The sequence below is a fragment of the Acinetobacter sp. DSM 11652 genome (assembly GCF_900109815.1).
In the GTDB taxonomy this organism is placed as follows: Bacteria; Pseudomonadota; Gammaproteobacteria; order Pseudomonadales; family Moraxellaceae; genus Acinetobacter.
The window spans coordinates 1-115,343 of record NZ_FOBK01000009.1 but is presented as its reverse complement, the minus strand read 5'-3'; the positions used below and the strand labels follow the sequence as shown (position 1 = coordinate 115,343).

The following is a 115,343-nucleotide window of genomic DNA, read 5'->3' as shown; positions in this document are numbered from 1 at the left end:
AAAAATATAATTAAGTTTTGTAAAGCTTTCTGATAAATCATCGTAATAAGAAGTAATAAGATGTTCTACCTTCTTTACAGATTCATCAATTTCTTTCGTTTCATGCATAGCATAAATTGCAATAATTACACTTGTAAAATTTGAACGGAAATTTTGGGACTTAGTGTATATATCAGAACTAATACTATGTGAAAGCTCGTATCTTTTTTGCTCTTTCCAACTATTAAATGTATAGAGGAGGGCAATAGTAGCAAATAAAGTAGCAGACCATGAAAGAAGGTCTACGGCAAGACTCTGATAGTCATGGTTAGGAATAAACTTAATAAGTAAGTGATATATAGCGATACATACGGCTATTAATGCTAAATAAATTACGGTAAGTGTTGTAGCAAAATTTGTAGATTTAGACATTTTTTAAGACTCTATACACAATTGCCACACCACTCCACAGCTGAATGACATCATCTATATATTAATATGTACAAATGTAAAGTTTACTTGCTTGGACCAATACTTGCACTTTCATATACGCTACGTCTTTCTGCATATTTTTTTGCATCTTTTCCACTGCTATCTTCAGGTAGGTGATGAAGTGTAAGCGGCATGTGTCTTACGGAATAATCATTACCTGAAGTGGGATGCTTATGGTCAGTAATGCTATTCGTATTTTTCTGAGTACATTGATAGTGAGTCACATATGAAGATTCATGTTCTTGCACATAACTTATCCAGTCACTCATAAAATTATTTTCGTTAGTAAACCTACTATTTGGCTTAAGATAGATTAAAAGAGAGCCATTAACAGCATTGCCTTGCCCTTTACTATAACGGGTTAGTAGTTGCTTCAATCCGCCGTGGAGATATTCAAAATCTGTTTTTGTACTGTTGTTGACAATCTTGGCTTCACCTATCCATAAAAATGAACCTGATTGAACACTTAAATCCGCATTACCGTTTTTATCTGAATCAACTTGTACATTATAGAATCTCATTTTAAGTCCCATACCTATCATGGAGCTTATTTCTGTCTCAGATAATTTGAGGAATATTTCAGTACTGTCTAGACAAGATGAGTAGACTTCATCTATATCCATATATAAAACTTTTATCCAATCATCGTAATTAGTAATAGAATTTCTTAAGGCAAGCATAGTTGCATTGATAGGTAAACTATTGAGATTCAAAACTTTCTCCCAATAATTCATTAGATGCGACGAAATAAGGTTGAACTAGTTCTAAATATTCAGTTTTAGTAATAGTTTCACCACTTTGAGGGTGAATGAATATATTATTAATTAAGTTCTTTGAAAATAGCTCTGCGGAGTAAGGTTCCCAGTCATCATTTAATTCATTGTGATAATGAAACTTTTGATTGAAGAAATTAACTTGTTCATTAACTAATAGATAAACAGCATTACTGAAGTTTTCTAAATCATTTTCAGTTGCTTCTGAAACTTTAAATAAGAAAGAGAATAAAAATTCTTGATCTCCTAAATTATCTAAAGTCTCAACATAACTAATAATATTATGTGAATATTTTTTAATATTATCACTATCTTTAAATTTTAGAAGAGCAAGAAAGCTATCAACTCTCTGGATAAAATTCTTCATAATCTATGAATTATCTAGAAGTTTTTTACAGCAATGTCTTAGATCATTAGCTTCCTGCATATAGTCTAATACAGCTATATAAATAGGGGTTAAGGCGGAAGCTTTATATTCTCTATAAGATAATGCTACAGTCACGGCACAATCTCTTTTTCCTGTATTATAGCGTTTTCTAATTCCATAATAATCCAGAATTTCACCTGTCGAACCTTTTGTAAAAAAGCTATCCTTTCGTACATCTGCTCTTTTTGAGGACGTCTTACCTAAATGATTGAAAGTTCCGCCTGATGAGCAAAAAGCATGTCCAAAAACAACTCCATCTGTTTCATTTTCCATATTTTCAATTGCATTTCTAAAATTTAACCTATTTAGATGTTCAAGACCTTTAATCTTTTTAATCTTATTTTCTAATTGATCTAAAGCTTTATTAATCATTGCTTTAGGGAATACATATGCTAGGTCAAAGCCAATAACTAAAATTTTTAGCTTCTTGTCTAAAACAACAAAATCAAAAGCAGGAATTGTTACTTTTATTACTTTAATTAACTCCAGTACTTCTTGATTTTCATCTAATGGATCTAGTTCGTTATTAAAAGAATCAATAACGTTAGCTGACTCTTCTTTACTACGAAAAACGTAAGAGCGTTGATCGTGATAAACGAAGATACTCATATCATCATCAGGTTGGAATCGAGCAATGAAATCTTTTTCTACTTTATCTTCATCTTCGATTGAGTAATATTTGTCATCTATAGAGCAATTTGAAGTTAGTGTACTTAAAGATTTTTCTAAATCATTTAAGTTCATATCATCAGGTAGCTTATAGATAGAAATAGCTTTATTGGCATATAGACAGTGTTTAACTACCTCAGGCGTTAAAGCCTTTCGAAAGTTAGTAAGGATTGTTACTACATCACCTTTAGTAATTTGCTGAATTTTTTTTAAGAGTGAGTCATACCCGTTTGAGGAAGAAATTCCATTCTGTTCAGCCAAATCATTTATAGGTGCAAAAGGATATTTTCTTTTACGTAAAAGGTTAACTTTTTTCAATAAATCTGCTCTGATCACTTCTAGATCAATAGATTCAACTTTAGAATTCATATTTCCCTCGGGGTTAAAGCAAAATTTATTGAGAATAAGAACTTAACTATTTGTAAAAGTTTGCAAGTTAAAGTTACTTGTACTTATGTATCAATAATATTATCTGATGGCTTTTGATTTTCATAGATTTTATTAAAGTGATTTTTGAATTTTAAGATTATTAGCAATAGCTTCCTCTAGTGCTTTCTTTCTTCTGTAATCTAATTCACTTGATTTAACATTTCTTAGGTTGATTGTGATGCTTGGATATAGCTTTTTCAATTTTGGTTCTACATGGTTTAGGAATTTTTGAGCTAAATTTTTATCTTCAAAAAACTCACATTTACTTTTTTTAAGTTTGCCGTTTAGGCTGATATAGGCATGAGCTTTATCGTCATCTTTAATACCATATTTGCCCTGTTCAAGTCCAAAACTAGGTGTCCAATCATCACGCATAGTTTTAGGTAGATCACCATGTTTCAAAAAAACTTCAATTGTATAAAGTTTTCTTAATTCTTCCTCTTTCATCTCTACTCCATGATCATTAGACTGATTCAATGATGTAATCTACACCTAGTACCATTTGTCTAGACCAATATTCTGCGGTTTCTTTTGCTTCTTCATATTCATCGAATTGCCCTTCAGAAATTGCTTCTTCTCTAGAGGGAGTAGTCACGATTTCTCCTTCATCACCAACAAAGTAATTTCCTGATTCTAATAGCTTTACAATATACCCCATGATTACACCCTTAAAGTCTAGACTATGATCTTAAATTACAATACTTTAGAAGCTGTCACCATCAAAAAATTAGATTTTTAGTTTCATGTAATTCAATATTATTAGATAAGGAAACATAATGAAGTTAAAAGATGCTTTTGATTATATTCTTGATAAAAATAATACTTTAAGTAATTTCAATGCATATATGATTGGGGTGGTATATGAGGATAAGGATTCTTTTTTATTCGTAAATCTCAGCATAGATGATGAAGAAATAGAAAATAATATGCTGTACTACCACGCCCATGTTACAAGCGGAAAAATTGGAAGTTCAGAGGGGGAGGAGGATTTTTACAGTGCAGAGAGTATTGAAGACTTACTTGCTCAATTACCCCTGATTGCTTCTTATTTAAGTTATCATGTTTATAAGCTAGATGAGGATGTGTTTGGGCTAAGTAGTGAATACGCGTTAAAAGCACTTTTTCCTAGGCTACCTGACCCTGACTTTCATGATCTAGATGACTTTAAAGTAGAAGCTATTAAATTGGTGTCTACGCTTAATTATTAAGATTTTAGGATTGTTTTTTATTTAAGTTATTGTAATAGCAGGGTTTCTAATTTTGAAAATGAGTACCTTAGTGAGTACCTTTTAATTTTTTAATTTTAATAAATTTAGTTAAAACAATTGGATATATTAATATATTGATCCCGACCCTCGGACCAAATACTTAAAGGCCTTCAAGCATATTCAGACTTGAGGGCCTTTTTATTTGTTTTAAATAAATTAAGGAATTTTAAAATTTCAAATGAAGATTTGATGAATAATATAAGATAAGGATTGAGTAAATTTTATTTTAATAATAAATAGTTATGGTTTATTCAATCGATCTTCACTAGACGCTTACGTTTTATAAAGTACGACTCATGCTTTAGCTAGATATTCAGTCCTCAAAAATGCACTTTCTTAATATTTGAGAATGTATTAGTCTTGATGAAATAAGGTTTCATTTCTTTACTGTGAAATGAAAAAATAAAATGTAATCGATCATTATTCCCCTTTACTCCATGGCAGGATGTAGACATGAAAATAGAATTTATAGATGTCGATCAAGCTGATCAGCTCAGTGCCTGCAAAATGTCTCTTTTACTCGGTGTATCAACGCCAAAAAATCAACTTGAGAGTTTTTTAAGATTTGCGCGTGGCATTTTAAATGCGGAGTCAGCAATCTTAGCTTTTCATGATGAACCATATGTGTGGCATTCTTCTCCAAATGGATTTAAAGCTTTTAATGCCAATAAAAAAGCAAAATTATTACCATATTTCGCGGGTCAAACTTCGATCAGTCGTGATCATCCTAATTATTCATCTTTTTCAGCACATATTCATCAACTCGGAGTTGATCACGAGCGAATTATAGCCATTGATTTAAAAGTGAATGATGATTTTTCAATTGGTCAAGTGATTTTATTTGATAATCAGCACCAACCTTTTGATGATCAAAATTTAGAACTGGTTTATGATTTTTCAATGAGCTTAATTCGTATATTAGAGCTTCATTCGGATTATGCGGAACTCAAAGAATTATATGAACAACAATCGGCGCTTAATTTCAGTAAAACAAAATTCTTTCAAATCATTGCACACGATTTACGCGCACCATTTCATGGCTTATTAGGTTTTTCTGATGTATTGGCCAATGAACGTGAAAGTTTGGATGAGGACAGTGTACAGAATATCGCTGAGTATCTACATGATACCGCTCAATCGACTTATAACTTATTGGAAAGCCTATTAAATTGGGCAATGGCTGAAGGCGGGAGATTTGTCTATCATCCTATTCAGTTTGAGCTTAAACAGGTGACAAAAATCGTTTTTGATGTTTTAAACACGTTGGCTGTGAAAAAAAATATTCAATTAATTGAAAGTGTGCCGCAAGAGTTAAAAGTCTTTGCCGACATTAATATGATCACATCAGTGATTCAAAACTTGGTATCCAATGCTTTGAAGTTTACTCATTTGGATGGAACTGGAAAAGTTTATATCGAAGCATCAAAATGCGATCAAGGTGTCGAAATTGCCATTCGAGATACAGGTTTAGGTATGACACCACAGCAAATTGAGAAGCTTTTTCAACCGGATTTGAAGGTATCTATTCGTGGTACATCTGGTGAAAAAGGTGCTGGTTTAGGTTTGGTGTTATGTAAAAGATTTGTTGATTTGAATCATGGTGAAATTTGTGTCAGTTCTCAACAAGGTCAAGGTACGACTTTTAAAGTCATATTACCTGAAGCAGACACTCATGCAGCGTTACCTGCCACCCCAAATACGAGTAATCAAACATCTTTGGAAAAAGTGAACTAAATAGTCCACAAATTGCGTAAGGACTGATATAAAAGAGTTTTAGATTTATTCAGGCTTTTTTTCAAATGAATGCTGATCAGTTGCAAAAAACTCTTAGAGCCAGTCAATACGCGGAACAAGTTTATAATTTACATCAAACATTATTAGAACAAGATTATTCATCTGATCAATTTAATAAATTTTTAAGTACTGAACAAATCTATCACATTGTACAAAAAGAACTTGCTGACATTCAGGATGAAAAAGAATGGATGCAAAAAATTCGAATTTTGCGAGCACGGTTAATGTTTCGGTGGATTTGGCAGGATGCGAACCGCCTCATTTCAGTTATTACATTGACTCGTGAGCTTTCAGACTTTGCCGATGCCAGTATTGATGCAGCCAAAAGCTTCGCTTATCGTCCATTGCAAGCCAAACATGGAGAGCCGATCGGCTATAACGGTAAGCTTCAAGACCTTATCGTGATTGCAATGGGTAAATTGGGGGCTCAGGAACTTAATTTATCCAGTGATATTGATCTTATATTTGCCTTCGATGAGCAAGGTGAAACCAATGGTCGTAAATGTATTGATGTTCAGCAATTTTGCATCCTTTGGGGGCAAAAAATTATTTATTTGTTGGAACATATCACCGCAGATGGATTTGTATTCCGAGTGGATATGCGATTGCGACCATGGGGTGATGGTTCAGCACTAGCAATCAGTCATGCGGCACTTGAAAAGTATCTCAGTCAACATGGGCGTGAGTGGGAGCGTTATGCATGGATAAAGGCGCGTATTGTTACAGGAGGAAAGGAAGGGGATGAGCTTCTGGAAATGACTCGACCTTTTGTATTCCGCCGTTATGTGGATTACACCGCTTTTGCAGCGATGCGTGAAATGAAAGCGATGATTGAGCGTGAAGTTCAACGTAGAAATATTGAAGATGATATTAAACTTGGTGCAGGTGGTATTCGTGAAGTTGAGTTTATCGTTCAAGTTTTCCAGTTGATTTATGGTGGTTCAAAACTTGAGCTACAAGACCGTCAATGTTTAGTGAGTCTACATCATTTGGGGGGTGTTGGATTACTTGAACCTGAAGTGGTGGATGAGCTTGAAAATGCTTATTTATTCTTGCGTCGTGTAGAACATGCCATTCAAGCGTTGAACGACCAACAAACGCAATCACTGCCTACAGAACTTGACCAAAGAAATCGCATCGTAGAGACACTTGGATTTGAGAGTTGGGATGCTTTCTTAAATGTTCTCAATGAGAAGCGCGCTATAGTAACTTATCAGTTTGAGCATTTAATTAAAGAAAAAGAAGTAGATCCATTGGTTGAAAGCTTTGGCCAAATAGAGCAGCAATTGAATGAAGTTTTAGATGAGTCTGCTAAAAATTTGGTTCGTGAATTTTGGTATGGACATGCCATAAAAAAATTACCCGCTAAAGCAGTTAATCGTTTAAAAGAGTTTTGGCCTCATCTGATTCAAGCTGTTCTCGAATCGGATAATCCACAAGTCGCTTTGGTAAGGCTGATGCCACTGGTTGAATCTGTGATGCGGCGAACAGTCTATCTAGTGATGTTAATTGAAAGCAAAGGAGCATTACAGCGACTCGTTAAAATGGCGACTGTAAGCCCATGGATTTGTGAAGAGTTAACCCATTATCCAGTTTTACTCGATGAGTTTTTATCGATGGATTTTGAGCTACCTAAACGCCAAGATTTGGAGGATTCACTCAGACAGCAGCTGCTGCGCATTGAAATAGATCAGGTGGAAGATCAAATGCGCGTATTGCGCTTATTCAAAAAATCGAATGTTTTGACTGTAGCAGCCAGTGATGTATTGGCTGAAAGTCCCCTGATGCGTGTGTCTGATGCGCTCACCGATATTGCTGAGGTTTCAGTTCAAGCGACCTTGAATTTGGCATATCAAATTACAGCCAAAAAACATGGTTACCCAGTAGATGCAGATGGTCAACGTTGTTCACAAAATCATATGGCATTTAGTGTCATTGGGTATGGGAAATTAGGCGGTATCGAACTTGGGTATGGTTCAGACCTTGATTTAGTGTTTATTCACTATATGGATGAACAGGCAGATACGGATGGCTTGAAACCAATTAGTGGTTTTGAATTTGCGATGCGTGTTGGGCAAAAGCTCATGTCGCTGATGACAACCCAAACTTTAGATGGTCGTGTGTATGAGATTGATACACGATTGCGTCCTTCAGGAGAAGCTGGGCTTCTCGTCACAAGTCTTAAGGCTTTTGAGCAATACCAACTTAAAAACGCATGGCTTTGGGAGCATCAAGCCATTGTTCGTGCACGTAGTATAGCGGGTGAGCAAAGCTTAAGAGAAAAGTTTGAAGAATTACGCTGTCGTATTTTAACTTTGCCTCGAAATGAAGAAACGGTAAGAGCAGAAGTGCTAAAAATGCGTCAAAAAATGAAAGACCATTTAGGCTCATCAAATGAGCAAAAAAAAGATGGAATTTTTCATTTAAAACAGGATGCAGGTGGTATCGTTGATATCGAATTTATGGCACAGTATGCAGTATTAGCATGGAGTGGGACGAATCCTGATCTCGCCCATTACTCCGACAATGTACGAATCCTTGAGGATGCCGCAAAAACTGGCTGCTTATCCAGCGCCGATGCGACAGCATTGATTCAAGCTTATCTCCGTGAACGTGCCGAGAGTCATCGTTTAGCCCTTGCAAATCAATCCATGCAAGTGAGTGCTGCGAATTGGCTCGATACCCGTAAGGTCGTTTGCAAGCTATGGCAAAGATTAATAGATCCAACTGCATCAGTAGTTGGATAGAAATGACTGTGTATAAAAATTTGGAGTTTAGGTCATGAATTTGGCTGATCGTGATGGTTTTATTTGGCAAGATGGACAATTAGTTGATTGGCGTGAAGCAAAAACTCACGTCTTAACACACACTTTACACTACAGTATGGGTGTGTTTGAGGGTGTCCGTGCCTACGAAACTCCGAATGGAACGGCAATTTTCCGTTTAAAAGAACACACTAAACGTCTTTTAAACTCTGCCAAAATTTATCAAATGAAAGTTCCGTTTGATCAGGCGGCATTAGAACAAGCTCAAATTGATGTGGTGCGTGAAAATAAATTAGCTTCTTGCTATTTACGTCCAATTATCTTTATTGGTTCGGAAAAGCTAGGTATTGCAGCGACGGATAATACAATTCATGCAGTGGTTGCTGCGTGGAGCTGGGGCGCTTACCTTGGTGAAGAAGCAATGGTGAAGGGTATTCGTGTAAAAACTTCTTCTTTTACACACCATCACCCTAACGTGACGATGTGTAAGGCGAAAGCATCAGGAAACTACACGCTGTCTATTTTGGCACACCAAGAAGTTGCGCACTCAGGTTATGACGAAGCAATGTTACTTGATCCACAAGGTTATGTGTGTCAAGGTTCAGGTGAAAACGTATTCTTAGTGCGTGATGGCGTGATTCATACCCCTGATATCGCTGGTGGTGCTCTTGATGGTATTACTCGTCAAACCATTATTACGATTGCGAAAGACCTTGGATATGACGTTGTAGAGCGCCGTATCACACGTGATGAATTCTATATCGCTGATGAGGCATTTTTTACAGGTACAGCGGCAGAAGTAACGCCAATCCGTGAATATGATGATCGTCAAATCGGTGAAGGTGTTCGTGGTCCAATCACAACACAAATCCAAAAAGCATACTTCGATGCCGTACAAGGTAAAGACCCTAAATATGCTCACTGGTTAACATATGTGAAGTAATTAATGCTTTGAAAAAAGGACTCAATTGAGTCCTTTTTTAATCATCTTTACCAAAAATATCTCTGGTATACACTTTATCTGCAACATCATTTAGTTTATCGCAATGACGATTACTAATAATTAAATCTGCTCTTTTTTTAAATTCTTCCAGTGTTTTGATGATTTTTGAGTTTTGAAATTTTTTCTCTGAAAGTGTGGGTTCGTAAATAATGATCTTGATTCCTTGTGCTTTGAGACGACGCATAACACCTTGTATTGCTGACGATCGAAAATTGTCTGAACCACTTTTCATGACCAAACGATATATCCCAACAACGCTAGGGCATCTCTCCAAAATAGACTGTGCAATAAAATCTTTGCGAGTAATATTCGCATCTACAATGGCTTGAATTAAATTGCTTGGAACTTGGTCGTAGTTGGCGAGTAATTGTTTAGTATCTTTAGGAAGACAATATCCGCCGTAACCGAATGATGGATTGTTATAAAATTTACCAATTCGAGGATCTAAACAAACACCCTCGATCATTTGGCGAGTGTCCAATCGGTATATTTGAGCGTAAGTATCTAGTTCATTGAAGAATGCAACGCGCATAGCTAAATAGGTGTTTGCAAAAAGTTTGATTGCTTCTGCCTCGGTGGAGTCAGTGAACAAGACTGGACAATCTTTTTTATAAGCACCCTCTATGAGCATGTTTGCAAATTGATGTGCTCGTTCAGAATTTTCACCCATTATAATTCTTGAAGGATATAAGTTATCCAGCAATGCTTTTCCTTCTCTGAGAAACTCAGGTGAAAATATAATATTCTGTGTTTCAAATTTACTTTTTAGTTGTTGGGTGTAACCTACAGGAACTGTCGATTTGATAATGATCGTCGCTAATGGATTGATACTTAAAATCTCAGTGATCACAGATTCAACACTTGAAGTGTCAAAATAATTGGTTGTAGGGTCATAATCAGTTGGTGTCGCAATAAGAATATAGTCTGTCTGAAAATATGCATCCACAGCATTAGTTGTTGCTTTAAAGTTTAATGGTTTATTACTTAGAAAATCAGAGATTTCTGTGTCTTGTATAGGTGAGATTTTCTTGTTCAATAAATTTACTTTATTTTGATCAATGTCTAAGGCGGTGACTTCATGATGTTGCGCTAAAATCATCGCATTTGAGAGACCGACGTACCCAGTGCCGACAATAGTAATTTTCATTATTTTAGTTCAAGCCAGATTAAATTTAATTTGACAAAATAGGGTTTCTAAGACGTGACAATTTAATGAAGATTTGATTTCAATTTTGACGAGTTTGAATTCTTATCGTTCAAGAATATTTTAACTCTGTGGTATGATGCAGCTATTGATTCGGTGGAATAAAACGGCATGTCAATACATGAAAACAATGTCTTATTAGAAGAAGAGATTGCACAAGAACAGAACATTGTTTTGTGTATGAAGTGGGGAACCAAATATGGTTCTGAGTATGTGAATCGTCTTTACAATATGGTGAAACGACACACGACTGTTGATTTCCAGATGGTTTGTCTCACTGACCGTACAGAAGGAATTGATCCAAATGTTAAATGCTTTCCTATTCCACCGTTAGCATTGCCTGAAGGCGCGCCTGAGCGTGGTTGGAACAAACTTTCAACTTTTGAGCCTGACTTATATGGCTTAAAGGGTAACGCGCTATTTTTAGATTTGGATGTTGTTATCGTTGATAACATGGATGATTTTTTCACTTATCCAGGTGATTTTTTAATTATTCACGACTGGAAACGACCATGGCGAATCACAGGTAATAGCTCAGTATATCGTTTTAAATTGGGCGCTTTCCCTGGATTATTACCATATTTTCGTGAGAACTTTGATGAGATCCGAAAAAAATTCCGTAATGAACAAGCCTATTTGTCATGGTATGTAGATAAACATGCGAAGCAAACCTATTGGCCAGATAGCTGGTGTAAAAGTTATAAATATCACTGTTTACAAAAAATCCCAATGGCGTTTTTTAAGCCACCAGTAAAACCTGAAGGTGCTAAAATTATTATTTTCCATGGTGAGATTAATCCACCTGATGCTGTGAATGGTGGCGGTGGTAAATGGTACCGCTATGTGTTGCCAAGTCAATGGATTAAGGATGCTTGGCGCTAAACATGGAAATGTTGAATAGACAAGAAAGAGCATACCGTTTATCTGTTGTGATGATGGTAAAAAATGAGGCTGAAAATTTAGCAGTTAGTTTACCTGCATTGCGTGGTTGGGTAGATGAAATCATTGTGCTTGATTCTGGAAGTACTGATCACGGACGTGAACTGGTCGAAGCTGCTGGCGGTCAATGGTTTGTGAATACAGATTGGCCTGGTTTTGGTAAACAGCGTCAATTGGCGCAAAGCTATGCGACTGGTGATTGGATTCTAGCATTGGATGCTGATGAAGAAATTACTGAAGAATTAAAGCAAAGCATTTTAAAAGTTATCCAAAACCAACCTGCAAATATCGTTTATGGAATTAAACGCGTTGATTGTGTTTTTGGACATGAGATTGACAATCGTTATTGGGCAATAAAAGCGCATTGGCGTTTATATCCTAAATCATTTCAATATAACGATAATTTAGTGCATGAATCTATTGTTTTGAATCAAGCTAGAACAGAAACATTGAATGGATTCATGTTGCATCATACTGCACCTACACCAGAATTTTTACTCAGCAAAAGACTCCAATACGCGAAAGCGTGGGCAGTTGATCGTTTTAATCGTGGAAAATCAACTTCATCATTTGCAATTTTACTGCATGCATTCTGGGCATTTATAAAACAATATATTGTAGATGGTCGTTTTTTGAAAGGCCGCTATGGTTTTTTATACTCGATAATATTTGCGCAATATACTTTTAATAAATATGCAATTTTGTATGATCTACATCATAACAATGCCGAAGGAAAGTTTGTTGCTGAACATCAAGCATTGCAGAATCTAACTTCAATCGAGCTTGGGACAGAAAAAAGATCCACTTTATCATTGGTGATTATTTTAAAAAATGAGTCAAGACATTTGGCAGATTGCTTAGATAGTGTGGTTGATCTCGTGGATGAAATCGTCATTCTAGATTCAGGAAGCACGGACAATACTCGAGAAATTGCTGATCGTTACGGTGCAAAATGGTTTGTAAATACTGATTGGAAAGGTTTTGGTAAGCAACGTCAATTGGCTCAAAGTTATGCCACTCAAGATTATGTGTTGGTTCTGGATCCAGATGAGCGATTGGATCAACCTTTACGTGACTCGATTGCAGAAATTCTAAAGCAGCCAGTACAGTATGATCGAGTGTTTAGTTTGGCGCGAGTGAATTTATTCTGTGGTGTTGAAGTTCAAAAACGAGGCTGGTACACCGACAAACTTGCAAGACTTTATTCACGTGAGCATTTTAAGTATTCAGATTTAGAAGTGCATGAATCTTTAGACCAAAAAGGGGTTTCAGCACAATGTTTGCCAGGTTATTTGGCTCATTTGACCAACGATGATTTACACCATTTCTTGCTCAAAAATGTTCGATATAGTCATGATTGGGCAAAAGATAAGTTTAAAAATGGAAAAAAAGTCAGTTTAATTGCCTTAATATTTCGATCAATATTTTCATTTATTCGAGAATATATTATCCGAGGTGATTTTGTTGGTGGAGCATATGGATTATTTTTGGCAATCGCTTCGATGGGATACACCTTTAATAAATACGTGATGCTTTGGCAAATGAATCAAGAGAAGAATAAATGAATATTGTAATCGCAAATATGTCGACGATTCCAGTTTTTGCTTACGGTGGAACGGAGCGAGTTATTTGGGATTTAGCAAAAAAATTAGTCGAGTTCGGTCATAAAGTCACATTTATCGTCCCGAAGGGCTCAACTTGTGATTTTGCAGAAGTTATTGAAATTGATCCTTTTAAATCTTGGAGTCAATTAATTCCTGAAAATACAGATATCGTTCATTTTCAATTCCAACCTAAAAACCTTGAAATTGATATACCTTATGTTGTGACAGAACATGGTAATGCTCAAGTGGGTGATTTGTTAGATAGAAATACTATTTTTGTTTCAAAAAATCATGCAGAGAGACATCAGTCGAACAGTTTTGTTTATAACGGCCTCGATTGGTCAAATTATGGTAATGTGAATTGGAAAGCCAAGCGTGATTATTATCATTTCTTAGGTAAAGCGGCTTGGCGTTTAAAGAATGTCAAAGGTGCGATCAATGTTGCTTTAAAAGCGAAGCAAAAATTAGATGTATTGGGTGGTGACCGCTTTAATTTTAAACGAGGCATACGCTTAACATTTTCTCCAAATATTCGTTTTCATGGTATGGTGGGCGGTCAAGAAAAACTCGCACTATTAAATGGTTCAAAAGGTTTGATTTTTCCAGTGCGTTGGCATGAACCATTTGGTTTAGCGATTATCGAAAGTATGTATTTCGGGTGTCCAGTTTTTTCAACGCCTTATGGGGCTATTCCAGAATTAGTTCCTCATTTTTGTGGAAAACTTTCACCTCAAACCGATGAGTTAGTCGATGCTATTTTGAATCAGAAATATGATCCTTTACAGTGTCACGAACATGTTAAAGAATATTTTAATGCTGAAAAAATGATGTATGGATATTTAGAAAAATATCAAATGGCTGTTGAGGGTAAAGCATTTAATTATCAAGCTCCATCATTATTGAAAGATAGCACTCATTTAGATTGGCATTAAAAATGCTAAACTCTCATGTAGTTTTTAAATGTATTGCAAATGTTCTAATGTGTAATTAGACAAACTAGAAAAACTAACTTTTATGGATAGATATTTTTTTAATTAATCTAAATTAAAGTATAATGTATATGTTTTTTTCATACTAGAACTGTTGAATGTGAAATTTATTAACAACCATAATCTATTAACTTTTTTTATTTTATAAGCTTAGTAAAAAGTAGATCCCCAATTTTATATGAAGAGTTTTGTTATAAGTTTACCTTCTGCTCATGAGCGAAGGAGTCATATCACTGAGGAATTTCACGCAAAAAAAATTGATTTTGAGTTTTTTGATGCTCTAACTCCCGATTTAGCCTACGAAATTATAAAATCCGATTTTGATTTTTTTGACCTGACTAAAATTAGTGAAGGTGAATTGGCGTGTGCATTGAGCCATATTACTGTTTGGAAGAAAGCGCTGAATGATGGTTTGGATTATGTTGCGATCTTTGAAGATGACATTTTTTTAACTGAAAATGCATCTTTATTTTTAAAGGATAGTAGTTGGTTAGAACAAAATATAGATATTTTAAAGATTGAAACTTTCTTCGAGAGAGTAATTTTAAAAAAATCAAAATTAAGTAAAGAAAAACATGTAATAAGTGAGCTAAAAACAGATCACTTTGGGGCTGCGGGATATATACTTTCGAAAAAAGCCATAAAGAATATTCTAAACTATATTCAGCATCTAACAACGTTGAAACCATTGGATCACATACTATTCTCTGATTTGCTTAAACACAATGATTATATTGTTTATCAGTTGGAACCTGCCATTTGTATACAAGAGAAAGTTCTCAAGCAAGAAATTACGCTCGTTAGTTCGCTAGATGCTTTCCGCAACAATTTTAAAGTACCAAAACAAATGTTGAGCATTGATCAAAAAATCAAACGAGAATTTCTTCGTTTGATTCATAAGTTGAGGCTATGTTTGTTTGCTAGAAAAGTAGAGTTTAAGTAGCTGAATTATGAGAAATTTTGTTATTAGCTTAGAGACTGCTAAGAGCCGACGTGAACACATAAGCATTGAATTCAATCGTCAAAATGTTGGTTTTGAGTTTTTTAATGCGATTACACCTGATTCTAGTCAGAAATCGATTAACTTATTGGATCTAAATTTTCAAAAGACAGAGCTTACAGAAGGTGAAATAGCTTGCTTATTGAGTCACCTCACTTTGTGGAAAAAAGCAGTTGATGAGCAATTTGATTTTATTACTATATTTGAAGATGATGTTTACCTGGGTCAAGAGAGTCATCTACTTTTAGAGAATTATAATTGGATACCAAAAGATACACATATAATCAAACTTGAAGTTTTCTCAAAAAAAATAAAAATGGGTTATCAAAAGCAAGCTATAGTACCTGGTAAACGAGCGTTGTATCAGCTGAATGGTATACACTTAGGTTGTGCTGGCTATATTTTATCTAGAAAGGCTTGTGAACAATTATTGCAATATGCTCGAAGTCTTGATGAAATGGTGGCTGTTGATCATATAGTTTTTGAATTATTTGATCAGTCAACTCAGTATACTCCATATCAATTAAGTCCTGGGTTGTGTATTCAAAGCGATATATTAAAGCCTACACAAAAAGAAATTTTTGAAAGTAGTTTAGAGCAGAATCGTCGTAAGCGTTTTGATATTCAAGTACAGCATATCAAGCAGAAATTGACGTTTAAACAAAAGGTTGTACGGGAGTGGTTTAGACTCATTCAGCAACTGTTGGATGTATATCAGCACCGAACAATTAAGTTTAAATAGGAAAAATATCGATGGGTGATGAGAAGGTTATTCTAGCTGCTGCTACAGGTTACAGTGTTTCTCAAATTTTAGTGTTCATAAACTCTTTAGATCATACTGGATTTGATGGTGAACTTGTTTTAATCATTTATCGTAAACAATTAGAAGAATATAGAAAACACTTAAAGCATATTCAACACTACACTATTAATTACCAATTTAGTTCTATGGGTAAGCTACACTACCGTAATGATTATGTTGGATTACTCAAACATAAGTTGGCACGACGTTGCGCCACTCTGTTTTTTCAATTTGTAGCTAAAATCCCAATGCAAGGTTGGAAAGAAATCGCTTTGAACTATGCGAGTTATCCTCATGTAGGTCGTTTCTTTGAGTATCAAAAAGCGATTCGACTTCGTCCAAATGCTCAAAAAATTCTTTTATCTGATATTCGGGATGTAATTTTCCAAGCTCCACCACTTGATGGCATCGTACATGGATTGTATGTCGGGATGGAAAAACAAAAGGTTAGATTAAAGGATGAGGCTTATAACGCTGACTGGATTAAAGATGCATACGGTGTAGAAGTCTTAGAGCAAATGGGAATGCAGCAGATTTCATGTTCAGGAGTAAGCTATGGTGATCGAGAGTCAATGCTGGCTTATATTCAGTTAATGATAAGTGAGTTTTGTAATATTCCATATAAAATCATGTCGAATCGAATTTATGATCAAGCCATGCATAATAAGTTGATATTCGATGGTCGTATACCCAATATTCAATTCTGCCAACCTAATGATTCCAATATAATAACTTTAGGGTTATTTTCGCAAGAAGAGATATCTTTGTTAGATGGCAAAATAGTCAATAAAGATCAATCTGTGATTCCTATAGTGCACCAATATGATCGACATAAGTTTTTATTAAAAATTTTAAACCCTTAAGTATTTAATTTATATTTAAAAATTAATAATTTATTGATAATAGGTGAATCTTGTCAGATGAATACTGACTTAATTTAAGCAAGAGAAGAATGAAGAGGGAAGTAAGCTCAATGCTTATTTATCCGCATTTCCTTTAATCACCATATAAATAAGTGCGGCGATTGAACCAAATGCGGCAATAAAACTACTCGTACTAAAGAACACGATACGCTGATAAGTGGTGAGGTTAAATAATTGTTCATTCAAGATATAACGCATAAATGCCCATTGCACGATGCAAAATACAATAATAATGATTGTATGACGACGAACATCAGGACGCATAGCCATATGAATGAACTCTTAAATATTTTCTGAGATTATGCCATTTTTGAGCGTTTATCTCAATGAAATAAAAACCCTGCACTTGCAGGGTTTTTATTTAGATCAACAAAACGTTATTCTTGTGATTCAGCTTTTGGTTTTTCACGTAAGCGAATACCAAGATCACGAAGTTGAGTTGATTCAACTGGTGCAGGAGCTTGTGTTAAAGGACATTCCGCAGTTTTCGTTTTCGGGAATGCAATCACATCACGAATAGAAGAACCACCTGTCATTAACATCACAAGACGATCTAAACCGAATGCTAAACCACCGTGTGGAGGTGCACCATAACGTAAAGCGTTCAATAAGAAGCTGAATTTCTCTTCTGCCTCTTCTTCACCAATACCTAATGCTTCAAAAATTGCTTTTTGCATTTCTAAGTTATGAATACGAAGCGAACCACCACCGATTTCAGTACCGTTAAGTACCATATCGTAAGCAACAGACAATGCAGCACCTGGGTTATTCTTCACTTCTTCAACGCTAGATTTTGGCAATGTGAATGGGTGGTGAACAGAGGTCCATTTACCATCATCAGTTTCTTCAAACATTGGGAAATCAACAACCCAAAGTGGTGCCCACTCGCAAGTTGCCATCTTCATGTCATGACCGACTTTGATACGTAAAGCACCCATTGCATCGTTTACAACTTTCGCTTTATCTGCACCGAAGAATACAATATCGCCATTTTCAGCACCCACACGTTTTAATAGATCAAGCACGATTGGCTCGATGAATTTCACGATAGGAGATTGTAAGCCTTCGATACCTTTTTCAAGTTCGTTAACTTTGATATACGCCAAACCTTTTGCACCGTAGATGCCAACAAATTTAGTGTACTCGTCGATTTGGCTACGTGGAAGTGAACCTGCACCCGGAACACGTAACGCAACAATACGACCTTTAGGATCTTTAGCAGGACCTGCGAATACTTTGAACTCTACATCTTGCATTAAATCTGCAACGTCAACGAGTTTAAGTGGAATACGTAAGTCAGGCTTGTCAGACGCATAGTCGCGCATTGCATCTGCATAGGTCATACGTGGGAACTTATCAAATTGAACATTAAGAAGTTCTTTAAACATCTTAACTGTTAAACGTTCCATTAAATCCATGATGTCATCGTCACTCATGAACGATGTTTCAACGTCGATTTGTGTGAATTCAGGCTGACGGTCAGCACGTAAGTCTTCGTCACGGAAACATTTAGCAATTTGGTAATAACGATCAATACCACCCACCATTAACAATTGTTTAAATAACTGTGGTGATTGCGGAAGAGCGTAGAAACTACCATTTGATACACGGCTTGGTACTAAATAGTCACGCGCACCCTCAGGAGTCGCACGTGTCAAAATAGGTGTTTCAACGTCTAAGAATCCGTTTTCTTCGAAATAGTTACGAATAAGGTTTGTTAATTTAGAACGGAAACGTAAACGCTCTAACATTTCTGGACGACGAATGTCCAAGAAACGATATTTCAAACGAATTTCTTCTGAAATATTAGTATTATCATCATTTAATGGAAATGGTGGAGTTTCAGACGCTGCTAGAACTTCAATTTCTTTACCTAATACTTCGATTTGACCACTCACCATGTTGGCATTTTCAGTACCAGCATAACGACGGCGAACGCGACCAGTTATTTTTAATACAAATTCAGAACGAGCTTTATCAGCTGTTTCGAAAGCTTCTGGTGTATCAGGATCAATAACCACTTGAACTAGACCATCACGGTCACGCATATCAAGGAAAATTACACCACCGTGGTCACGGCGACGGTGTACCCATCCGCAAAGTGTAACGGTTTGATCAATTTGAGCTTCGGTTAATGAACCGCAGTAATGAGTTCGCATCATAGCGTTAAAAATCCAACTATATGGGTTAATGAAAGCGTATACGTAAACAGCGTAACGCCTTTATACAAAGGGTGAATTATGCCTCTTTGAGACTACAGTCACAAGGAGAAGATTATGAAAGCCCTATTATTTAATGCAAATTTAAAATTAAGACGATCCTTCGAATAATTCCAATTGATCTAGGATTTGAAAAACAAGCGCACAAATCGCAAACGTCAATAGAAAGCCTCTAAAGAAATAATTAATTGAGAAGCCAATGTAACCATATAGGTCATTTAAAATGGCTGTATTGTAATTAGAGTTGAAATGAATAAATCCAAATAATCCACCTAATATTGAAATTAGCACGGATACCACAGCAAAAATAGTGATAGAACGAGTTACTCTGAATGGTTGACGGTAAGTACAAAAATACTGTTTTGCAAACCATAAAATAAAGGGCAAAACGATAATAGAGGTACCGACCTGTAAAATTCGATGGAGGGGGTAGTGTTGTCCGAAAAGATTAATTTGCTTAGCTAATAGGTCATGAAAAGCAAAGGTTCTGTAATCAACATGAGTTAAACCATCCCAAAGGATATGACTGCTGATACCCAAGATTAATGAAATATTGATCAGCAAGAAGAACTGCAAGACAGATCTAAAGTTCAAGAGTTTTAAGGGATTGTAAATACCAACCCATCTAAAAAAAGTAGGTCGTAATAGTGCATACCACAATAGACAGAATGCCATTCCCATCAATAAATTGGGATATAGCAATGCGCTCCATTGATGTGAGATTTGGATATGTTCATCTGTAAAAAGACGAAATAAGTCAGGGACCATGCAACCAATTGCTAGAGCAGAAATAGGAAGTGTTCCTTCCGATGCTTTATGCAAAATTGGTGCGAGTACAGCATGTGAAATTGTAAAGGGCATTGCAGAAATATATCAAAAAAATGCTATCCGAATTTTATAGATTAACATTGATATGTAACCCATTGGTTTAATTATATGAAGGTAATTAATTTGGAGTAAATGAATGAAATATGATTGAAGTTTGGTTGAAATGTTATATTATAACAACAATTGTAAATTTTCGAATTTTGAGCTTGTCGTATGAACTTTCATAAAAATATCATCACTGCCTCCGTCTTAGCAGTGATAGCATCCGCAGCACATGCTGATCAAAAACAAAAAAATGTTCAATTAGATACAATTTCTTCTACCGCACATCCATTGGTTCAAACAGCTGCTGACTTCGCTGTAGCGGATCATGTGATTGATCAAAAAAAATTATCCGAAAGACCAACAACCATAGGTGATGCGTTAGCCGATGAGTTGGGTGTTTATTCTAATCAATATGGAACAGGTGCAAGTCGTCCTGTGATTCGTGGCCAAGATGGACCGCGTGTAAAAGTTTTACAGCATGCTTCTGAAACTGCTGATGTATCAACACTTTCGCCTGACCATGCCGTAACGGTTGATCCTATTTTGGCGAAGCAAGTGGAAGTTATCCGAGGACCTTCAACATTACTGTACGCAGCTGGAACTGTGGGTGGTTTAGTCAACGTGACTGATCAAAAAATACCGACACAAATGCCAGCTAATGGTCTAGAGGGGCAAGTGGGCGTCCGCTACAACTCTGGGAGTGATGAAAAACTTGCGAGTGCAGGTGTAACAGCAGCTATAGGTGAAAATTTTGCACTTCGTGTTGAAGGCACGAAGCATAAAGCCAATGATTATATCCCTTTTAAAGGTTACTTCACTGAACATCATCATGAGGGTGAGACAGAGCCTCATCGTGAAAGTGCTAAACGTGTAGAAAATACCTTCTCAGAAGGTCAAACAGTTAATGTCGGCGGCTCATGGATCCATGATCGAGGTTTTGTGGGGCTGTCATATAGTAATCGACAAGATAAATATGGATTACCAGGTCATAGTCATGAATATCATGGATGTGAATTGCATGGAGATCATTTCCATTGTCCACCACCTAATTCAGCGCACGACCATGAACACGAAAATGCTGCAGGTCCATGGGTTGACTTAAAATCTGAACGCTATGATTTGCGAACTGAATTAAATGATCCATTAAAAGGATTTGAAAAGCTGCGAGCTCATTTAAGTTTTACAGATTACGAGCATGATGAACTAGAAGAAAATGAAGTTATTAGTAACTTTAAAAGTAAGGGTTATGATGGTCGTTTAGAGTTGGTTCATATCCCGTTGTTAGGTTGGGAGGGTGTTGTAGGTGTACAAGCATCTCAGCAAAAAATAAAACTTAATGCGCCTGAGGGACATGACCATGATGAAGTTGATCATGGTGACCATGATCATAGTGATCACGATCATGAACATCATGGTCATAGTCATGATGTTCTGATGGCGGATACAAAAACCAATAAGTACAGTTTATTTGCACTAGAACATAAACAGCTTGGTCCTGTGCATGTCGAATTGGGCGCTCGTGTAGACCATCAAAAAATTGATGTCGATTCCAATCAAAAGAACTACTCAGGGACTGCTGTTTCAGGATCAGCTGCAGCTAATTGGGAGTTCGCGCCAAATTATAAGTTGTCTCTAGTGGGGTCTCATCAACAACGTTTACCGCTAGCTCAAGAGTTATATGCAGATGGTCTTCATTTTGCAACAAACACATATGAGCTAGGTAATCCAGATATTGATAAGGAAACATCAAATAATCTAGAGTTAGGTCTCCATTATGAAGGTGATCAGCTTGATTATCATGTTCATGTTTATCACAATTGGTTTGATGACTATATTTATGGTGCAACTGTAGCTCAACAAGGCAATTTACGTGGACTTAAATATACGCAGGATAAGGCACGTTTTTATGGAACTGAGGCTCAGCTAGGCTATCAAATTAATGATACTTACAAGGTGAGTGTGTTTGGTGATTATGTAAGAGGCAAGATAGAGGGGGAAAATGCTCCACGTGTTCCTGCTGGACGACTTGGTACAAAGGTGGAAACCAATTTTGCTGATGGTTGGTCTGGTTTAGCTGAGTATTATCATGTATTCACGCAAGATAAATTTGCTGACTTTGAAAAAGAAACCCAAGGTTATAACATGGTCAATGTTGGTGTGTTTTATGCTGGGCAGTTAAACAATCGCAACGATTATCGGGTTTATTTAAAAGCAAATAACTTGTTGGATGATCAGGTTTATTCGCACAATTCATTTTTATCGAATATTCCACAAATTGGACGTAATTTCACCGTTGGTGTTGAATACGGATTCTAATTTACTCCAACGTGTTAAAAACAGTTTAATGCTTGAAAAAAGGTAAATTAAAACCTAGTCTGAAAGTATCGGACTAGGTTTTTTGTTATGCGTCTATTTAAACGAATTCACCAAAAATTAAATTGGTCAAACCGACGTTATGTTGGTCTGATTCTCGGTATGCTGACCATCGGCTATTTAGCCTCAGCGCTTTATCATATTTATAAACCATTACCAGAAGGGCTTAATTATTCCGGTAAATTACGGCATGCAAATGTGAAATTCCTAGCAGACCAAACTTATATAGATACGGCGGGTCAGCGACAGCAGCATCAGATTTTTGATGAAATTCTCAATCTTATTGAGCAAGCGCAAACCACAATTGTGTTAGATATGTTTCTGTTCAATCCTGAAACTGGTCAGTCTCAAAATCAACATCGCGCCTTAACACAAGAACTGACCCAAGCACTCATTCAAAAAAAGCGTCTAACACCGAATATTGAAATTAAATTAATCACTGATCCTATAAATTCAGTTTATGGTGGAATAATCCCAGAGCACTATCGACAACTCAGACAAGCAGGAATTGATGTCATAGAAACAGATTTATCACCATTACGCGCATCGAATCCACTGTGGTCGGGCATTTGGTATTTTTGTTGTCAGAATTTAGGAAATAATGCTGAGAAAGGTTGGTTAAGTAATCCTTTCGGCGAAGAAAAAATTACCATTCGAAGTTATTTAAATCTTTTTAATTTTAAAGCGAACCATCGTAAAACCATCATAGTGGATACATCCGAGGGATGGAAAACACTAGTGACTTCGATGAATCCGCATGATGGAAGCTCAAGCCATTCTAATGTAGCACTTGTGGTCGAAGGGCATACAGCTGTCGATATTTTAAAAACTGAACAATCAGTGGCTTTATTTTCTAAAGCAAATATTCCAATGGTTATTGTGGGAGATGTACCAGAAGATAAACAGTTGCCACAAGTGCAAGTACTGACAGAAAAAGCAATATATGATGAAGTGCTGAAACTGATTGAATCTGCTCAAGGTGCTGATGCAAAAATAGATTTGGCAATGTTCTATTTATCAGAGCGAGAAATTATTGAAGCCTTAATTAAAGCTCACCAACGCGGTGTTAAAGTTCGTGTATTACTAGACCCGAACAAAGATGCATTTGGACGTACTAAAAATGGTATTCCAAATCGTCCTGTCGCGACAGAGCTCTATAAAGCTGGAATAGACGTACGCTGGTGTAATACACAAGGTGAGCAGTGCCATTCAAAAATGATTATTAAGCGTAGTTCAAATCAGGTTGAACTGATTTTGGGGTCGGCTAATTTTACTGCTCGTAATTTGAAAAATTATAATTTAGAAACTGATTTACGTGTTATTGGCTCTTCAAATCAGCAAGTTTTTAAAGATGCAGTACAGTATTTTGATACTGCTTGGATGAATTTAGAGGGTAAGCAAATGAGTGTTGATTACTCAGAATATGCAGAAGATTCAAAAATGAAATATGCCATTTATCGATTCATGGAATGGAGTGGTCTCTCAACCTTCTAAAAAAATCCCTCGAAAGAGGGATTTTTTCATTTATGGATTCGGTGGAACTAATTTATCGAGTTCCTTATCATCAATCTGATCGAGCTCTTTAATATCGGTTTTAATTTTCCACTTAGACTCATCCTCAACAGGTTGAGGTAAACGTGCTTCTAACCAATCACAAACCACATCTGGCGTAAAATCAGGATGATTACACTGAATCACCCAAGATAAGAATTGTTTCGCCTCACCATTCATATAGGGTGGAGGAGACACAGGTAAAAACTGAGTGGGTAGGCGTTCATTTTTAGAAATGTAATTCAATACATGACCAAGTTCTTGAACCGTTTGCCAAGCTAAGGCATGGTCGATATTGATTTGAAATTTAAACCACCATGCATGTTCACCATCAGTGCCATAAGAATCGATATAGTTTTCTTGGACACTCGGAACTTTACAAAAAAATTGGTGCAGGCGATCAAAACTCATTTCAGGCACGGTGGATAATCTCGCAAAGTTAAAAATGGTTAGTCTAGCAGATTTACAAACAGACTCATGCAGATAAATAAAAGGTCTAAAGTATTAAATTTAAAATTTTAAATAATGTTCAAGATTTCTACATGATTGATCTATAGTTAAGCTTTAGAATGAGTGTTGAAAACAAAAGTAATCTTAAATTTGGAATGAGGTAATAGAGATGAACAATACATTATTGGTTAAGACTCTATTGGGTTCAGTGATTCTTTTAATAACGAGTCATACTTTTGCAGATAGTTGGGCTAATTACCAAGGTTCTAAGGTTCGACCTGTAAAACCAACACAGACTCCAATATATACTGGTAATGCAGATCGTCTAAGTAAGCCAGTCCCATTGCAACAACCACGTTTTGCTCAGAATAGACCTCAATTACAGCGACCATATCCTCCTTATCCAGCGTATCCGCAACAGAATGGGATTACAGTGATCTACCAACAGTCTTTACCGACCACGGCGACATATTCTAGCAAGCAGTCAAGCTTCGTAAATGGGCAGGGTGGTACTATTGAAATGAGTCAGTATATGCCGATTTCAGATTGGCGTCGTTATGGTCTTCCTGCACCACAAGTTGGAATGCATTGGATATACCAAAATGGTCGATATATCCAGATGCCAAATGATCGTTAGATGCTTGATCCAATTTGTCTAAGCCATTTTTATCTAAGCCAACTCATCATCTTCAGGGCGTGGTGTTTTTCCAAGTGGTAAAGGTTTATCTTGGTGTTTATCTCGGATCACTGATGGAAAATTCCAAGAAGCAAAACGCACGACCAATATAGCGAATGCTAGGATTAAAATTGATCCTGTAATAATGACTAAATCAATATCAGCTTTATGGTCATGTTGAATATCAGAAATTAACAGACGTGTCAGGGCAGTGATGGCGATATAGATCAGAAATCTGACGGGCATATGATTGGTCTTAAAATAAATACCTACCATCGCACCTAGTTCTAAATAGATAAATAACAACAGAATGTCATCAATCGTTGCATATTGTTTTACCGTAAGAATATCAATCACGGTATGTCCTGCAGACCAAATTACCATGCAGCCAATAATAAAGAGCGCAATATAGTGGAAGCTCTCAACTGCTAGATTTCCAAAACGATCTAATAAGGATTCGATTTTTTCTACGCTAATATCTTTTTTACTCATGACATCTCCTCCTTTGAAAAAACCTGATGGTTTCATTGGAGTGATGCAAAATTCATGCTCATCTTATGCCTAAGCAGGGAAGACTATTATGAGTTGCTTTGAAAATAAGCAAATTCAGGTAAAAAAAGCCTGAAGAATCAGGCTTTTTTAAGATAAAACTTATGATTGATTTGTGAAGTAATCCTCGCTAAATCCCATCACGATTTCAGAGCTAGCTTTGATGCGAGCTAAACGTGTATTTAATTCAGGTAAAACGCGTTGGATGTAGTAGTTCACCAAAGATAATTTGTTCTCATAGAACTCACCTGATTTTTCACTCGCAGCTTTAGCAATTTTAGCAAACATATAGGTAAAGCTGAGTAAGCCTACCGCATGTAAATAATCAACCGCAGCAGCATTCGCATAATCAGGATTTTCCGCAGCACGTTCAAGAACAACTTGTGTAATCGATTCAAGTTCAGTTGCAGCATCAAGAGTGGCATCTTTGATGTAATTTAAGTCCGCATCTAATGCATTTGCAAAGTCACGAATTTCTTCGATATATTCTGCGATGAATTGACCATTACATTTAATCGTTTTACGACCAATCAAATCTTGTGATTGAACGCCGTTCGTGCCTTCATAAATTTGTGAGATACGAAGATCACGGATACATTGTTCCATACCCCATTCACGAATATAGCCGTGACCACCAAAGACCATTTGGGCATCTAGTGTCGCATTGAAAGCAGTGTCTGTTAAATATGCTTTTGCGATTGGTGTGAGCAAAGCAACACGATTATTTGCTTTTGCAACTGCTTCTGGATCTGTCGAGAACTTTGTAATGTCAAGTTGTTGACCTACATATACTGCAAATGCACGTGAAGCTTCATTGTTCGCACGAGCATTTAAGAGCATACGACGTACATCACCGTGCACAAGAATACTATCAGCAGGTTTATTCGGAGATTTCACACCTGTTGCACTACGACCTTGTAAACGATCAGTGGCGTATTGAGCAGCATTTTGATAAGCAAATTCAGAAGCGCCTAAACCTTGGATACCCATGGACAAACGTTCATAGTTCATCATCACGAACATTGCAGCAAGACCTTCGTTTTCTTTACCGACTAAATAGCCTTTTGCACCGTCAAAGTTCATCACACATGTTGCAGAGGCTTTGATCCCCATTTTGTGTTCAATAGAACCAGGGCCTACAGGGTTACGATCACCCAAGGTACCATCTTCATTCACTAAGAATTTAGGTACAATGAACAGAGAAATACCGCGTGAACCAGCAGGAGCATCAGGCGTTTTTGCTAATACAAGGTGAATAATATTTTCAGCTAAATCATGGTCACCACCGGTAATAAAAATTTTAGTACCTGTGATGTTGTAAGTACCATCTTCATTACGTTCAGCCTTAGTTTTAATAATGCCTAAATCAGTACCTGCGTGAGGCTCTGTGAGACACATCGTACCTGACCATTCACCTGAATAGATTTTAGGAAGATAGGTTTCTTTTTGTTCTTGAGAAGCATAGCTATTTAATGCCATACCCGCACCCACAGAAAGAAGTGGGTAAAGCATAAATGATGGGTTGGTTGCAAAAAGCATTTCATCTGCAAGCACAGTCAGCATTTTTGGCATGCCTTGACCGCCCCATTCTTCGTCAGCACCTAAGCCAATCCAACCACCTTCTGCATATTGTTGGAACGCTTCTTTAAAGCCCGCTGGTGTGGTAACAGATCCATTATTATAAGTTGCGCCTTCTTCATCACCTGTGCGATTTAGGGGAAGGGTTACGTTTTGAGCGAATTTAGCCATCTCTTCTAAAATAGCTTCAGCTGTCGCAGCATCAATATGAGCTAAATTCTCATTTGATTGCCAAAATTGTTCAGCTTGAAATACATCATTCAAAATGAACTTCATATCTGTAAGAGGCGCATTATAGATTGGCATTTTCGTTCACCTTTTTTTTGTTTAAATATCTTTAGTTCTTAGCAGTCTATCGAAGCATATTAGGACTTGTTAGACGACTAAAGGTTAATATCTCGAATTTATTTATAAAGAAAAAGGACGGCCAAATCTATGACTGTCCTTTTTCTTTTTACACATATTTAATGTGGATCATTAGAATGCAAAATGTTCAGCATCTAAAGTCATTAATGGCTCTAATCCACCTGCAATTACGTCAACATGTGAGCGAACGCGTGGAAGGATCTTCTTGAAGTAGAAGCGAGCTGTCGTGATTTTCGCATTGTAGAAGTCAACTTCAGTTGAACCTGCTGCAAGTTGTTGTTGAGCAACTTGAGCCATGCGAGCCCATAAGAATGCTAGCGTTACATAACCAGAGAAGTATAGGTAATCTACTGCAGCAGCACCGACTTCATCAGGGTTTTGCATCGCGCGCATACCGATCTGCATGGTTAAATCACCCCATTCTTTGTTGAGTGCAGCCAAAGGTTCAATAAACTCTTTCAAGTCTGCATTATCTTTGTTTGCTTCAGCAAATTTGTGAATGATTTTGGTGAAATCTTTCAACATCGCACCTTGAGTTTGCAGTACTTTACGACCTAACAAATCAAGTGCTTGAATTTCAGTGGTACCTTCATATAAGCAAGCAATACGTGTATCACGAACAATTTGCTCCATACCATGCTCTGAAATGAAGCCGTGACCACCAAATACTTGTACGCCTTTGTTTGCAGCTTCATAACCAACTTCAGTTAAGAATGCTTTAGCAATTGGCGTTAATAATGACAGAATATTATCTGCAAATTTACGTTCTTCTTCAGTCGCGCCTTTCTCAACGATATCAGCATAGTGAGCAAGGTAGTACACTAGAGCCCGACCACCTTCAGCAAATGCTTTTTGCGTTAAGATTAAGTTGCGAACTGCTGGATGCACAATAATTGGATCTGCTTCTTTTTCAGGTGCTTTAGGACCAGAAAGTGAACGCATTGCTAAACGATCTTTCGCATATGCCAAAGCACCTTGGAAAGATGATTCAGCAGCAGACAAACCTTGTACAGCTGTACCAATACGTGCAGTGTTCATGAAGGTGAACATTGCATTCAGACCGCGGTTTTCAGGGCCAATCAAGTAACCTGTTGCACGATCAAAATTGATCACACATGTTGCGTTACCATGGATACCCATTTTATGTTCAATCGAACCACAACGAACAGCGTTGCGCTCGCCAACTTCACCATCAGCAGTTAATTTAAACTTAGGTACGATGAATAATGAGATCCCTTTTGTTCCCTTAGGAGCACCTGGTAAACGCGCAAGAACGATGTGAACAATGTTGTCCGCCATGTCATGCTCACCAGCGGAAATAAAGATTTTCTCACCTGAAATTGCAAAACTACCATCTGCATTAGGTTCAGCTTTTGTGCGGATAATACCAAGGTCAGAACCCGCATGAGATTCTGTTAAACACATGGTACCTGTCCACTCACCTGAAATCAGTTTTGGTAAGTAAGTATTTTTTTGCTCTTCCGTACCATGGTGCTCAATTGTACGAACTGCACCATGAGATAGACCTGGGTACATACCCCATGCCCAGTTCGAAGAGCCGATCATTTCAGAAATGATAATGCCTAAAGAGTTTGGTAAACCTTGACCACCATATTGTTCTTCAGCAGCTAAAGATGGGAATCCTAATTCTACATATTTTTTATATGCTTCTTTGAAGCCTGTTGGAGTAGTAACTACACCATCATTCCAAGTACAACCTTCGCGGTCACCTACTTGGTTGAGTGGAGATAATTCGTTTTCACAGAAATCAGCAGCAGCTTCTAAATATTGATCAACCAACTCACGGCTTACGTTTTCTTGGAATGCAGGGAGTTTTGAAAAGTGTTCTTCAGCATTTAATAATTCATGCAAAACGAATTGCATATCACGTAAGGGCGCTTTGTATTGTGGCATATCGGGTTCCTCAATACTGGTTAAACCAGATTTATAATCCTAATAAAAAATGTCGTGTCATCTACGACACCTATTTTGTTCTATTACATCGTGCAATAAGTTATTGCTTGGTACAAGTTTTATAGCCATATTCTGTGTGACTGTAAAGTCAAAGAAAAAATATTAATTTTGGCTAAGTGTTTAGAGTATAAAGTTTTTTCGTGAATTATATGTGAACAGAATAGTCAAAAACGTAATAAGTTATGACATAAAAAAAGGCGCAACATGCGCCTTTTTAATATTCAATCACTTAGTAGTGAGTTGAATTGGATTATGCGGATTTTTTTAAGTCTGGTTTAACGAGTGGTTGATTTGGTTTGAAATAAACTTTACATACACCGTTGATAGTCTGTTCACCCACTTTGATTTGAACTTTTTTACCGTCAGTTTGTCCATTGCATGCTTGAAGTTTTGCATTTTGACTAACTTGCTGTTGCATCAAACGTTGATCAATTTTTTGAACAAGCTCAGCACGTTTGGCATCTGTGAGCGGTTCACCTTTTTGTGAACGGTTAGCTTGGACCGAAGTTGGCTTTTCAGCTTTAAATTGGGCACGTGCTTGCTCATGCATTTTTTTCATATCAGCACGATCCGCTACGAAACGGATATGACAAGTACCATCAATATTTTGTTTATCAGTTTTGATTTGAACAGTTTGACCTACAGCTTTGCCGTCGCATGCTTGACGAATTTGCTGCATCATCGCTTTACGGTCAGCACGCGCTTGTTTGAATTGCTCGCGTTGTTCAGGTGTTAAACGTTCTTTATGATGATGTTTTTTATCAAAGTGACCCTTTTTAACTTCTTGAGGTGCTTGAGTAGTTGTTTGACATGCAGTAAGTGCGCCCATACTGATTAAACCAGTGGTCACCAATACAATTTTGTTCATCACTTTCATTATGTTTATCCCCAAAGTTGTTTGGATTCGGTATAGGTAAAGATTAAATAATAAAGATGAAGAAACAATGGAGAGTTTTTTGAATCAGTGTTAGATACAATACTGAAAAACGAAGAAATAATGTGAGTTAAATTTGAATATACGTCGCGTACCAATCGCACTACGCTTATTTTTTACAGTACTGTTAACGACATTGCTCATTACGACGGTTAGCTTAAGTGTGCTGCATTGGACGATGCAAAAAAACTTCACCAAATATGTAGCTGATGTAGAAATGCAAAAGCTTGATCATCTGATCGATAATTTAGCGGGCGTATTCTCTGTTTATCAGGATTGGGGAAATGCCGTTCAAGCTCAGATTTTACAAATTGAAGGTGAAGCTGCACCCGATGATTATGATCGACTATCACGTTGGTGGTTACGTCGCCAATATGATATTGCATTGCAACAGCGTTATTTCAAAGAGCATACATTAATTAGCGAAATTGAGTCACAAAGAACGCAAACTATTAGCCCTGAAGAGCTGAAAGTCTTAGAAGAAAATTTACCTTCTGCATTTCAGCCATTTGAAGGATTGCGTTTCCCATTAAGTTCAAATCAGAATCAGACAAGAACGACGAACAGTTCTGATAAATCACATGAAAATAAGCTTTCTAGTTTGAGAACTTCTGAATACCAGCAGGGCAAGAAACTATTTATATCTATGTCTGATCACTTGGGTTTAAGTTCTAGACTTTCCTTATATGATGCAAAACAACAGTTTATCTTGGGGGAACCATCAGAGAATATGGTGTCGTATCGACCGATCACAGTTGATGGCAATATTGTGGGGTATCTCGGGCTAAGACCTGTTTTAGATCAAGATGATGCTTTAAGTATTAATTTCTTTAGCAATCAAAAGCGTTATTTATTTTTAATATATATTCTGACATTTATTTCGAGTTTGGTTGCTGCCTTATTATTAGCAACTTATTTTAGAAAGCCAATTCAACGCTTATTAAATGCAACACGAGAATTAACCAAAGGAAATTTTCAGCATCAGGTGAAAGTAAATCGTAACGATGAGCTTGGCGATCTTTCGACTGAAATTAATCAGTTAGCTGTGATTCTAGATCAGCATGAAAACTCTAGAAAGCAGTGGGTTGCAGACACTTCGCATGAGTTAAAAACGCCGCTGGCTGTTTTGCAAGCACAAATTGAAGCAATGCAAGATGGAATACGTAAACCAACGCCTGAACATTTTGCTTCAATGTTGGCACAAGTTTCGAGTCTGAAAAAATTAACACAAGATTTGGCTGCGTTAGCACAAGCTGAAGCACAACAACTCAATTTTGATTTCAATGAAATTGACCCTTGGAGTGTCGTGTTAAATGAGATTGAAAATTTCAAACCTAAATTTGAACAAGCCGATCTCACGATTAGCGCAGAGGGGCATGGAACGAAATTACAATTAGATGTAGATCGTTTTAAACAAATTATGGTCAACTTACTCGGTAATACTATTCGCTATACGGAAGCCGGTGGAAGAATTCATGTGCATACGATCGAAAACGATAAGACTTGGTCGGTGATTGTTGACGATAGCCCATTAGGTCTTACTGATGAGCAATTGGCTCATTTAGGTGAGCGTTTCTATCGAGCGGATGATTCTAGAACACGTAGTACTGGCGGAACTGGATTAGGTCTAGCATTATCGTGCAAAATTGCACAAGGCATGAAGGGCTCCTTGAAGTTTGACCACTCACCATTGGGTGGATTGCGCTGCATCCTTACATTTCCAAAGAAATCGTTTTAAATTGAAGAAGGGTGACATATGAAACATGTGATGCTGGTTGAAGATGAAGTAGAACTTGCTCAATTGGTGCGAGATTATCTTGAAGCAGCTGGCTTTGAAGTCAGTATGTTTCACGATGGTCAAGAGGCTTATGATAGCTTTTTACAACGTAAACCAAGTCTAATGGTTTTAGATTTGATGGTACCTCGTATGGATGGTCTCACGATCACCCGTAAAGTCCGTGAGCAGTCTGATTTGCCTATTATCATGGTGACAGCACGTACGGAAGAGATTGATCGTGTACTTGGTTTGAATATGGGGGCGGATGATTATGTGTGTAAACCATTTAGCCCTAAAGAGTTAGTTGCTCGTGTTCAAGCAGTGTTGCGACGTTTAGATCGTAAAGCAGAACCAGAAGAAAATAATTTATTCCGTATGGATAAAGGTCAACAACGGATTTGGTATCAAAATAAATCTTTGAATTTGACACCTACAGAATTTCGACTTCTTGAATTATTTTTAGAACACGTAGGTCAGGTGTACTCTCGTGCGCAATTATTGGATCATATCAACCCAGACAGTTTTGAAGTGGCAGATCGTGTGATTGATAGCCATATCAAAAACTTGCGCCGTAAAATCTCGGATGCCGCGGAAACAGGTAATCGCCATGAATGGGTTCAAGCTGTTTATGGGGTGGGATATCGTTTCGAATATCCTGAAGATTAAGTAAAACTGAATGGTGATACAAAAGCGAACAGTACATGATGTTCGCTTTTTTTATGCTGAAAAAAAGAATTTGAATAAAAAAATGAATTTGGAAATTCGACCAGAACGAGACGAGGATATACAGGGTATTGCCGAACTCACTAAAAAAGCATTTGAGAAGGTGGAATATGCGAGTCACACAGCGCATTTTATTGTAAATGCTTTAAGAAAGCGGTAGCAGCTCATCCTATCCTTGGTTGCAGTTGATCATTCAGTCAAAGAAAAATTTAGTTTAGTGAGTCATGTTGCTGTCTCGTCAGTGAAATTATCAAATGCAGATACGGACTGGTACGGTTTAGGGTCTGTATTTGTAATACCTAATGCACAGAATAGAGGTGTGGGAAAAGCTTTGATGAGAAAGCTTTGTCTGAGTTAAAGTTGAAAGGCGCATGTGGATGTGTATTGTAAGGTGATCCAAATATTATCAACAATTTGGTTTCGCACCACAGTCAAACTTGGTTTTTGCCAATGTCTCTCCTAATTTTTTCAGGCGATCAGTTTTACACAGTGTTAACCTCAATCAAAGATTTTTTGTGCTCAAATATTTGAAATTATTAGATAATTTAAGATGTTAATTTAAATATAATTATTCACGAATTATTTTGCGTTGATTAAATCAATATTGAAGAACAATAAATAAACTAATCATAAGTTATCTATAACGAAGATGAGCAGTTTTATGATCATCTTCGTGTTTATAAAAATGTGTAGTTAAAAAAAATTAAATCAGATGGATCACTAGATTTTTACGATGATTTTACCGGTGACATGACCAAATTCACTTTTATTATGTGCTTTTGCCATGTCATGGAATTCAAAAACTTCATCAATTATAGGTTGGATATGCCCCCCTAAAATAAGGTCGTGAATTTCATCACTGTGGTTTTCCAAAACATCAACTGCGAAAATAAATTTTCGATCAAATTTACTTTTGGAAAAATGGGCAGATTCATCACCGAGTAAAGAGACAAGCAAGCCTTGTTGCTTGAGAAGCTCCCAAGATTCGATTTGTGTTTTAGCTCCAATACTATCCAAAATGAGGTCATATCTTTCTTGTATCTGATCCAATGAAGTATTGGTGTAATCAATGACGTGATTTGCTCCTAAGCTTTTAACGAATTCAATTTTTTTGGGTGAAACGGTTGTTGTAATATCCGCACCAAGATATTTTGCAATTTGAATTGCAGCAATTCCGACACCCCCAGCACCAGCGTGAATCAATACTTTCTGTCCTTTTTTTAATTTGCCTAATGTCACCAAAACATTATAAGCAACCTGTGTATTTGTAGGTAAAGCAGCCGCTTGTTCAAAACTCATAGATTCTGGAATATGGTGAGCTTGAGAGACATCCATGGAAACGAACTTGGCATAGGCATGATCTGCTTTACCATACACACGATCACCGACTCGAATGTTTTTTACATGGGCAGGAACTTGCTTTACAACCCCAGCAATTTCAAAGCCTAGAATGTTTGGGAACTCAAGCGGAAATAAGTCTTGGAATAGACCATTTCTTAATTTCCAATCGAAAGGATTAATTCCAATTGCTTTGTTCTCAATGAGTAGTTGATCTGTTGATGGTGTAGGTTCAGGAATTTGAGTGATTTCTAAGACATCTGCATTACCGTATTGTTTTATTTGAATTGCTTTCATGTATATTTTCAACAAATGGAAGAAGAGAAGAAAATCTTAAAATTGATCAGTGAGGGGTTACAGATTCAATTTTGAAAAAGACTGTTCTATGAATTGCTTAAAAAGATGAACTTTTATTCAAATGTGTGAAAAAAATGAGTGGATAAAATGTATCGTGAAGCACGATAGGCATGGATCGTTGCGCAATATCGTTATTCTGCAATTGAACCTAAAAGTGCAATTCTTTTTTGATCTATTTTTCTAAGCTTCGATATCACAAGATTATAGGAGTTAGAGATCAAATCTTTGAGAAGCTCTTCATCCAATTCAGATTCATCATAGATTGAAACCCAGTGTCGTTTATTCATGTGCCATCCAGATCGAATATAAGGATAAATATCTTTCAACATATGTCCATGATCTGGTTCAACTTTTAAATTAATCGCAGCTTTGCCTTGTAAATGAAATGCGAGCAAAAAGACTTTATCCATAATTTTATAAACATCACATCCCTCACCAAACGGTTGACTGACAGTGACTTCAGGAAGTTTTAAAGCTTGTGATGCTGCCAATTGATGTAAATGCATAGTCAAAACGAATGGGTATTGTGGATAATGATTAAATTATCCACAGAATGAGAGAGGTCTGTGAATAACTTATGATGAACAACTGACTTGAATTTCAGGGACGTCGCTAGCTAAAGGGCCTAAGTCTTCTGGTTGTTCAAGATGTTCTTGTTTGGTGTATGGTGTTTGAAGAAGTTTGAACAAGCGATCAACTTCAGAGAAATCATCACGTTCAGCAAGTTCAATTGCTTTCTGTGCCATATGGTTTCGTAGAACGTAGTGTGGATTGGCTGTTAACATCGCTTGATCGAGATCGTCAGTGTCTTGATTTTCCCGTATTGAGAGATATTGGTGAAGAAACCGCTCAAATGCGATACGATCAAGGCAATCATCTTTGATTTGTTCATACGCTTTATTCTGTAAACGAATAAAACTTTGGGTGTAATCAAGTTGTTCTGTTTGTAAAATATGTAGAAAAGCCATACCACAATCAAAGCTATCTTTATGAAAACTTGGTAATCCCATTTTTTGACTTAAACCAAGTTTATAGTGTTCCAGGAACGTTGGTTCATAGTGTTCTAAACAGTAAGACAAGTCTTGTTTCCATTGCTCTCGATCATAATTTTCTGGACAAAGATGAATGAGACTATTTAACCAAGTCCATAAATTCCAGTGCCCGATACTCGGTTGGTTCTGATACGTATAGCGTCCTTGGTAATCAGAATGATTGTTGATCCAATTAGGACGGAAACGCTCCATAAAACCATAAGGTCCGAAATCTAAAGTTGAGCCGGTAATATTCAGGTTGTCAGTATTCATGACCCCGTGCGCAAAACCAATCAGTTGCCACTTGGCGATCATGATCGCAGTACGTTGAATGACTCGAGTTGCAAAAGAAAGAACAGGTTGTTCTGTCTCCAAACATTCAGGGTAGTGCCATTCAATGCACTTTTGCGTAAATTCTTGCAGTAGATCTGGCTGAAATTGATTAATCCATTCAAAGTGACCCAAGCGAATATGTGTCTCGCACGTACGCAACATCATCGCGCCACGTTCAAGTTTTTCTCGTTGTACACCTTGATCTGATGATACAAAACCAATCGCATTACTGGATTGAACACCTAGGGCATTGAGGGCGTGTCCAGCCAAATATTCACGAATAACGGAACGTAACACTGCACGACCATCGCCTCTCCGAGAATAGGGGGTAGAGCCAGCACCTTTAAGATGTAAATCGACCGTATTGTTATTTTGATCTAGGATTTGAGCAATGAGTAAACCGCGACCGTCACCAAGCTGTCCAGCCCATTGTCCAAATTGGTGACCCGCGTATACCATCGCCAAAGGTTCAAACTCAGCAAAAGTTTTTTGCCCGCTACAGATTTCTACCCAGTTCATCTTATCTTCTTGAGTCCACAGTAACTCATCTGCAAGTGCTTCATTAAAATGACCAGGTTTAGCCCCTTTTAGAGGAAGAGGTTGTTGATGATGATACAGTCGAGCGGGTAGTGTGTTATAGCGAGAATTGAACTGCATATAATTTTTCAAAATGTGATGAACAACTTTGACTATAGCAAAATTCGATACATAAAACTGTGACTGCTACATTGGAAATAGTATCGAAAAAAATAAAAAAAGCCCCGATCAACGGAGCTTTGGAGTAACTGAAGAGTCTCTTGAATGAGTTATTCAGATACTGGTGATTTCTTTAAATTACGAACCAATAAGTTCAATGTCTCTCTATGATGAGATAAACGTTGTTCAACCAATTGGAATTCAACTTTCAGTTTGCTATCCATTAAGTGAATTTTTTCAGCAACAGCTGCTTTTTTGGCATTAATTTCTTGCTCTTTAAGCTTCGCCCAATCATTTAAAGTTTGCGTAAATGCTTCATATTCTTGAGCAATTTTTGTTTTAACTGTCACAATATCATCATTGACGTTATGGCCGTAAACAGCGAGATCTTGTTGCGCATATTTAAACTTCATTGCAAGCTCAGCTTTTTTAATATTAAAACTTGGAATACGTCGTAAGTTTTTTGCGAGCCCTACTTTTGAACACGTCCAGATCAACCATTTAGTTGGGTCGTATTGCCACCATTTTACGCCATTGCGATAGTCGTATTGGAAGATATGATGGTAGTTATGATAACCCTCACCCCAAGTCGCAATAGCAAGAACAAAGTTGTCACGTGCAGTATTTTCATCTGTGTACGGACGTTTGCCCCACATATGGCATAGCGAGTTGATAAAGAAAGTCACATGATGGCTTAAAATTAAGCGCATTAAACCACCCAACAATAACACTCCCCAGACATCACCAACTGCCCATCCAATAGGAAGAAGAATAGCGGCATGAACGACAATCACGAGAGGGATGTAATATTTATCTTGGAACATGACAATTTTGTCAGCCAATAAATCAGGGGCGTTTTTGTAATTTGCTTCAGCTGCTGGATAGTTGCGTAGCATCCAACCGATGTGCGCGTACCAAAAGCCATTGTTAATTGAGTAAGGATCTTTTTCTACATCATCAACATGACGATGATGGGTACGGTGACCTGAGGCCCAATACAAAATGCTGTTTTGTACAGCAAAGGTTCCCATAATCATTAAAATGATTTTGAGTGGTACAGTCGCTTCATAAGCACGATGTGCCCATAAGCGGTGATAACCTGCGGTAATGCCAAGACTGCTCAGACCCAATAGCGCAAACATGCTGATCCACGCAGCAAGCGAGAAATCATGATGATAAGCATAAAGTGGAATCGCAATAACGGCGACAATAGGTAAAAACACCAATGCAAATACTGCAATCCAGTTGATTGGGGCTTTGGGTAGGGGAGCATTCATCTCCAACAGCACTCCTAGAACCTTTAATAGGTTAAAACTAAATCCACTCACAAATTTGTGAGGTTAGACTCGTTAATACTAACATGGGCGAACATGTGTTCACTAGCATTATTGTACAGTTGTATTGTTTAAACCGTAACAGAGTACATCATTGTATAAATTCGACTTTGGACGAATTTCAGAAAATAAATTAGAAAAAATAATCAAATAAGTTTTTGAATTTGAAAATATTATAGGTGAGACATCATTAACTTGGGATAATCAGTAATTAAGCCTTGAACTCCTAAATCCTTAAGCTGTTTAGCACGATCTATATGATTGACTGTCCAAATACTAATATTTAAATTTGCGGAAAGTGTGGAGGCAATGATCTCATTTGTAGCAAGTTCGTTCATCCAACCAATTTGACAACATTCAAATTTCAAAGCTTGATCAATGGCTGCATGCTTTATATCGGTTTCAACCAGTAATCCACGCTTAAACCTTGATTTTTGCTGTTGAAGGGCTTGATGAATTTTAGGATCGAAACTGGTGATAATGGCGGAATCTTCAAAGCCTATTAATTGTTGATCTAAGGCTTCGACAATCTTTTCTGCGGCCTTCATCGATTCAACAGCTTTGACCTCAACTTCAATATGATTAAAATTATGAATAATTTTGAGGGTTTGATCGAGTAGAGGCGTAGCTTCGACTTTATTCCATTCAGACCACGTTACGGCATGATTATACTGCGCTAAATCTTGCTCATGACATTCGTATAAATGTTTAGCTTGGCCTGTAGTACGAATAAAGTCATCATCATGCATCACGATCAGCGCATTATCTTTGAGTTGACGAACGTCAAATTCTACAGCGCGGATACCAATATCTTGAATATATTGAAATCCACCGAGGGTGTTTTCAGGTGCTTCCCCACGCGCACCACGATGACCAATTATTTTCATAAAACACCCTGAAATTTCAGGGTGATTTTAGTGCTAAATCATGAATGAAATATGACGATTTTAAATCAAAATTTTGATCAAAAAAGCATTTTAAGTGGATGGGGCAATCAACATGAAGACCTTTTTTACACTTTTAAGGTCAGGGCTCAATTGTCTCATTGATATTCTTTTGCCAAAGCACTTCTGAGCCACCTTCAGCACGTTGTAAGGTACGAGATGCGACGAATAACCAATCAGATAAGCGGTTCAAAAGTTGTAATGATGTGGCTTGGATATTTTGATCACGTTGATGGACAGACATCACGCTACGTTCAGCTCTACGGCAGACAGCACGTGCTTGATGTGCAAAGCTACAGACCAAAGTTCCTGCAGGAAGGATAAAATCCTTGAGCATAGGTAATACTTCATTCATGCGATCAATATCTTTTTCTAAGAACTCAATTGATACTGGTTGAACCAAGTTAAAGCCCGGGATACATACTTCACCGCCTAAATCGAATAACCAGTGTTGTATCAGGCCAAGCGTATTGTCCCAAACGGATTTATCTGTAATGGTACTGATCGCTATATGTGAGCGAAGGACGCCGATCACTGCATTGAGCTCATCGACATCTCCCAAAGCATCAATACGTAAATCATCTTTAGGTACACGTGAACCATCGCCTAGTCCGGTAGTGCCCGTATCTCCCGTGCGGGTATAAATTTTACTTAAACGGTGACCCATGAGGTTTCCTTTAAATTTTTTTAAGTGCTAGATATGAAAAGAATCATGCCATAGGCATGACATGATTCTCAAAAGTATTTATGAGTCAAAGAATGCTTAGTATCTGAATGTCACACCAGCAGAAGCTAAACGTCCACCATTGACATAATATTGCTCACCAGCACTGTGAACAGTTTTATAGTTCACATCACCAACGTTTTCAATATTGGTAAACAGTTTTACATGCGGGTTAAGGTTCCAGAATGCATTTAAGTCTACTCGAGCATATCCTGGGATATCTTGGCTAAAATCCTTTGCTTTTGATTTGGCAACGAGCGAAGCACTTAAACCATAATTTGCATTTTGTAAACCTGCTGAAACAGTAACTGATTGACGAGGACGACGTAATAACTCAGTATTTTTTTCAGTATCTTCAGTTTTGATATATGTATAGCCTGCATTGATAAAGTACTGATCATTTGTCCACTGTGCTGTCAATTCACCGCCTGTCATTTGAGCTTTATCAACGTTTTGGTTTTGGTAAGTTGGGAACGTATTCACCCAATCGCCATCACAAGTACTGACGCAGATTGAATCAATTAGATTATCAACTTTGGTATAGAAAGCAGAAGCACCCAATGAAATATTAAGAGGGATTTTTTGGTCAATACCAATTTCATAAGAAATGCTTTCTTCTGGCTTAAGTTGCTCATTACCACCATAGGCATATAGATCATTTAATGTAGGTGCTTTAAATGCAGTGCCAATATTGGTGTAAATACTTGTTGTAGGAAGCAATTGGTATCTGAATGCACCCTGCATGACTGTGTGTGAACCAAACTTTTCATTGTCTTCTAAGCGGATGCCAGCTTGCGTACTCAAGCCATCGGCTTGATATTGATGCTGAATATAGTAACCTGTTGAATTAATATCTTCGTTTAATGCATCGGTTTTAGCTTCAGTATTACGTTGGGTCACACCAACTAGAATATTTTGGGCTGGTACAAAATTCCATTTGCTATAAAGCTCAGCCTCTTGAGTTGTACTGTGTACAAAACTATTAGAAGTTACTTGCTCCAAATCATCTTTAAATTGGGATAAACGTGCATGAACTTCAAGCTGATCAGTTGGGTTAATGCGTCCCTTTGCATTTATGATTTCATTTTCAAAATCTTGACTTGAGAATGTACCCCAGTTGTTGTATTCCCCATTTCCTGAGTTCTGACTGAAATCTAAAGATGCAGCATAACGTTTTTGATCTATACCAAACTTGGCACTATAACCTTTTTGATCAAAGCTATAGTTACGTTTATCATTCATATTAAATACTGGCGTACCGTCAGTTTCTAATATTTGACCTCGAACTTGTGCATAGATGCCATTTTCAGCTAAATCTGCGCCAACAATCGATTTATAGGTGTTATTTTCACCAATTTCACCTGTAATAAAAGCTGTAGTTTTTTCTGGTGTGCGCGTGACAAATTGAACCACCCCTCCAATCGCATCAGTTCCATAAAGTACAGATGCTGGACCTTTTAGAACTTCAATTTGTTTAAGATCGGTGGTGTCTAAAAATGGAATAGAGGCAGCACCAGTTGTCGCTGTATTTAAGCGGACGCCGTCACGTAGCACTAGAGTTTGATTTGAATTCGTGCCTCGTAAAAAAATTGAAGTTTGTTGACCGTAACCGCCAGATTGAACCACGTTAATGCTAGGATCTGTTTTAAGTAGGTCTGGCAGAGCTTTAATTGGTGACTGTTCGAGAATCTGTGGCTGGATAATTGAAATACGTGCAGGTACGTTTTCAAGCTTTTCTTCTGAGCGAGTAGCTGTGATTACAATAGTTTCTAAAGTTGCATTAGAAGTTATTTGTTCTTGAGCAAAAACTGATGTAGTAAAACCCATCGCAATAGCGATTGCACCAACCAAAGCTGTTGGTTGACATTGAATAGACATAACGTGCTCCATACATTCACTTCCCCGTGAATGATTGAGTGGAAGAACACAACAAGCAGGTATCCGGACTCAAATGTAGTAACTGGATTACTTACATTTCCACCTTCCCACATATGACATGCAGTGGTGTAAATCTCTAAAAATCAGAAATCTATTGAGAAATGCTTTTCATTTTTTACCGTTGCGGGGGCAGTGTTGGATTTTCACCAACTTCCCTAAAGCGATTGCTTTGACTTGTTGCAATTTGAGCGCAGTATAAAGAGCGCTTCTCATTTAAACAATCTTCACACCGAATATTCTGAGTGAACTTTACGCAAGATGAAAAAATTGCTTTACAATGAAGCGCCCAAAAATGATAGATCGGCTATGATGAGGGTGGATTAGAGCTAGAATAGATGCGAACTCGTGCAAAAATATGTGGGATTACCCGATTAGAAGATGTCCAAGCTGTTGTGCAAGCTGGTGCGGATGCCATAGGACTTGTGTTTTTTCCACCAAGTCCAAGACACGTAGATGTTGAGCAAGCAGCACTGTTGGTTCAAGCGATTCCTGCTTATATTCAATCAGTTGGATTATTTGTTAATAGTTCAGCCGAAGAGATCCAAAACATACTTAAAAAAGTCCCTTTAGATATTTTGCAGTTTCATGGCGATGAAAGTCCAGAACAGTGCAAACAAATTGCTCAAGCAGTGGGTCGCCGCTGGTATAAAGCAATTCAAGTAAAACCAGAACTAGATATCGTTGAAGAAATCAATAAATATCAAAAGTTTGGTGCGAGTGCTGTGTTGTTGGATGCATGGCATCCAGATTTAAAGGGCGGAACAGGCCACAGCTTTGATTGGACAACATTTCCAAAATTAAATATTCCATTGATCTTGGCAGGAGGACTAAACCCTGACAATATCGAGCAAGCAATTCTTACAACACAAGCATATGCTGTGGATGTGAGCGGCGGTGTAGAGTCCGCAAAAGGTATAAAAGACCAACAACTCGTAGAACGCTTTATGCAAGGAGTCCATCGTGGATCAGCAAACCGTTAATCAACAAGATCAAGTGATTGACTATACCCAATACCCTGATGCAAAAGGGCATTTCGGTATCCATGGCGGACGTTTTGTGTCAGAAACTCTAATGGCTGCACTAGAAGATCTAGAGCAACTGTATTTCCGAATGAAAAATGACGAACAGTTTTTGGCAGAATTCGACCGTGACCTCGCTTTTTATGTAGGTCGTCCAAGTCCGCTTTATTATGCTGAGCGATGGTCAAAGGAGTTGGGTGGTGCACAAATCTATTTAAAACGAGAAGACTTGAACCATACTGGCTCCCATAAAGTAAATAACACGATTGGTCAGGCTTTACTGGCGAAGTTATCAGGCAAAAAACGTATTATTGCTGAGACTGGTGCAGGTCAACATGGTGTGGCAACAGCGACCATCGCAGCGCGTTTAGGGCTTGAATGTGTTGTATACATGGGTGCAGATGATGTGAAACGCCAAGCGATGAATGTATATCGTATGCGTTTATTGGGCGCGACTGTTGTTCCTGTCGAAAGTGGTTCTAAAACATTAAAAGATGCCATGAATGAAGCCATGCGTGATTGGGTAACAAATGTCGATTCTACCTATTACGTGATTGGTACAGTTGCAGGTCCACATCCATATCCTCAATTGGTACGTGATTTCCAATCGATCATTGGTCGTGAAGCACGCCGTCAAATTCAAGAGCAAGCAGGTCGTCTACCAGATGCATTGGTTGCTTGTGTCGGCGGTGGTTCAAATGCGATGGGCTTGTTCTATCCATTCCTGAATGATCAAGAGGTGAAAATGTACGGTGTTGAAGCTGCTGGTTACGGTATTGAAACTGGCAAACACTCTGCTCCATTAAATGCTGGTCATGTTGGTGTGCTGCATGGTAACCGTACTTATCTGATGTCAGATGCGCAAGGTCAGATTATTGAAACACACTCAATTTCAGCAGGTTTGGATTATCCTGGTGTAGGCCCAGAGCATAGCTTCTTAAAAGATATGAAGCGTGTTGAGTATGTTCCAATTAATGACAATGAAGCATTACAAGGCTTCCGTGACTTAACTAAGATTGAAGGTATTATTCCTGCACTTGAAAGTTCGCATGCGATGGCATATGTGACTAAGTTGGCTCCAACGATGTCTAAAGATCAAATTATTATTGCGACGGTTTCAGGTCGTGGTGATAAAGACTTAATGACAGTTGCACGCATTGATGGCGTGGAAATGGTAGAGATGTAATTCACCCTTTAAGCCTCTCCCTTTGGAATGGGAAGCACTGCTTCGTAAGGGGAGAGGTGCTATTTAGAAAATCGCATTTAAGCCATTGGATGCGATTTTTTTATGCGCTCTAGAAAAGCTAAAATATTTTCCTAAAATTTGATTTTTGGATCGGCGACATGGATGTCGTCTGTATTTCTGTGATACAGGCAAGTATCATCAGAAATACAAAATGATTTTGTTACTTTTACCGAAAAAAAGTAAGGCAGTTTGGAGTGTGAATCTATTTGAGATTCAGATTTGAAGAGCTATTTCATGGACTTACTTTTACGTTACTTTGGAAAAGCCCAAAGTAACCGAAGGCTTTCTGTTGAGCAGATATTACATTCTTGTAATACTGCTCAACGGGGGACATCCATGTCGCCACCACGTATCCATTATCGTTGAATTGGTCAGGTTAATCTTTAAACCCTGTATAAAAATCAGTAACACAGCCAATCCATTCTTTTCAGTAGTGGCAAATCCAAATTCAGGTATGATTAATGGTCTTGTCAAAGCCAAAGGAAATCAACCATGCCAAGCCTATTTCTTGTAATGCTCGGTGGTCGTCATGCACGTGCCAATACTGAAGTGCATGATGTGGTTTTGGCTGTTGGGGATTCACTAGAAGAAGTCTATCCTCAACTCAAAAATGCTTGGTTTGGTGAGCAGAAAGGTTTACATATTGATGCTTGGGCGAAGGTAAATGGAGTGGAGTATAATGAGCAGCAATTCCAAATCCATTTTACAGATGCAGCTCCTAATGAAAACGAAATGAAACTCTGGTTGATTAATTTAGGTGGGTACCACGTTAATGAGTTCGGAGAGTTACATCGTTATGTATTAGTACCCGCTTTAAATAGTTCATCGGCTAAAGAGCGTGGAAAATCATTCTTTGGAAAAGATTGGCAAAAACAGCATACAGATCGGGTTTTGGACGTTGATGATTGTATTGCCATTGATCATGTGCATGGTCGTTATGTGCAATTGATTGAGGGTCAATTTAAAGAAGGGTACTGGGAAAATACATACATCACGATCGGATAATTTTTAATAAAGAACAAATTTACTATCTATATGAATTTATGTGCTAAGAATGGTTAAATAAAATCTTTATGTGGAATAAGTACTGGAATCCAGAGCTTGTCTATATATCAGTGATTCGAGTGATTACATATCAATAAAACCGCTATTAAATATGTAAAAAACGCATTTTATTGATAGATGAATAAAAGCTATGCTGTGCTTCGTTAAAATTAAACTACTAGCTGTACGCCATGTATTTATATACTGATTTCGATCAGCAACTGATCAATGAACGTGTTGCACAATTCCGTGATCAAACGGAACGTTATTTAGCTGGAAAGCTTACTGAAGATGAATATCGTCCATTACGTTTACAAAATGGATTATATGTTCAGCGTTATGCGCCGATGCTTCGCGTCGCTGTACCTTATGGTTTGATGAACTCTAAACAGCTTCGTAAAATTGCTGAACTCGCTAAAGCGTATGACCGTGGTTATGCACACGTTTCTACTCGTCAAAACTTTCAATTTAACTGGCCAGCATTAGAAAATGTGCCAGACATGTTGCAAGAGTTGGCATCAGTTCAAATGCATGCGATTCAAACATCTGGTAACTGTATTCGTAATACAACAACAGACCAATATGCAGGTGTCGTTGCTGGTGAAATTGAAGATCCAAGACCGACATGTGAGTTGATTCGTCAGTGGTCAACTTTCCATCCAGAATTTGCATTCTTGCCACGTAAGTTCAAGATCGCAGTTTCTGCACTTGCTGAAATCGACCGTGCTGCAACAGCATTTCATGATATCGGAGTGTATATCGTTCGCAATGAAGCGGGTGAAATGGGCTACAAAATCATGGTTGGCGGTGGTTTAGGTCGTACACCGATCATTGGTGCTGTGATCAAAGAGTGGTTGCCACGTGAAGACCTTATTGCTTACTTAGAAGCAGTACTTCGTGTGTATAACTTACACGGTCGTCGTGATAACAAATATAAAGCTCGTATCAAAATCTTGGTAAAAGCTTTAACACCTGAAGTTTTTGCTGAAAAAGTTGAAGCTGAATTTGCACATACGATTAAAACTTTAAAAGTTGATGCAGACACTCTGGCGAAAATGGACCAGAACTTCACACCATTTGCGTACCAAGATTATGCAGATGAAGACTTCTCAGAACTGTTTGCTACACATCCGAAATTCAAACAATGGTTTAACATCAATACCAATGCACACAAAGTGAAAGGTTACCGCATCGTAACAATTTCATTGAAACGTGCAGGCGTTGCACCGGGTGACGTGACTACTGAAGAAATGAACTTGATTGCTGATCTTGCGGATAAGTACACTTTTGGTGAATTGCGTACCACGCATGAGCAAAACATTGCCCTTGTCGATGTACCGCAAAAAGATTTATTTGAGCTTTGGGCGATTCTTGAAAAGAATAACTTGGCTCGCGCGCACATTGGTTTCTTAACTGATATTATCTGCTGTCCAGGTGGTGATTTCTGTTCGTTGGCAAATGCGAAATCTATTCCGATTTCTGAAGCGATTTCACGCCGTTTTGATGATTTAGATACGATTTACAACTTAGGTAAATTAGACTTGAACATCTCAGGTTGTATGAATGCCTGTGGTCATCACCATGTGGGTAATATTGGTATTTTAGGTGTCGACAAGAAAGGCGCAGAATTCTACCAAATTACATTGGGTGGTAATGCAGACCATGATGCTTCAATCGGTGACATCTTAGGACCATCATTTGCTGCTGAAAAAGTACCAGATGTGGTGGAAGAAATTTTGAACACTTATCTTGATTTACGTCAAGAAGGTGAAGAGTTCATTGATACTTATCGCCGTGTCGGCATTCAACCATTTAAGGAGCGTGCATATGCTTAATACCGCACTACAAGTGCTCTCTAAGGATGGCACGATTGCAGACAATACTTATCAACTGATTGGTGAAGATGGCGTATTGCCACAAGGTGATGTGGTTTTAACGGTGGAGCAGTTAGACCAGCTTGCCAATGTTTCAGGTAAAAAAGCACTTTACCTAACCGTAGATGCCTCACCTGAAAACAATGAATTCCCACTTGATCAGCTTGATGCAATTTTTATTGAGTTTGCAGGTTTTAATGATGGTCGTGGGTATTCATTTGCCGCATTGTTACGTCGCCAAGGCTTCCAAGGCGAACTTCGTGCAATAGGTGATGTATTCAAAGACGTGTTGAACTACATGAAGCGTTCTGGTTTCGATACTTTTGTGATTAAAGAGGGTAAAGATATTGCAGAAGCAGCAGCAGGTTTAAACGACTTTACTCAACCTTACCAAGCGTCCACCGCTGTACCAAAACCAAATTATCAAACGGGTGCTTAATTTTATTAAGTGATAAAAAAACTGAACTTAGGTTCAGTTTTTTTTATTTGATGGAAACAAGATTTCGGTATTCATAGTTCAGCCTAAGCGCTATTCAAAATGACACATAGAAGGTCAAAGTTTAATCATAAGTCTATTTAGAGCAGAATTTTTTAATTCATTCAGAAATATATAGCGACAAAGCCTTTAGTGCAGCGGTTTTTTATATGATTCAATTGATCGATTAACACTGATTTAAATGATAAATTTGCTCCAAAAAAGTGCAGTTTATTGTAGTATGTTAGTATTCATTTGATCATTTTTGGTGCGGGTTTTTCTCCATTCAATCAGACTGTTTTGCGGTATATGTTTAGTACTCAGTCTAGTGATCTTGCCATCATTTAAATAGTGAAGCAGTTGTTATGCAAAATTTGATTCGTATTGGTATTGTTGGTTATGGCAACCTCGGTCGTGGCGTTGAAACGTCAATTCAAAAGAACCCAGATTTAGAGCTTGTGGGAATTTTTACACGCCGTGCACCTGAATCAGTGTCTCCTTGCTTTAGTGACACGAAAGTTTTTCATATGGATGACTTAAATGACCTTCAAGACAAAATTGATGTGTTGATCTTATGTGGTGGATCTAAAGATGATCTTCCAAAACAAACACCAGAATTGGCAAGTAAATTCAACACAGTAGATAGTTTTGATACGCATGCACGTATTCCTGAGTTTTTTGAAGCAGTGAATGAGCCTGCACTTGCTAACAAAAAAACGGCAATGATTTCGATTGGATGGGATCCAGGCATGTTCTCAATTAATCGTCTATTTGGTGAGGCATTATTACCAGATGGTGAAACCTATACTTTCTGGGGTAAGGGTTTGAGTCAAGGTCACTCAGATGCGATTCGCCGTGTGGCGGGTGTTAAAGCAGGTGTTCAATATACTATTCCATCACAAGATGCGATTGATAAAGTTCGTAGTGGTTCACGTCCTGTATTAACCACTAAAGAAAAGCATACTCGTGAATGTTATGTTGTGCTTGAAAATGGTGCTGACGCTGAAGCCGTAAAGCAGGCGATTGTGACCATGCCAGACTATTTTGCAGAGTACAACACGACTGTGAACTTCATTGATGAAGAAACGCTTCGTAACGAGCATAATCGTATGCCCCATGGTGGATTTGTCATTCGCAGTGGTAATAGTAGTGCAGAGCAGACTCAAGTAATGGAGTTTTCGTTGAAATTAGATAGCAATCCTGAGTTTACTGCAAGTGTACTTGTGGCTTATGCACGTGCATGCTACCGCATGAATCAAATGGGTCAATATGGCGCGAAAACTGCATTTGACGTTGCACCAGGCTTATTGTCAATGAAATCTCCAGAGCAACTACGTAAAGAAATTCTTTAAGTCTAATAATTCAAAGTTATGCTTTGAATTGAGATTATAAAAAAGCCTCTAGCTAAGCAGAGGCTTTTTTATTTCCCTTCTTTTTGTAGAGGAGGGGCTTTAGAAGCTTTAGATTAACTCAATCGCCACTGCAGTTGCTTCGCCACCACCGATACAAAGCGCAGCAATACCACGTTTACCACCTGTGCGTTTAAGTGCATGGATTAACGTTAAAATAATCCGTGAACCTGTAGATCCTACTGGATGTCCTAAAGCACATGCTCCGCCGTTGATATTTACTTTTTCAGGGTCGAGTTTGAACTCATCAATAGGACACATCGTGACCATTGCAAAAGCTTCGTTGATTTCCCAAAGGTCGACTTCTGCGACATCCCAACCTGTTTTATCGAGAACCTTTTGGATTGCACCGACTGGTGCAATCGTAAATTCAGACGGATGTTGTGAATTAGAAGCATATGCCACAATTTTGGCTAAAGGATTTAAACCCTTTGCATGTGCTTGCTCAGATGAGCTGATAACCAAGGCTGAAGCACCATCAGAGATCGAGCTGGCATTGGCAGCAGTGATCGTACCATCTTTAGCAAAAGCTGGGCGAAGTGTTGGGATTTTATCGATGTTTGCGTTAAAAGGTTGCTCATCTTTATCTACAATGACATCACCTTTACGTGTTGACACAGTAACAGGGACGATTTCATCGTTGAAGTAGCCTTCAGTAATCGCAGTTTGAGCGCGTCTTAATGAACGTATTGCGAAGTCATCCATTTGCTCACGGGTGTAACCTTTGGTATTAGCCATATCTTGAGCAAATGAGCCCATTAAACGACCAGTTTCAGCATCTTCTAAACCATCGAAGAACATATGATCTTTGATTTCACCATGACCCATGCGGTAACCACCACGTGCTTTAGGTAAGACGTAAGGAGCGTTGGTCATAGACTCCATACCGCCTGCAACCACAAAATTTGCTGAACCAGCTTTAATCATATCAGCTGCTTGCATCACAGCTTTCATGCCTGACCCACATAATTTATTGATTGTCACTGCACCTGTCGAGTCAGGTAGACCAGCTTTGCGCATGGCTTGGCGAGCAGGGCCTTGTTTTAAACCTGCAGGCAAAACGCAACCCATAATGACTTCTTCAATGTCTGCTGGCTGCAAACCCGAGCGTGAGATAGCCTCTTTAATGGTCGCTGCACCCAGTTCTGGTGCAGTCACACTTGATAAACTTCCCTGAAAGCCGCCCATTGCTGTACGTGCACCATTAAGGATGACGATATCAGTCATTATTCTCTCCAATTTATTTAGCTTTGTTTTACAGCTTGAGTATATGTAATATCAGGCCAATTAATATTGGCTATAGTGTGTAAAATGTGACTGATAAGTTGTCATTCACATGTCTTAGTTTCTTCAAGACGAGTCTGTCCCATCATTGATAGTCTAACGATTAGATTTGATTTATTTGAATGTGCACAGTATTTGAAATGTCCCATTGATCCACGTGGTAAACCAGAGTCTGGTTGAAAGGTGATTGTATTCCTACTGGTAACACCACCTCTCCAACTAAAATCACCATATTGATAATCAGTCGTAGTAACTTGAATAAGCTTTTCGTGAGGATCGAATTCTTGATTGTGATTCTGATCTAGAAAGATGATAAACCCTTTATGCCATTGACTGTTCGTACACGATTTTAAATCTTGAGAAGCACAGATAATCACAGGGCTTCGGTAACTTACAGCATTGGCTTTAGCTTGGCTGATGGCCTGCCGTACCGTGCTAAGAATTTGCGCCCTTTCTTGATTTTCACGAAATTCATGATAATGAGGGAGTGCTATCATCACAAGAATACTAATAATGACGATCGTGAAAATGAGTTCTAAAAGGGTAAAAGCAAGAGATTTACAATAGGAATACATTTTAAAGCTTCTAGTATTTGTTAATTATTTGAATTTATAGATAATCTTGGTGAAGTTGTATTATAAGCTGAAGTGCTAAAAAATGATTACTATCACCTTTGAATGCTGTTAATATACCAAAAATGAAAAGATAAGTTATTCATGCTGATAAATTGAGTAAAAAATTACCGAATTACAACGGAAATTGTAAGTAATTTTGTCAATAATTTACTTGATTAAAGTAATCAAACACTTGGAATTCACTTTAAGTGTTTGTATGATTCAACATGAGTAGCTTAAAAAAAATACTGGGGTATAAAAAAGCCTATCTCAGGAAGCCATAATTATTTTAGGCTGAGCTTGAAAAACAATTGTTATCTCTGGAGGATATCCATGAAATTGAGTCGTATCGCACTTGCTATGCTTGTTGCTGCTCCATTCGCTGCTGCTAATGCTGGTGTAACTGTTACTCCACTATTAGTGGGTTACACATTCCAAGACACTCAACATAATAACGGTGCTGCTGATCATTTATCTGACAGCAATATCGAATTACAAGACGATTTATTCGTTGGTGCTGCGTTAGGTATTGAGCTTACTCCATGGTTAGGTTTTGAAGCTGAATATAACCAAGTAAAAGGTGATATCGAAGGCACAATTACTGGTACTGATGTTGGCGAGTACAAGCAAACTCAAATCAATGGTAACTTCTATGTTACTTCTGATTTAATCACTAAGAACTATGACAGCAAAATTAAGCCGTACGTTCTTTTAGGTGCTGGTCACTACAAATATGAATACGATGGTGTAAATCTTAAAGATGATGAAGGTACTTTAGGTAATGCGGGTGTGGGTGCTTTCTGGCGCTTGAACGATGCTCTATCTGTTCGTACAGAAGCTCGTGCAACTTATAACATCGACGAAGATTTCTGGAACTACACAGCACTTGCTGGTCTTAACGTAGTTTTAGGCGGTCACTTGAAGCCAGCTGCTGAAGTAGTAGAAGTTGCTCCAGTTCAACCAGCTCCAGCTCCAGTTCAACCAGCTCCACAAGAGTTGACTGAAGATCTTAACATGGAACTTCGCGTATTCTTCGATACGAACAAGTCTAACATCAAAGATCAGTACAAGCCTGAAATTGCTAAAGTAGCTGAAAAATTAAACGAATATCCAAATGCAACTGCTCGTATTGAAGGTCACACTGATAATACTGGTCCGCGTGCGTTGAACGAACGTTTATCTTTAGCTCGTGCTAACTCTGTGAAATCTGCTCTTGTAAGTGAATACAACATTGACGCTTCTCGTTTAGCGACTCAAGGTTTCGCTTGGGATCAACCAATTGCTGACAACGCAACTAAAGAAGGTCGTGCGATGAACCGTCGTGTATTCGCTACGATTTCTGGTAGCCGTACAGTAGTTGCTCAACCTGAAGCAGCAGCTCAATAATCTTTAATAGATTATAAAAGACAGCTCTTCGGAGCTGTTTTTTTTACCCATTTTTTATAAATGTGATATATTTCACAAAATATAATCAACAACACAATGAGAATAAAGATGAAATATAGTTTAATAGCAAGCCTATGCATTACTTTAACTTTGACAGCTTGTGCAACGACAAAGATACAATCAACTAATAGTGTACAAGACTTGGATCAAAAGATACTAAATGAATTAAAACAAGGTCTACCGCTGTATTTTAATCACAATTCCCGTCAAATAGATGTCCGATATGAACCTTATTTAACAGCAGCTTCAAAAATTCTGGCGCAGAATAAAAGTTTTATACTTCAAGTGGATGGACATACAGATAATCGAGGGTCAGTATCAGCGAATCAAAAAGTATCTCTTGAGCGAGCAAATGCTGTGCGTAATGAATTGGTGATGCAATATAATGTTGATCCTAAACAAATTTCGACACAAGGCTATGGCCCAAATCAGCCAATTGCGGATAACACGACAGAAGAGGGTCGAGCATTGAATCGTCGAGTGAATTTAACCTTAAAAATACAATAAGATCAGAATCTAACAATAAAAAAACAGCTCAATTTGAGCTGTTTTTTTATTTTATTAGTCTTGATCGACTTGAATTGGTTTTACATCCATATCTTGATATTGAATCAACTTGGTTTTGTACTTGAACTTATAAACTAGCCATATTGCTAAGAATAAGAAGATCCCAATATATGTGGAGACTACTGCGATCCACTCCCCATCAAGTACGGCTTGATAATTTTGACCTAACACAACGATTGCACACAAAATAAAAGCGAACCACGGTGCAAAAGGGAAAAATTTTGCACGATATGCTAAATCTTCTAACTTATATCCTTGAGCCAAATAGCCTTTCCTGAATCGGTAATGAGAGATTGCGATACCGAGCCATACGATAAAGCCACACATACCAGACATATTCAGAAGCCAATTAAATACTTCCTCTTCACCAATAAATGTCGTCAAGAAGCATAGTGCTGCGATTGCTGTCGTAGCATAAAGTGCATTCATTGGTACACCGCGACCATCAAGTTTGGAGAAAACTTTGGGTGCACTTCCATTTTTTGCCATATCAAACAGCATTCGTGTGGAAGAGTACATTCCTGAATTTCCGGCAGAAAGGATAGCCGTAAGAATGACCGCATTCATGACACTTGCAGCGAAAGCAAAGCCTGCTTGTTCATAGAGTAAAGTAAAAGGTGATAATGCAATATTCTCATCTGAAGCAGCTTGCATTAGACGAGGATCATCATACGCAATCAATGTACCGATAATAAAAATACATACGATATAGAATAAGAGAATACGCCAGAAGATCTGTTTAATCGCAATAGGAATGGTTTTCTTCGGATCTTTCGACTCACCAGCGGCAACACCAACCATTTCAGTACCTTGAAATGAGAATCCTGCGATCATCGCAACACCAATTAATGCCGACAAACCACCTACAAATGGCGCTTCTCCCTTTGACCAATTTGCGAAAGTTGCAACATTGGGTGTCATCATGATTTTGGCAATCATGAAAATTCCAATGATGATAAATGCAATTATGGCAAGAACTTTAATGAGTGAGAAAAAGAACTCAGACTCACCAAAACCTTTGACTGTTAAGGCATTAATACCAAAAACGATAGCAAGGAAAATGGCACTCCAATAGAAACCTGGGATATCAGGAAACCAAAATTTCATGATGAATTGAACTGCAACAAGTTCAAATGCGACGGTTATCGCCCAGTTGTACCAATAGTTCCATCCTAGTGCGAATCCAAATCCACCTTCGACATATTTGGTGCCATAAGTGAAGAAAGCACCTGATGTTGGATTGTGTGTTGCGAGTTCGCCTAAGCTGGTCATGAGGAAGTAAATCATTACGCCAATTAAACAATAGGCAAGTAATGCACCACCAGGGCCAGCATTGGCAATTGTTGCACCCGAAGCTAGGAATAGTCCTGTACCGATAGAACCACCAATGGCGATCATATTAAGATGGCGTGCTCCAAGCTTTCGCTTAAGTTGACCGGTTTCGCTCATCGAAAGTTCCTTATGATTTCTTTTGAGTACTTGCAAACAGTACTTTAAAGCCTTGTTGATCAGTCAAAGTTTCACATTGACCAAAATTTTGCTCAATGAGAGTTGGGTAGTTTAAAAAACGATTTGCCACGATCCAAAGTTCACCACCAGATTTTAGATGGCGACGTGATGTCTTACAAAGATTCTCACTCGCATTGTAATCAGTGTATATACCCTGATGGAAAGGAGGGTTACTGACGATGGCATGTAAAAATAGTGGCGCATCTTCAATGCCAGTCACAGCTTTGATTTCGAGCTGTTCTGGTGACAAATTATTTTTTTCAAATGTTAGGCGGGTGGAGGCGAGCGCAAAAGCATCCACATCAAGCGCAAAAATACGATTTTTGGGATTCAATTTGGCTAAATATGCACTGATAATGCCAGCACCACAACCGAAGTCAGCGATTTTACCTGAACTCACTCGATTGAGGTAGGGGAGAAATACAGCTGTACCAATATCAAGTTTATTTTGACTAAATACACCAGGTAAAGCATAAATCTGTAATTCGCCATTCGGTGTTTGAATTGTATATTGTTGAGCCCAATTTTCTAAAGCTCGAGGCGTAGGAGTCTGATCGATTATTAATTGCCACATTTGACAATGACGAGCGCTGTCTAGTTTGACACATTTGCCAAATGGAACGAGTTGTTTTGCTGCTCGTTCAACGCCACCTTTCTTTTCACCCACAAGAAAAATTGATCCACCAAGACCGAGTTTTAATATCACACAGTGTAGTAAGTAATTCAAAAGCTCTTTGGCTTTAGGCACAAAAACAATGACTTGATCATATTCTGCTTGAGGGATATCCGTCCCAAAATGAACAGGAATATTTTGATTTTGGAAAAATAGAAAGTCGTTATAATTCCATGTCCATACTGAAGTCTGAATATTTTTATCGAGCTGAGTGCTTAAGTCATCAGTTGGCGCATTGACTAATAATATTCGACCTTTCAGAAAGTTATGTTGACGAATAACAACTTCACTTTGAGGAACCATATATTTCTCCACAGAATAAAAGAGCCCAGACAATGCTGGGCAGTCTTTGATTCAATCTAAATTATTTCTTTGCTTCAGGTAGAACGAAGTTCAAGATCAAGGCTGCAATGCCGCCAGTTGCTACACCAGAGCTAAATATATTACGAATGAGTTCAGGCATATGTTCAAGAATCTGTGGAACTTGAGCAACACCTAAACCAAGAGCAAGTGAAATTGCAATAATAAGCAATGCACGGCGGTCAAGCTGAATACCAGAAAGGATATTAATCCCGGATGCTGCAACAGCCCCAAACATCACCATGACAGCGCCCCCCAGTACAGCTTGAGGAACAGCTTGGATGATGGCAGCCACTGCTGGTAGTAAACCCAAAATAACTAATAGAGCGGCGATCCATATACCCACATGGCGACTAGCGACACCAGTTAATTGGATTACTCCGTTGTTTTGAGCAAAAACAGAACTCGGGAAAGTATTAAATAAGCCTGCGAGTAAGGAGTTTGCACCGTTGACGAGTACACCACCTTTAATGCGCTCCATCCATTTCGGACCATCAACAGGCTGATTAGACAACTTAGAGGTCGCGGTGATATCACCAATCGCTTCTAATGAAGTAACCAGATAAATAAATGCCATTGGTATAAATAAACTCCAAGAGAAGTCTAAGCCAAAGTGCATTGGTGTAGGGATTTGAACCAAAGGTGCATTTTCTAAGCCAGAAAAATCTAAATGGCCCATGAAGCCTGCTAACGCATAACCTACGATCAGTGCAATTAATATCGCACTACTCTTGACCCATGTAACATTTAAGCGGTTTAAGAGAATGATTAATGCCAAAACAGTACAAGACATAATGAGATTGTCTGTATTGGCAAAAGTATTATTCCCCATCGCTTGGTAACCACCACCCATTGAGATTAAACCTTCTTTAATCAAGGTTAAGCCAATGAGAAGTACAACAATACCAGTCACAAGTGGAGTAATGAGTTTTTTCACCCATGGTAATATGCGTGAAACGCCCATTTCAATGAATGAGCCTGCAATCACGACACCAAAAATTGAACCCATAACAGTTTCAACTGGAGTTCCCGCGGCAACCATTGCTGAGCCAATCCCAATAATAGGACCGATAAAGTTAAAACTTGTACCTTGAACAATCAGTAAGCCTGCACCGAAAGGACCAACCTTTTTACTTTGTAAGAATGTCGCAATACCTGAAATCACCAATGACATGGAGAGGATCATGTTTGTATCTTCTTTAGAAACACCTAAAGCCAAACAGATCAATAGACCAGGAGTAACAATCGGAACAATAATGGCAAGTAAATGCTGAATGGCAGCGAGAAAAGCGATGAACGGTTTTGGTTTATCGTCTAAACCATAAACAAGATCGAGTTTCGGTTCTTGAGATTGGTCGGGAGCAGACATGGTCTATACCATCTAGATTAAGCGAAAGTGCCGACATTCTAATCGAGTTACATGGGTTTACAAAACCGAAACATAACCATTCGTCAAAAAAAAATGAAATTGTAAAGAAACAGTCACTATAAAAGTTTAGGATTTTTCTGTATAATTTGCCCTCAAATTTAAAGCGTATCGAATTTACATGTCAGATATTAAAACTCTCCGTAATATTGCCATCATCGCACACGTCGACCATGGTAAAACGACTCTTGTCGACAAACTTTTACAACAATCAGGTGCTTTGGGTGAACGCGCGGGTGAGATCGAGCGTGTCATGGATTCAGGCGCTATTGAAAGTGAACGTGGTATTACCATTCTTGCAAAAAATACTGCAATCAAATGGTTAGATAAACGTACTGATACTGAATACCGTATCAACATCGTGGATACCCCGGGACACGCCGACTTCGGTGGTGAAGTTGAACGTGTAATGTCGATGGTTGACTGTGTACTTCTTTTGGTAGACTCACAAGAAGGTCCAATGCCACAAACTCGTTTCGTAACGCAAAAAGCGTTCGCACGTGGTTTGAAACCAATCGTAATTATCAACAAAGTTGACAAGCCTAATGCGCGTCCTGACTGGGTAATCGATCAAGTATTCGATTTATTTGATAACCTTGGTGGTACTGACGAACAGTTGGACTTCCCTGTGGTTTATGCTTCTGGTCTTCGTGGTGTAGCAGGTCCTTCACCAGAAGAATTGGCTGAAGACATGACTCCGTTGTTCCAAACAATCGTAGACATCGTTGAGCCGCCAGCAGTGGATGTTGATGGTCCATTCCAAATGCAAGTGTCTTCACTTGACTATAACAGCTTCGTTGGTGTTATTGGTGTTGGTCGTATCCAACGTGGTTCAGTGAAATTGAACACACCTGTAACGGTAATCGACAAAGATGGTAAAACACGTAACGGTCGTATCTTAAAAATCATGGGTTACCATGGTTTGGAGCGTATTGACGTTGAATCTGCTTCTGCAGGTGACATCGTATGTGTAACAGGTATGGACGAACTTCATATCTCTGACACGATTTGTGATCCTAAACATGTTGAAGCATTGCCACCGCTTTCTGTAGATGAGCCTACAGTATCGATGACATTCCAAGTTAACAACTCACCATTCGCCGGTAAAGAAGGTAAGTTTGTGACCTCACGTAACATCCGTGAACGTCTTGACCGCGAATTGATTCACAACGTAGCACTTCGTGTAGAAGATACTGACAGTCCTGACCGTTTTAAAGTGTCGGGCCGCGGTGAACTTCACCTTTCGGTATTGATCGAAAACATGCGTCGTGAAGGCTTCGAGATGGGTGTATCTCGTCCGCAAGTAATCTTGAAAGAGATTGACGGCGAAATGCAAGAGCCATACGAAAACGTAACATTTGACGTAGAAGAACAGCATCAAGGTGCTGTGATGGAACAAATGGGTAACCGTAAAGGTGAAATGACCAATATGGAAGTCGACGGTAAAGGTCGTATTCGTATTGAAGCAACTGTACCTTCACGTGGCTTGATTGGTTTCCGTTCAGAATTCATGACCATGACTTCAGGTACTGGTATCATGACCTCAAGTTTCTCGCACTATGGACCAATGAAACAAGGTTCTGTTGCAAAACGTCAAAACGGTGTGTTGATTTCTATGGTTCAAGGTACATGCTTGGGCTATGCATTGTTCAGTTTACAAGACCGTGGTCGTCTATTCGCTAAACCTCAGTTAGAAGTTTACGAAGGTATGATCATTGGTATTAACTCTCGTTCTGACGATATGGTTGTAAACCCAACTAAAGCGAAACAATTAACAAACGTTCGTGCATCAGGTACTGATGATGCATTAACACTTGTTCCTGCGATTGAATATACGTTAGAACAAGCACTTGAATTTATTCAAGATGATGAGCTTGTTGAAGTTACACCTAAATCAATTCGTATTCGTAAGCGTTGGTTGACTGAAAACGAACGTAAACGTAATAAATCTTAATTGATTTAAATAAAAAAACCGCTCAAAAGAGCGGTTTTTTTATATCTTGACTACATCATTTAAGATATGAAATAAAAGTTGTTGAATTGTTGTAGTCGATTTGGACAAGATCTTGTTTATTTAAACAGAGATACTTATGATTTTGGTGGAAAACCAACGAGTTTAGACGGAAATATCATTAAGAATAATGTATATTGTGTCACATTAATGCATAGAAAAATTTTGGAGAAAAAATGAGCATTATTAAAGAGTTTAAAGAATTTGCCGTGAAAGGCAATGTAATGGATCTGGCGGTCGGTGTGATCATTGGTGGGGCGTTTGGTAAAATCATCGATTCAATGGTGAAAGATGTCATCATGCCAATTATCAGTTGGATCTTAGGCGGTGATGTTGATTATTCAAACTGGTTTGTTGTATTAGGCGATAATCCAAATAACCTTACAACGCTTGCTGCCGCTCAAGAAGCGGGTTTAAATGTTTTGGCTTACGGTAATTTCTTGACGATTCTCATCAACTTTATCCTGCTTGCATGGGTGGTATTCTGGTTAGTGAAATTGATGAATAAAATGCGTCGTAAGCAAGAGGAGGAAGCTCCAGCACCTGAAGCTACTCCAGAAGATATCGAATTACTTCGTGAAATTCGTGACGAATTAAAACGTAAAGGTTAATGCTTTTACAATGAAAACGGCGCTAAATGCGCCGTTTTGTATATCTCATCATTTTTTTAAAATCGCCCGAAATCCCCCTTTGTCAAAGGGAGGCTGGGAGGTATTGATTCTTAGCTCTCCCTTGCGAAGCGATGCTTCTCATCTCCTAAAAGGAGAGGGAAATCCAGGAAGTTTAAAAATCCATACGAAATTTAATTTCGAGTAAATGCCAGCCGAATTGACTCTTAATTGGTCCATGTAATTCACGTTCAGCCAAACTAAAAACTGCCTTATCGATAGGACCAACCAATTGTCCTTTCTTTACCTCACCTAATTCCCCGCCTTTTTTTCCTGAGGGGCAAGTTGAATGTTGTTTAGCAATTTTAGCAAAATCAGCACCGTCTTTAAGCTTTTGTTTAAGTTGGATACACAGGTCTTTATCTTTGACTAAAATATGCCGAACAATTGCTGATCTCATTTGGATTTTACCTTTGATACAGGATTCTTTGAGGCTTGAGGTCGCTTAAGCGGTTGACACTCAGGGCAAAAAACAGAAGCACGTTGCCCGAGTTTAATATTTTCTAAAGTTGTTTCACAGTTGATGCACATTTCACCAGCGCGCCCATAAGCCAATAGCGTTTGTTGAAAGTAGCCATTTTCGCCCATGGCATTGGTGTAATCACGTAAAGTAGATCCGCCTAAATCAATTGCTTGTTTAAGGATTCGTTTTATTTCAATGACAAATTTTTCAATTTGTGACCGTGTAAGACTAGAGGCGGGTTGTGCAGGATGAATGCCCAAATTAAACAGACTTTCAGTTGCGTAAATATTTCCAACACCCACAACAATGTGGTTATCCATAATTGCAACTTTGACTGCAACACTCTTATTTTTAAATTTCTGCTCTAGATAGTCAGCATTGAAAGATTCACTTAAAGGTTCAGGTCCAAGCGTATCTAAAAGTTTGGATTGAGCATGATCATCTAGCCATAAAATGCAACCAAAACGACGAGGATCGTGGTAGCGTAATTGGATATCATCGAATTGAATGATGAAATGATCATGCTTTCTCAATGCATCACGTGAATCACTCAAACGAAAGCTGCCTGACATTCCCAAGTGCCATAACATGGTCGCATTTTCAAATTGTGCCAAAATATATTTGGATCGACGTGTTAGCCCTATCAGTCGTTGACCGACCAATTGATTTACATCATTTGGTATAGGCCATCTCAGACTTGAATTATTGACTTGAACAGAAAGTACTTTTTGATTCAGCAAAGGGAGCAAGCTGGTTTTAGTGGTTTCAACTTCAGGTAATTCAGGCATGGAAACTCTGTTAAATGGGCGAGTAGAAAAATATTGGGTTAAATGAGGATATTGCAAGCAGCATCGAGTGAACTACAAGATATTACGCTTGAACAGAATATGATACACAATCCATCTAGTGCCTTCATGGTTAAGTTTTAAAATGTTTTTTAAAGCATTCAATGATGAAATGAACTTAGATGATTTATCACGTAAATGCGTTGTACACTGCTACAAATAAATCAATTTAAAATCAGGGAGATTCAGTGTGGCAAAATTATTTGAGCCAATTCAATTCGGAAATTTATCACTCAAAAATAGAATTATTATTGCTCCCATGTGTCAGTATTCTGCGAATGAAGCAGGGGAGCATAGTTTTTGGCATGAACAACAATGGGCGAGTTATGCATTGTCGGGTGCTGGATTATATATTATTGAAGCAACTGCGGTACAAGCTGTAGGTCGTATCAGTTTTGCAGATTTAGGGTTGTGGAATGATTTACAACGTGCACAATTAAAAGCATTGATTGATAAGGTAAAATCGATTGCTCCAACGCCAATCGCCATTCAGTTAGCGCACGCGGGACGTAAAGCTTCAACTGATAAACCATGGTTGGGACGTGGTCAATTCTCATCGAATCATGAACATGGCTGGCAAACGGTATCTGCAAGTGATTTACCATTTAATCCAGATGATCAGGCTCCTCATGAATTAAGTATCGAGGAAATCAAAAAAATTATCGATGACTTTGCAACTGCAGCAGTCAGATCTGTAGATGCAGGTTTTGATCTCATCGAAGTCCACGCGGCTCATGGTTATCTATTACATCAATTTATGTCCCCTTTATCTAATCGAAGAACAGATGAATATGGTGGAAGTTTTGAGAATCGCATTCGTCTAACTTTAGAGGTTTTTCAGGCGATCAAAAATGCTGTTCCAGACAACTATCCAATCGGTGTTCGTTTGTCTGCAACAGACTGGATGGAGCAAGAAAAGGCATGGAATATTGATGACTCAATTGGGTTATCAAAGGCATTAGAAAAACTTGGTGCAGTTTATATCCATGCATCATCAGGGGGATTACATATCGATCAAAATATTCAGATTGGTCCTAATTACCAAGTTCCATTTGCGGAAGCAATCAAGAAACACGTAGACATTCCAGTGATTGCTGTTGGGCTGATCACTGAACCTCAACAGGCGGAAGATGTCTTACAACAAGGCAAAGCTGATGCAATCGGGCTCGCAAGGGCAATACTATTTAATCCAAGATGGCCATGGCATGCTGCTGCTCAATTAAAAGCAGAGGTTGAAATTAGTCCGCAATATTTACGATGCCAACCGCATGATGTGAAATCATTATTTAAGCCATATGCTGATAGATAAAATAGGCATAAAGGTATACTTAAAAAGTCATCCTGGGTAATTACGGCTGTTGTATGATAATTTGACTAACTCATACAATAGCTAGGGATGCTAAGTCATGGTTTTATCGGTCATTATTCCGATTTTTTTACTGCTTTTTTCGGGATATGCCTCGGTTAAACTGAATTTACTTAGCAAGGAACAAGTCTCTATTGTTGGTACATTCGTCATTCGAGTCGCTTTACCTGCTCTATTTTTACAAGCGCTTTCATCAAAAGATCTTGATGCGATATGGCAACCTGAACTTTTCTACAGTTATATTGTGGTGACTGCCTTTGTATTTGCAATCGCTTTATGGATTTTGGTAAAGCATTTTAAAAACAATTTAAGTGATGCTGCCATCCTCTCGATTGGAGCGTCAATGTCTAATACTGGACTACTTGGTACGGCCATTTTAAGTCTATTGATTGGTCATATTGCGCTTGCTTTTACTTCTTTAATTGTAATTATCGAAAGTGTTTTTCTTGTTCCAGCAGCTTTATTTATTGCGGGGTTGCAAGCTCAAAATCAGCAAGCAGTACTCAATACATTAAAAAATAACTTTATAAACTTATGTAAAAATCCATTGTTTATTGGTGTGGTAATCGGAATTTTGTGCGCGGTTTTTCAGGTTAAACTGCCGCATTATATAGATCAAGTTTTCTTAATGATTGGTCAGACGGCATCTCCTTTGGCGTTATTTGTGATTGGCGGGAGCGTCGTAGGTTTAACCTTAAAATATGTCAACCAGCAGAGTCTTTATATTGTTCTATCATCCAACTTTATTTTTCCAATACTCATGTATTTGACTCTACGATTTATTGCTCAAGCACCGATGGATATCGTGTATGTAGGGACATTGATTGCAGCTTTACCTACACCTGCATTATTTGGAATGCTGGGACAAGCATATGGACTCAATGATCGTGCAATTACACCTTTATTGATGAGTACAGTCATTGGATTTATTGTGACTGCTGGATTAATTATTTTATGGTGGTAATTGAATAAAACTTAGAATTTAATCATAAATCTCCTTTTCATATAAGAAAACCCTATCTTGCGATAGGGTTTTTGTATTTGAGCATCGGTTTAATATTTAAATTAATGCTTAAGATTTAGCTTTCGTATTTGCTGCAGGTTTTTTTGCATTCTCAGCAATCAGTTTGTTCACGATCGCTAGATTTTCTTTGGCTTGAGGAATATTTTCATCTGCTAAAGCACTAAATATTTTTTTTGCCTCAGGTAGGTTTTGCGGAACGATATTTCCGTTTACGAACATGTTACCAATGGCCATAAGCGCAGGGATGTATCCTTTTTTACCTAAATCTTGAATGCTCGCTAAACCTTTTTTCACAGGCGCTTCAGTTTTGGTTTTGAAGCCTAATGAAATATCGTATAAAGCACGAGCATGAATGGCTGGATAACTTCCTTTCTTAATTAAAGGATCAAGTTTTTGCAAAGCGAGCTTATCAGATTGTTCTTTACCTTCAGAGAACAGTAGAACAGCAGATTCAACAATCGCATCTTCAAAACCTTGAGCTGCAGCTTTATCTAAGTATTCACGAGATTTTTTTTCATTTTTGGTCAGCCCCAAGCCGCCAGTGGCATAGTTTTGCGCCAATACATAATTGGCTAAAGGATAGCCTGCAGTGCCAGCTTGTTCATAAAGTTGTACTGCTTTTTTGTTGTCTTGTTTGGTTCCTTGACCAGCTTGAGTGAGATATGCCAAGTTATAAGTCGCTTGAGGATTCCCTGCTTTTGATAAGCGTTCAAGTTCTTGGTAGGCCGCATTGTAATTCTTTGCTTGAATCAGTTCCTGTACTTTGCTGAATGCAGGATCGACTGGTGCGGCAGCGAAGCTAAATGAGGTGGCAACAGCGAGTAAAGCACCACATAATATTTTTTTCATAATTGTTTTATACCTATCTTAAAAGCAACCCTATTTATTTGATGTAAATAGAGTTTTACACCATTTCATCATAGTCCGAATTATGTGAATGTAAATATAGAATATGTATACATCCTTCAAATTTAGCTTCGCTTTGTGAATAAAGTGTGTGTATTGCAGTATAAGCATATAAACGACACTGGATTTATGTTGTTCAGCCTTGAATATATGGATTTAACCAAAATTTTAATCCACTAGTAGTTCTTCGATGGTTTTGCTTAAATACGCATTGTGCAATGAGGTGTTCAACGATGTTTATAAAAGGCATTAAACGTAATTACGATAAAGTTTTTCAAGATGATTCAATCCCAGATGAACAAAAGATAGATGCGCTCTTATTGAAACTTGGCGAGCAGTATTTGGTGAGTCAGGAGAATCGAGTGTATGTATTCCAAAAAGGTGATTTAACCGTAAAGTTTGATGCTAAACACGCGAGAGCATTTCATTTTAAAGATTATGTGGTGAAGGATATGAATAAATTATTTCATGGCTTTTAGAAAAAAACCTCCTAGCGATATAGGAGGTTTTTTATGAGTCATCTCTCAATCGATTGACAGTTAAAATCTATTCCATCTAACGCCTTGGTCTTATTTTCATATCTTTATCAATAAAAAAACTCTATTATAAAACGATACGAAACGTATCGTTTTATTTGTGAGGATTTCATGACAGTCGATGACAAAAGTGCACGACGCCGATCATGTATTTTAGCTTCAGTCAAACAGGCTTTGAATGAAGTGGAATATCACCAACTGACAGTAGAAGACATTGCTTCACGTGCTGGGGTGGGAAAGTCGACTATTTATCGATGGTGGTCACATAAATCTGAATTGGTTCTGGACACCTTTAAAGAGCTCACACTCTCAATTTTTGAGTTTGAGCCAGAGCTCGACCTTGAACAAAATCTTAATCAACAATTGCTTCGTTTGGCTAAGGCTTTAGATCATCCAGTAGGACGAGCGATGTTGGTGGTTATGGCGAATCATCGTGAATTGGCTGCAACATTCTTCAAGCAATATTTATTACCTAAACGAGTTCAACTGCACCAACTGATCCAACAGGCGATTGAGGCGGGGGAGCTGATTGAACATGATCACTATGATTTGGTACTTGATCGACTGTATGGTCCTATTCATTACCAAATTATTTTTTTTAATCATTTGCCTGATGAGCACTATATCCGTCAATTGGTCAAACTGAGTTTAGATCCATTACGTCCTCACGCCTAAACATTAATGCGACAAGAGTAGATTTTCATGAGTGTAACCACCGAACGATTTTGGAATCGTTCATTTATCTTGTGTGTATTAAATAATTTATTTGTTTTTATTTACTACTTTGCCATGTTGGCTGTCCTTCCGATTTACATTGTGAAGGATTTAGCGGGATCAGTTGAAGAAGCAGGATTAGCGTTAACGCTTTTTCTCGCCTCATCAATAGCAGTACGACCATTTTCAGGCATGATCATTCAAAAAATGGGTAAGCGACTCACTATGCGTGGATCGAGCACGTTTTTTGCGGTCTTTGCATTTGCTTATTTATTCATTGATAACATGTGGTCATTGTTGCTTATACGATTTTTACATGGGATATGGTTTAGTGTGTTGACCACTGTGGCTGTTCCAGTCGCGAATGACTTTATTCCTGAGCATCGTAAAGGTGAAGGCATGGGTTATTATGTGATGTCCACTAACCTAGGTGTGGTATTTGGACCATTAATTGCGCTTACCATGATTCAATTTTATAGCTTCCAAATTTTATTCGGTGCTCTCGCGGTGCTCATCAGTTTAGGTCTAATTTTTAGCTGGCTATTAAATATTCCAGCGAATCAGATACCTCAGCAAAATAAAATGAATAAAAAAGGTTTTAAGCTAGATGATTTTCTTGAGCCTAAAGTTTTTGCTGTAAGTGGTGTTGCTTTACTTACAGCTTTTGCTTACTCGAGTATTACCAGTTTTATTACGGTTTACAGTGAGAGCAAACAGCTGCTGGCGTATACCAGTGTATTTTTTATATTGTTTGCGGTTTCGATGTTAATTGTAAGACCTTGGGTTGGTAAAATTTATGATCGTCAAGGTCCGCGTGCTGTTATCGTTCCTTCTTTTATATTTTTTGCGATTGGACTTGTGGTCGTAACACTAGTCAATAATCAGTGGATGTTGTGGTTATCTGCAATTTTTATTGGAATTGGATATGGTTCAGTATTTCCTTGTTTGCAAACGCTCACCATTCAAACCGTAGATAAACATCGGATGGGGCATGCAATATCAACATTCTTTATTTGTTTTGATATTGGTCTGGCAGTTGGTTCAGTTGTAATGGGATTGGTTATTGCACAATGGAGCTTTGAATTTATGTACTGGTGTTGTGCGGTATTGGTCATATTAAACCTGATCATTTACCGGAAATATGTTCCAAATCCTCAGCCTATTAGTTAATAAAAAAACCTCCTAAATGGAGGTTTTTTTTAGATTATTTTACTGTGGTCTAGCCACATCACCATTTAAATACTCAGGCAAATCTAAAACAGTCACGTCTAACTCTGCTAATGCTTCAGGGCGTGCTACCACCAAAGCGATATAACCGTTTTCGAATGGCGCACTATTGACGACTTGTACACTTTTATCGAGTTGTTCAGCTTCTGCAGGTACAGCACCTGTACCCTGAATTAAATGTAACCACGCTTTCGGTTTAGCTTTAAACCATAAACGTGCAATCACTTCCTGACCCAAGTAACAACCCTTGTCATAGTGAACGCCTTCACGTTGATGTAAACGAAGTTCTTGGGGTTGGAACACGTGTTCTATGACTTGATCAATGTAAGCTTGACCATGTTGAATAGCTTGAACTTGCCAAGCGGCAATATCTGTTACTTCTGCTGAGAACGTTGTGGTGTCACCTTGAAGCGTAGGATAGACCTGACTAGCTTCTTCAAGTTTCATTTTGGAAAAAGCACCAAATTTTTTAATGTGTTTAGAAAATTCTTCAGCTTGATCTTGAGTGGTTACAATGACAAAGCTTTCAGGATTCAGCTTTGTTAGCCATAAACCAAAGTGAATTCGACCTTTTAAATCACAAATTGCTGTGTAGCGCGTGATATTTTCTTCAAGGCGTTCAACATGCAACGTCACTTGACCTTGTAAAAATTTTTGAGCATCCACGCCATTAAGCGTAAATGAGGAGAAAGATAAATTGTTCATTTTCTATGCTCGAATCTGAATCTAATACTAAAGAATTATCCCAATTTTCCACTATTTTTCAAAAAAAAGCACATAACTGCTAATTTAACTGCATTATTTGAAACAAAATATTTCAAAAACCCTATTTTTTGTACCTAAGTGCATGAAATATATAAGATTTGGGAAATGGACTTTCAGCAGTGTACTATGCCATCACAAATGATGAAGTCTCATCAACAACAAAATGTTTAGAAAGTTTAGAAAAAAGATGCTCAAGGCAAGGCAGGAACGCGATGAATAACAACTACCGTAAACCACTGCAAGGTACCCAGCTCGAATATTATGATGTGCGTCAAGCCGTTGAAGATATTCAGCCAGGCGCATACGCAAAACTCCCATATACTTCTAAAGTGCTTGCAGAGCAATTGGTACGCCGTTGCGATCCTGCAATTTTAGAGCAGTCTCTTAAAGAATTAATCTTTAACAAACAAGACCACGATTTCCCTTGGTATCCAGCACGTGTGGTCTGCCACGATATTTTAGGTCAAACAGCATTGGTGGACCTTGCAGGTTTGCGTGATGCGATTGCTGAACAAGGTGGTGATCCATCGAAAGTGAATCCTGTTGTACCGACACAATTGATTGTTGACCATTCTTTGGCAGTGGAATATGGCGGTTTCGACCCTGACGCCTTTGAGAAAAACCGTGCCGTGGAAGACCGTCGTAATGAAGACCGTTTTCATTTTATTGAATGGACCAAAACTGCCTTTGAAAATGTTGATGTAATCCCTGCGGGTAATGGCATCATGCATCAAATCAACTTGGAGAAAATGTCTCCAGTGATTCAAAACCGTGGTGGCGTAGCTTTCCCTGATACGTGTGTGGGTACTGATTCACATACCCCACATACCGATGCTTTAGGTGTCATTTCAATTGGTGTCGGTGGCTTAGAAGCTGAAAACGTGATGCTTGGCCGTGCATCTTGGATGCGTCTCCCTGACATTATCGGCGTGGAACTGATTGGTCAGCGTAAGCCGGGTATTACCGCAACTGATATCGTATTGGCTTTAACTGAGTTCTTGCGTAAAGAGCGAGTCGTCGGTGCTTATTTAGAGTTCTTTGGCGAAGGTGCGGACACCATGTCGATTGGTGACCGTGCAACGATCTCGAATATGACACCTGAATATGGTGCAACGGCGGCGATGTTCTATATCGACCAAAACACCATTGATTATTTAACGCTGACAGGTCGTGAGCCTGAGCAAGTGAAGCTTGTAGAAACCTACGCCAAAGAAATTGGTCTTTGGGCAAGTGATATGACCAAAGCTGAGTACCCACGTGTACTTCGTTTTGACCTATCTACAGTGACTCGTAATATTGCAGGGCCATCAAACCCACATGCCCGTGTATCGACAAGTGATTTAAAAGCCAAAGGCATTGCGGGTAATTTAGATGCAGCACGTGCTCAGGAAGCAGAAGGCTTAATGCCTGATGGTGCAATCATCATCGCAGCAATTACCTCTTGTACTAATACTTCTAACCCGCGTAATACAGTGGCGGCAGGCTTGCTTGCTCGTAAAGCGAATGAACTCGGCTTGGTGCGTAAACCGTGGGTGAAATCATCTTTTGCACCGGGGTCTAAAGCCGCAGCATTGTATTTAGAAGAAGCAGGCGTATTGGGTGATTTAGAAAAACTCGGTTTTGGTATCGTGGCGTATGCATGTACCACATGTAACGGGATGTCAGGTGCGTTAGATCCAAAAATCCAACAAGAAATTATCGACCGTGACCTCTACGCAACGGCTGTTTTATCAGGTAACCGTAACTTTGATGGTCGTATCCATCCTTATGCAAAACAAGCATTCTTGGCATCTCCACCTTTAGTTGTGGCGTATGCGATTGCAGGGACGATTCGTTTTGATATCGAAATGGATGCTTTAGGACATGACAAAGACGGCAACCCGATTTATTTAAAAGACATTTGGCCATCGGATGAAGAAATTGATGCACTGGTGAAAGTTGCAGTAAAACCTGAGCAATTTAAGAAAGTGTATATCCCAATGTTTGACTTGGGTGAGAAAGTACAAGCGGCAAGCCCATTGTATGACTGGCGTCCGCAAAGTACCTATATCCGCCGTCCGCCGTATTGGGAAGGCGCACTTGCAGCACCACGTACTTTAGCCAATATGCGTCCGCTTGCGATTTTAGGCGATAACATTACCACGGATCATTTATCACCATCGAATGCGATTATGATGGATTCAGCAGCGGGTGAGTATCTACATAAAATGGGCGTGCCTGAAGAAGACTTTAACTCCTACGCAACGCATCGTGGTGACCATTTAACTGCGCAACGTGCGACCTTTGCCAACCCGAAATTGTATAACGAAATGGTGGTTCGCTCGGACGGTACAATCAAGCAAGGGTCTAAAGCACGTGTGGAGCCTGAAGGTGAAGTGATGCGTATGTGGGAAGCGATTGAAACCTACATGAACCGTAAACAGCCTTTGATCATTGTTGCAGGTAAAGACTACGGTCAAGGCTCGAGTCGTGACTGGGCTGCGAAAGGTGTTCGCCTTGCAGGGGTTGAAGCGATTGTGGCAGAAGGTTTCGAGCGTATTCACCGTACCAACTTGGTCGGTATGGGTGTGTTACCGCTTGAGTTTAAGGCAGGAACTGACCGTAAAACTTTAGGTTTGGATGGTACTGAGCTGTATAGCGTGATTGGTAACATCGCACCTCGTTCGACTTTGACGCTTGTGATTGAGCGTGCAACGGCTGATGGCAAAAATCAAACCATTGAAGTGCCTGTGACATGCCGTTTAGATACCGAAGAAGAAGTGTCTGTGTATGAAGCGGGTGGTGTATTACAACGCTTTGCACAGGATTTCTTGGAAGGTCAAGTAGCTTAATGCTTTAGCTAAAAGTAATTGATATTGTTTAAAAAAGACCCTATCTTGATGATGGGGTTTTTTTATAGAGAATAATAATGGAAAGATATTTAGATTTAGATGGTGATTCTGGAATCCTTGCATATGAAATTGGTGAAACTTATATAAGGGTAAAGTTTGATAGAACATTTAAAATTTATACTTATAGTTATCAAAGTGCTGGAGTTAATAATGTCGAAGAGATTAAAAGATTAGCTAGACATGGCGATGGTTTGAACTCTTATATTAAGTTAAGTGCAAATAACCTTTATGAAAAATAAAAAATTATGAAATTCAAAAGTAAAAATTTAAGAGAAATTGCTGAATGTATTATTGGTGATAAAAATTACTTTGATTATAAAAGTAGTCGATATATTTCAGAGTTTTTTGAAGATTGTGGCTTACCCTTTACGCATGATGGTTCAACACGTTGGGCTTGGACATCAGACAGATTAGCAGAGCTGTTGGAGGAGTCTTGTCCTCCAAATGCATTGCCACCAACGTTTGTACATGTATTAAGAGCTTTAATGCAAAAATCTGATGCGACAGAAGATGATCCTGAACGTATAAATGCCTTAATTGAATTAAATAAGCCTTTAAGTAGAGAAGGGTATGAGGCTTTTTACGGTACAGACAATAATTTATATATTAAAAATTTACATAATAATCAGACTATAAAACCTGTTGAAAATCCACATAGAATATTTTCTGAAATTGAGATTAAAAAAGAGAGCGATTAATAAGTTATTTGGACATGTGCTCTGAGGATCAACTTATAGAAAATGTGCTTCTTCCTTTGTTTCGTATTCTAGGATTTCAGCGAATAACGTTTGCAGGTCATAAAGATAAGGCATTGGAGTATGGCAAAGATATTTGGATGAAGTTTATTTTGCCAACACAGCATGTTCTTTATTTTGGTATTCAAGTAAAAAAAGGAAAGTTAGATTCATCAGGGGTATCTAAAGCAAGTAATCACAACATTGCTGAAATCTATAATCAAACAACGATGATGCTAGGACATGAAATTTTTGATCCTGAAACGAATAAAAGAGTATTAGTTGACCATGCATTTATTATTGCAGGGGGTGAAATAACAAAAGCTGCCAGAAATTGGCTAGGAAATAAGTTGGATGCGAATCGTAGAAGTCAAATAATTTTTATGGATAGAGATGATATCTTAAATTTGTTTACGGTTAATTCTATTGACGTTCCAAATTTAGAAAATATAAGTTTAGATAGTTTTTAAATATTAGGCTTCGCCCAATCGCCATCATCATCTGTCGAAATGGACAATAAAAAGTCATTCATTCTCCGTTATAGTGATTCCACCATTTCTAAAATTATACGGAGAACAAAAATGGTTACAGCTGGCTCTAAACCGGGAACAGGTTTCTATTTTTGCGTTCAATGTGGGCATCGTGCTTACTTAGAAATTGGTACTGATCGTTTACCACCGTGTACCAAATGCTTAAGCAATCAATTTAAAAAATAATTCGCTCAAGCAAACACACTAAAACAGACACCACTGTTTTAAACAAAAGCCCTATTACACCATAGGGCTTTTTTGTTACCTTAATAAAATTAAAAACATATAAATAAAAAGGTTTGCTATGGAAACAATACTCGGTTTATGTCTTGGTATAGGATTGAGTGCTGCATGTGGCTTCCGCGTATTTGTTCCCTTATTGGTGATGAGTATTGCCGCTATTATGGGCATTTTTGAACCCATAAAAGGTTTTGAATGGTTGGCGATGCCAGCGGTCTGTATTGCACTCTGTTTTGCCACACTGTGTGAAATAGGCGCTTATTACATCCCATGGGTAGACAACTTACTCGATACCATTGCAACACCTGCCGCGATGGTGGCTGGAACATTGACAACCATGGCTGTAAGCTCTGGTGAAATGTCGCAATTTGCAAGTTGGGCTGCCGCAATCATCGTCGGTGGTGGAACAGCAGGAGCAGTGCAACTTGGGACAGTGGCAGCACGGGGTGTATCGACCGCAACCACGGGTGGCGTGGCAAATCCTGTGGTTTCTACAGGTGAGTGGGTCAGCGCATTGGTGATTTCCGTATTGTCATTCTTTATACCAGTATTGGTAGTGATCGCTTTACTAATTGGTGTGGTTTGGGCAGTACGTTGGTTCAAAAAGAAAAAGCTGCGTCAAGCTGATGCTCAGTAAATTTATAAAAGAAGTATTAAAAATACTCGGATAAAGAATGAAAAATATATTGGCATTTTTTCAAGTTTTAATTGGGCTTTACTTTTTGGGTGATCTGATTAGACAGAATCCAAAGATTGATGGGTTTTTACAAAATACTGAAAAAAAATTTTCAAATTGGAATCACAAGCTCAAAGATTCAAATGCAAAATCAGGCTTATTTTTGTTGAAGAAGATTCATGGTTACTTATCTATAATTTTTATCATTATATTTCTCGTTATCCAAAAATTATGGCCTTCACAAATTTATTTGCTTCATCTTCTGTCCGCTGCTTTCGTTGCTTGTATATTTGTTTGGTTGTCTTTGACCTGGACAATTGATCATAAAAACATGATCCTTTCGATGGCAAAGCAAGTTGCTTTTTTAAGTGTAACGCCTTTTATTGCAGGAATAATGGACTATCTTTTTTCATTAAATTTTACAGCAATATTTGTTCAGATATACAACACGCTCGCACAGACACTGCATTTGGAACCGAGCGGGATGCATCATCCAATTATTATGGGGCTTGTAGGCAGTCTTATTTTGACAAGCTTATTTGTCATCTATTACATAATAATGTGGGTGATTTCGCTACCAACACTACTGATTTTTCTATTATTTATGCTGAGTGCTCAGAGAATTGCCAAATTAATTAACAGTATTGCGCCTAAACAGCCTTTAATGGGTTTAGCTGTAATATTGTTTATCATTCTGACGTTTGTTCAAGCAAATATCTAAATTATTCAGTGGATGAATTGAATTTACAAACTTCTGAACAAACTATATCTTTGATTTTTAAGTGAGATTGTTTAAATATTTAAAAACCACGATCAATTTTACAGCTATTTTAGCTCAGTATTGGTCTAAAGCTTGCTTTAGATTTATAGCACTTAAGCTCATTGAAGACTGAAATAAACTTATAGGATCACCCTGTGAATACAGTACAAGAAAAATCCCGCGCAAAACTTCCTTTTAAAGTCCACATGATGGCAGGCTGGCCGTTGTTACTACTGATTATTGGTGGTGCTGTGGGTGGTGCACTCGGTGCAATTGCTTATACAATTAACCTCAAAATTTATAAATCTGAATTATCTCAACTACAAAAAGTACTCGCTAATCTTATGTGCGGAATGTTTGCCATGATGTTGTGGTGGAGCATTGCATCTTGGATTCAAGCCAGTCTCTAAAATGAAAGGTCAACTTGAATTTTAATTGCAATATTTAGCTAAAAAACGCTAAAAAAAGTGTATCAATGAACCTATTTGGGAAAAAATATTATATTTATAAGGTGATATGAAATATTTTTTTATTCGATGCTAAAATTCGTTAATCTTAGGAAATTAATCCCGACGCAGTCTCGCTATTATATATCTCAAGGGTGTGACGGGATCGAAAAGAGTAGATTGCTACCAGTTGCGTACAACGTGCGTGTAGTACTTACCCAAAAGGTCTTGATTCGGCTTAGGACGCTATAAACCAGAAGTTTATAGGCAATAGGGTTATAACTTACAAAGTTATAATAGTTGAAGTAAACAACATGTTTTCCCTGACACCCTCAAAAATTCTCTTAAAAAAATTATAATTCTCAATTCTCAATTCTCAATTCTCAATTCTCAATTCTCAATTCTCAATTCTTAAATCGCGCATCTTATAAATTGACACTGAGTTGATCAGTTGCTATTTTTCCGCATCCCAAAGAAATGCTTTGTTCACATGCCTTTAGACGATAATTTTGTATATATGCCACCTCAAGGTCCGCTTAACATCGTCTATGAAGATGATGATTTGGTGGTCATTGATAAACCAGCAGGATTATTGTCTGTGCCAGGACGCTTGCCTGAACATCATGACAGTGCATATTCAAGAGTGATTGCTCAATATCCAAATGCAAAAATTACTCATCGTCTAGATATGGCAACCTCTGGAATTTTGATGTTTGCAAAACATCGCGATGCTGAAGTGGCTGTGAGCAAAATGTTCCAAGCGCGCACCGTGAAAAAAAATTATGTGGCACTGGTGCAAGGTAAAATTGCACAACAGGGACAAGTAGACTTGCCTTTAATTACGGACTGGGAAAACAGACCGAGACAAATCGTTCATTTTGAACTTGGAAAACCAGCCTTAACACTGTTTGAATTGGTCGCTTATGATGCGCATTTAGATATTAGCCGTGTCTTGTTGACGCCAATAACGGGGCGTTCTCATCAATTACGCGTACATATGCAAGCCATAGGTCATCCGATCACAGGTGATAAACTCTATCATCCAAACCCTAAACTCAGTAATTTAGGGAGAATGGCTTTGCATGCAAGTTATTTAGAGTTTCAACAACCGTTAAGTGGTATTGAAATTAAAATTGTGAGTGAAGTTCCATTTTGAATGAAACGCTTCAAGCAGAATATGTAATGTGAGTGCCTAACTAAAATTTAACAATTACGATCATATAAGTTTAAGAACAATTTCTAATGAATTCTTCTCCAAAATGAAATAAATATAGGCTACTCTAGGATATTGTATACGCAATAACCACAATAAGGATGAACGTATGAGCCGTGATTTAGAACAATTTCCAAATGATGATAATGGCGATGTACTGTGGCAAATGTTCCAGGATGGAGATGATTTAAGCGAGCCGCATGAGATTGAGTACTCAATTGCTTTTAGCTCTAAAGACAAAGCTGAAAAATGTGCCTTGTTCTTGCTTCAGGAAGAACAAAAGATCAGTTTATTTATTGATGAAGAGTCTGAATCCGCAGAATGGATTATCACGATTTACGTGTACATGGAGCCAGAATACTCAGATATTGTGGATTTGGAAGAGTGGTTTACCAAAATAGCCAATGACTATGACGGTGAGTACGATGGATGGGGATGTATGGCATATGTATATGATGATGAAGATATAGAAGATGAGTTTCAAAGCTAAACAAGGCTAGAGCCAATAAAAGAACCTAAGTGATTGAACTTAGGTTTTTTATTTAAACCTTATAAAATTTAAGGTTTTTTTCTATTCGCTAGTTGAAAGTGGTATATTGAGCAAAATTTTTTAATTTTTTGGATTTTTTATGTCTTTGCCAAATTGCCCAAAATGTTCCTCTGAATATACTTATGAAGATGGGGACCTCTTGATCTGCCCAGAATGTTCACATGAATGGAAAGAAGGAGAGACACTCGAAGAAGTGGTTCAGATCAAAGATGCAAATGGCAATCTTCTTGCAGATGGTGATACCGTAACGGTTATCAAAGATTTAAAAATTAAAGGTTCATCATCCGTAATCAAAGTCGGTACTAAAGCAAAAAGTATTCGTTTGTTGCCAGATGCAACGGATGGTCATGATATTGATTGTAAAGTAGATGGTTTTGGCGCAATGAAACTTAAGTCCGAATATGTAAAGAAAGCATAAGCTTTTATAATGGCTTCAGTGAAACTGGGGCCAATTTTTTTATGTGATAATAACTCGTCGTTGGTTTTAATTTGATCATAATGATAAGTTTTAATAAATAATGGTTGTTTTTTATCAATTTAAATTGAATTTTAGATACAAATTAGAATAAAAATTTCTTTGCTTGGCACAAAATAACATTACAGTTTTTCTTTAAAAGTGTTAACTTCATCACACTAATAACAATAAGGTCACATCATGTCTATTCAGATTGAGGGTAATGTTGTTGCTGCTCATGAAGTATTAGCGCAATTAAAAGAATGGGATTCAGCATTAGTGGGTAATAATGTTGATGCGTTAATCGAACAATGTGCGCAAAATGTAAGTATGTTTGATGTCAGCACCCAACTTGAGGGAGCTGAAGCTTATCGAAAAGAATGGCAAAAATTTAGTCCCTATTTCTTCGATGGAATGCAAATCACTCGCCGTGATGTAAAAGTGCATGCGAGTGATCATTTGGTTGTATTACATTGTCACTCTAAAGTGGAACATAAAGCCTTAAAAGGTCAGTTGCAAATGCCTTGGTGTCGTACAACATTATGTCTACAAAAAACCAATGAACAATGGGTGATGGTACACCAACATATTTCTATGCCTGTAGACTTAGCAACGGGAAAGGCTATCATCTTGAAGGATAAATCAAAATTAAGGCTTGTGGTTTAGCTTATCTTGAGCATTTAGATGGGCTTAAACAGTGTTATCTTTCATGAATGAGTTAAATTCTGGAGACGTGTCATGGGATTTTATGATTTTTATCGTTTGAGTTCTCATGCGGTGATCACCAACCCAGAGGGACAAGTCTTATTACTGAAAGCAAACTATGCCAATTACAGTTGGGGGTTGCCAGGTGGTGGTTTAGATCAAGGTGAAACCATACATCAAGCTTTGCTCAGAGAATGTAAAGAAGAAATAGGTTGTGATGTAAGCATCCAATATTTATCAGGGGTCTACTATCACGCACATGTAAACTCACACACCTTTATATTTAGATGCATGATTGAAAATAACGCCCAAATTCAACTCTCTGAGGAACATACGGAATATGCATGGTATAGTCTAGAGCAACTGTCTGAAGTTCAACGCACTCGCGTTCAAGACTGTCTGAATTTTCAAGGTGAAGTTCGGAGTTATTCATTCTAGAATTTAGAAATTAGACAGTTGGCATAATGTTTTGAAAATGATTGAGCTTAGCAATGATTTCATCTACTTGTTTCAGACGTTTCACCTCATCCCATAACAGTTTTGCTTCAGGATAATGTTTAGACATCATACCTAGCCATTGCTTATAACGTCCGACCATATTCATTTCTTTTTTATAAGAACCATTTAAGAAGCGAATTTGGAGTGTAATTAAATCGCTCCATTGTAATATCGCTTCGTCTTTATTTTGTCGGATGCATTGTGTGACATCGGGTGTTGTCACTGCTGCACGACCAATCATTAGATCTTCACAACCTGACTCTAGTAAACACTGGCGCGCATCTTGGTTATTCCAGATTTCACCATTGGCTATCACATTAATGCTAAGCGCATGACGAATGGGTTGAAGTTGATCCCAAAAGGCGGGTGGGGTGTAGCCATCTGCTTTTGTTCGTGCATGAACGGTAACCCAAGCGGCACCAGCATCTTCTATCGCATGTGCATTTTCTAGGGTGAAATTACGATCCATATAACCTAAACGCATTTTTGCTGAAACTGGTATTTCAGCAGGCACTGCATCACGTACAGCTTTAACCAGTTGATACACTGTTTCAGGTTCATCCAATAATACAGAACCACCTCGATGCCTGTTTACTGTTTTAGCTGGACAGCCAAAATTCATATCAATTGCAGGTGCACCTAACTCCACCGCTCGAACGGCATTTGCAGCCAACATGGTTGGATTATTCCCTAAAAATTGAACATGAACGGGTGTTCCTGCTGCTGTTTTGCCATCGTTCAATAATTCGGGACAGTAAGAATGATAGATGTGATCTGGAAGGACAGAATCAGTGACACGGATAAACTCAGTTACACACCAGTCGAAGCTGCCGACATGTGTGAGAACATCACGCATGATGGGATCAGTTAAACCTTCCATGGGTGCTAAAACGAGTTTCACTTGGTCACCTGAATATGGGAAAAACGGTGTTATACGGTGTTTTGTATAGCTTGTCTAGTCAGAAATTTCACACAAAAAAAAGCCCAAACTTATGTTTGGGCTTTTCGCTTCCAATTATTGATATTTAGCCCATTGTAGGTCTGCATTTTTAATGGCGATGAAATCATTGGCATTCACATCATCAACTTTATTTAAATTTTTATATTCATTTTTGGGAATATAAATATTTGTACCAGCACCCATTGTATTGTGTTGTTGAACACTAGTATACGGTGGGACACCTTGAGAGCTGATATTACCAAAGATTCCATTTTTTTCACCGATACCACATGCTGCACTACCTTCAACATTACTTCTTGCTAATACGTCACCATAAATTTGTGCACATGCACCAATACGCACAACTTGATTAGACATCAAGGCAACTAAACCAAGTTCTAACTTTGTTATTTCTTTATTATCAATAGTCACTGTATCAAGCGTACCGTTAGGTAATCTATTGGTATTTTTATACATCGTATTCGCATCTTGGCACAAATTCACTGGCGTCAAGAATTTGTTCGATAAAGTTGCAGGTGTTGTTGCAGGTGGACTAACACTAAACTTAGTATTAGACGTAGTGCCTAAGTTTCGTGAACAAATTAAGGCATCTGTTGCATTTGGATTTCGCGTAATATTACGAGGCGAATAAATGCGAGGAGACATCGCAATCGCATCAATATCACCTTCAGCAAGGAAAGTATTGGTGAATACAGAATCAGTACTATCCGCCGCAAGATTCGCTTTACCAGAAATAATTAATTTACCTTCGAAATACAGAATACCTGGAGCAAAACTTGCGTTATCGAATGTAGATGTATCCATTGAACGAATATACCAAGTGTCTGGTAATGTATAGTCATAATCTTTAGGCCAGCCAAATATATAACGATCTTTACCATCAAGACCATTGAAGTCTAAGCTGACCCGTGGAAGATATCCAATAATTTGGCTCGTACAATAACCGCTCTTATGCTCAGTACGTAGCCCTAAACTATTGGTCATGACCTGTTCTTCATGAATAGTTTCACAAATAGCACCGACATAATCTTTGCTATTCAAGGTGTATTTCCCTAAATAGAAACCTCGTGAGCCTGAGTTTGAGTTCTCAGGGTCAATTTTCATGATTTGAGTTTTATTTCCTGAAGTATCTACAGCAAACTGTTTGTGAATATTATTAGTAGCGTCATATTCATACATGTAAGTGATTCTAGAGCTCTCATTGCGAAGATGATTTAAATATACGCGAGCAGCGCCATATTCACGTACGAAAATATAGTTTGCATCATTTCGATATTGACGAACATCGACTCTGGTTTCAAACGTCATATTTTGAATTGCTTCTTGAATACTGGCTATGGTTTCAGAAATATCGTATTTAGGAATATCTGGAAAAGTACTGAGCTGAGGGATGCTTGTGAGTTTTTCATAAATTTTTCCACTAATTGCATTCTTAAATCCTTCAACTACACCATTCTGATTTGAAGTACTAAAGTTGGCAAGATAGACATCACCTTTTACGTCTTCAGCAATAAGACCATCTAATAAGCGTAATGGACCGTTAGAATACACATTTCCACCAATCCAACTTGTACTTAAGCGGACTCCAGCCTTGTACACGCCAATCCCTTGTTTCGACTGATTGTGAGCATAGGCCGATTGTTCAATTTTGGAGAAGGTATCAAGGTCAATAAATTCTTTGGCTCTTACACTGCCCTTAACGTCACTACTAGAAATATTAACTTTCCCGCCTGATGTAATATCACCCGTAACAACACTAGTTCCGATCATTGTTACGTTGCCACCTGCCATGACATTTCCGTTGACTTTACTAGAAACGGAAATATTGACATTCCCTTGGTGTGTGGTGATAGAAGACACTTCAACATTCGTGCGTAGTGTTACATCTTTATTGGTATGCAAGTTTGCAGCATAGCCACCTTCTGTAAGGCTAATATTTCCGTCAGTGGAAATATTTTGAGCTTTAGAACCAAGAGAAAGTGTGACATCACCAATTGCTTTAATATTTTCTGCTTTGACATTGGTTAACAGTTTAACCCACTCACCAGATGAAATATTGCCAAAATTTCCGCCGTTAATAATGTGAACATAGCCCTCAGCATTGATGTTAATTACAGCCCCATTTCTTGTACCACAGGCATCAATTAAACAATCAATATAGACATTTCCACCTTTACCATCTTTGTCTTTCTTAACGTTAATAGTTAAGTTTTTGATATTTTTGATTTTGAAACCAGCTTGTAAGGACAGGCTGCCACCATCGACATTCAGTTCGACATACTCATCTGGTTTAGTTGGATCTTCGCCGGAAATGGTAGTGCCAGACATAAATGTTTGACCAGTGAAATTAATAACACTCTTGTACTTAATCAGGTCTGCTGCAAGGTCATAGATTGCTTGTATCGTAGTAGCTGATTGAGCTGACCCACTTTTCGACAGAATATTTGCGATGACAATACATTTGGTTCCAGTAGAACCATCTGGGTTATTGGTTAAACCATTGCAACCTTTTACATCTTTTACTTCAACCGTGACATAACGTTGGTTGGTATCATCATTTAAAAGCTGAATTTCACCTGTATTTAATAAGCTTTGGCGAAAGTCGTTAATATCGGTATCCTTATATTTTTTTAATAAATATTCACGAAAGGCACTAACACCTGACCATCCCATGAGTTGTACGTTGGTTTGTGCATGCGCAGCAACATTTGCTTCTTTGTTGGAGATGAGTGATTTTGCAACAGTCGATGTTATGATCATCACTGTAAGCCCGATGAGCAAGACCAAAAGAATAGTGGCCATGCCTTGCTGCTTTCTTAAACTATTCATCTTTAATCTCGCTCTTAAAGGTTAACAATGTTATTAAGACAAACGGTATTACTCACTGTTTGACCAATGTTTGAATTTTGCATTTCATCTGCGTATTGACGATTAGCAGTAATCGTCAGTTGGCGCGTACCTTTGGAGTTGTTTTTATCAATTCCAAAAGGTGTACAATTTCCCGGTGTTAATACAAAGTTAAAAACGGTGCCTGTTTCTAAGGTCTTAAAGGAAACAATATGCTGTTTTTCATCAGGTTGGCTAAAAGTTTCTATATTTAATACTGCTTCAGACCCACAGTTATTCTTTTTAAGAAAGATTAAGCGATATGTATCACCTTCTTTTTCTTGAGTTAATGCTTCACAGTTGTAATTAATCGTTGTATTTGCAGACATTAAGCTTGTTACAGGATCTGGATTCATTCGCCAGAAAACAGCAGGTAAATTTTGAGTGTCCACTCCTACAGCAATATCTGATGTTTTTCCTGAACCATAGCCTGCATTTTGAACGAGCTTCTGTGCAACTGATAATGCTGTTCGTATTTGAGCATCGTATTCCGAATCACGAGAAGAACTAATACCAATTTGAGTCGTCTGTTTAAAAAGCATGAGCATCATTAGCATGCATAACATTGCAATGACTAATCCAACCATCAACTCAACGAGCGTAAATCCTTTTTGACTCATGATTTATCTCCCGACTCGATAACAATCTAAGCCTTCCATACTGTCTTCAGCGCAGGTCTTGGCATTAGATTGATTTGTACTCGCAGCTAATACAGGCCATGTAATTTTTGTACCTGCGACACCGCTCGTTTCACTAATATTTTCAGAATTCAAATTGCAATAAATGTAGTAGGTATTACCATTTAATGTGAACGATTTACTTTCGGTAGATTGGTTATTGAATGAAGCACAAACATCAGTTGAATCAGTAGATATAGTGATGGTTTGTAAGCGATTTTGCAGTTCGTTTATCACTATATTGTCAATGTTCATATATCGTTGCGTGTTCAACATTTTGCTGATTGCTAAACCGCTACCAAAAACAATAATCGAGAATATAAGTAAACCAACAAGAGACTCCAACAATGTGAAACCACGTTGATTAGTTGATTTGAATGTTTGCTGATTCATTATTCTTCTCAACTGTAACGGTTAAATTTAAATTTGAATTGCACGTTGCTGATGCTGAACTTGCAGCAACCAACATCCCATTCGAGTTAAAAGATAGACAATAAAACTCTGTATTATTTACTTTGAAAAATACATTCGATGCATAGGGGATTTTTTGAAGGATATAGTTTTGGTCAGGCGAGTTGCCGTCACTTGTTGAACACGCATCTGTATTGTCCTTAGCAACTCGAATCACTCTAATTTCTTGATGGGTTTTATCTATACAAACAGATGCTGCTGCAAGTGAAGACTCTTGATTATTCGTGTTTCGAATTGCTGCAGAACGGGCTTGATAAGTCGCATTTTTAATACCTGCTAGCGCTCCATCAACATGACTTTGATCTACCCAAGCTCTGGTTAAAGAAGTACCTACAAATAACAAAATAGCCAGTACAACGATCGTAATCATTAGTTCGATCAGCGTGAAACCAAGTTGTTTTCTATAACCAGTATTTTGCATATTATTTCACCCAGTCAGTATATGAACCACAACCGGCCACGGTACGAGTTCCATCATTTTTGAGTGTTAATGTACAACCTAAAACTCTTGCTTCAGTTCCTATTGCCTGAACCGCATAATTCACACCATCTGATGAAGTGTACGTAAAATTAAATGAATCAGAACTTGGATTCCAAGTTGTAAATTTAGTTTTTACTGCGTTGGTATTTGATAAGGTTTCTTTAGGGTAGTTTAGTGTTCTTTGATATGCATTTTCAGCACCTAATGAAAGTGCGATTAAATTCGATTGAGCTTCTTTGATTTTTGCTTTGGTGACGTAGTTTTGATAACTAGGTACTGCAATTGCGGCCAAGATTGCAACAATAATGATGACGATCATTAATTCGATTAAGGTAAAACCTTTTTGCAATTTCATACATACCCCAAAATAATCATCAAAAATATCCATTTACTAACTGTAACATTAGTTACTAACCTAAATAATAACAACTTATAGGAGACTAATGGGGGGTATTAAGCGATGAACAGACTATTAATATTAATTAATTAAATAATTCAAATAATATTAACTATTATTTATTAAATCATCATAAAGGTTTAATGTAGTTTTTATTTTAAGTAATTGATTTTTATTACTATTTTTAATATGAAAATTTTATTTATACTTAAAATTTATTTCCCTATATTTTAAATGTATTTAAAATGTATAAAATTTAATATGATGTGATATTTATTTAATTATTATTTATTGTGATTTAAATCACACAATTGTTATTTTCCTAGAATCATTTCTAATACAAATTTTGATCCAATAAAGCCTATTGCAAGTAAAATAAAACCAATAATAGTAAAGCGTCTCGCTTTTTGACCGCGCCAACCAAAACGATAATGTCCAAATAAAAGCGCACCGTAAACAAACCAAGAGACAATACTAAACGCTGTTTTATGTGCCAAATGTTGTGCAAAAAAATCATCAATCGTAAAAAAGCCGAAGATAAGTGCAGTACTTAATAAAATGAAACCTGTAACAAGCATATCGAATAACAGAGATTCCATTGCTTGATAGGAGGGTAATAGATTTACCCAAACACGATGTTTCTGTTTGTTTTTTAACTCACGATCTTGTAACCACAACAAAACTGCGTGAATTGTTGCCATTAATAGCACTGCATAAGCTGAGAGTGACAAAATAATATGGACATCAAGTCCAAACGTGTTCTGTTTAAGTGTAAGTATAGGCTGGCTCAGGGAATAGCCTAAAATTAAACCCAATGCAGCTACTGGTATTCCAATCAGATTTAGCGCAAGTACAGGTCGATAAGTGCTATAAAGCAGGCTCAATAACAGCATGAGTGCTGAAGTAAATGAAAGGAGATTAAAAACATTATAGTTAATGCCGAAAGGCGTTTTCATATCTATCAATAAGACGACAGCATGCAAGATCAAGCCTAATCCAGCTACGAGACTGATAAACCAATGATTAGGGACACGTTTAGTCATTAAATGGGTAAATAAATACCAAAAGGCAGTGGTATAGGCGATCAATGCTAAAATTGTGTAAACCAAAGGGAGGCTAATCATGTCAAACCTTTTTATGGATGCTGAATATTCATCTAATAAGATATAAATTCCAAACGAACTACAGTATCCTATAGCATCTTATGCATAAATTTTCTATTTTAAGAAAGATTTTTTTGCAACAACCATTTTAAGCGGATTTTGCAATGTTTGATACCTTAACAGAACGACTCACGCAGAGTTTAAGAAATGTTACTGGCTCTGGGCAACTGACCGAAGACAATATTAAAGATACGTTACGTGAAGTGCGTATGGCACTTCTTGAAGCCGATGTTGCACTTCCTGTAACTCGTGAATTTATCGCGAAAGTTAAGGAAGAGGCATTAGGTCAAGAGGTGATGTCACAGTTATCTCCAGGCCAAGCATTCGTCAAAATTGTTCATGATGAACTCACCAAAATGATGGGTGAGGCAAATGAAAGTCTTGATCTTGCTGCAAAGCCTCCCGTTGTTGTTTTATTGGCTGGTTTACAAGGTGCAGGTAAAACGACGACTGCTGCAAAATTAGCTCGTTTTTTACAAGAGCGACAAAAGAAAAAAGTCGCAATGGTTTCTGCCGACGTCTATCGTCCTGCAGCGATTAAGCAACTCCAAACTGTAGCAGGTGAAGTCGGCGCGATTTTCTTTGAATCAAGTGCTGATGAAAAGCCAATTACGATTGCAAACCGAGCAATTGAACAAGCCAAAATTCAATTTGCGGATGTATTGATTGTCGATACTGCAGGTCGTTTACATATCGATGACGATATGATGGGCGAAATTAAAGAATTGCATGCAGCGATTAATCCTACAGAAACACTGTTCGTTGTAGATGCAATGACCGGTCAGGATGCTGCAAATACAGCAAAAGCATTCAATGATGCATTGCCTTTAACCGGTGTGATTCTTACAAAAACTGATGGTGATGCGCGTGGTGGTGCAGCACTTTCTGTTCGTGCAATTACTGGTAAGCCTATTAAATTCTTGGGGATGGGGGAGAAACTCGATGCCCTTGAACCATTCCATCCTGAGCGTGTAGCACAACGTATCTTAGGTATGGGTGATGTGCTTTCTTTGGTTGAAGAGCTTGAACGTAAAGTCGACAAAGAAAAAGCTGAAAAAATGGCGAAAAAACTGCAAAAAGGCGGCAGCTTCAACTTTGAAGATATGCTGATGCAGTTTGAACAAATGAATAAAATGGGCGGTATGATGGGCTTCTTAGACAAGTTGCCTGGCATGAGTAACTCAGGAATTCAGGATGCGATTGCTCAAGCAAATCCTGAAAAGCAAGTGAAGAAAATGGAAGCGATTATTCAATCGATGACCATCAAAGAGCGTCGCAATCCTGACTTGATGAATCCAAGCCGTAAAAAACGTATCGCAGCAGGTTGTGGTATGGATGTTGCTGAAGTCAATAAGCTGATCAAACAACATGCCCAAATGGCAAAAATGATGAAAAAATTTGCGAATCCATCGGGTATGGCGAAAATGATGAAATCATTAAGCGGTATGCAAAAGAAATTTGGTGGCGGCGGTGGCGTTGGTCCGTTATTCGGTGGAAAAGATCCAAAATAATTCCCAAAAATTAAAAAGGCGCTGTGGCGCCTTTTTTCATGCTACATAATTTTGCAAACTTACTATTTAGTTTAAAAAATAATCAATTCATGATGTTGAGAATACAGTCAAGAGTGCAAGAAAATGACACAGGTTTATGTTGTGCATGGATATACGGCAAGCCCTGAAGAAAATTGGTTTCCATGGATACAACAACAAGCTGATCAGTATGGTATTCCATTAAAAGTATTGAGATTAGATCCTTCTGAGACGCCACAATTAGGAACGTGGGAACAACAAATGAAAGAGCAAATAGCTCAAATTGATGATCAAACAATTTTTGTTGCTCACAGTCTCGGGTGTATTGCAACTTTACATTACTTAAGCCAAGTGCTTTTAAACCAAAAAATCAAAAAATTAATTCTAGTTGCTGGTTTCAATGGACGTTTAGGGCGGCTTGAGCAAGTCAATCCATTTATTGATACTGCTGATATAGATTTTGAACTCATTCGTGACCAAGTTCATGATCGCGTGGTCATTTATTCTGAAGGTGACGAGCGCGTTCTGCCTAAATTTAGTTTCCAGCAAGCTGAAAGTATTGATGCACATGTCGTTGCTGCTGAACATCAAGGCCATTTTATTGATTCAGAAGGTTGTACGGCATTGCCTGAGGTCTGGGCTGAGATTATTCGAGATTAATTCAGAAGCTATAAGCTCTCACTGACGAGTTCAACGTGATGTCACCCACATATTGATTTCTGCTCTAAAGATAAGCGTTTAGTTTTGATCATGGACTTCAATGCTCTCAACAATTGTATAGGGCTATGTCGTTTATTTCCAAAGTTTGAAGAAAATATATTTCAATGGGTTTGGAAAATTTTCGTTAACTAGATTTCAAAAATAAAAAAATAATTAATTTATTGCCTAAATTAGAAATAGAGCTATGACTTTATAATTAAAAATCATAGCTTTATTTTCAAAATTAACATTTTTTAAAACGAAGCATTAATTACTGCATACCGCCTAATACGTATGGTCTTCTTTGTGGTACTGTCATTTGATTGTAGTTTCCACTAGGTGATGAGTTATACTGGTAGTTTCTCGGTGTTGAATTATAACTTGAATTAGAATTAGAACGATTTGAATAGCTGTTATTGGATGAGTTACTGTATGTCTTTTCATCATAATCAACTGCGCAAACCCATCCACCATATTCAGTCTGTGAGCAGTCACAGTAACTTGAAACGTTATAACCCCATTTCGACGCATCATTCTTAGCGTTCGAACATGCGGATGTTCTATTATCACTATGATATCCTGTCGCAGATGCAGCATAAACCCAAGTAGACCCAAGCCCCATTAATATTAATGCTAATAAATGTTTATGCATAATTATATCCCCATGTAGTTTTCACATTTAAAAATATAAAAATGGGATATGTTTTAAAATGTTTAAAAGGGACAATCCGATAACTGGTTAATATTTCTATACACTACCACTGCTTGATCTTATAAAAGCTTTAATTCATCACTCAAAGTTTGGTAAAAATTACTTATACTATATTAAAACTTAAATGTGCTGCGCGACAGCAAGATAGCGTTGTAAGCCCTTTAATAATAAATCTGTTTCAATTTGCGGGTGATAAGATTGTAAATATTGAGCAAAGAGTGCAGCATCTCCACCAGTAAGAATTAATTTTCTTGGTGATGTTGTTAAAACTTTTTCGATCATACTGACCAATCCCAATAAAATACCATGATGAACAGCATCCAATGTATTTTGCCCAGGACTTAACTCATCAAATGCAGCATCAGGGATTTTGATCCCTTTGGTATTTTGAATAAGTGAATCTCTCTGTAGATAGAGATTTGGTACGATATATCCACCTAAATGTTTAAATCCATCTGCTAAATCAATCGTTAAGGCCGTTCCACAACTGATCACGCAATATTTCTCTTGAGGATCGGTGACGACCGCTAGAACTTGTAGCCAACGATCGATACCCAATTGATTCGGTTCTGTATATCCGCATTGAAGTCCTGCATATTCTTGATGAACTTTAGCAACGACAATTGGGATATCTAGCAGTTTTAAAATTTTGAGTATACGGTCGTTATTCTTCTTGTCTTGAACAGATGAGATACCGACTTCTGATAAATTTTGAGATTTAAAGTGTTGGATGAGACCCAACATCAAGTCCGCAGGAGATTGTAGATGAAGCTCCGCCACATGCTCCAAGATTTGCTCACCTTCCGTGATCCAATATTTTAAACGCGTATTGCCTATATCTAACCAAAGACGTTTCATCATGTATTCGCTGACCTATCTTTTCTTTATTTTTTTAAGCGTAAACGCCCTTGATACAAACCGATTAAACCTTGTTCAGTCAAAATATTAATTCGACCATCATCTCCAATACCTTTAAAGATACCTTGTACTGTTTTATTCACTTGCTCAAACTCTACAGTCTGATTCATAAAAGCAGCATAGTGATTGAAACGTCCCGAGAGGTTATAACTTCCATGCTCAAACCATTGTCCAGCTTGCATGATTGCGAGATAAAGCTCTGAAATAATCTTAATTCGATTTGGATGAGCTAAACCCAATTGCATGATTGATGTGGTTTGCTGTTCGATTGCTGCATCAGAAACAGGCAATAAATTAATACCAACACCAACAATCGCCTGATGTGGGGTTACAGGCTCTACCAAAATGCCACCCCATTTGCCTTGCGCACTATAAAGGTCATTTGGCCATTTGATTTGTAAATGATCCAATGACTTAAATGAAGGAATTTGCAAAATATTAAGTGCGATCTCAAGGGATAGTCGACCATCTAAGGGTGTTTTGGTTTCTAGCAATGTGCTTAAATAAATATTCCCGACTGGGGAAACCCATTGTCGTTGATGTTGTCCACGTCCCTGAGTTTGAGTCTCACTGCATACAAGAATACCCTGTACACCTTTTTTGATGAGTGCGCGTACTTCATCATTGGTTGAAGTGGTGCTCTGTTTTAACAGTAAAACTTCTGGAAGTTGTTGAGCTTCAGTTAAAAGCTGACTGAGGTGGCGAGTCTCTAAATCCATGTTGAATCTGAGAAGAGTAAAAGATTTATGGAGTTAATCATATATTTAGCTATTGGTGCAATCGCTGGTTTTACTGCAGGGTTGTTTGGCGTGGGCGGTGGATTAATCATCGTACCCATTTTATTTATTGTATTTACCCAAATGGGTTATGACCCAACTGTCATTATGCACATGGCGCTTGGAACATCATTGGCTACGATTGTGGTCACATCGATTAGCTCAGTTATGGCACATCATAAAAAAGGTGCAGTGCTATGGTCAGTATTTAAAAATTTAGCGCCAGGTTTGGTACTGGGTTCATTTTTTGGTGCTGGATTGGCCAGTATTATCTCTGGACCAATGCTGCAATTGATTATCGGTTGTTTCGCAATTTGGGTTGCATACCGTATGTTCCGTGGTGCTAATGTGGTGGTCGATCAATCTAAGCAACTACCTTCTGTACCTGCTCAATTGGCTGCGGGAAGTGGAATTGGGGTGGCTTCAGCAATTTTTGGGATCGGTGGAGGAAGTTTAACCGTACCTTATTTAAATCATCATGGGGTGGTGATGCAAAAAGCTGTTGCAACATCTGCTGCATGTGGACTGCCGATTGCTTTAGCAGGTGCATTTGGATTTATGTTCTACGGACAAAAAGCACCTGCTGAAATCGAAAATGCCATTGGATATGTTCATGTTTATGCATTCATTGGCATTAGTGTAATGAGTTTTATCACCGCAAAAGTAGGAGCAAAAGTTGCACATAAACTGTCAGCAGCGATGTTGAAAAAATGTTTTGCATCTTTGCTTACAACTGTAGGGATTTATTTTGTTTATCAAGGCGTATTTTGAGAAAAATATGTCAAATCATTCTCGAAAATAATGATGTGTATTGACTTAAAAATTTGATAAATTGTCAGACAAAGACATAGCCAGTATGATGCTATTGGTATAAAAACAATAATATAGCATCATGCTTGATGAAGTATGAGTAAAAAAAATAAATAGGAATATTATGCAATTGGAAGAAGTGGACAGCCTTTCAGAGCAAATAGCCAGACATATAAGTGAACAGATTATTAGTGGCGAATTGGTCGAAGGTGAACGTATACAAGAATTGCGTATCGCTAAAGAATTAGACGTGAGTCGAGGTTCGGTACGTGAAGCTTTATTATTACTTGAACGCACGCATTTAATTGAAATTTATCCAAGACGCGGCGCAATTGTGTCAGAAATGTCTGCCCAACAAGTGCGAGCTTTATTTGATACGAGTGCACTTATGTTAGGGCAGATCGTCCAGCGTATGAGTGAAACTTGGCGTAATCATGAAGCTGAGGCGCTTCAGCAACTTTTGCAATATTTAATTGAACAAGTTAAACAAAGTAATACTGAAAAATTTTACGATGGTGTATTTCAATTTTTAGCTAAGCAACAAGATATGGTAGCCAACCCATACTTAATGAAGTTTTATCGCGAACTGTTGCCATCTATACGTCGTAGTTATTTTTTAACCTTAAATACTTCGCGTAGAGAGCTCCAAGAAGCACTTGAATTAATTAAGCTCGTGATCGATGCAATTTTGATCCGAAAATCACAACAAGCTACTTTATTTATGGAAGATTTTTGCCGACACTTGCGCAATCTAGTGTTAGAGTCACTGACACGAATGAAACAAATTGAACTAGCTTGGGCGCGGAGATCGCGCAGATAATCAGGACACTATGCGATTAAGCAGCTTAAAACTCTCTGGCTTTAAATCTTTTGCGGATAGCAGCACCTTACAATTTAAAGCCAACCGTACCGCAGTCGTGGGACCAAATGGTTGTGGTAAATCCAACGTCATCGATGCAATCCGATGGGTGATGGGAGAGTCAAGCGCACGCCAGTTACGTGGTGGAAGTATGCAGGATGTCATTTTTACTGGGACAGCAAAGCGTAAACCAGTGGGAATGGCCAGTGTAGAATTACGCTTCGAAAACACCTATGGCAAACTAGGTGGAGCATACAACGCTTATAGTGAGTTGGCGGTACGTCGCCAAGTCAATCGCGATGGTAAATCTGAATATTTTCTCAATGGCACAAAATGCCGCCGCCGTGATATTACAGATATTTTTTTAGGAACAGGCTTAGGTCCTCGTTCGTATGCGATTATTGAACAAGGCATGATTAATCGTTTGGTCGATGCAAAACCAGATGAAATGCGTGTTTATATCGAAGAGGCTGCTGGAGTATCACGTTATCAAGCACGTCGTCGTGAGACGATGCAACATTTAGAACATACTCATCAAAATTTAAGTCGTCTAAATGACATTGCTGTTGAATTAAAATCACAATTAAAGACACTAAAGCGTCAAGCAGAAGCTGCACTTCGATATAAAGCCTTGGAGACTGAAATTCGAACTTTGAAAGTTGAGATACTTTCGTTTCAATGCCATCAAAGTGAACGAATTCAACAAGAATATACAACTGAAATGACTGAGTTGGGTGAGCAATTTAAGCTCGTTCGTTCTGAACTCACCACTGTTGAGCATGATTTAACAGCAACAAATGAGTTATTTCAGCGATTAATGCAACAATCCACACCACTTCAGCAAGAATGGCAACAAGCTGAAAAAAAGCTGGCTGAATTACAAGCCAATTTGGATCAAAAACAGCAATTGTTTGCTCAAAATACTTTAACTTTAAAGCAGCTTGAAGAGCAAAAAATACAAACCAAAGAGCGGATGCAACTGATTGATATTCAGTTGGAAGATTTGATCCTCCAGCAAGAACATCAAACAACAACATTGAGTGATACTGAATCAAATGCACAGCTTGATTTACAACAATTCAATGAGCTGAAGGCAAAGCAACTTGAAGCGCAAAAATCATTTTCTGAAATAAAAGCATTGGTTGAAAAGCAACAACAGCAACGTGCACAAATGTTGGCGCAGAGTGATCAATTGGCTAAAAATGTGCTTCGAATTGAGCAGCAAAAGCAAACTTTGCTCGAACAAAAATCTCAAAATCAAGCACAGTATGAACAGGATGATATTGACAATCTCCTGCATGAAAAACATGACGTACAGATTGAAATCATTCGTCTAGAAGAAAGAATTACGACATTAGAAACTCAATTGAAACGTGATCAAATCTTATTGACTGAGCAAAAAAGTAAATGTACAGATTTGAATTCACACATACAGATTTTGAAATCTGAACAAAAACAATTACAACAGCTTGTGGTGAAAGTCAGTCCACATGCATCGAAGACAAATGACCCTTTAATGCAAATTTTGAAGCTAAAAGATCAGGCGAAACCATTTGCAGCATTGGTTGAAAAATTTCTGTCAAAATGGTTGCATGCGAATACGTTAAAGAGTGAAGATTTATTTCAGACCGAATCTGCCCGTCAATTAAAACTTATTCAGCAAGATGTATCTGGGACTGTACTTGGTTTACCCACATTAGCGAGCTGGATTGATTTCCCCCAAAACTCATTATGGTTAAACGTTGCGATAGCTCAAGATTTTGAGCAGGCGCTTCAATTACAGCCTCAATTAAAACAAGGTGAGTCTATTTTAAGTTTGGATGGCTATCATATAGGTCCTGATTGGATGATAGGCTTATACTTTGACGAGTCGAGTCAAGATGCTCAAGGAGCACTTAGTCACCGAATTCGATTAGATGAAATTGAATCAGAGTTGACACATATGGTGAAAGCGCATGAGTCAATAACGCTCGAACTCATGAAGATGCAATTAAAGCTTGAACAGAAAAATAGTGAATGTACGGAGTTGCAAAAAGCGTTAAAAAATCATCAAGCTCTTGCTCACCAAGTTGAAGTGAAGATTGCAAAACAGCAAATGGCTCAGCAGGCTTTTGAATCGCAAAATCTACACATCGAGTCGCAAATTGCTCAACTTGATGCGCAGCTTGAAGAAGATGCGATGCAAAAAGATGATCTCGAAATCGATTTACATGCATTGATGCTCAAGATTGAGCACAATCTTCCACACTACAAAACCTTAGAGTTTCAAGTTGAAGAATTGAATGATCAGGTTGAGCATCTTCAGGATCAAGTCTACAAAAAACAACAAGAGTTAGAAACAAACCGCCGTACTCATACGCAAAATCAGCAACAAATTGAGCTGTTGGAAAAAGATGCAAGTTTTCTGAAAACGCAATATCAGCAGATCATCACTCAAATTACACAAGCTAAAAATTTCGTGGATCCGATTCAATTAGAATTACCCACTTTGCAAAGCCAATATGAGGCTCAAAAGCAGCAGACTGAAAAGTTACAAAAGACTTGGTCCTTATGGCAAATAGAGCTTAATGAAATACAGTCTAAGCAACAAAAGTTGACAGAGCTACGGTTAAATCATCAGCAAAGTGATGAGCACTTTAGAACCCAGTTAGAAGAGAAGCGTTTAGCATGGCAAGTGGCTAAATCTGATTTACAACATTATGCTGAACAATTAAAAGAGCTTAATGCTGAATTATTAGAAAATGTGCAAATCGATCTGAGTCAGCACCAACAGCAGTTAGAGCAAGCACAGCGTCAGTTTGACAAAATAGGCGCTGTGAACTTAGCAGCTTCAGAAGAGTATGAAGAAGTATCAAAGCGCTATGAAGATTTGAGCCATCAAATTGAAGATCTTGAAAAAACAGTCGCACAATTAAAAGACGCGATGAAAAGTATTGATCAAGAAACTAAAAAATTATTCATGACTACCTTTGATCAAGTAAATGCGGAATTGCAAAACTTATTCCCAAAGGTGTTTAATGGTGGCGAAGCAAGTTTAAGTTTAGAAGATGATTGGCAATCTGGTGTAAAGCTAATGGCTCGACCACCAGGAAAGCGAAATAGTTCTTTAGCACTGTTATCAGGCGGTGAAAAAGCGCTAACAGCGCTAGCATTGGTTTTTGCTATATTTCGACTGAATCCAGCACCATTTTGTGTATTGGATGAGGTTGATGCACCGTTAGATGATGCAAATGTTGGACGTTTTTGTAATTTAGTAAAAGAGCTTTCTGAACAGGTTCAATTCATTTACATTACACACAATAAAGTTGCGATGACGATGGCTACTGACTTACTTGGTGTAACAATGCCTGAGCCAGGAACATCGAAGTTAGTCACTGTTGATCTAGAAGAAGCGAAAGAATACGGTTTAGCTGCGGAGTCTTAATATGGAAATCAGTACCATTATCGGAATTGTGATCGCAATCGTGATCTGTTGCATAGGGTTGTTTATGATCCTGCGCAAGCCGAGTGATGCAGCACCGTCATTAGATGCTGAATTACATATAAATGAACAATGTAATCAACCCGTCATTCCGCGTCATGTTCGTAGTCTTTTACAGGCGCAAGCCGCTCCATTGGCTTCTTCTGAGCGTGTAGAACCAAGTTTGAAAGACATTGAAGCGAGTGATGTGGCTCAATTGGATCAAACAGCTAATCAGCATGCTACAAAGACGCCTGAAAATATTCAAGAAACTGTAGAAGTGGTAGATACAGTGCAACTGAATACTTCGGTAGACCTTGCAGAGAAAGAAAGTAAATCTCTGCTCGACTCCAGTAAAAACTCGGACAGCACTGAGACTGACTCACTAGAAAAAAATACAGAAACAGTCGAGAGTAAAGCTCAGCCGATTGATGGTGTAACAGACACTCAAAGTGCAGATCTTATTTCCAAAGATTCAATAGTAGAAACTACAACTGAAGACGTGAAAAAAGTTGAGCCAAGTTTTGTATTAAATCCGAATATTCAAACTGCTGAAATCAAAGAATTTGAAGAAGAAAGCAGCATCTTGGATGTGCATTTACATGAACAGCAACGTTTTGATGATGAAAGTGCTTTAGCAAATGCCGAATACATTATTAGTTTGAATATGTATCCGAACCCTCGAAAAGCACTTTCTGGTGATAAAGCTTTGAAAGTGTTAATGAAATATGGATTGCGCTTTGGCGAAATGAACTGTTTCCATCGTTATGAAACTCCTGATGCAGTCAGCTCATTGCTGTTTTCCGTACTCAGAATCACAGATCAGGGTCCTGCAGGTTTTGATTTAGAAACATTATCTGGTGAACAAGTTCAAGGTTTAGCATTCTTCTTAGCATTACCGCATCATAATGTTCAAAAAGGCTATGACAGTATGGTGAGTATTGCAGGGCTTATTGCACGTGAAACAGATGGTACAGTCTATGATGAAAATAATCTTGAATTTACACCGCAGTTGAAAGAACACTGGCGCCATAAAGCGATCGACTATAGATCAGGTCAGGCTGTTTAATTCCTAGGTGACTTACTGTATTTGTGTAAAGTCATTTATACTCTTTAGGTTGAAATTACTGGGCGGAATTTTCCGCCCTTTTATATGGTGAAAATATGGATCAGAACGCTGTCGTTGCGCAAATGCGCCAACTCATTCAATTACTGGCTCGGCATAACCATGCTTATTATGTGATGGATCAGCCGACAATTGAAGACAGTGAATATGATCAATTGTTTCATCAACTAAAAAACTTAGAAGAACAATATCCTGATTTAGTACAGGCGGATACACCGACCAATAAAGTCGGTGATAAACCTTTATCTAAGTTTGAAAATATTACACATACAGTGCCAATGCTGTCCTTAGGTAATGTGTTTAATCAGGATGAACTTTTTGCCTTTGCACGCAGAATTGAAGAGCGTTTACCTAACCAGAAAATCCAATACGACGTCGAACTTAAATTTGATGGGCTTGCGATCTCGCTATGGTATGAACATGGTGTGTTGATTCGAGCGGTTACACGTGGGGATGGTGAAACAGGAGAAGTCATAACCCAAAATGTAAAAACAATTCGTAATTTGCCTAAAGTACTCATGATGTCTCAAGGTGTACCACCAGCGTTGTTAGAAGTTCGTGGCGAAGTACTAATGCCTAAAGCTGGATTTGTAAAGTTAAATGCTGAAAATGAGGCCAAAGGTGAGAAAACTTTTGCTAACCCAAGAAATGCAGCAGCAGGGAGTTTGCGTCAACTTGATCCGAGCATAGCAGCATTACGACCACTTGCATTCTATGCTTATGGTATTGCGCAATGCATGCCACATCATGGTCTGAGCACGATGTCAGAGAGCTTAAATTGGCTTGAACAGTTGGGCTTTGCTGTTGGGGAAAAACATTTTGTTTGTGACAGTATTGAAGAGGTTCAAGCGGCTTATGAATCTGTAAATCAGGAGCGTCCAAACCTGTCAGTTGAAATTGACGGGATGGTGATCAAAGTCAATGATTTGAAGCAACAACAACAATTAGGCTTTTTAAGTCGTGAACCTCGATGGGCAACAGCATATAAGTTCCCTGCAGTGGCTGCGCTAACAACGGTTGAAAATATTGATTGGCAGGTAGGGCGTACAGGTACTTTAACGCCTGTAGCGCGATTAAATCCTGTATCGGTTGGCGGAGTCACAGTATCAAACGTGACTTTACATAATATTGGTGAAATACATCGCTTGGACGTGCGCGTTGGAGATACGGTGAGTGTCTATCGTAGCGGAGATGTTATTCCTAAAGTTGAAAAGGTTTGGCCAGAATTTCGACCTCTAGAAACCACTGAAATTCAATTGCCAGAACAATGTCCTGTATGTGCTTCTCCAGTTGTGATGCCCGAAGGCGAAGCTTTAGCACGATGTTCAGGGGGGCTTTATTGTGCGGCACAGCGTATAGAGGCGATCCGTCATTTTGTATCACGTAAAGCAATGGACATCGAAGGTTTGGGTGATCGTTGGGTTGAGTCTTTATTACATCTTGAACTCCTCAAAGATGTTGCAGATATTTATCACTTGCACGAGCATCGTGAAAAATTATTGACTATTGAAAAAATGGGTGAAAAATCTGTACAAAATCTCATCGACTCAATTGAAAGTAGTAAAAAAACAACATTAGCGGCATTTATTTACGCACTAGGCATTCGAGGAGTAGGCGAGACTACGGCTCGAATGTTAGCCAATACTTTCCAGACTTTAGATGCCCTGAAATCTGCTGATTTAGAAGCATTGAAGAAAACCCCTGATGTAGGTGATATTACTGCAGAATGGATATTAGACTTTTTCAAAGCTGAACATAATATTGAAGTATTAAATCGATTAATTGAGGCTGGAATTCACTGGGATGCACCGATAGCACCGACTCGACAACCTTTAAATGGTGAGAGCTGGGTGGTGACTGGTACTTTAAGCAGTATGGGGCGAGATGAAGCGACTCAACTCTTACAGGCATTAGGTGCACGTGTGAGTGGTAGTGTATCCAGTAAAACGAAATGCTTGGTTGCTGGTGAAAAGGCAGGTTCCAAACTTGAAAAAGCAGAAAAACTAGGTATTCCGGTGATGAATGAAGCTGAGTTTATTGCTTTTATGATCCAGCATGGTCAGCTCACTGAACCTGAGTCTTAAGTGTATCTTGCACATAACAAAGGGCATCAATAGATGCCCTTTTTTCTCGAGTAATTAGATATTAACCACGTTTTTTGATAATGCCATCGTCAAGTAGCTGTTGAAAATGCTCTACGATACTTGTCTCAACGTCACGATATTGCATGCCTAATTCTTGCTTACTACGCTCAGCATTGAAGTAAATGGGGTAACCCACATTCAAGTCAACGAATTTTCGCGTATAGCCAAACAGAGGAGCGAGTAATTTGAATAAAAACTTGGGAGCAATCATTCGTGGGAAAGGATAGCGTCCACCAAAATGTTGTCGTAATGTTTTACCCATTTCGAATAGGGTCATCGTTTTAGCATTAATAATATATCGTCCATGTGCTTTACGGTGAAGTGCTGCTTGGATATGCGCATGAGCGACATCTCGAACATCGACTAACCCATTCCACATTGGAGGAACACCAAATAATGTCATGCCATTTCCAAATTGTTGAATGACTTCAACACTTCCAGATTGCGTAGAAGGTGTAAGTGATGGTCCAACAACCAATGAGGGATTGATACACACTAAATCCCATCGAGATTGTGCCTTTTGCATATCCCATGCTTTACGTTCTGCTGCGACTTTAGAGTAAAAATAAGGTTGGTGTTCGGCACTACTGGTGGTATTCCAATGGCTTTCTTCAAACTGGTTCTGCTCAGTTTTCAAAATATCCACTGCATCGCCATAAGTTGAAGCAATACTAGATGTGACAACGACACGTTTTACTGTATCTGTACGATTGACACTGTTCAGTACATTGGTCGTACCTTTTAGTGCAGGGTCAATCAAGTCTGTGATTGGATCTTTAAAGTTAGTCACTAAAAAAGGTGACGCCATATGGATCACAATTTCACAGTCTTTCATTGCTTCATCAAATGAACCTTCTTCTAAGAGATTTGCTTGAAATAACTTTAAAGCGCCTGAAGTTTGAGATGCGATTTGTTCTAAATGTTGAAAACTTGAACTTTTAGTTAAGTCTCGTACAGTGGCGTGAACGGTGTATCCTTGTTCTAATAATTGTTTAATTACCCAACCAGCAATATAGCCAGTTGCACCTGTCACCAAAATCGGGGCAGTAGTCGTCATCATTGTTATTGCCTGATGGTCAAATAGATTAATTCTAAAATTAAAAAAAGGATTTGTCCTTGATCATTTTCAACATCAACTCAAATGTAATGAGAGTCACTTCGATTGGTTACAAAATTAAATAGAGCTAATATTTGTTTAAAACTGCTCTCGAATTTTTTTAACTGTATGCAAGGGGTTATTTTTTAAGTAAAAAATAAGTGATTCAAACTGCAAATGCGTATGTTTCTCATTTTAATTTTATAAAAATCATAAACTTACACATTATATTTTTTGCAAAATAAGCTCTGATTGTTCATAATGTTGCTATTAAAGAATGGAGTGATTGAAATGCGTGGCAATCCAGAAGTCGTAGATTACTTAAATATGTTGATCGGTGGTGAACTGGCTGCTCGTGATCAATATCTCATTCATTCACGTATGTATGAAGATTGGGGTCTCACTAAGATTTTTGAGCGTATCGATCACGAAATGCAAGAAGAAGCACAACATGCTGATGCTATTATTCGCCGTGTCTTATTCTTGGAAGGCACACCGAATATGAGTCGTGATGATATTGAAGTAGGTGAAGACGTTGTTTCATGTTTAAAAGCCGATTTAAAGCTTGAGTACGAAGTGCGTGAAAAATTAGCGCAAGGTGTAAAGCTTTGTGAGGAAAAAGGCGATTACGTGACACGTGATATGTTGCGTCAACAAATGTCGGATACCGAAGAAGATCATACCTATTGGTTGGAAAAACAGCTTCGCTTAATTGAACTAATTGGTTTACAAAACTATATTCAGTCTCAAATGTAAGTTAAAACCCAGCAAGGCTGGGTTTTTTTATACCTCAGTTTTGCCTGAATTGACTCATTTTTTATAATTATCTAAAAATCAAAGTGAAATTGAATGATTTGCTCAATGAGTTATTGTGCTTGGCTTTATATACTGACCGAAAACGATCAGCTAAGGATTGGCAATCATGAGTAAAATCTTATTAATTACCGGTTGGGGACTCGGAACAAAACCACTCGAAAACTTAAAAACTGCTTTGGATATGGCAGGATTTCAAATCGATCTGATTAATATCTTTAATGCACTCGACCCTGTTGAATTATCTAAACATGTTGAGTTAGCTAAAAAAGTCGATGTCATTATAGGGTGGTCTTTAGGCGGGCAATTAGCAACATTGCTCACCCAAAAGGTTTTCGAGCTTTCAGGTCAGGCAAAAACGTTAATTACTTTAGCATCGAATCCTTGCTTCGTTGCCAATGAACGCTGGTCTACAGGTATGCCGCTTTCTACTTTTCAAAGTTTTAGAGAGTCTTTTGAAAATGACCCCATGACCACTTTAAAGCGATTTTGTTATCTGGTCTCACAGGGCAGCCAAACTGCTAAACAAGATTGGCAATCTTTGCAAAATTCAATTACGAGTGAAGAGCTAGATTTAAAAAAGCAGGGCTTGGATTTACTATATCATCTTAATACTGTCGAGATATTGAAAAATTATGTCGGAAAACAATTACATGTATTTGCTGATGATGATGGATTAGTTAGTAACAAAGTTCTAGATAATATCCGAAAGATAGATGCAAAGTTTTTTAAATTCGAAATTATCCCAGGCTCTCACTGCTTTTCAATTTTTAGAGCTACACAACTAAGTGACAAAATCGTTCAATATCTAAGAAAGAATGAGAAATCCTGATGAATATTGTCTAATCAGGCAATTCATAACAAAAATAATTCGCGTTATGCTCTGTTTAGATTAATAAGGAAATTCTTCCAGGATGGTTGACGAATTCGATTTAGCACACTTATGGCACCCTTATACTTCGATGTTAAACCCACTGCCGACATATAAAGTAAAAAAGGCTACAGGGGTGATGATTGAACTTGAAGATGGCCGTCAACTCATTGATGGTATGTCATCTTGGTGGTGTGCCATTCACGGATATAACCATCCTCAACTTAATCAAGCTGTGTCGGATCAATTGCAGCACATGTCACACATTATGTTTGGTGGGCTTACTCATGATCCTGCGATTGAATTAGGGAAGGCATTATTAAAAATTACACCACCTCAATTAGATAAAATATTCTATGCGGACTCAGGTTCTGTCGCTGTTGAAGTCGCACTAAAGATGGCAGTTCAATATTGGACCGCACAAAATAAGAAAGATAAAACCAGTTTTATCACGACGCGTTCTGGTTACCATGGTGATACATGGAATGCAATGTCAGTATGTGATCCAGTCACTGGGATGCATCAGGTCTTTGGTTCTAGTTTACCTTCTCGTTGTTTTGTTCCTGCACCGCAGACTCGATTTGATGAAGATTGGAATCCAGCAGATATTCTTGTATTGGCAGAAACTTTAAAAAACCATCATGCCACTATCGCTGCCATGATTATTGAGCCGATTGTGCAAGGTGCTGGAGGCATGCGTTTCTATCATCCTGAATATTTACGCGAAGCCAAGAGGCTATGCGATCAATATCAGGTGTTAATGATATTTGATGAAATTGCCACGGGGTTTGGACGAACAGGTAAATTATTTGCTTGGGAACACGCTCAAGTTGAACCAGACATCATGTGTATTGGTAAGGCGCTGACCGGTGGGTATATGACTTTATCTGCAACACTGACCACACGACATGTCGCTGAAGTGATCAGCTCTGGTGAAGCTGGCGTATTTATGCATGGACCTACATTTATGGCGAACCCCTTGGCTTGTGCTGTTGCCTTAAAGAGTACTGAGCTTTTATTGTCACAAGATTGGCAGTCCAATATTCAAAGAATAGAGCAAATTCTAAAACATTATTTACATAGATTAGATGATCAAGCGCATATTCAAGATGTTCGTGTGCTCGGTGCTATCGGTGTTGTTGAACTTAAACAAAATGTTGATATGAAAACGCTGCAACAGCGTTTCGTAGAACGAGGCGTGTGGATTCGTCCTTTTGGAAAATTAGTTTATGTCATGCCACCTTTTGTGATTTCAGATGTCGAACTTACTGAGTTACTAACGCAGTTGGTGAGTGTTGTGATGGAACTTGCAGAGGAAATGAGATGAATCTGTTGGACTACTACGCAGAGCAGTTAGACTCATTAAAACAAACTGGAAATTTTCGGCAGTTTAAATCCATCGTTCAGCATGGAAAATGGGTTGAGCTTCAGCAACAAAGAATGTTGAATCTATCGAGTAATGATTATTTAGGGATTGCGTCAGATCTACAAATAAGAGAAGCATTTTTTGATCACTGTTCAGCAGATTCAAAAAGAATGAGCTCTTCATCTTCAAGGTTACTCACAGGAAATTATCCTGAATATGAGCAATTTGAATATGACATGAGTCAATCATTCAATCAAAGGGCAGTTCTGTTATTCAACAGTGGCTATCACATGAATATTGGTATTCTGCCTGCGATTGCTGATAGTCAAACTTTAATTCTCTCGGATAAATTGATTCACGCCAGCATGATTGATGGGATTCGCTTAAGTAAAGCGAAGCTGATACGTTATCGACATAATGATCTGCTTCATTTAAAGCAATTGATCGAGCAATATCATGATGATCCCTTGTATCAAAGAATCATTGTGGTAACTGAATCAATTTTTAGTATGGATGGTGATGAAACTGATTTAACTGCGTTGGTGAGTCTGAAATATCAGTTCAGTAAAATCATGTTATATGTTGATGAAGCACATGCTATTGGTGTTCGGGGAGAGCAAGGGCTCGGTTGTGCTGAACAATATGCTGTCTTAGATGATATCGATTTTTTAGTCGGAACATTCGGGAAAGCACTCGCATCTGTTGGTGGATACATTGTGTGTCATCCAATCTTAAAAGATTATTTAATCAACAAAATGCGCTCTTTGATTTTTAGTACCGCACAACCACCCATCAACATGGCTTGGACGCATTTTATTTGGAATAAAATGAAAAAAATGCAGGAGCAACGTGCTCATTTAAGTGATTTGAGTCTGCAACTGCGTCAATATATTCTTGAGCAAGGTTACGAAAGTCCTTCAAGCTCGCAGATTATTCCTTTAATTTTAGGTGATTCTCAGCGTGCACTTGAGCGCGCACAACAATTACAACAATCTGGTTTTTATATTTTGCCGGTTCGGCCACCAACGGTTCCACAGGGAAGTTCACGCCTGAGAATTTGTATGAATTCTCAGCTGAATCAAGACGAATTGGAGCGGTTGAAAGAACAATTATGAATGACTCTATGTTGAACAAATTTATTCAAAAAGAAATGATTGCTACTCGATTTGCAAAATCGCATTGGACTTATGCAGATCAAGCACGTATTCAACAAAATGTAGCGAAGCATTTAAGCGAGCTGATGCGTCTTTATGTTTCATCTTCTGAGCTTGCTAAAGTATTTGAAATTGGATGTGGAACTGGAAATCTAACTCAAGAAATACTTAATCATTTTAAAATGGATCAAGTCATTTTGAATGATTTATATGCTGATGTTGAGCATACCATTAGTCATCATCAGCCTGTCGAGTGGCGTATTGGTGATGTCGAAAAAATTGAGTTGCCCAAAGACCTTGATTTATGTGCCTCAAGCTCTGCATTACAGTGGATGTCTGAGTTTGAAAGATTGATACAGAAAATTCATTCAGCTTTAAAGCCCAATGGTTATTTTTGCTTTTCAACTTATGGGCCTCAGAACTTAAAAGAAATTAAATCCTTAACTGGACAAGGATTGAAATATTTTGATCAAAGCCAAATTAAAAGCTTACTAGAGCAGAACGGATTTGAAGTGATGCACTGTGAACAACAATTGGCTCAATTACATTTCGCGCACCCAAAATTGGTCCTAAAACATTTACAGGCCACAGGTGTGACGGCAACCTCACAGGGGTTTCGTTGGACGAAGGAAAGTTTGAATCAGTTTTATCTAGGTTACCGACAATTTATTGCGACTGATGAGCAAGAGAATCTTGTATATCCTTTAACGTATCACCCTATATTTTTTATCGCACGGAGTAAGTCATGAGTGCTCAAATCTACTTTGTGAGCGGTATTGATACTGGAATTGGAAAAACATACGTCACTGGTTATTTGGCAAAAATTTGGCGTGAACAAGGGCGGAATGTCATTACTCAGAAATTAATTCAAACGGGTAATGTGGATGTTTCTGAAGATATTGAAAAACATCGTGAAATTATGGGATGTGGTTGGTTAGAGGAAGATACTCAAAAACTCACTATGCCTGAAATTTTCAGTTATCCTGCATCGCCTCACTTAGCGACACGTATAGATGGGCGAAGTATTGATTTCGCTAAAATTGAACAAGCGACTCAACAGTTGTCCTCTTCATATGAAGTTGTTTTACTTGAAGGGGCGGGTGGCTTGATGGTCCCTCTAACAACACAATATTTAACCATTGATTATTTGGTGGATAAAAAATATCCCATAATTTTGGTGAGTTCGGGGCGTTTGGGAAGCATCAACCATACTTTGTTGAGCTTAGAGGCACTGAAGCATCGTGGGCTTGAGTTATATGCTCTAGCATATAATTTGAATGCTGAATCTGACGATGAGCTTATTTCACGTGATACATCTGCCTACTTAAAAAAGTATTTATCGCAACATTTTCCATCTGCTAAATGGATTGATATTCCTTTTATTGAATAAATGAAAAAAACCGCTCTATTGAGCGGTTTTTTTAGGGATTTAAAAAATTAGAACTTCTTAAAGCCTTTGTTAATACCAAAAGGTTTGCGTTGACCAAATTTATTTTCATTACGTGGTTTGTAATCAACAGAATTGCCGTTTACTTCACCTTTGTTTTCAGGACGCTTATTGCGGAAATCCTGATTTTCAGTGCGAGGGGCACGATTGTTGAATCGATTCTCAAAGCCTTCTTGACGTGGCGCACGTGCATTGAAACGGTTTTCTGAGCCTTCTTGACGCGGTGCGCGATTGTTAAATCGATTATCACTGCGGCTTTGATCAGCACCACCTTGACGGAAGTCACGGCGTGGTTCTTGATGCTCACCTTCGTCACGGCGTTGTTGGCGTAAATAACCACCACGACGTGCTGCAAGTGGTTTCTCTTGCATACGTTCATTGCGGCGTTTCGCCATACCGTAAAGACCAGTACCTTGACGTGGTTTGAGCTCAACAGACTTAGTTAAGTTATCAATGTCATTTTTATCAAGTTCAATCCAACGACCTGTACGTAATTCACGTGGCAGAATGACTGTACCATAACGTGTACGTAATAGACGGCTGACTTTCAAGCCTTGTGATTCAAAGATGCGGCGTACTTCACGGTTACGTCCTTCTTTTACAACCACTTGATACCAACGGTTAATCCCTTCACCACCAATTTCAGAGAATGACTCAAATTTTGCTGGACCATCATCGAGCATGACACCATCTGTCATGTTCTTTTTCAGTTGAGGGGTCACTTCACCCATCACACGTACAGCGTATTCGCGTTCAATTTCACTAGATGGATGCATTAAGCGGTTTGCAAGCTCGCCATCGTTTGTGAAAAGTAATAATCCTGTTGAGTTGATATCTAAACGACCAACCATGACCCAACGATCACCCGGAATTGATGGTAATTGATCAAATACAGTTGGGCGATTTTCAGGGTCGTTACGTGAACAGATTTCACCTTCAGGTTTGTAGTAAATCAATACACGACGACGGATTTCATCTTCAATTTGGAACTGTACTTTACGACCATCGATACGAAGCTCATCGGTTGGTTCGATACGTTCACCTACTTGAGCAACTTGACCGTTGACACTAACACGACCGGCAGCAATGACTTCTTCCATATAGCGGCGAGAACCCAAACCTACACGTGCCAATACCTTTTGCAATTTTTCACTCATAACAGCATAACCTTAGAAATAATCATCAACAGTTCACCTATTTACGACTTGGGTGCGTGAGCATCCAATGCCATAAAAGCTTCCTTGGCATCCTGTAGGGGAGGCAGTTGATTTAAATCACTTAAACCAAAAGCATTTAAAAATTGTGGCGTTGTAACCAACAACGCGGGTCTTCCTGGAAGTTCCCGGAAACCAGACTCTTTAATCCAGTTCCAATCGAATAACGTTCTGAGTTGCTGACTGTTATTCGTGACTCCTCGAATTTGCTCAATATCGGCTCGGGTAACGGGCTGATGATAAGCAATCACTGCTAGAGTTTCTAACAATGATGGTGATAATTTAGTTGGACGTTCTGGCCAAGTTTGTGCAATCACTTGTCGATACTTAGCACGAACTTGAAAGCGAAAACCTTGAGCTGTTTCAGTCAGCTCAATTGAACGACCGTGTTGTAACACTGCAAGCTGTTGTAAATAGGCGCGCAGTTGTTGTTTGGAAAATTGGTTTTGAAATGCCTCTTTTAAGCGTGCAATAGAAACAGGCGCTTCACTGGCAAAAATAATAGCTTCGAGCTGCATGAGCACTTCGTGGTGTAACTCATCAACTTGAAAGGAGTTTGATTGATCAATGGTCATATCATTACCCCTTGAATTGCCAGCGGGGCTTCAATACCTGATGCAATAATTTGAACTTTTTGCTGACGTGTTAGCTCTAATATTGCCATAAACGTCACCACTAACCCCATACGACCTTGACTTGGTTTTAAAAGTTGATCAAATTTCAAAACCTCACCTGATTTTGTCATCTGTTCAATATAGGCAATACGTTCTTCAAGCAAAACAGGTTCTTGAGTAATCTGGTGTGTAACAGGCTCTGGGCGATTAAAAATACAAAACATAGCATCGCGCAGAAGAGAGGCTTCATAACCTTCATTTACTGTATTAATTTGTCCAAGGCTAACGTTGGGTAGAAAAGTATCACGGTCCAAAATAGGCATTTGACCGAGACGCTCAGCAGCTTGCTTGATCCTTAAATATGTCTCTAAACGATCTATTAATTCTTGTTTTGGATCTTTTTCAATTTGAATTGATTTAGGTTTAGGCAGCAGTAAGCGTGATTTTAAATCTGCTAATAAAGCCGCCATCACCATATAATCTGCGGTCAACTCAATATTGAGTGACTTCATACTGTCAATATATGACAAATATTGCGTTGCAATCGGAGCTATATCGAGCTGAAGTAGATCGAAACCGTTTTTTTGGATGAGGTAAATTAAAAAGTCGAGTGGTCCTTCGAAATGTTCTAATAGAATTTCGAATGCTGCAGGCGGTATATATAAATCTTCAGGAATCGTATCTTGCCACTCATCTAAAACACGGATGTGTGGAAGTGCGTCCATGGGATTATGGATAGCTTGAGTCATTACAATTATTAGCCACGCGAATTTTCAAAAGCATGTTGGGCGATTCAGGAGATCACATATCGAAATCAGTAAAAGGACAGTGATTCGAATAGCATAAAAACAATATGGGTATTCTAAATTAAATCGAGTGCTGAATATATCTTTATCCGCAGTTTTACGATAAAAAATTTGAAATAAATAGGTAGTATTTTTTAAGGTTATATAGATGTATTTAGTGTTTTAATTGATAAATGTAAACTGGTATTCATTGTTAGCGTGTATTCGACGAGAAGTAAAACAGTATGAATAATTTTCAAAAAGTAGAACAAAATGTATATGAACAAAGTGTAGGTATAAAAGTTCACTCAAATACTCACCCTATAGACTCATTCAAAGCGTTGAGTGGAACGTATGTAAATTTATATCCCTTAAATTTAATTCAAAATATTGAAGAGCTTGCAAGAGATCTATTCCCACTCAAGATTACAGATGAGTTTATTTCAAGCTTTACCTATTTGCCTTACGAAGCGCCAACTTCGATTGAAGACTTGTCATATAAACTCTCATCACAATTTGGTACACAGGGGAATATTTATTATGTTATTCGCATAGCGAGCAAACCAGTGGGGTGGATCGCATTGATGAATATCGGGTTGGATGATGGAGTGGTTGAAATTGGGAATGTATACTTCTCAGCAGATTTAAAACGGTCTAGAGCTGCTACAGAAGTATTATTTTTACTGTTGAATGAGTGTTTTACTTTAGGATTTAGGCGTATAGAGTGGAAGTGTCATGAGTTGAATTTAGCTTCCAAAAAAGCCGCACTACGATTCGGTTTTCAATATGAAGGAATGTTTAGACAACATAAAGTGGTCAAGGGAAGAAACCGAAACACGCTTTGGTTTTCAATGTTGGATGAAGAGTGGCTGACTTTAAAAGAAAGTTATTTAGCTTGGCTTGAACCAAGCAACTTTACGCAAGAGGGTCAACAAATAAAGACCCTCCAAGCATTTTATAACGAAAAATCAGCGTAAATTAAATAAAGCGAGATAAATGGTGAGGCATTTTACTCAAAAGCACTCACATCACCCACGCCACGGCGGATAATTTCAGGTTGACTTCCTGAGAGATCAACAATACTTGTTGTGGTTAATGTACCAAGTCCACTATCAATAAAAACATCAATTCTTTTACTTAATTGTTGTTCTATTTCATATGGATCATCCAAAGGCTCAGTTTGACCTGGAAGAATCAGGGTGCTGGTGAGTAAAGGTTCCCCCAGCTCTTTAAGAAGCATTTGACAGACTGGGTTGCTCGGTACACGTAAACCAATGGTTTTCTTTTTGGGGTGCATCAAGCGACGAGGGACTTCACTTGTCGCTTGCAAAATAAAGGTGGTAATCGCAGGTGTATTATTTTTAAGCAGACGATAAGTTGCATTATCCACTTTTGCATACGTTGCAATATCTGAGAGATCCGCACATAAGATCGCATATTGATGCTTAGCACCAAGATCACGGATTTGAGCAATTCGTTCCATTGCTTGCTTATTACCAATTTGGCATCCGATGGCATAGGCTGCATCTGTTGGATAAACCACGACATCGCCTGCACGTATTCTTTCTACTGCTTGAGTAATAAGTCGAGATTGTGGATTGTCAGGATGTACTCTTAAATGAAGCATTTTATTTTCTCCTGATTATTTTTTCGTATTATTGCGTGCATAGACATTCACTTCAATGTCATGAATATATATTTACTAGACTTAATCTAGCGATGCACGAGAAAATTCATCCAAATGTAATGTTTTGCCACTTCTGAGACACTTACAGATGCACTGAATAAAGTGTTGAGCATCTCTTGGAAGCTGAGCGTCACCTGAAAAATAGCGCTGTACTTGAGCATAAACATTGTCTTTAAAAGACTGTCCATCACCACCTTCACCCGTTAAATTGTCCAGAGAAACGCGGAATTTTCGACCAAAGGCTGTGGCAAACATCCATTCTATTGCTTGAGGTTTAATTTCGACTTGTTCAAATAGGGCTTGTTGTTCAGCGGTTCGACCATCTGGTGCATACCAGTAGCCAAGATCAGGAAGAGTGCGACGATGATCTCCTGCGATTGTCCAATGACTTATTTCATGTAAAGCACTATTGAAAAATCCATGTGCGAATTGGATGCGAGCGGGTTGTTGGTCTGCGGCAGGGAAGTATTCAGGTTCAAAGTCGCCTTTGACTAATGTGACATTTAAGTGGGAAAACCAATGATTAAAGTGTAAGATAAGCCAGTCTACCTGTTGAGCTTCTGTTTGCAGATTTACCCAAGGTGCGAGTTGCACGCGGTCTAAGTGATCGGTCAAATTTGAGGTCGAAGGATAGTGTAACTGTAATGAAGTTGTGACTTCAGGTTGCGGCTGCAACTGATGCATGACTTGATTAACCCAAATGATCTGTCTGAATAAGTGCAAAATTGTATCTTAATCTTTGACAGAGTACTTATGAATTTGTAGAATTGCCGCCTTAATTATGTCAGCAAATACCTTTCCGGCACAGATTGAGCCGTTTAAATGGGCTGAACAGGGCTTCACATGGTCAGGTACACTGCCATTGTCGCACTTTGTTCGTATATCCCGTGAAGCTGTTGGGTCAATTGATAATCAATTGATCAATATAGACTGTAAGCTATCAATGGATGCGTATCATCGTATCGTTTGGCTTGATGGTAGTGTTGAAACGAAGGTTCCAATGGAATGCCAACGTTGTTTGGATACTGTTGAATTACCTCTCGAATTGGACTTTCATCTGGCTTTAGTCGATGATGAGTCACTGATAGAGCGCTTGGATGAGGATGCTGATTTCATCGTCTTAGGTGAGAGTGAAGCAACGACAAAAGGTTCATTTGATGCACCTGCAACCGCTGATTTACTTTCTCTCATAGAAGATGAATTGTTATTGTTGATTCCTTTGTCACCAAGACATGAGTCTTGTGAGCATAAGCATCAACCTGCCCAAGAAGAAGTTGTTGAAGAAAAACGAGATAATCCGTTTGGTGTTTTGGCAGCTTTGAAGGGTAAACTTAACTAATTTTTGTGTTATACTCTTAGGTATAAGACAATCGAATTTGTTCTGATCCATTTTTTCGATCTTTGTAAGGAGCCATCATGGCCGTTCAGCAAAACCGTAAAAGTCGCTCTCGCCGTGACATGCGCCGTTCACATGACGCTTTAACCGAGAATGCATTAACAGTAGACCAAACGACTGGTGAAACTCACCGTCGTCACCACGTAACTAAAGATGGTGTCTACCGTGGTCGCCAATTATTCGCTAAAGCAGCTGATGCTGAATAATTGGTGATGTATTAAGCGTCAAGCTTAGTAGAAAAAATGGGAGCGTAAGCTCCCTTTTTTTATTTCTATTTTTTGTTGTATTTGGCAATTACCAAAGCTTTTTTTTAATGATAAATTTCGCTCCATCAAATCAGTTAAGACTTGAGTTTGATGTTCAAGATGATCGAAATGAATCAAAATTGAATAGTCAAAGCTCTGAATAAAGGATTTTTATATGTCTGCTAAACGCCTCGAGCAAGCCGTTCTTGCGACCAAAACTGCATTTGTTTTTCCTGGACAGGGTTCTCAAAAAGCAGGAATGTTAGCGGAGCTTGCAGAACAGTTTAGTAGTGTGCAAGAAACGTTTGCTGAAGCTTCTGAAGCACTCGGCTTTGATTTATGGCACATTGCGCAAAGTGGTGAAGGGTTAAACCAAACTGAATTTACACAACCAGTACTGCTCACAGCAAGTATTGCTTTATGGCGTGTATGGCTAGAGCTTGGTGGTGTCGTTCCTAAATATTTAGCGGGACATTCACTAGGTGAATACAGTGCGTTGGTTGCTGCAGAATCTTTAAGCTTAAAAGATGCAGTTAAATTGGTGAACTTACGCGGTAAGTTGATGCAAGATGCTGTTCCACAGGGCCAAGGTGCTATGGCTGCGATTCTTGGTCTTGATGATGCTAAGGTTGTAGAACTGTGTGCTCAAGTCACCGCTCAAGGTGAGGGTTCGGTGGATGCTGCAAACTATAATGCACAGGGTCAAGTTGTGGTGGCAGGTGATACTGCACGAGTTGAAGCGTTAATGGCTTTGGTAAAAGAGCAAGGTGCAAAAGCAATTGCGTTACCAGTATCAGTACCATCACATTGTTCATTAATGAAGCCAGCGGCAGCAGAGTTTGCCAAAGCTTTAGCAGATGTTGATATTCAATTACCTCGCATTCCAGTGATTCAAAATGTCAATGCACAAATGGCTGACAGTGTTGATGAATTGCGTACAGCGTTGACATCACAACTTTATGAGTCTGTCCAATGGACTAAAACACTTCAAGTATTGGCTGATCAAGATGTGAGCTATGTTGTTGAATGTGGTCCTGGGAATGTATTAACAAATTTAGCAAAACGTCTAGCACATGTTGAAAAAGCATTGCCTTTAGATACTAAATCTCGTTTAGAAGATGCTTTAAATACTGTATTAGTTGCAGAAGGGAAAATTGCATGACGCAGGAACGTAAAGTCGCGTTAGTGACAGGTGCAAGCCGTGGTATTGGTGCTGCGATTGCACAACAGCTGATCGAAGATGGCTTTTTTGTTGTAGGTACGGCTACATCTGAGTCTGGTGCTGAAAAATTATCTACACAATTTGCTGAACATGGTGCAGGAAAAGTACTCGATGTTCGTGATGGAGCTGCAATTGATGCACTCATTACAGATATTGAACAAAGTTTTGGTCCTGTACTTGTTCTTGTGAATAATGCAGGTATCACAAAAGATAATCTACTGCTTCGTATGTCTGAAGATGATTGGGATGATATCCAAAATATTCACCTTAAAGCAGTGTTCCGTCTCTCTAAACGTGTATTGAAAGGTATGACGAAAGCGAGATTTGGACGAATTATCAATATTAGTTCTGTCGTTGCGCATTTTGCAAATCCAGGTCAAGCAAATTATTCAGCTGCGAAGGCTGGGATTGAAGCTTTTAGCCGGAGTTTGGCTAAAGAAATGGGCAGTCGTCAAATTACTGTCAATAGTATCGCGCCTGGATTTATTGCAACTGAGATGACTGAACAGTTAAGTGATGAAATTCAGAAAAAAATGAGTGATCAAGTGGCATTGAACCGTTTTGGTCAGCCTCAAGATATCGCAAATGCAGTAAGTTTCCTTGCTTCTGATAAAGCAAGTTACATTACTGGTACGGTATTACACGTGAATGGCGGTTTATACATGGCGTAATGCGATGTATAAACTTTCAAATATATCAAGATTCAATTAAACTATAGGCATTATACGCCGCCACAAGCAATGAGGAGAATTCCTGTGAGCGATATCGAACAACGTATCAAACAAGCAGTAGCTGAACAACTTGGCTTAAAAGCTGAAGAGATTAAAAACGAAGCATCTTTCATGGATGACTTAGGTGCTGACTCTCTAGATCTAGTTGAGCTTGTAATGTCTTTCGAAAATGATTTCGACATTACTATTCCTGATGAAGACTCTAACGAAATTACAACTGTTCAATCTGCTATCGATTATGTAACTAAGAAATTAGCTTAATCATCAGATTCAGTTCTTTTCGAACTTAAAAGCTACCTTTATGGTGGCTTTTTTTTATTAAGGATTAAATTGCAATATTACATTAAGTTACCTTAAGTTTAAGAAAGATAACGGCGTTAGGTATAGTTCTTCTGTATAAAAATTAAGGGATCTAAATTATTTGATCACCAAACTGAAATAACAATAGGAGAATAACAATGGGTCTTTTTGATTTTGTGAGAGGTATTGGGAAAAAAAATACCGCACCAGCTGAGCAACAAGCTACACCAGCAACGCCAGCAGAGCCATCTGCTCAAGAAATTGCGAATAAATTATTGGGGCATATTAAATCACTTGGCTTACCAGTAACAGGACTGTCTGTGACTTATAATGCAAGCAGTGATTTAGCGACTGTAAAAGGACAAGTGCAAACTCAAGCAGATCGTGAAAAGATCATCTTGGCTGTGGGAAATATTGATCATGTTGCTCAAGTCGATGACCAACTTACTGTTTCATCTCCAGAGCCTGAAAGTAAATTCTATACAGTAAAATCAGGGGATAATCTTTCAAAAATTTCTAAAGAGTTTTATGGTGATGCAAATCAGTACAACAAAATTTTTGAAGCAAACCGACCATTACTTAAAAATGCAGATGATATTTTCCCGGGACAGGTTCTAAGAATTCCAAACTAAAATATCAATGAATCTAAAAGACCGAGATTTAAATCTCGGTTTTTGATTTTAAAGTAACTTAATAACTTAAAACTGATTTTTAAATTATCAATATAAAACAATATTTTAACGGCTGGAAAATTTCTATAAATATATTTTAACTTCCACATTGCAATGGTGTTTTTGGCCATTTTTTAAGTTATTTCGAAGTAATAAGAATAAAAAAATTGAAATAAACTCATTAATTCTAACCTTATGTTTTATATAGAAAAAATAAATTAGTAAAAATAAGTGTTTGAAAATAAATAAAATTTAATTTGTTTCAGGAGATAAAATATTGTTTCATTAGGTTTTATTATGTAACTTTAATTAATTAATAGTGTAATTTTGTTTCTGGTATTTTTTTGCAATATTTAAAAATTTTATGTCTAACTTATATAAAATAATAAATTATGAGATTTTATTCACTATTAATTTATAAATAGTGACTTTGTATAAATTTAAATATTCTCAATAAAAACATTGCTTTAAGAATCTCGAATGGGGTGTAAAAAATTTTTTTTAACTATGAATTTTTGTTGATTTTCAACTGACTTTTTATGACGTTTACATTGATTCTCAATCTGATAAAAAAATAGAGGGTTAAAGAATATCTTAATAATACTGGGTGACGTCATGAAAAATTTAGAAATATTATCAAAAAACGATGGGGCGGTTTTAGAAAAGACTACTGCTAATAAAATCGTATTAAACCAGAACTCAATTGTGAAAATTGATGCATCAATCGAAGAGGTCTTAAACTTTGAGAAAGAAGGAAATTCTTTAGTTATTAATTTTAAAAATGGCGAACAATTAGTTGTAGAAAGTTATTTTGAGGATCCCTTAAATAGTCATAATATTTTATTTAATGACAATGGTCAGCTTTATTGGGTTGAGTTCACAGATGCTGCCAATGAAATAGCTTCGACTATTAAATATTATCCAATTGATGATATTTCAGCACTTATCGCTGGAAACTCAAGTACAGTTTTGACAGGGTTAACTCCATGGTTAATTGCAGGGGGATTAGCTGCTGGAGTAGTTGCTATTGCAGATAATATGAGTGATTCTGATAAAAAATCTAATTCTGTATCGCCGGAACCAGAACCACCAATTAACGATGAATTAGAAGAAGCAAAACAGCTGGTTAATGATGCAGAGAAAGCTTATCAAGATCTTAAAGATTTGATTGAAGATAAATTAAATGATGGGTTAATTACTCCTGAGGAAAAAGCTGAATTAGAGGAAGCATTACAAGATGCAAAGGATGCTAAAGATGCTGCTCAAGATAAAGTCGATAACTTGGTAGATGGCGAGGCAAAATCTGATTTACAAGATCGACTTGATGATTTGGTTGATGAAGAGTTGCCAGCAATTAATGATCAAAATGGTGATGGTGTACCAGATGATCTCGAGCAAGCTTTACTAGATGCTGAAGAAGCTGTAGCCAATGCTGAACAAGCGTACGAAGCATTAAAAGATTTAATTTTAGAGAAGAATGAAAACGGCCTGATTACACCTGCTGAAAGAGCGGAATTAGATCAAGCTAAAGAGGCTTTCGAGAGTGCCAAAGCCTTAGCAGAAACTAAAACAAATTTATTACCAGAATCAGTTCAATCTCAAAAAGATGCTTTGCAGGAACGTCTTGAAGATTTAGTGGATATCATCCTACCTGAAATTAATGATGAAAATGATGATGGTATCGTAGATGATATCGCTGAAGCACTCATTGAAGCAGAGTTGGCTGTTGCGGAGGCTGAAGCAAAGTATGCAGCTGCTGAAAATGCTTTAACTGTTGCAAATCGTGATGGATTAATTAATCCAACAGAGCTTAATGCTTTACAGAATGCTTTAGAGCAGGCACAAATTGCTAAGTCAACTGCTCAAAGTAAAGTAAATGCTCTACCTGAATCTGTTCAGGAACAGAAAGATGCCTTTCAAAATCGATTAGATGATCTGACTGACATAAGTTTGCCTGAAGTAAATGACGCAGATGGTGATGGCATTGTAGATGGCTTACCAGAAGCGATTCAGGAAGCGCAGTCAGCTGTAGAAGAAGCTGAAGCTAAATATGCTGAAGCTCTTAATAATTTAGCTTTGGCTCAAAAAGATGGCTTAATTAACCCGCTTGAACTCAGTATTCTTGAACAGAAAGTACAGGCTGCACTTGATGCAAAAGAAGTTGCTCAAGATAAGGTAAATGTATTGCCAAATGGAGCGATTAAAGATGGTTTACAGGATCGTCTAGATGCTCTTGTAAATATTGACTTACCTGAAGTCAATGATGCAGATGGTGATGGCGTACCAGACGGCGAAGATATTACACTTGAAGAAGCGACAGAAGCAGTAGAGGCGGCTGAAGCAGCATATGCTGAGGCAGAGCAAGCACTAGCAGATGCCGAATCAGATGGTTTAATCACCCCAACAGAACTTACTGAGCTGACTCAAGCACGTGATGATGCGCTTGCTGCTAAAGAAGATGCACAAGCGAAAGTTGATGCACTTCCAGAAGGAGCAGACAAAGACGCATTGGATGCACGCTTAGATGATCTAGTCGACATCACCTTACCAACAGTAAATGATGAAAACGAAGATGGCATAGCAGATGAGTACGAACAAGTATTGGCAGATGCCGAAGCAGCAGTAGAGGCGGCTGAAGCAGCATACGCTGCGGCAGAACAAGCGCTGATCGATGCAAATGCCAATGGCCTCATCAC

General features: G+C 38.1%; 110 protein-coding genes, 1 pseudogene and 1 riboswitch (1 of these 112 running past the window's edge). Of the genes and pseudogenes, 64 read left to right on the top strand and 47 right to left on the bottom strand.

All coding sequences use genetic code 11. The annotated features are described in order from the left end of the window. The 6 genes from BMW42_RS10155 to BMW42_RS10130 form a co-directional block, all read right to left on the bottom strand. On the bottom strand, positions 1-411 hold the 5' portion of the coding sequence (locus BMW42_RS10155) for a hypothetical protein (RefSeq protein WP_092767605.1). 261 nt of this gene lie to the left of the window's left edge; only the first 411 of its 672 coding nucleotides appear in the window; it begins with the start codon at positions 409-411; its stop codon lies off the left edge, out of view. Positions 412-494: 83 nt separating this feature from the next. Beyond that, positions 495-1,184: a hypothetical protein gene (locus BMW42_RS10150; protein WP_092767664.1), complete on the bottom strand. Its 690-nt coding sequence runs from the start codon at positions 1,182-1,184 to the stop codon at positions 495-497. Then, positions 1,171-1,611: a hypothetical protein gene (locus BMW42_RS10145; protein WP_058951646.1), complete on the bottom strand. Its 441-nt coding sequence runs from the start codon at positions 1,609-1,611 to the stop codon at positions 1,171-1,173. The genes BMW42_RS10150 and BMW42_RS10145 overlap by 14 nt, the downstream gene beginning before the upstream one ends. A 3-nt stretch (positions 1,612-1,614) precedes the next feature. Continuing rightward, the gene (locus tag BMW42_RS10140; protein ID WP_092767603.1) at positions 1,615-2,709 is read right to left on the bottom strand and encodes a hypothetical protein; all 1,095 of its coding nucleotides are present in this window, start codon (positions 2,707-2,709) and stop codon (positions 1,615-1,617) included. A gap of 132 nt (positions 2,710-2,841) precedes the next feature. Continuing rightward, the gene (locus BMW42_RS10135) at positions 2,842-3,216 is read right to left on the bottom strand and encodes a hypothetical protein (RefSeq protein WP_058951648.1); all 375 of its coding nucleotides are present in this window, start codon (positions 3,214-3,216) and stop codon (positions 2,842-2,844) included. A 16-nt stretch (positions 3,217-3,232) separates the two neighbouring features. Next, complete coding sequence (locus BMW42_RS10130) at positions 3,233-3,427, bottom strand: hypothetical protein (protein ID WP_058951649.1); 195 nt, start codon at positions 3,425-3,427, stop codon at positions 3,233-3,235. A 118-nt stretch (positions 3,428-3,545) separates the two neighbouring features. On the opposite strand from BMW42_RS10130, the gene BMW42_RS10125 reads away from it, so the two are divergent. The 4 genes from BMW42_RS10125 (at position 3,546) to BMW42_RS10110 (ending at position 9,539) form a co-directional block, all read left to right on the top strand. Further along, positions 3,546-3,977 (top strand): hypothetical protein, encoded by a 432-nt coding sequence (locus BMW42_RS10125; protein WP_092767600.1) that lies wholly within the window; start codon positions 3,546-3,548, stop codon positions 3,975-3,977. A gap of 513 nt (positions 3,978-4,490) precedes the next feature. Beyond that, a complete protein-coding gene (locus tag BMW42_RS10120; protein WP_092767597.1) occupies positions 4,491-5,771 on the top strand; it encodes a sensor histidine kinase in 1,281 nt (426 codons plus the stop codon). A 65-nt stretch (positions 5,772-5,836) separates the two neighbouring features. Further along, on the top strand, positions 5,837-8,578 hold the full coding sequence (glnE, locus tag BMW42_RS10115) for a bifunctional [glutamate--ammonia ligase]-adenylyl-L-tyrosine phosphorylase/[glutamate--ammonia-ligase] adenylyltransferase (RefSeq protein WP_092767595.1): 2,742 nt from the start codon (positions 5,837-5,839) through the stop codon (positions 8,576-8,578). Positions 8,579-8,612: 34 nt separating this feature from the next. Next, positions 8,613-9,539: a branched-chain amino acid transaminase gene (locus BMW42_RS10110; RefSeq protein WP_092767593.1), complete on the top strand. Its 927-nt coding sequence runs from the start codon at positions 8,613-8,615 to the stop codon at positions 9,537-9,539. Between the two features lie 37 nt (positions 9,540-9,576). On the opposite strand, the gene BMW42_RS10105 is transcribed toward BMW42_RS10110, so the two are convergent. Continuing rightward, positions 9,577-10,746, bottom strand: coding sequence for a nucleotide sugar dehydrogenase (locus BMW42_RS10105; RefSeq protein ID WP_092767591.1), 1,170 nt, complete (start codon positions 10,744-10,746; stop codon positions 9,577-9,579). Between the two features lie 168 nt (positions 10,747-10,914). On the opposite strand from BMW42_RS10105, the gene BMW42_RS10100 reads away from it, so the two are divergent. The 6 genes from BMW42_RS10100 (at position 10,915) to BMW42_RS10075 (ending at position 17,000) form a co-directional block, all read left to right on the top strand. Further along, positions 10,915-11,685: a glycosyltransferase gene (locus BMW42_RS10100; RefSeq protein WP_092767589.1), complete on the top strand. Its 771-nt coding sequence runs from the start codon at positions 10,915-10,917 to the stop codon at positions 11,683-11,685. Between the two features lie 11 nt (positions 11,686-11,696). Beyond that, positions 11,697-13,307, top strand: coding sequence for a glycosyltransferase family 2 protein (locus tag BMW42_RS10095; protein ID WP_171260713.1), 1,611 nt, complete (start codon positions 11,697-11,699; stop codon positions 13,305-13,307). Further along, positions 13,304-14,278 carry a glycosyltransferase gene (locus BMW42_RS10090; protein ID WP_092767587.1) on the top strand — a complete coding sequence of 325 codons (975 nt, stop codon included), beginning with the start codon at positions 13,304-13,306 and terminating at the stop codon, positions 14,276-14,278. The genes BMW42_RS10095 and BMW42_RS10090 overlap by 4 nt, the downstream gene beginning before the upstream one ends. A 235-nt stretch (positions 14,279-14,513) precedes the next feature. Further along, positions 14,514-15,278, top strand: a complete 765-nt coding sequence (locus BMW42_RS10085; protein ID WP_092767585.1) for a glycosyltransferase family 25 protein — start codon at positions 14,514-14,516, stop codon at positions 15,276-15,278. 7 nt (positions 15,279-15,285) lie between these two features. Continuing rightward, entirely contained in the window at positions 15,286-16,077 is a 792-nt protein-coding gene (locus BMW42_RS10080) for a glycosyltransferase family 25 protein (protein WP_092767583.1), read from the top strand. Between the two features lie 11 nt (positions 16,078-16,088). Beyond that, the gene (locus BMW42_RS10075) at positions 16,089-17,000 is read left to right on the top strand and encodes a hypothetical protein (RefSeq protein ID WP_092767581.1); all 912 of its coding nucleotides are present in this window, start codon (positions 16,089-16,091) and stop codon (positions 16,998-17,000) included. A 114-nt stretch (positions 17,001-17,114) separates the two neighbouring features. Here BMW42_RS10075 and BMW42_RS10070 read toward each other — a convergent pair whose 3' ends face one another. From BMW42_RS10070 to BMW42_RS10060, 3 genes are all read right to left on the bottom strand, one after another. After that, a complete protein-coding gene (locus BMW42_RS10070) occupies positions 17,115-17,330 on the bottom strand; it encodes a hypothetical protein (RefSeq protein ID WP_035265580.1) in 216 nt (71 codons plus the stop codon). A 107-nt stretch (positions 17,331-17,437) separates the two neighbouring features. Next, entirely contained in the window at positions 17,438-19,222 is a 1,785-nt protein-coding gene (gene aspS, locus BMW42_RS10065; RefSeq protein WP_035265578.1) for an aspartate--tRNA ligase, read from the bottom strand. A gap of 147 nt (positions 19,223-19,369) precedes the next feature. Further along, complete coding sequence (locus tag BMW42_RS10060) at positions 19,370-20,140, bottom strand: DUF4184 family protein (RefSeq protein ID WP_092767579.1); 771 nt, start codon at positions 20,138-20,140, stop codon at positions 19,370-19,372. A gap of 180 nt (positions 20,141-20,320) precedes the next feature. Here BMW42_RS10060 and znuD point away from each other — a divergent pair, with 180 nt between their 5' ends. Together znuD and BMW42_RS10050 are read left to right on the top strand one after the other, a co-directional pair. After that, entirely contained in the window at positions 20,321-22,468 is a 2,148-nt protein-coding gene (gene znuD, locus BMW42_RS10055) for a zinc piracy TonB-dependent receptor ZnuD (protein WP_092767577.1), read from the top strand. A gap of 87 nt (positions 22,469-22,555) precedes the next feature. Continuing rightward, positions 22,556-24,019 carry a phospholipase D family protein gene (locus tag BMW42_RS10050; RefSeq protein WP_092767575.1) on the top strand — a complete coding sequence of 488 codons (1,464 nt, stop codon included), beginning with the start codon at positions 22,556-22,558 and terminating at the stop codon, positions 24,017-24,019. Between the two features lie 30 nt (positions 24,020-24,049). Here BMW42_RS10050 and BMW42_RS10045 read toward each other — a convergent pair whose 3' ends face one another. Beyond that, a complete protein-coding gene (locus tag BMW42_RS10045) occupies positions 24,050-24,496 on the bottom strand; it encodes a hypothetical protein (RefSeq protein WP_092767573.1) in 447 nt (148 codons plus the stop codon). Between the two features lie 199 nt (positions 24,497-24,695). On the opposite strand from BMW42_RS10045, the gene BMW42_RS10040 reads away from it, so the two are divergent. Further along, positions 24,696-25,163, top strand: a complete 468-nt coding sequence (locus tag BMW42_RS10040; protein ID WP_092767571.1) for an RcnB family protein — start codon at positions 24,696-24,698, stop codon at positions 25,161-25,163. Positions 25,164-25,196: 33 nt separating this feature from the next. On the opposite strand, the gene BMW42_RS10035 is transcribed toward BMW42_RS10040, so the two are convergent. The 4 genes from BMW42_RS10035 to BMW42_RS10020 all read right to left on the bottom strand — a co-directional run bounded on the left by BMW42_RS10035 (position 25,197) and on the right by BMW42_RS10020 (position 30,546). Beyond that, complete coding sequence (locus BMW42_RS10035; protein ID WP_035265636.1) at positions 25,197-25,694, bottom strand: phosphate-starvation-inducible protein PsiE; 498 nt, start codon at positions 25,692-25,694, stop codon at positions 25,197-25,199. Positions 25,695-25,853: 159 nt separating this feature from the next. Beyond that, positions 25,854-27,635 (bottom strand): acyl-CoA dehydrogenase C-terminal domain-containing protein, encoded by a 1,782-nt coding sequence (locus BMW42_RS10030; protein WP_092767569.1) that lies wholly within the window; start codon positions 27,633-27,635, stop codon positions 25,854-25,856. Between the two features lie 171 nt (positions 27,636-27,806). Next, complete coding sequence (locus BMW42_RS10025) at positions 27,807-29,609, bottom strand: acyl-CoA dehydrogenase C-terminal domain-containing protein (protein WP_092767567.1); 1,803 nt, start codon at positions 29,607-29,609, stop codon at positions 27,807-27,809. Positions 29,610-29,919: 310 nt separating this feature from the next. Then, a complete protein-coding gene (locus tag BMW42_RS10020; protein ID WP_092767565.1) occupies positions 29,920-30,546 on the bottom strand; it encodes a hypothetical protein in 627 nt (208 codons plus the stop codon). Positions 30,547-30,679: 133 nt separating this feature from the next. Here BMW42_RS10020 and baeS point away from each other — a divergent pair, with 133 nt between their 5' ends. The 3 genes from baeS to BMW42_RS14860 all read left to right on the top strand — a co-directional run bounded on the left by baeS (position 30,680) and on the right by BMW42_RS14860 (position 33,461). Next, positions 30,680-32,341 carry a sensor histidine kinase efflux regulator BaeS gene (baeS, locus tag BMW42_RS10015; protein ID WP_035265564.1) on the top strand — a complete coding sequence of 554 codons (1,662 nt, stop codon included), beginning with the start codon at positions 30,680-30,682 and terminating at the stop codon, positions 32,339-32,341. An 18-nt stretch (positions 32,342-32,359) separates the two neighbouring features. Then, positions 32,360-33,046, top strand: coding sequence for a response regulator (locus BMW42_RS10010; protein WP_092767563.1), 687 nt, complete (start codon positions 32,360-32,362; stop codon positions 33,044-33,046). 274 nt (positions 33,047-33,320) lie between these two features. Beyond that, entirely contained in the window at positions 33,321-33,461 is a 141-nt protein-coding gene (locus tag BMW42_RS14860) for a GNAT family N-acetyltransferase (protein ID WP_322853438.1), read from the top strand. A gap of 362 nt (positions 33,462-33,823) precedes the next feature. On the opposite strand, the gene BMW42_RS10000 is transcribed toward BMW42_RS14860, so the two are convergent. From BMW42_RS10000 to BMW42_RS09970, 7 genes are all read right to left on the bottom strand, one after another. Beyond that, positions 33,824-34,738 (bottom strand): NADP-dependent oxidoreductase, encoded by a 915-nt coding sequence (locus tag BMW42_RS10000; RefSeq protein ID WP_092767561.1) that lies wholly within the window; start codon positions 34,736-34,738, stop codon positions 33,824-33,826. A gap of 191 nt (positions 34,739-34,929) precedes the next feature. After that, positions 34,930-35,304 (bottom strand): MmcQ/YjbR family DNA-binding protein, encoded by a 375-nt coding sequence (locus BMW42_RS09995; protein WP_092767559.1) that lies wholly within the window; start codon positions 35,302-35,304, stop codon positions 34,930-34,932. A 69-nt stretch (positions 35,305-35,373) separates the two neighbouring features. Continuing rightward, positions 35,374-36,819 (bottom strand): protein adenylyltransferase SelO, encoded by a 1,446-nt coding sequence (locus BMW42_RS09990; protein WP_092767557.1) that lies wholly within the window; start codon positions 36,817-36,819, stop codon positions 35,374-35,376. A gap of 149 nt (positions 36,820-36,968) precedes the next feature. Then, on the bottom strand, positions 36,969-38,135 hold the full coding sequence (locus BMW42_RS09985; protein ID WP_092767555.1) for an acyl-CoA desaturase: 1,167 nt from the start codon (positions 38,133-38,135) through the stop codon (positions 36,969-36,971). 230 nt (positions 38,136-38,365) lie between these two features. Then, a complete protein-coding gene (locus BMW42_RS09980) occupies positions 38,366-39,079 on the bottom strand; it encodes a glycerophosphodiester phosphodiesterase (RefSeq protein ID WP_092767553.1) in 714 nt (237 codons plus the stop codon). 139 nt (positions 39,080-39,218) lie between these two features. Further along, a complete protein-coding gene (locus BMW42_RS09975) occupies positions 39,219-39,803 on the bottom strand; it encodes a cob(I)yrinic acid a,c-diamide adenosyltransferase (protein WP_092767551.1) in 585 nt (194 codons plus the stop codon). A gap of 96 nt (positions 39,804-39,899) precedes the next feature. Further along, positions 39,900-41,738, bottom strand: a complete 1,839-nt coding sequence (locus BMW42_RS09970) for a TonB-dependent receptor plug domain-containing protein (RefSeq protein ID WP_092767549.1) — start codon at positions 41,736-41,738, stop codon at positions 39,900-39,902. 36 nt (positions 41,739-41,774) lie between these two features. Further along, positions 41,775-41,991: riboswitch (cobalamin riboswitch) on the bottom strand. Between the two features lie 142 nt (positions 41,992-42,133). On the opposite strand from BMW42_RS09970, the gene BMW42_RS09965 reads away from it, so the two are divergent. The 6 genes from BMW42_RS09965 (at position 42,134) to BMW42_RS09940 (ending at position 48,808) form a co-directional block, all read left to right on the top strand. Beyond that, entirely contained in the window at positions 42,134-42,778 is a 645-nt protein-coding gene (locus BMW42_RS09965; protein WP_092767547.1) for a phosphoribosylanthranilate isomerase, read from the top strand. Further along, positions 42,759-44,003 (top strand): tryptophan synthase subunit beta, encoded by a 1,245-nt coding sequence (gene trpB / locus BMW42_RS09960; RefSeq protein WP_092767544.1) that lies wholly within the window; start codon positions 42,759-42,761, stop codon positions 44,001-44,003. The genes BMW42_RS09965 and trpB overlap by 20 nt, the downstream gene beginning before the upstream one ends. Before the next feature lie 552 nt (positions 44,004-44,555). Continuing rightward, positions 44,556-45,068: a DUF1543 domain-containing protein gene (locus BMW42_RS09955; protein WP_092767542.1), complete on the top strand. Its 513-nt coding sequence runs from the start codon at positions 44,556-44,558 to the stop codon at positions 45,066-45,068. Positions 45,069-45,298: 230 nt separating this feature from the next. Beyond that, a complete protein-coding gene (locus BMW42_RS09950; RefSeq protein ID WP_092767540.1) occupies positions 45,299-46,942 on the top strand; it encodes a nitrite/sulfite reductase in 1,644 nt (547 codons plus the stop codon). After that, complete coding sequence (locus BMW42_RS09945) at positions 46,935-47,420, top strand: DUF934 domain-containing protein (protein WP_092767538.1); 486 nt, start codon at positions 46,935-46,937, stop codon at positions 47,418-47,420. The genes BMW42_RS09950 and BMW42_RS09945 overlap by 8 nt, the downstream gene beginning before the upstream one ends. A 401-nt stretch (positions 47,421-47,821) precedes the next feature. Continuing rightward, positions 47,822-48,808, top strand: a complete 987-nt coding sequence (locus tag BMW42_RS09940; RefSeq protein ID WP_092767536.1) for a diaminopimelate dehydrogenase — start codon at positions 47,822-47,824, stop codon at positions 48,806-48,808. A gap of 108 nt (positions 48,809-48,916) precedes the next feature. Here the strand turns inward: BMW42_RS09940 and BMW42_RS09935 are convergent, their stop codons facing one another. Beyond that, on the bottom strand, positions 48,917-50,092 hold the full coding sequence (locus tag BMW42_RS09935) for a thiolase family protein (RefSeq protein WP_092767533.1): 1,176 nt from the start codon (positions 50,090-50,092) through the stop codon (positions 48,917-48,919). Positions 50,093-50,193: 101 nt separating this feature from the next. Beyond that, a complete protein-coding gene (locus BMW42_RS09930; protein WP_092767530.1) occupies positions 50,194-50,724 on the bottom strand; it encodes a GspH/FimT family pseudopilin in 531 nt (176 codons plus the stop codon). 372 nt (positions 50,725-51,096) lie between these two features. Between BMW42_RS09930 and omp38 the strand changes: the two genes are divergently transcribed. Together omp38 and BMW42_RS09920 are read left to right on the top strand one after the other, a co-directional pair. After that, positions 51,097-52,149 carry an outer membrane protein Omp38 gene (omp38, locus tag BMW42_RS09925; protein WP_092767527.1) on the top strand — a complete coding sequence of 351 codons (1,053 nt, stop codon included), beginning with the start codon at positions 51,097-51,099 and terminating at the stop codon, positions 52,147-52,149. A gap of 108 nt (positions 52,150-52,257) precedes the next feature. Beyond that, positions 52,258-52,716, top strand: coding sequence for an OmpA family protein (locus tag BMW42_RS09920; protein WP_171260707.1), 459 nt, complete (start codon positions 52,258-52,260; stop codon positions 52,714-52,716). Positions 52,717-52,770: 54 nt separating this feature from the next. Here BMW42_RS09920 and BMW42_RS09915 read toward each other — a convergent pair whose 3' ends face one another. The 3 genes from BMW42_RS09915 to BMW42_RS09905 all read right to left on the bottom strand — a co-directional run bounded on the left by BMW42_RS09915 (position 52,771) and on the right by BMW42_RS09905 (position 56,687). Next, positions 52,771-54,225, bottom strand: coding sequence for an amino acid permease (locus BMW42_RS09915; protein ID WP_092767523.1), 1,455 nt, complete (start codon positions 54,223-54,225; stop codon positions 52,771-52,773). A 10-nt stretch (positions 54,226-54,235) separates the two neighbouring features. After that, the gene (locus tag BMW42_RS09910; protein WP_092767520.1) at positions 54,236-55,261 is read right to left on the bottom strand and encodes a class I SAM-dependent methyltransferase; all 1,026 of its coding nucleotides are present in this window, start codon (positions 55,259-55,261) and stop codon (positions 54,236-54,238) included. A 61-nt stretch (positions 55,262-55,322) separates the two neighbouring features. Beyond that, complete coding sequence (locus BMW42_RS09905; protein WP_035270592.1) at positions 55,323-56,687, bottom strand: uracil-xanthine permease family protein; 1,365 nt, start codon at positions 56,685-56,687, stop codon at positions 55,323-55,325. A 178-nt stretch (positions 56,688-56,865) separates the two neighbouring features. Between BMW42_RS09905 and typA the strand changes: the two genes are divergently transcribed. Both typA and mscL read left to right on the top strand, forming a co-directional pair. Then, a complete protein-coding gene (typA, locus tag BMW42_RS09900) occupies positions 56,866-58,698 on the top strand; it encodes a translational GTPase TypA (protein WP_035270590.1) in 1,833 nt (610 codons plus the stop codon). 233 nt (positions 58,699-58,931) lie between these two features. After that, a complete protein-coding gene (gene mscL, locus BMW42_RS09895; protein WP_035270698.1) occupies positions 58,932-59,366 on the top strand; it encodes a large conductance mechanosensitive channel protein MscL in 435 nt (144 codons plus the stop codon). Positions 59,367-59,538: 172 nt separating this feature from the next. On the opposite strand, the gene BMW42_RS09890 is transcribed toward mscL, so the two are convergent. After that, positions 59,539-59,823, bottom strand: a complete 285-nt coding sequence (locus BMW42_RS09890; RefSeq protein WP_092767518.1) for a peptidylprolyl isomerase — start codon at positions 59,821-59,823, stop codon at positions 59,539-59,541. Beyond that, positions 59,820-60,674, bottom strand: coding sequence for a bifunctional DNA-formamidopyrimidine glycosylase/DNA-(apurinic or apyrimidinic site) lyase (mutM, locus tag BMW42_RS09885; RefSeq protein WP_092767516.1), 855 nt, complete (start codon positions 60,672-60,674; stop codon positions 59,820-59,822). The genes BMW42_RS09890 and mutM overlap by 4 nt, the downstream gene beginning before the upstream one ends. A gap of 247 nt (positions 60,675-60,921) precedes the next feature. Here mutM and BMW42_RS09880 point away from each other — a divergent pair, with 247 nt between their 5' ends. After that, positions 60,922-62,040, top strand: coding sequence for an NADH:flavin oxidoreductase/NADH oxidase (locus tag BMW42_RS09880; protein ID WP_092767514.1), 1,119 nt, complete (start codon positions 60,922-60,924; stop codon positions 62,038-62,040). 97 nt (positions 62,041-62,137) lie between these two features. Next, entirely contained in the window at positions 62,138-63,061 is a 924-nt protein-coding gene (locus BMW42_RS09875) for an AEC family transporter (RefSeq protein ID WP_092767511.1), read from the top strand. A 108-nt stretch (positions 63,062-63,169) separates the two neighbouring features. Here the strand turns inward: BMW42_RS09875 and BMW42_RS09870 are convergent, their stop codons facing one another. Then, entirely contained in the window at positions 63,170-63,970 is an 801-nt protein-coding gene (locus BMW42_RS09870; protein WP_092767509.1) for a tetratricopeptide repeat protein, read from the bottom strand. Between the two features lie 290 nt (positions 63,971-64,260). Between BMW42_RS09870 and BMW42_RS09865 the strand changes: the two genes are divergently transcribed. From BMW42_RS09865 to BMW42_RS09855, 3 genes are all read left to right on the top strand, one after another. After that, a complete protein-coding gene (locus tag BMW42_RS09865) occupies positions 64,261-64,506 on the top strand; it encodes a hypothetical protein (RefSeq protein WP_092767507.1) in 246 nt (81 codons plus the stop codon). A 168-nt stretch (positions 64,507-64,674) separates the two neighbouring features. Continuing rightward, a complete protein-coding gene (locus BMW42_RS09860; RefSeq protein WP_092767505.1) occupies positions 64,675-65,238 on the top strand; it encodes a TetR/AcrR family transcriptional regulator in 564 nt (187 codons plus the stop codon). Between the two features lie 27 nt (positions 65,239-65,265). Further along, complete coding sequence (locus BMW42_RS09855; protein WP_092767503.1) at positions 65,266-66,447, top strand: MFS transporter; 1,182 nt, start codon at positions 65,266-65,268, stop codon at positions 66,445-66,447. A 39-nt stretch (positions 66,448-66,486) separates the two neighbouring features. On the opposite strand, the gene BMW42_RS09850 is transcribed toward BMW42_RS09855, so the two are convergent. Further along, positions 66,487-67,209 carry a CAF17-like 4Fe-4S cluster assembly/insertion protein YgfZ gene (locus BMW42_RS09850; RefSeq protein ID WP_092767501.1) on the bottom strand — a complete coding sequence of 241 codons (723 nt, stop codon included), beginning with the start codon at positions 67,207-67,209 and terminating at the stop codon, positions 66,487-66,489. A gap of 272 nt (positions 67,210-67,481) precedes the next feature. Between BMW42_RS09850 and acnD the strand changes: the two genes are divergently transcribed. The 12 genes and pseudogenes from acnD (at position 67,482) to BMW42_RS09790 (ending at position 76,906) form a co-directional block, all read left to right on the top strand. Then, positions 67,482-70,100 carry a Fe/S-dependent 2-methylisocitrate dehydratase AcnD gene (gene acnD, locus BMW42_RS09845; RefSeq protein WP_092767499.1) on the top strand — a complete coding sequence of 873 codons (2,619 nt, stop codon included), beginning with the start codon at positions 67,482-67,484 and terminating at the stop codon, positions 70,098-70,100. 77 nt (positions 70,101-70,177) lie between these two features. Continuing rightward, positions 70,178-70,399, top strand: a complete 222-nt coding sequence (locus BMW42_RS09840; RefSeq protein ID WP_092767497.1) for a hypothetical protein — start codon at positions 70,178-70,180, stop codon at positions 70,397-70,399. Positions 70,400-70,405: 6 nt separating this feature from the next. Continuing rightward, positions 70,406-71,364, top strand: a pseudogene (locus BMW42_RS09835) (hypothetical protein). A 39-nt stretch (positions 71,365-71,403) separates the two neighbouring features. Further along, positions 71,404-71,610, top strand: coding sequence for a zinc ribbon-containing protein (locus BMW42_RS14665; protein ID WP_213032614.1), 207 nt, complete (start codon positions 71,404-71,406; stop codon positions 71,608-71,610). A gap of 118 nt (positions 71,611-71,728) precedes the next feature. Then, on the top strand, positions 71,729-72,301 hold the full coding sequence (locus BMW42_RS09825; protein WP_092767495.1) for a DUF4126 domain-containing protein: 573 nt from the start codon (positions 71,729-71,731) through the stop codon (positions 72,299-72,301). Positions 72,302-72,338: 37 nt separating this feature from the next. Further along, on the top strand, positions 72,339-73,061 hold the full coding sequence (locus tag BMW42_RS09820; RefSeq protein WP_092767493.1) for a hypothetical protein: 723 nt from the start codon (positions 72,339-72,341) through the stop codon (positions 73,059-73,061). 245 nt (positions 73,062-73,306) lie between these two features. Next, a complete protein-coding gene (locus tag BMW42_RS09815; RefSeq protein ID WP_051586633.1) occupies positions 73,307-73,510 on the top strand; it encodes a hypothetical protein in 204 nt (67 codons plus the stop codon). A 526-nt stretch (positions 73,511-74,036) separates the two neighbouring features. After that, entirely contained in the window at positions 74,037-74,702 is a 666-nt protein-coding gene (locus BMW42_RS09810; RefSeq protein WP_092767491.1) for an RluA family pseudouridine synthase, read from the top strand. Between the two features lie 166 nt (positions 74,703-74,868). After that, complete coding sequence (locus tag BMW42_RS09805) at positions 74,869-75,249, top strand: ribonuclease E inhibitor RraB (RefSeq protein ID WP_035269856.1); 381 nt, start codon at positions 74,869-74,871, stop codon at positions 75,247-75,249. Positions 75,250-75,388: 139 nt separating this feature from the next. Next, positions 75,389-75,727: a zinc ribbon domain-containing protein YjdM gene (locus tag BMW42_RS09800; RefSeq protein ID WP_035269853.1), complete on the top strand. Its 339-nt coding sequence runs from the start codon at positions 75,389-75,391 to the stop codon at positions 75,725-75,727. Positions 75,728-75,964: 237 nt separating this feature from the next. Continuing rightward, positions 75,965-76,429 carry a YybH family protein gene (locus tag BMW42_RS09795; protein WP_092767489.1) on the top strand — a complete coding sequence of 155 codons (465 nt, stop codon included), beginning with the start codon at positions 75,965-75,967 and terminating at the stop codon, positions 76,427-76,429. Positions 76,430-76,501: 72 nt separating this feature from the next. After that, entirely contained in the window at positions 76,502-76,906 is a 405-nt protein-coding gene (locus tag BMW42_RS09790; RefSeq protein WP_092767487.1) for an NUDIX hydrolase, read from the top strand. A gap of 10 nt (positions 76,907-76,916) precedes the next feature. Here the strand turns inward: BMW42_RS09790 and BMW42_RS09785 are convergent, their stop codons facing one another. The 7 genes from BMW42_RS09785 to BMW42_RS09755 form a co-directional block, all read right to left on the bottom strand. Beyond that, positions 76,917-77,867: a tRNA dihydrouridine synthase gene (locus BMW42_RS09785; RefSeq protein WP_213032613.1), complete on the bottom strand. Its 951-nt coding sequence runs from the start codon at positions 77,865-77,867 to the stop codon at positions 76,917-76,919. Positions 77,868-77,981: 114 nt separating this feature from the next. Further along, entirely contained in the window at positions 77,982-80,729 is a 2,748-nt protein-coding gene (locus tag BMW42_RS09780; RefSeq protein WP_143047411.1) for a polymer-forming cytoskeletal protein, read from the bottom strand. A 41-nt stretch (positions 80,730-80,770) separates the two neighbouring features. Then, on the bottom strand, positions 80,771-81,433 hold the full coding sequence (locus tag BMW42_RS09775) for a PilW family protein (RefSeq protein ID WP_092767483.1): 663 nt from the start codon (positions 81,431-81,433) through the stop codon (positions 80,771-80,773). Between the two features lie 3 nt (positions 81,434-81,436). Next, positions 81,437-81,883, bottom strand: coding sequence for a PulJ/GspJ family protein (locus BMW42_RS09770; RefSeq protein ID WP_092767481.1), 447 nt, complete (start codon positions 81,881-81,883; stop codon positions 81,437-81,439). Then, entirely contained in the window at positions 81,855-82,382 is a 528-nt protein-coding gene (locus BMW42_RS09765) for a pilus assembly FimT family protein (RefSeq protein WP_092767479.1), read from the bottom strand. The genes BMW42_RS09770 and BMW42_RS09765 overlap by 29 nt, the downstream gene beginning before the upstream one ends. Before the next feature lies 1 nt (position 82,383). Further along, positions 82,384-82,797, bottom strand: a complete 414-nt coding sequence (locus BMW42_RS09760; RefSeq protein WP_143047410.1) for a type IV pilin protein — start codon at positions 82,795-82,797, stop codon at positions 82,384-82,386. Between the two features lie 356 nt (positions 82,798-83,153). Continuing rightward, the gene (locus BMW42_RS09755) at positions 83,154-83,963 is read right to left on the bottom strand and encodes a cytochrome C assembly family protein (protein WP_092767475.1); all 810 of its coding nucleotides are present in this window, start codon (positions 83,961-83,963) and stop codon (positions 83,154-83,156) included. A gap of 143 nt (positions 83,964-84,106) precedes the next feature. Between BMW42_RS09755 and ffh the strand changes: the two genes are divergently transcribed. Both ffh and BMW42_RS09745 read left to right on the top strand, forming a co-directional pair. Beyond that, entirely contained in the window at positions 84,107-85,513 is a 1,407-nt protein-coding gene (ffh, locus tag BMW42_RS09750; protein WP_035269264.1) for a signal recognition particle protein, read from the top strand. A 123-nt stretch (positions 85,514-85,636) separates the two neighbouring features. After that, the gene (locus BMW42_RS09745; RefSeq protein ID WP_092767473.1) at positions 85,637-86,191 is read left to right on the top strand and encodes an RBBP9/YdeN family alpha/beta hydrolase; all 555 of its coding nucleotides are present in this window, start codon (positions 85,637-85,639) and stop codon (positions 86,189-86,191) included. 310 nt (positions 86,192-86,501) lie between these two features. Here BMW42_RS09745 and BMW42_RS09740 read toward each other — a convergent pair whose 3' ends face one another. The 3 genes from BMW42_RS09740 to BMW42_RS09730 all read right to left on the bottom strand — a co-directional run bounded on the left by BMW42_RS09740 (position 86,502) and on the right by BMW42_RS09730 (position 88,579). After that, positions 86,502-86,882: a hypothetical protein gene (locus tag BMW42_RS09740; protein ID WP_143047409.1), complete on the bottom strand. Its 381-nt coding sequence runs from the start codon at positions 86,880-86,882 to the stop codon at positions 86,502-86,504. Between the two features lie 180 nt (positions 86,883-87,062). Further along, positions 87,063-87,800 carry a type III pantothenate kinase gene (locus BMW42_RS09735; RefSeq protein ID WP_092767659.1) on the bottom strand — a complete coding sequence of 246 codons (738 nt, stop codon included), beginning with the start codon at positions 87,798-87,800 and terminating at the stop codon, positions 87,063-87,065. A gap of 26 nt (positions 87,801-87,826) precedes the next feature. After that, complete coding sequence (locus BMW42_RS09730) at positions 87,827-88,579, bottom strand: biotin--[acetyl-CoA-carboxylase] ligase (RefSeq protein WP_092767469.1); 753 nt, start codon at positions 88,577-88,579, stop codon at positions 87,827-87,829. Between the two features lie 27 nt (positions 88,580-88,606). Between BMW42_RS09730 and BMW42_RS09725 the strand changes: the two genes are divergently transcribed. The 5 genes from BMW42_RS09725 to ligA all read left to right on the top strand — a co-directional run bounded on the left by BMW42_RS09725 (position 88,607) and on the right by ligA (position 96,975). Further along, the gene (locus BMW42_RS09725) at positions 88,607-89,407 is read left to right on the top strand and encodes a sulfite exporter TauE/SafE family protein (protein WP_092767467.1); all 801 of its coding nucleotides are present in this window, start codon (positions 88,607-88,609) and stop codon (positions 89,405-89,407) included. Positions 89,408-89,570: 163 nt separating this feature from the next. Further along, entirely contained in the window at positions 89,571-90,266 is a 696-nt protein-coding gene (locus BMW42_RS09720) for a GntR family transcriptional regulator (protein ID WP_035269253.1), read from the top strand. A 10-nt stretch (positions 90,267-90,276) separates the two neighbouring features. Next, positions 90,277-93,729, top strand: coding sequence for a chromosome segregation protein SMC (gene smc, locus BMW42_RS09715; RefSeq protein WP_092767465.1), 3,453 nt, complete (start codon positions 90,277-90,279; stop codon positions 93,727-93,729). Between the two features lies 1 nt (position 93,730). After that, a complete protein-coding gene (locus BMW42_RS09710; RefSeq protein ID WP_092767462.1) occupies positions 93,731-94,834 on the top strand; it encodes a cell division protein ZipA C-terminal FtsZ-binding domain-containing protein in 1,104 nt (367 codons plus the stop codon). A gap of 95 nt (positions 94,835-94,929) precedes the next feature. Next, entirely contained in the window at positions 94,930-96,975 is a 2,046-nt protein-coding gene (gene ligA / locus BMW42_RS09705; protein ID WP_092767460.1) for an NAD-dependent DNA ligase LigA, read from the top strand. Between the two features lie 61 nt (positions 96,976-97,036). Here the strand turns inward: ligA and BMW42_RS09700 are convergent, their stop codons facing one another. Beyond that, the gene (locus BMW42_RS09700) at positions 97,037-98,101 is read right to left on the bottom strand and encodes an SDR family oxidoreductase (RefSeq protein ID WP_092767458.1); all 1,065 of its coding nucleotides are present in this window, start codon (positions 98,099-98,101) and stop codon (positions 97,037-97,039) included. Between the two features lie 321 nt (positions 98,102-98,422). Here BMW42_RS09700 and ftn point away from each other — a divergent pair, with 321 nt between their 5' ends. The 6 genes from ftn to bioD all read left to right on the top strand — a co-directional run bounded on the left by ftn (position 98,423) and on the right by bioD (position 103,725). Continuing rightward, positions 98,423-98,887, top strand: coding sequence for a heteropolymeric bacterioferritin subunit Ftn (gene ftn, locus BMW42_RS09695; RefSeq protein ID WP_035269243.1), 465 nt, complete (start codon positions 98,423-98,425; stop codon positions 98,885-98,887). A 163-nt stretch (positions 98,888-99,050) separates the two neighbouring features. Further along, on the top strand, positions 99,051-99,776 hold the full coding sequence (locus BMW42_RS09690; RefSeq protein WP_212771600.1) for a hydrolase: 726 nt from the start codon (positions 99,051-99,053) through the stop codon (positions 99,774-99,776). An 82-nt stretch (positions 99,777-99,858) separates the two neighbouring features. Next, positions 99,859-101,142, top strand: coding sequence for an adenosylmethionine--8-amino-7-oxononanoate transaminase (gene bioA, locus BMW42_RS09685; RefSeq protein ID WP_092767456.1), 1,284 nt, complete (start codon positions 99,859-99,861; stop codon positions 101,140-101,142). Next, positions 101,139-102,296, top strand: coding sequence for an 8-amino-7-oxononanoate synthase (locus BMW42_RS09680; RefSeq protein WP_092767453.1), 1,158 nt, complete (start codon positions 101,139-101,141; stop codon positions 102,294-102,296). Before bioA ends, BMW42_RS09680 begins: the two co-directional genes overlap by 4 nt. 8 nt (positions 102,297-102,304) lie before the next feature. Further along, positions 102,305-103,084, top strand: coding sequence for a malonyl-ACP O-methyltransferase BioC (gene bioC / locus BMW42_RS09675; RefSeq protein ID WP_092767657.1), 780 nt, complete (start codon positions 102,305-102,307; stop codon positions 103,082-103,084). Next, positions 103,081-103,725 (top strand): dethiobiotin synthase, encoded by a 645-nt coding sequence (bioD, locus tag BMW42_RS09670; protein WP_092767451.1) that lies wholly within the window; start codon positions 103,081-103,083, stop codon positions 103,723-103,725. Before bioC ends, bioD begins: the two co-directional genes overlap by 4 nt. A gap of 47 nt (positions 103,726-103,772) precedes the next feature. On the opposite strand, the gene rluB is transcribed toward bioD, so the two are convergent. The 3 genes from rluB to BMW42_RS09655 are packed head-to-tail and all read right to left on the bottom strand — an operon-like array spanning position 103,773 to position 106,359. Then, a complete protein-coding gene (gene rluB, locus BMW42_RS09665) occupies positions 103,773-104,939 on the bottom strand; it encodes a 23S rRNA pseudouridine(2605) synthase RluB (RefSeq protein ID WP_081403293.1) in 1,167 nt (388 codons plus the stop codon). 41 nt (positions 104,940-104,980) lie between these two features. Next, on the bottom strand, positions 104,981-105,571 hold the full coding sequence (scpB, locus tag BMW42_RS09660) for an SMC-Scp complex subunit ScpB (protein WP_035269219.1): 591 nt from the start codon (positions 105,569-105,571) through the stop codon (positions 104,981-104,983). Next, a complete protein-coding gene (locus BMW42_RS09655) occupies positions 105,568-106,359 on the bottom strand; it encodes a segregation and condensation protein A (protein WP_035269217.1) in 792 nt (263 codons plus the stop codon). Before BMW42_RS09655 ends, scpB begins: the two co-directional genes overlap by 4 nt. A gap of 281 nt (positions 106,360-106,640) precedes the next feature. On the opposite strand from BMW42_RS09655, the gene BMW42_RS09650 reads away from it, so the two are divergent. Then, positions 106,641-107,372, top strand: a complete 732-nt coding sequence (locus BMW42_RS09650; RefSeq protein ID WP_092767449.1) for a GNAT family N-acetyltransferase — start codon at positions 106,641-106,643, stop codon at positions 107,370-107,372. A 32-nt stretch (positions 107,373-107,404) separates the two neighbouring features. Here the strand turns inward: BMW42_RS09650 and BMW42_RS09645 are convergent, their stop codons facing one another. Both BMW42_RS09645 and BMW42_RS09640 read right to left on the bottom strand, forming a co-directional pair. Next, on the bottom strand, positions 107,405-108,022 hold the full coding sequence (locus BMW42_RS09645; RefSeq protein ID WP_035269212.1) for an L-threonylcarbamoyladenylate synthase: 618 nt from the start codon (positions 108,020-108,022) through the stop codon (positions 107,405-107,407). 81 nt (positions 108,023-108,103) lie between these two features. Then, positions 108,104-108,766: an elongation factor P hydroxylase gene (locus BMW42_RS09640; RefSeq protein ID WP_092767447.1), complete on the bottom strand. Its 663-nt coding sequence runs from the start codon at positions 108,764-108,766 to the stop codon at positions 108,104-108,106. Positions 108,767-108,863: 97 nt separating this feature from the next. On the opposite strand from BMW42_RS09640, the gene BMW42_RS09635 reads away from it, so the two are divergent. The 7 genes from BMW42_RS09635 to BMW42_RS09605 form a co-directional block, all read left to right on the top strand. Next, on the top strand, positions 108,864-109,421 hold the full coding sequence (locus BMW42_RS09635; protein WP_092767445.1) for a YceD family protein: 558 nt from the start codon (positions 108,864-108,866) through the stop codon (positions 109,419-109,421). A 77-nt stretch (positions 109,422-109,498) separates the two neighbouring features. Beyond that, positions 109,499-109,684 (top strand): 50S ribosomal protein L32, encoded by a 186-nt coding sequence (gene rpmF, locus BMW42_RS09630; RefSeq protein WP_035269206.1) that lies wholly within the window; start codon positions 109,499-109,501, stop codon positions 109,682-109,684. Between the two features lie 214 nt (positions 109,685-109,898). Further along, complete coding sequence (fabD, locus tag BMW42_RS09625) at positions 109,899-110,885, top strand: ACP S-malonyltransferase (RefSeq protein WP_092767443.1); 987 nt, start codon at positions 109,899-109,901, stop codon at positions 110,883-110,885. Further along, positions 110,882-111,616 (top strand): 3-oxoacyl-ACP reductase FabG, encoded by a 735-nt coding sequence (gene fabG / locus BMW42_RS09620; RefSeq protein ID WP_092767441.1) that lies wholly within the window; start codon positions 110,882-110,884, stop codon positions 111,614-111,616. The genes fabD and fabG overlap by 4 nt, the downstream gene beginning before the upstream one ends. Positions 111,617-111,700: 84 nt before the next feature. Next, entirely contained in the window at positions 111,701-111,937 is a 237-nt protein-coding gene (acpP, locus tag BMW42_RS09615) for an acyl carrier protein (protein ID WP_035269198.1), read from the top strand. A gap of 197 nt (positions 111,938-112,134) precedes the next feature. After that, positions 112,135-112,608, top strand: coding sequence for a peptidoglycan-binding protein LysM (gene lysM / locus BMW42_RS09610; RefSeq protein ID WP_092767439.1), 474 nt, complete (start codon positions 112,135-112,137; stop codon positions 112,606-112,608). 654 nt (positions 112,609-113,262) lie between these two features. After that, positions 113,263-115,343 (top strand): GA-like domain-containing protein (locus BMW42_RS09605; protein WP_092767437.1); only part of this gene is annotated, 2,081 nt, incomplete at its 3' end.

What these genes read in the sequence shown, in the direction of transcription:
- BMW42_RS10145 (WP_058951646.1), bottom strand. Translation starts at nt 1,611, where the DNA reads ATGAAGAATTTTATCCAGAGAGTTGATAGCTTTCTTGCTCTTCTAAAA.
- BMW42_RS10140 (WP_092767603.1), bottom strand. Translation starts at nt 2,709, where the DNA reads ATGAATTCTAAAGTTGAATCTATTGATCTAGAAGTGATCAGAGCAGAT.
- BMW42_RS10135 (WP_058951648.1), bottom strand. Translation starts at nt 3,216, where the DNA reads ATGAAAGAGGAAGAATTAAGAAAACTTTATACAATTGAAGTTTTTTTG.
- BMW42_RS10130 (WP_058951649.1), bottom strand. Translation starts at nt 3,427, where the DNA reads ATGGGGTATATTGTAAAGCTATTAGAATCAGGAAATTACTTTGTTGGT.
- BMW42_RS10125 (WP_092767600.1), top strand. Translation starts at nt 3,546, where the DNA reads ATGAAGTTAAAAGATGCTTTTGATTATATTCTTGATAAAAATAATACT.
- BMW42_RS10120 (WP_092767597.1), top strand. Translation starts at nt 4,491, where the DNA reads ATGAAAATAGAATTTATAGATGTCGATCAAGCTGATCAGCTCAGTGCC.
- glnE (WP_092767595.1), top strand. Translation starts at nt 5,837, where the DNA reads ATGAATGCTGATCAGTTGCAAAAAACTCTTAGAGCCAGTCAATACGCG.
- BMW42_RS10110 (WP_092767593.1), top strand. Translation starts at nt 8,613, where the DNA reads ATGAATTTGGCTGATCGTGATGGTTTTATTTGGCAAGATGGACAATTA.
- BMW42_RS10105 (WP_092767591.1), bottom strand. Translation starts at nt 10,746, where the DNA reads ATGAAAATTACTATTGTCGGCACTGGGTACGTCGGTCTCTCAAATGCG.
- BMW42_RS10100 (WP_092767589.1), top strand. Translation starts at nt 10,915, where the DNA reads ATGTCAATACATGAAAACAATGTCTTATTAGAAGAAGAGATTGCACAA.
- BMW42_RS10090 (WP_092767587.1), top strand. Translation starts at nt 13,304, where the DNA reads ATGAATATTGTAATCGCAAATATGTCGACGATTCCAGTTTTTGCTTAC.
- BMW42_RS10085 (WP_092767585.1), top strand. Translation starts at nt 14,514, where the DNA reads ATGAAGAGTTTTGTTATAAGTTTACCTTCTGCTCATGAGCGAAGGAGT.
- BMW42_RS10080 (WP_092767583.1), top strand. Translation starts at nt 15,286, where the DNA reads ATGAGAAATTTTGTTATTAGCTTAGAGACTGCTAAGAGCCGACGTGAA.
- BMW42_RS10075 (WP_092767581.1), top strand. Translation starts at nt 16,089, where the DNA reads ATGGGTGATGAGAAGGTTATTCTAGCTGCTGCTACAGGTTACAGTGTT.
- BMW42_RS10070 (WP_035265580.1), bottom strand. Translation starts at nt 17,330, where the DNA reads ATGGCTATGCGTCCTGATGTTCGTCGTCATACAATCATTATTATTGTA.
- aspS (WP_035265578.1), bottom strand. Translation starts at nt 19,222, where the DNA reads ATGATGCGAACTCATTACTGCGGTTCATTAACCGAAGCTCAAATTGAT.
- BMW42_RS10060 (WP_092767579.1), bottom strand. Translation starts at nt 20,140, where the DNA reads ATGCCCTTTACAATTTCACATGCTGTACTCGCACCAATTTTGCATAAA.
- znuD (WP_092767577.1), top strand. Translation starts at nt 20,321, where the DNA reads ATGAACTTTCATAAAAATATCATCACTGCCTCCGTCTTAGCAGTGATA.
- BMW42_RS10050 (WP_092767575.1), top strand. Translation starts at nt 22,556, where the DNA reads ATGCGTCTATTTAAACGAATTCACCAAAAATTAAATTGGTCAAACCGA.
- BMW42_RS10040 (WP_092767571.1), top strand. Translation starts at nt 24,696, where the DNA reads ATGAACAATACATTATTGGTTAAGACTCTATTGGGTTCAGTGATTCTT.
- BMW42_RS10035 (WP_035265636.1), bottom strand. Translation starts at nt 25,694, where the DNA reads ATGAGTAAAAAAGATATTAGCGTAGAAAAAATCGAATCCTTATTAGAT.
- BMW42_RS10030 (WP_092767569.1), bottom strand. Translation starts at nt 27,635, where the DNA reads ATGCCAATCTATAATGCGCCTCTTACAGATATGAAGTTCATTTTGAAT.
- BMW42_RS10025 (WP_092767567.1), bottom strand. Translation starts at nt 29,609, where the DNA reads ATGCCACAATACAAAGCGCCCTTACGTGATATGCAATTCGTTTTGCAT.
- BMW42_RS10020 (WP_092767565.1), bottom strand. Translation starts at nt 30,546, where the DNA reads ATGAAAGTGATGAACAAAATTGTATTGGTGACCACTGGTTTAATCAGT.
- BMW42_RS10010 (WP_092767563.1), top strand. Translation starts at nt 32,360, where the DNA reads ATGAAACATGTGATGCTGGTTGAAGATGAAGTAGAACTTGCTCAATTG.
- BMW42_RS10000 (WP_092767561.1), bottom strand. Translation starts at nt 34,738, where the DNA reads ATGAAAGCAATTCAAATAAAACAATACGGTAATGCAGATGTCTTAGAA.
- BMW42_RS09995 (WP_092767559.1), bottom strand. Translation starts at nt 35,304, where the DNA reads ATGCATTTACATCAATTGGCAGCATCACAAGCTTTAAAACTTCCTGAA.
- BMW42_RS09990 (WP_092767557.1), bottom strand. Translation starts at nt 36,819, where the DNA reads ATGCAGTTCAATTCTCGCTATAACACACTACCCGCTCGACTGTATCAT.
- BMW42_RS09985 (WP_092767555.1), bottom strand. Translation starts at nt 38,135, where the DNA reads ATGAATGCTCCCCTACCCAAAGCCCCAATCAACTGGATTGCAGTATTT.
- BMW42_RS09980 (WP_092767553.1), bottom strand. Translation starts at nt 39,079, where the DNA reads ATGAAAATAATTGGTCATCGTGGTGCGCGTGGGGAAGCACCTGAAAAC.
- BMW42_RS09975 (WP_092767551.1), bottom strand. Translation starts at nt 39,803, where the DNA reads ATGGGTCACCGTTTAAGTAAAATTTATACCCGCACGGGAGATACGGGC.
- BMW42_RS09970 (WP_092767549.1), bottom strand. Translation starts at nt 41,738, where the DNA reads ATGTCTATTCAATGTCAACCAACAGCTTTGGTTGGTGCAATCGCTATT.
- BMW42_RS09965 (WP_092767547.1), top strand. Translation starts at nt 42,134, where the DNA reads ATGCGAACTCGTGCAAAAATATGTGGGATTACCCGATTAGAAGATGTC.
- BMW42_RS09955 (WP_092767542.1), top strand. Translation starts at nt 44,556, where the DNA reads ATGCCAAGCCTATTTCTTGTAATGCTCGGTGGTCGTCATGCACGTGCC.
- BMW42_RS09950 (WP_092767540.1), top strand. Translation starts at nt 45,299, where the DNA reads ATGTATTTATATACTGATTTCGATCAGCAACTGATCAATGAACGTGTT.
- BMW42_RS09945 (WP_092767538.1), top strand. Translation starts at nt 46,935, where the DNA reads ATGCTTAATACCGCACTACAAGTGCTCTCTAAGGATGGCACGATTGCA.
- BMW42_RS09940 (WP_092767536.1), top strand. Translation starts at nt 47,822, where the DNA reads ATGCAAAATTTGATTCGTATTGGTATTGTTGGTTATGGCAACCTCGGT.
- BMW42_RS09935 (WP_092767533.1), bottom strand. Translation starts at nt 50,092, where the DNA reads ATGACTGATATCGTCATCCTTAATGGTGCACGTACAGCAATGGGCGGC.
- BMW42_RS09930 (WP_092767530.1), bottom strand. Translation starts at nt 50,724, where the DNA reads ATGTATTCCTATTGTAAATCTCTTGCTTTTACCCTTTTAGAACTCATT.
- omp38 (WP_092767527.1), top strand. Translation starts at nt 51,097, where the DNA reads ATGAAATTGAGTCGTATCGCACTTGCTATGCTTGTTGCTGCTCCATTC.
- BMW42_RS09920 (WP_171260707.1), top strand. Translation starts at nt 52,258, where the DNA reads ATGAAATATAGTTTAATAGCAAGCCTATGCATTACTTTAACTTTGACA.
- BMW42_RS09915 (WP_092767523.1), bottom strand. Translation starts at nt 54,225, where the DNA reads ATGAGCGAAACCGGTCAACTTAAGCGAAAGCTTGGAGCACGCCATCTT.
- BMW42_RS09910 (WP_092767520.1), bottom strand. Translation starts at nt 55,261, where the DNA reads ATGGTTCCTCAAAGTGAAGTTGTTATTCGTCAACATAACTTTCTGAAA.
- BMW42_RS09905 (WP_035270592.1), bottom strand. Translation starts at nt 56,687, where the DNA reads ATGTCTGCTCCCGACCAATCTCAAGAACCGAAACTCGATCTTGTTTAT.
- typA (WP_035270590.1), top strand. Translation starts at nt 56,866, where the DNA reads ATGTCAGATATTAAAACTCTCCGTAATATTGCCATCATCGCACACGTC.
- mscL (WP_035270698.1), top strand. Translation starts at nt 58,932, where the DNA reads ATGAGCATTATTAAAGAGTTTAAAGAATTTGCCGTGAAAGGCAATGTA.
- BMW42_RS09890 (WP_092767518.1), bottom strand. Translation starts at nt 59,823, where the DNA reads ATGAGATCAGCAATTGTTCGGCATATTTTAGTCAAAGATAAAGACCTG.
- mutM (WP_092767516.1), bottom strand. Translation starts at nt 60,674, where the DNA reads ATGCCTGAATTACCTGAAGTTGAAACCACTAAAACCAGCTTGCTCCCT.
- BMW42_RS09875 (WP_092767511.1), top strand. Translation starts at nt 62,138, where the DNA reads ATGGTTTTATCGGTCATTATTCCGATTTTTTTACTGCTTTTTTCGGGA.
- BMW42_RS09870 (WP_092767509.1), bottom strand. Translation starts at nt 63,970, where the DNA reads ATGAAAAAAATATTATGTGGTGCTTTACTCGCTGTTGCCACCTCATTT.
- BMW42_RS09865 (WP_092767507.1), top strand. Translation starts at nt 64,261, where the DNA reads ATGTTTATAAAAGGCATTAAACGTAATTACGATAAAGTTTTTCAAGAT.
- BMW42_RS09860 (WP_092767505.1), top strand. Translation starts at nt 64,675, where the DNA reads ATGACAGTCGATGACAAAAGTGCACGACGCCGATCATGTATTTTAGCT.
- BMW42_RS09855 (WP_092767503.1), top strand. Translation starts at nt 65,266, where the DNA reads ATGAGTGTAACCACCGAACGATTTTGGAATCGTTCATTTATCTTGTGT.
- BMW42_RS09850 (WP_092767501.1), bottom strand. Translation starts at nt 67,209, where the DNA reads ATGAACAATTTATCTTTCTCCTCATTTACGCTTAATGGCGTGGATGCT.
- acnD (WP_092767499.1), top strand. Translation starts at nt 67,482, where the DNA reads ATGAATAACAACTACCGTAAACCACTGCAAGGTACCCAGCTCGAATAT.
- BMW42_RS09840 (WP_092767497.1), top strand. Translation starts at nt 70,178, where the DNA reads ATGGAAAGATATTTAGATTTAGATGGTGATTCTGGAATCCTTGCATAT.
- BMW42_RS14665 (WP_213032614.1), top strand. Translation starts at nt 71,404, where the DNA reads ATGGACAATAAAAAGTCATTCATTCTCCGTTATAGTGATTCCACCATT.
- BMW42_RS09825 (WP_092767495.1), top strand. Translation starts at nt 71,729, where the DNA reads ATGGAAACAATACTCGGTTTATGTCTTGGTATAGGATTGAGTGCTGCA.
- BMW42_RS09820 (WP_092767493.1), top strand. Translation starts at nt 72,339, where the DNA reads ATGAAAAATATATTGGCATTTTTTCAAGTTTTAATTGGGCTTTACTTT.
- BMW42_RS09815 (WP_051586633.1), top strand. Translation starts at nt 73,307, where the DNA reads ATGATGGCAGGCTGGCCGTTGTTACTACTGATTATTGGTGGTGCTGTG.
- BMW42_RS09810 (WP_092767491.1), top strand. Translation starts at nt 74,037, where the DNA reads ATGCCTTTAGACGATAATTTTGTATATATGCCACCTCAAGGTCCGCTT.
- BMW42_RS09805 (WP_035269856.1), top strand. Translation starts at nt 74,869, where the DNA reads ATGAGCCGTGATTTAGAACAATTTCCAAATGATGATAATGGCGATGTA.
- BMW42_RS09800 (WP_035269853.1), top strand. Translation starts at nt 75,389, where the DNA reads ATGTCTTTGCCAAATTGCCCAAAATGTTCCTCTGAATATACTTATGAA.
- BMW42_RS09795 (WP_092767489.1), top strand. Translation starts at nt 75,965, where the DNA reads ATGTCTATTCAGATTGAGGGTAATGTTGTTGCTGCTCATGAAGTATTA.
- BMW42_RS09790 (WP_092767487.1), top strand. Translation starts at nt 76,502, where the DNA reads ATGGGATTTTATGATTTTTATCGTTTGAGTTCTCATGCGGTGATCACC.
- BMW42_RS09780 (WP_143047411.1), bottom strand. Translation starts at nt 80,729, where the DNA reads ATGGCCACTATTCTTTTGGTCTTGCTCATCGGGCTTACAGTGATGATC.
- BMW42_RS09775 (WP_092767483.1), bottom strand. Translation starts at nt 81,433, where the DNA reads ATGAGTCAAAAAGGATTTACGCTCGTTGAGTTGATGGTTGGATTAGTC.
- BMW42_RS09770 (WP_092767481.1), bottom strand. Translation starts at nt 81,883, where the DNA reads ATGAATCAGCAAACATTCAAATCAACTAATCAACGTGGTTTCACATTG.
- BMW42_RS09765 (WP_092767479.1), bottom strand. Translation starts at nt 82,382, where the DNA reads ATGCAAAATACTGGTTATAGAAAACAACTTGGTTTCACGCTGATCGAA.
- BMW42_RS09760 (WP_143047410.1), bottom strand. Translation starts at nt 82,797, where the DNA reads ATGAAATTGCAAAAAGGTTTTACCTTAATCGAATTAATGATCGTCATC.
- BMW42_RS09755 (WP_092767475.1), bottom strand. Translation starts at nt 83,963, where the DNA reads ATGATTAGCCTCCCTTTGGTTTACACAATTTTAGCATTGATCGCCTAT.
- ffh (WP_035269264.1), top strand. Translation starts at nt 84,107, where the DNA reads ATGTTTGATACCTTAACAGAACGACTCACGCAGAGTTTAAGAAATGTT.
- BMW42_RS09745 (WP_092767473.1), top strand. Translation starts at nt 85,637, where the DNA reads ATGACACAGGTTTATGTTGTGCATGGATATACGGCAAGCCCTGAAGAA.
- BMW42_RS09740 (WP_143047409.1), bottom strand. Translation starts at nt 86,882, where the DNA reads ATGCATAAACATTTATTAGCATTAATATTAATGGGGCTTGGGTCTACT.
- BMW42_RS09735 (WP_092767659.1), bottom strand. Translation starts at nt 87,800, where the DNA reads ATGAAACGTCTTTGGTTAGATATAGGCAATACGCGTTTAAAATATTGG.
- BMW42_RS09730 (WP_092767469.1), bottom strand. Translation starts at nt 88,579, where the DNA reads ATGGATTTAGAGACTCGCCACCTCAGTCAGCTTTTAACTGAAGCTCAA.
- BMW42_RS09725 (WP_092767467.1), top strand. Translation starts at nt 88,607, where the DNA reads ATGGAGTTAATCATATATTTAGCTATTGGTGCAATCGCTGGTTTTACT.
- BMW42_RS09720 (WP_035269253.1), top strand. Translation starts at nt 89,571, where the DNA reads ATGCAATTGGAAGAAGTGGACAGCCTTTCAGAGCAAATAGCCAGACAT.
- smc (WP_092767465.1), top strand. Translation starts at nt 90,277, where the DNA reads ATGCGATTAAGCAGCTTAAAACTCTCTGGCTTTAAATCTTTTGCGGAT.
- BMW42_RS09710 (WP_092767462.1), top strand. Translation starts at nt 93,731, where the DNA reads ATGGAAATCAGTACCATTATCGGAATTGTGATCGCAATCGTGATCTGT.
- ligA (WP_092767460.1), top strand. Translation starts at nt 94,930, where the DNA reads ATGGATCAGAACGCTGTCGTTGCGCAAATGCGCCAACTCATTCAATTA.
- ftn (WP_035269243.1), top strand. Translation starts at nt 98,423, where the DNA reads ATGCGTGGCAATCCAGAAGTCGTAGATTACTTAAATATGTTGATCGGT.
- bioA (WP_092767456.1), top strand. Translation starts at nt 99,859, where the DNA reads ATGGTTGACGAATTCGATTTAGCACACTTATGGCACCCTTATACTTCG.
- BMW42_RS09680 (WP_092767453.1), top strand. Translation starts at nt 101,139, where the DNA reads ATGAATCTGTTGGACTACTACGCAGAGCAGTTAGACTCATTAAAACAA.
- bioC (WP_092767657.1), top strand. Translation starts at nt 102,305, where the DNA reads ATGTTGAACAAATTTATTCAAAAAGAAATGATTGCTACTCGATTTGCA.
- bioD (WP_092767451.1), top strand. Translation starts at nt 103,081, where the DNA reads ATGAGTGCTCAAATCTACTTTGTGAGCGGTATTGATACTGGAATTGGA.
- rluB (WP_081403293.1), bottom strand. Translation starts at nt 104,939, where the DNA reads ATGAGTGAAAAATTGCAAAAGGTATTGGCACGTGTAGGTTTGGGTTCT.
- scpB (WP_035269219.1), bottom strand. Translation starts at nt 105,571, where the DNA reads ATGACCATTGATCAATCAAACTCCTTTCAAGTTGATGAGTTACACCAC.
- BMW42_RS09655 (WP_035269217.1), bottom strand. Translation starts at nt 106,359, where the DNA reads ATGACTCAAGCTATCCATAATCCCATGGACGCACTTCCACACATCCGT.
- BMW42_RS09650 (WP_092767449.1), top strand. Translation starts at nt 106,641, where the DNA reads ATGAATAATTTTCAAAAAGTAGAACAAAATGTATATGAACAAAGTGTA.
- BMW42_RS09645 (WP_035269212.1), bottom strand. Translation starts at nt 108,022, where the DNA reads ATGCTTCATTTAAGAGTACATCCTGACAATCCACAATCTCGACTTATT.
- BMW42_RS09640 (WP_092767447.1), bottom strand. Translation starts at nt 108,766, where the DNA reads ATGCATCAGTTGCAGCCGCAACCTGAAGTCACAACTTCATTACAGTTA.
- BMW42_RS09635 (WP_092767445.1), top strand. Translation starts at nt 108,864, where the DNA reads ATGTCAGCAAATACCTTTCCGGCACAGATTGAGCCGTTTAAATGGGCT.
- rpmF (WP_035269206.1), top strand. Translation starts at nt 109,499, where the DNA reads ATGGCCGTTCAGCAAAACCGTAAAAGTCGCTCTCGCCGTGACATGCGC.
- fabD (WP_092767443.1), top strand. Translation starts at nt 109,899, where the DNA reads ATGTCTGCTAAACGCCTCGAGCAAGCCGTTCTTGCGACCAAAACTGCA.
- fabG (WP_092767441.1), top strand. Translation starts at nt 110,882, where the DNA reads ATGACGCAGGAACGTAAAGTCGCGTTAGTGACAGGTGCAAGCCGTGGT.
- lysM (WP_092767439.1), top strand. Translation starts at nt 112,135, where the DNA reads ATGGGTCTTTTTGATTTTGTGAGAGGTATTGGGAAAAAAAATACCGCA.